The organism is Mesorhizobium sp. WSM4823, assembly GCF_055811195.1.
The window spans coordinates 123,809-235,178 of sequence record NZ_JBVVQL010000005.1 but is presented as its reverse complement, the minus strand read 5'-3'; the positions used below and the strand labels follow the sequence as shown (position 1 = coordinate 235,178).

General features: G+C 62.2%; 107 protein-coding genes and 3 pseudogenes (2 of these 110 cut by a window edge). 53 read left to right on the top strand and 57 right to left on the bottom strand.

The window, feature by feature from the left end; all coding sequences use genetic code 11:
* From AC0L26_RS15945 to AC0L26_RS15925, 5 genes are all read right to left on the bottom strand, one after another.
* Positions 1-777, bottom strand: the 5' portion of a protein-coding gene (locus AC0L26_RS15945; protein ID WP_354490933.1) for a methylenetetrahydrofolate reductase. The gene continues 315 nt to the left of window position 1, outside the view; 777 of the gene's 1,092 nt are visible here — the first part of the coding sequence; its start codon is at positions 775-777; its stop codon lies off the left edge, out of view.
* On the bottom strand, positions 774-1,397 hold the full coding sequence (locus AC0L26_RS15940) for a methylenetetrahydrofolate reductase C-terminal domain-containing protein (protein ID WP_473633397.1): 624 nt from the start codon (positions 1,395-1,397) through the stop codon (positions 774-776). Before AC0L26_RS15940 ends, AC0L26_RS15945 begins: the two co-directional genes overlap by 4 nt.
* Positions 1,390-1,692 carry a virulence factor gene (locus tag AC0L26_RS15935; protein WP_473633396.1) on the bottom strand — a complete coding sequence of 101 codons (303 nt, stop codon included), beginning with the start codon at positions 1,690-1,692 and terminating at the stop codon, positions 1,390-1,392. Before AC0L26_RS15935 ends, AC0L26_RS15940 begins: the two co-directional genes overlap by 8 nt.
* 231 nt (positions 1,693-1,923) lie before the next feature.
* Positions 1,924-2,706, bottom strand: a complete 783-nt coding sequence (locus AC0L26_RS15930) for a formyl transferase (RefSeq protein WP_473633395.1) — start codon at positions 2,704-2,706, stop codon at positions 1,924-1,926.
* A 100-nt stretch (positions 2,707-2,806) separates the two neighbouring features.
* A complete protein-coding gene (locus tag AC0L26_RS15925) occupies positions 2,807-3,379 on the bottom strand; it encodes a DUF4893 domain-containing protein (protein WP_473633394.1) in 573 nt (190 codons plus the stop codon).
* A 119-nt stretch (positions 3,380-3,498) separates the two neighbouring features.
* Between AC0L26_RS15925 and AC0L26_RS15920 the strand changes: the two genes are divergently transcribed.
* Positions 3,499-4,422 carry an NAD-dependent epimerase/dehydratase family protein gene (locus AC0L26_RS15920; RefSeq protein WP_473633393.1) on the top strand — a complete coding sequence of 308 codons (924 nt, stop codon included), beginning with the start codon at positions 3,499-3,501 and terminating at the stop codon, positions 4,420-4,422.
* 8 nt (positions 4,423-4,430) lie between these two features.
* Here the strand turns inward: AC0L26_RS15920 and AC0L26_RS15915 are convergent, their stop codons facing one another.
* Positions 4,431-5,060 carry a DUF1638 domain-containing protein gene (locus AC0L26_RS15915; protein ID WP_473633392.1) on the bottom strand — a complete coding sequence of 210 codons (630 nt, stop codon included), beginning with the start codon at positions 5,058-5,060 and terminating at the stop codon, positions 4,431-4,433.
* Between the two features lie 52 nt (positions 5,061-5,112).
* Here AC0L26_RS15915 and AC0L26_RS15910 point away from each other — a divergent pair, with 52 nt between their 5' ends.
* Both AC0L26_RS15910 and AC0L26_RS15905 read left to right on the top strand, forming a co-directional pair.
* Positions 5,113-5,253: an EncA/B family entericidin gene (locus AC0L26_RS15910; RefSeq protein ID WP_352931893.1), complete on the top strand. Its 141-nt coding sequence runs from the start codon at positions 5,113-5,115 to the stop codon at positions 5,251-5,253.
* 267 nt (positions 5,254-5,520) lie between these two features.
* Entirely contained in the window at positions 5,521-5,733 is a 213-nt protein-coding gene (locus AC0L26_RS15905; protein ID WP_354490949.1) for a hypothetical protein, read from the top strand.
* Between the two features lie 131 nt (positions 5,734-5,864).
* Here AC0L26_RS15905 and AC0L26_RS15900 read toward each other — a convergent pair whose 3' ends face one another.
* Positions 5,865-6,563: a corrinoid protein gene (locus AC0L26_RS15900; protein WP_008876431.1), complete on the bottom strand. Its 699-nt coding sequence runs from the start codon at positions 6,561-6,563 to the stop codon at positions 5,865-5,867.
* A 266-nt stretch (positions 6,564-6,829) separates the two neighbouring features.
* Here AC0L26_RS15900 and AC0L26_RS15895 point away from each other — a divergent pair, with 266 nt between their 5' ends.
* The 5 genes and pseudogenes from AC0L26_RS15895 to AC0L26_RS15875 all read left to right on the top strand — a co-directional run bounded on the left by AC0L26_RS15895 (position 6,830) and on the right by AC0L26_RS15875 (position 12,451).
* Positions 6,830-8,404 carry a trimethylamine methyltransferase family protein gene (locus AC0L26_RS15895; protein WP_473633391.1) on the top strand — a complete coding sequence of 525 codons (1,575 nt, stop codon included), beginning with the start codon at positions 6,830-6,832 and terminating at the stop codon, positions 8,402-8,404.
* A gap of 107 nt (positions 8,405-8,511) precedes the next feature.
* A complete protein-coding gene (locus tag AC0L26_RS15890) occupies positions 8,512-9,183 on the top strand; it encodes a hypothetical protein (protein WP_473633550.1) in 672 nt (223 codons plus the stop codon).
* Between the two features lie 105 nt (positions 9,184-9,288).
* Positions 9,289-9,713, top strand: a pseudogene (locus AC0L26_RS15885) (dienelactone hydrolase family protein).
* A gap of 90 nt (positions 9,714-9,803) precedes the next feature.
* Positions 9,804-10,364: an RNA polymerase sigma factor gene (locus tag AC0L26_RS15880; RefSeq protein WP_473633390.1), complete on the top strand. Its 561-nt coding sequence runs from the start codon at positions 9,804-9,806 to the stop codon at positions 10,362-10,364.
* A gap of 2 nt (positions 10,365-10,366) precedes the next feature.
* On the top strand, positions 10,367-12,451 hold the full coding sequence (locus AC0L26_RS15875; protein WP_473633389.1) for a vWA domain-containing protein: 2,085 nt from the start codon (positions 10,367-10,369) through the stop codon (positions 12,449-12,451).
* A 108-nt stretch (positions 12,452-12,559) separates the two neighbouring features.
* On the opposite strand, the gene bmt is transcribed toward AC0L26_RS15875, so the two are convergent.
* Entirely contained in the window at positions 12,560-13,576 is a 1,017-nt protein-coding gene (gene bmt / locus AC0L26_RS15870) for a betaine--homocysteine S-methyltransferase (RefSeq protein ID WP_473633388.1), read from the bottom strand.
* 90 nt (positions 13,577-13,666) lie between these two features.
* A complete protein-coding gene (locus tag AC0L26_RS15865) occupies positions 13,667-14,509 on the bottom strand; it encodes a helix-turn-helix domain-containing protein (RefSeq protein WP_029351899.1) in 843 nt (280 codons plus the stop codon).
* Positions 14,510-14,737: 228 nt separating this feature from the next.
* Here AC0L26_RS15865 and AC0L26_RS15860 point away from each other — a divergent pair, with 228 nt between their 5' ends.
* Together AC0L26_RS15860 and AC0L26_RS15855 are read left to right on the top strand one after the other, a co-directional pair.
* Entirely contained in the window at positions 14,738-15,748 is a 1,011-nt protein-coding gene (locus AC0L26_RS15860) for a fatty acid desaturase (RefSeq protein ID WP_473633387.1), read from the top strand.
* Positions 15,749-15,843: 95 nt separating this feature from the next.
* On the top strand, positions 15,844-16,644 hold the full coding sequence (locus tag AC0L26_RS15855; RefSeq protein ID WP_473633386.1) for a phosphate/phosphite/phosphonate ABC transporter substrate-binding protein: 801 nt from the start codon (positions 15,844-15,846) through the stop codon (positions 16,642-16,644).
* 5 nt (positions 16,645-16,649) lie between these two features.
* Here AC0L26_RS15855 and AC0L26_RS15850 read toward each other — a convergent pair whose 3' ends face one another.
* From AC0L26_RS15850 to AC0L26_RS15835, 4 genes are all read right to left on the bottom strand, one after another.
* Positions 16,650-17,969, bottom strand: a complete 1,320-nt coding sequence (locus AC0L26_RS15850; protein ID WP_473633549.1) for a M24 family metallopeptidase — start codon at positions 17,967-17,969, stop codon at positions 16,650-16,652.
* Between the two features lie 66 nt (positions 17,970-18,035).
* Positions 18,036-19,496 carry an ArnT family glycosyltransferase gene (locus AC0L26_RS15845; RefSeq protein ID WP_473633385.1) on the bottom strand — a complete coding sequence of 487 codons (1,461 nt, stop codon included), beginning with the start codon at positions 19,494-19,496 and terminating at the stop codon, positions 18,036-18,038.
* 248 nt (positions 19,497-19,744) lie between these two features.
* Positions 19,745-22,330, bottom strand: a complete 2,586-nt coding sequence (locus AC0L26_RS15840; protein ID WP_473633384.1) for a GcvT family protein — start codon at positions 22,328-22,330, stop codon at positions 19,745-19,747.
* Between the two features lie 199 nt (positions 22,331-22,529).
* Positions 22,530-24,107, bottom strand: a complete 1,578-nt coding sequence (locus tag AC0L26_RS15835; protein ID WP_473633383.1) for a trimethylamine methyltransferase family protein — start codon at positions 24,105-24,107, stop codon at positions 22,530-22,532.
* 210 nt (positions 24,108-24,317) lie between these two features.
* On the opposite strand from AC0L26_RS15835, the gene AC0L26_RS15830 reads away from it, so the two are divergent.
* Complete coding sequence (locus tag AC0L26_RS15830) at positions 24,318-25,478, top strand: MFS transporter (protein WP_473633382.1); 1,161 nt, start codon at positions 24,318-24,320, stop codon at positions 25,476-25,478.
* Between the two features lie 25 nt (positions 25,479-25,503).
* Here the strand turns inward: AC0L26_RS15830 and AC0L26_RS15825 are convergent, their stop codons facing one another.
* Positions 25,504-26,043 carry a hypothetical protein gene (locus tag AC0L26_RS15825; RefSeq protein WP_473633381.1) on the bottom strand — a complete coding sequence of 180 codons (540 nt, stop codon included), beginning with the start codon at positions 26,041-26,043 and terminating at the stop codon, positions 25,504-25,506.
* A gap of 135 nt (positions 26,044-26,178) precedes the next feature.
* On the opposite strand from AC0L26_RS15825, the gene AC0L26_RS15820 reads away from it, so the two are divergent.
* From AC0L26_RS15820 to AC0L26_RS15805, 4 genes and pseudogenes are all read left to right on the top strand, one after another.
* Positions 26,179-28,248, top strand: a complete 2,070-nt coding sequence (locus AC0L26_RS15820; protein WP_473633380.1) for a prolyl oligopeptidase family serine peptidase — start codon at positions 26,179-26,181, stop codon at positions 28,246-28,248.
* Between the two features lie 218 nt (positions 28,249-28,466).
* A complete protein-coding gene (locus AC0L26_RS15815) occupies positions 28,467-29,846 on the top strand; it encodes an aspartate aminotransferase family protein (protein ID WP_473633379.1) in 1,380 nt (459 codons plus the stop codon).
* Positions 29,847-30,829: 983 nt separating this feature from the next.
* Positions 30,830-30,976, top strand: a pseudogene (locus AC0L26_RS15810) (DUF6422 family protein); the annotation flags it as partial.
* Positions 30,918-31,109, top strand: a complete 192-nt coding sequence (locus AC0L26_RS15805; RefSeq protein WP_473633378.1) for a DUF6422 family protein — start codon at positions 30,918-30,920, stop codon at positions 31,107-31,109. The pseudogene AC0L26_RS15810 and the gene AC0L26_RS15805, both read left to right, overlap by 59 nt.
* 311 nt (positions 31,110-31,420) lie before the next feature.
* Here AC0L26_RS15805 and mmsB read toward each other — a convergent pair whose 3' ends face one another.
* The 3 genes from mmsB to AC0L26_RS15790 are packed head-to-tail and all read right to left on the bottom strand — an operon-like array spanning position 31,421 to position 33,921.
* Positions 31,421-32,305, bottom strand: coding sequence for a 3-hydroxyisobutyrate dehydrogenase (mmsB, locus tag AC0L26_RS15800; protein ID WP_473633377.1), 885 nt, complete (start codon positions 32,303-32,305; stop codon positions 31,421-31,423).
* 50 nt (positions 32,306-32,355) lie between these two features.
* A complete protein-coding gene (locus AC0L26_RS15795; protein ID WP_473633376.1) occupies positions 32,356-32,724 on the bottom strand; it encodes a four helix bundle protein in 369 nt (122 codons plus the stop codon).
* 30 nt (positions 32,725-32,754) lie between these two features.
* On the bottom strand, positions 32,755-33,921 hold the full coding sequence (locus AC0L26_RS15790; protein WP_473633375.1) for an isobutyryl-CoA dehydrogenase: 1,167 nt from the start codon (positions 33,919-33,921) through the stop codon (positions 32,755-32,757).
* A gap of 131 nt (positions 33,922-34,052) precedes the next feature.
* On the opposite strand from AC0L26_RS15790, the gene AC0L26_RS15785 reads away from it, so the two are divergent.
* Both AC0L26_RS15785 and AC0L26_RS15780 read left to right on the top strand, forming a co-directional pair.
* Positions 34,053-34,667, top strand: a complete 615-nt coding sequence (locus tag AC0L26_RS15785) for a dimethylsulfonioproprionate lyase family protein (protein WP_354490980.1) — start codon at positions 34,053-34,055, stop codon at positions 34,665-34,667.
* A complete protein-coding gene (locus tag AC0L26_RS15780; RefSeq protein WP_473633374.1) occupies positions 34,667-36,136 on the top strand; it encodes a cobyric acid synthase in 1,470 nt (489 codons plus the stop codon). The genes AC0L26_RS15785 and AC0L26_RS15780 overlap by 1 nt, the downstream gene beginning before the upstream one ends.
* Here AC0L26_RS15780 and AC0L26_RS15775 read toward each other — a convergent pair.
* From AC0L26_RS15775 to AC0L26_RS15765, 3 genes are all read right to left on the bottom strand, one after another.
* A complete protein-coding gene (locus tag AC0L26_RS15775) occupies positions 36,133-36,555 on the bottom strand; it encodes a VOC family protein (protein WP_473633373.1) in 423 nt (140 codons plus the stop codon). The two genes, AC0L26_RS15780 and AC0L26_RS15775, sit on opposite strands and share 4 nt — an antisense overlap.
* A gap of 104 nt (positions 36,556-36,659) precedes the next feature.
* The gene (locus AC0L26_RS15770; RefSeq protein ID WP_473633372.1) at positions 36,660-37,493 is read right to left on the bottom strand and encodes a helix-turn-helix domain-containing protein; all 834 of its coding nucleotides are present in this window, start codon (positions 37,491-37,493) and stop codon (positions 36,660-36,662) included.
* Positions 37,494-37,592: 99 nt separating this feature from the next.
* Positions 37,593-37,763 (bottom strand): hypothetical protein, encoded by a 171-nt coding sequence (locus AC0L26_RS15765; RefSeq protein WP_095486751.1) that lies wholly within the window; start codon positions 37,761-37,763, stop codon positions 37,593-37,595.
* A gap of 219 nt (positions 37,764-37,982) precedes the next feature.
* Between AC0L26_RS15765 and AC0L26_RS15760 the strand changes: the two genes are divergently transcribed.
* A complete protein-coding gene (locus AC0L26_RS15760) occupies positions 37,983-38,414 on the top strand; it encodes a TerB family tellurite resistance protein (RefSeq protein WP_352931841.1) in 432 nt (143 codons plus the stop codon).
* A gap of 18 nt (positions 38,415-38,432) precedes the next feature.
* Here the strand turns inward: AC0L26_RS15760 and AC0L26_RS15755 are convergent, their stop codons facing one another.
* From AC0L26_RS15755 to AC0L26_RS15735, 5 genes are all read right to left on the bottom strand, one after another.
* Positions 38,433-40,076, bottom strand: coding sequence for an ABC transporter ATP-binding protein (locus AC0L26_RS15755; protein WP_473633371.1), 1,644 nt, complete (start codon positions 40,074-40,076; stop codon positions 38,433-38,435).
* Complete coding sequence (locus tag AC0L26_RS15750; RefSeq protein ID WP_473633370.1) at positions 40,073-40,942, bottom strand: ABC transporter permease; 870 nt, start codon at positions 40,940-40,942, stop codon at positions 40,073-40,075. The genes AC0L26_RS15755 and AC0L26_RS15750 overlap by 4 nt, the downstream gene beginning before the upstream one ends.
* Complete coding sequence (locus AC0L26_RS15745; RefSeq protein WP_473633369.1) at positions 40,939-41,886, bottom strand: ABC transporter permease; 948 nt, start codon at positions 41,884-41,886, stop codon at positions 40,939-40,941. The genes AC0L26_RS15750 and AC0L26_RS15745 overlap by 4 nt, the downstream gene beginning before the upstream one ends.
* Positions 41,887-42,139: 253 nt before the next feature.
* The gene (locus tag AC0L26_RS15740) at positions 42,140-43,621 is read right to left on the bottom strand and encodes an ABC transporter substrate-binding protein (RefSeq protein WP_473633368.1); all 1,482 of its coding nucleotides are present in this window, start codon (positions 43,619-43,621) and stop codon (positions 42,140-42,142) included.
* Between the two features lie 264 nt (positions 43,622-43,885).
* On the bottom strand, positions 43,886-45,166 hold the full coding sequence (locus AC0L26_RS15735; RefSeq protein ID WP_473633367.1) for an acetylornithine deacetylase/succinyl-diaminopimelate desuccinylase family protein: 1,281 nt from the start codon (positions 45,164-45,166) through the stop codon (positions 43,886-43,888).
* Positions 45,167-45,379: 213 nt separating this feature from the next.
* Here AC0L26_RS15735 and AC0L26_RS15730 point away from each other — a divergent pair, with 213 nt between their 5' ends.
* Positions 45,380-45,808: a L,D-transpeptidase gene (locus tag AC0L26_RS15730; protein WP_473633366.1), complete on the top strand. Its 429-nt coding sequence runs from the start codon at positions 45,380-45,382 to the stop codon at positions 45,806-45,808.
* 55 nt (positions 45,809-45,863) lie between these two features.
* Here AC0L26_RS15730 and AC0L26_RS15725 read toward each other — a convergent pair.
* Together AC0L26_RS15725 and AC0L26_RS15720 are read right to left on the bottom strand one after the other, a co-directional pair.
* Positions 45,864-47,723: pseudogene (locus tag AC0L26_RS15725) on the bottom strand (ABC transporter ATP-binding protein).
* Between the two features lie 256 nt (positions 47,724-47,979).
* Positions 47,980-48,807: an SDR family NAD(P)-dependent oxidoreductase gene (locus AC0L26_RS15720; RefSeq protein ID WP_473633365.1), complete on the bottom strand. Its 828-nt coding sequence runs from the start codon at positions 48,805-48,807 to the stop codon at positions 47,980-47,982.
* On the opposite strand from AC0L26_RS15720, the gene AC0L26_RS15715 reads away from it, so the two are divergent.
* Positions 48,724-49,362 (top strand): TetR/AcrR family transcriptional regulator, encoded by a 639-nt coding sequence (locus tag AC0L26_RS15715; RefSeq protein WP_473633364.1) that lies wholly within the window; start codon positions 48,724-48,726, stop codon positions 49,360-49,362. The two genes, AC0L26_RS15720 and AC0L26_RS15715, sit on opposite strands and share 84 nt — an antisense overlap.
* A 229-nt stretch (positions 49,363-49,591) precedes the next feature.
* Here AC0L26_RS15715 and AC0L26_RS15710 read toward each other — a convergent pair whose 3' ends face one another.
* The 6 genes from AC0L26_RS15710 to AC0L26_RS15685 all read right to left on the bottom strand — a co-directional run bounded on the left by AC0L26_RS15710 (position 49,592) and on the right by AC0L26_RS15685 (position 55,389).
* Entirely contained in the window at positions 49,592-50,587 is a 996-nt protein-coding gene (locus AC0L26_RS15710) for a lipid A biosynthesis lauroyl acyltransferase (protein WP_473633363.1), read from the bottom strand.
* Between the two features lie 39 nt (positions 50,588-50,626).
* On the bottom strand, positions 50,627-51,655 hold the full coding sequence (locus AC0L26_RS15705; RefSeq protein WP_473633362.1) for a zinc-binding dehydrogenase: 1,029 nt from the start codon (positions 51,653-51,655) through the stop codon (positions 50,627-50,629).
* A 37-nt stretch (positions 51,656-51,692) separates the two neighbouring features.
* Positions 51,693-52,964 carry a beta-ketoacyl-ACP synthase gene (locus tag AC0L26_RS15700; protein ID WP_473633361.1) on the bottom strand — a complete coding sequence of 424 codons (1,272 nt, stop codon included), beginning with the start codon at positions 52,962-52,964 and terminating at the stop codon, positions 51,693-51,695.
* 16 nt (positions 52,965-52,980) lie between these two features.
* Positions 52,981-54,174 (bottom strand): beta-ketoacyl-ACP synthase, encoded by a 1,194-nt coding sequence (locus tag AC0L26_RS15695; RefSeq protein ID WP_473633359.1) that lies wholly within the window; start codon positions 54,172-54,174, stop codon positions 52,981-52,983.
* A 57-nt stretch (positions 54,175-54,231) separates the two neighbouring features.
* Entirely contained in the window at positions 54,232-54,513 is a 282-nt protein-coding gene (locus AC0L26_RS15690) for an acyl carrier protein (protein WP_006335407.1), read from the bottom strand.
* Positions 54,514-54,900: 387 nt separating this feature from the next.
* Complete coding sequence (locus AC0L26_RS15685) at positions 54,901-55,389, bottom strand: RidA family protein (RefSeq protein ID WP_473633548.1); 489 nt, start codon at positions 55,387-55,389, stop codon at positions 54,901-54,903.
* A 191-nt stretch (positions 55,390-55,580) separates the two neighbouring features.
* Between AC0L26_RS15685 and AC0L26_RS15680 the strand changes: the two genes are divergently transcribed.
* Entirely contained in the window at positions 55,581-56,276 is a 696-nt protein-coding gene (locus AC0L26_RS15680; protein WP_473633358.1) for a TetR/AcrR family transcriptional regulator, read from the top strand.
* A gap of 35 nt (positions 56,277-56,311) precedes the next feature.
* Here the strand turns inward: AC0L26_RS15680 and AC0L26_RS15675 are convergent, their stop codons facing one another.
* Positions 56,312-56,860, bottom strand: a complete 549-nt coding sequence (locus AC0L26_RS15675; RefSeq protein WP_473633357.1) for a histidine phosphatase family protein — start codon at positions 56,858-56,860, stop codon at positions 56,312-56,314.
* Between the two features lie 167 nt (positions 56,861-57,027).
* On the opposite strand from AC0L26_RS15675, the gene AC0L26_RS15670 reads away from it, so the two are divergent.
* The 3 genes from AC0L26_RS15670 (at position 57,028) to AC0L26_RS15660 (ending at position 61,090) form a co-directional block, all read left to right on the top strand.
* Positions 57,028-57,975: an AEC family transporter gene (locus tag AC0L26_RS15670; RefSeq protein WP_473633355.1), complete on the top strand. Its 948-nt coding sequence runs from the start codon at positions 57,028-57,030 to the stop codon at positions 57,973-57,975.
* A 523-nt stretch (positions 57,976-58,498) separates the two neighbouring features.
* A complete protein-coding gene (locus AC0L26_RS15665) occupies positions 58,499-59,956 on the top strand; it encodes an NAD-dependent succinate-semialdehyde dehydrogenase (protein WP_473633354.1) in 1,458 nt (485 codons plus the stop codon).
* 102 nt (positions 59,957-60,058) lie between these two features.
* Positions 60,059-61,090, top strand: a complete 1,032-nt coding sequence (locus AC0L26_RS15660; protein WP_473633353.1) for an aldose epimerase family protein — start codon at positions 60,059-60,061, stop codon at positions 61,088-61,090.
* Between the two features lie 164 nt (positions 61,091-61,254).
* Here the strand turns inward: AC0L26_RS15660 and AC0L26_RS15655 are convergent, their stop codons facing one another.
* Positions 61,255-62,010: an SDR family oxidoreductase gene (locus AC0L26_RS15655; RefSeq protein ID WP_473633352.1), complete on the bottom strand. Its 756-nt coding sequence runs from the start codon at positions 62,008-62,010 to the stop codon at positions 61,255-61,257.
* A 144-nt stretch (positions 62,011-62,154) separates the two neighbouring features.
* Here AC0L26_RS15655 and AC0L26_RS15650 point away from each other — a divergent pair, with 144 nt between their 5' ends.
* Both AC0L26_RS15650 and AC0L26_RS15645 read left to right on the top strand, forming a co-directional pair.
* Positions 62,155-63,045, top strand: coding sequence for an AraC family transcriptional regulator (locus AC0L26_RS15650; protein ID WP_473633350.1), 891 nt, complete (start codon positions 62,155-62,157; stop codon positions 63,043-63,045).
* 270 nt (positions 63,046-63,315) lie between these two features.
* Positions 63,316-64,104 carry a DUF899 domain-containing protein gene (locus tag AC0L26_RS15645; protein WP_354491025.1) on the top strand — a complete coding sequence of 263 codons (789 nt, stop codon included), beginning with the start codon at positions 63,316-63,318 and terminating at the stop codon, positions 64,102-64,104.
* Positions 64,105-64,301: 197 nt separating this feature from the next.
* On the opposite strand, the gene AC0L26_RS15640 is transcribed toward AC0L26_RS15645, so the two are convergent.
* The gene (locus tag AC0L26_RS15640; RefSeq protein WP_473633349.1) at positions 64,302-66,311 is read right to left on the bottom strand and encodes a putative bifunctional diguanylate cyclase/phosphodiesterase; all 2,010 of its coding nucleotides are present in this window, start codon (positions 66,309-66,311) and stop codon (positions 64,302-64,304) included.
* Between the two features lie 287 nt (positions 66,312-66,598).
* Between AC0L26_RS15640 and AC0L26_RS15635 the strand changes: the two genes are divergently transcribed.
* Entirely contained in the window at positions 66,599-67,645 is a 1,047-nt protein-coding gene (locus AC0L26_RS15635; protein WP_473633348.1) for a class I SAM-dependent methyltransferase, read from the top strand.
* A gap of 62 nt (positions 67,646-67,707) precedes the next feature.
* Here AC0L26_RS15635 and AC0L26_RS15630 read toward each other — a convergent pair whose 3' ends face one another.
* Entirely contained in the window at positions 67,708-68,628 is a 921-nt protein-coding gene (locus AC0L26_RS15630) for a sugar kinase (RefSeq protein ID WP_473633347.1), read from the bottom strand.
* A gap of 231 nt (positions 68,629-68,859) precedes the next feature.
* On the opposite strand from AC0L26_RS15630, the gene AC0L26_RS15625 reads away from it, so the two are divergent.
* The 4 genes from AC0L26_RS15625 (at position 68,860) to AC0L26_RS15610 (ending at position 71,204) form a co-directional block, all read left to right on the top strand.
* Positions 68,860-69,309: a FixH family protein gene (locus AC0L26_RS15625; protein WP_473633547.1), complete on the top strand. Its 450-nt coding sequence runs from the start codon at positions 68,860-68,862 to the stop codon at positions 69,307-69,309.
* Positions 69,310-69,353: 44 nt separating this feature from the next.
* The gene (locus AC0L26_RS15620) at positions 69,354-70,511 is read left to right on the top strand and encodes a cytochrome-c peroxidase (RefSeq protein ID WP_473633546.1); all 1,158 of its coding nucleotides are present in this window, start codon (positions 69,354-69,356) and stop codon (positions 70,509-70,511) included.
* A gap of 232 nt (positions 70,512-70,743) precedes the next feature.
* Positions 70,744-70,893, top strand: coding sequence for a type II toxin-antitoxin system RelE/ParE family toxin (locus AC0L26_RS15615; protein ID WP_473633346.1), 150 nt, complete (start codon positions 70,744-70,746; stop codon positions 70,891-70,893).
* Positions 70,890-71,204 (top strand): helix-turn-helix domain-containing protein, encoded by a 315-nt coding sequence (locus tag AC0L26_RS15610; RefSeq protein WP_473633345.1) that lies wholly within the window; start codon positions 70,890-70,892, stop codon positions 71,202-71,204. The genes AC0L26_RS15615 and AC0L26_RS15610 overlap by 4 nt, the downstream gene beginning before the upstream one ends.
* A gap of 4 nt (positions 71,205-71,208) precedes the next feature.
* Here AC0L26_RS15610 and AC0L26_RS15605 read toward each other — a convergent pair whose 3' ends face one another.
* Positions 71,209-71,661 carry an Lrp/AsnC family transcriptional regulator gene (locus tag AC0L26_RS15605; RefSeq protein ID WP_473633344.1) on the bottom strand — a complete coding sequence of 151 codons (453 nt, stop codon included), beginning with the start codon at positions 71,659-71,661 and terminating at the stop codon, positions 71,209-71,211.
* 162 nt (positions 71,662-71,823) lie between these two features.
* Between AC0L26_RS15605 and putA the strand changes: the two genes are divergently transcribed.
* Entirely contained in the window at positions 71,824-75,435 is a 3,612-nt protein-coding gene (putA, locus tag AC0L26_RS15600; RefSeq protein WP_473633343.1) for a bifunctional proline dehydrogenase/L-glutamate gamma-semialdehyde dehydrogenase PutA, read from the top strand.
* A 61-nt stretch (positions 75,436-75,496) separates the two neighbouring features.
* On the opposite strand, the gene hmuQ is transcribed toward putA, so the two are convergent.
* From hmuQ to AC0L26_RS15580, 4 genes are all read right to left on the bottom strand, one after another.
* Positions 75,497-75,811, bottom strand: coding sequence for a heme-degrading protein HmuQ (gene hmuQ / locus AC0L26_RS15595; RefSeq protein WP_473633342.1), 315 nt, complete (start codon positions 75,809-75,811; stop codon positions 75,497-75,499).
* Positions 75,812-75,880: 69 nt separating this feature from the next.
* Positions 75,881-76,645 carry an energy transducer TonB family protein gene (locus AC0L26_RS15590; RefSeq protein ID WP_473633341.1) on the bottom strand — a complete coding sequence of 255 codons (765 nt, stop codon included), beginning with the start codon at positions 76,643-76,645 and terminating at the stop codon, positions 75,881-75,883.
* A gap of 334 nt (positions 76,646-76,979) precedes the next feature.
* On the bottom strand, positions 76,980-77,423 hold the full coding sequence (locus AC0L26_RS15585) for a hypothetical protein (RefSeq protein ID WP_473633340.1): 444 nt from the start codon (positions 77,421-77,423) through the stop codon (positions 76,980-76,982).
* Positions 77,424-77,428: 5 nt separating this feature from the next.
* On the bottom strand, positions 77,429-79,669 hold the full coding sequence (locus AC0L26_RS15580) for a TonB-dependent hemoglobin/transferrin/lactoferrin family receptor (RefSeq protein ID WP_473633339.1): 2,241 nt from the start codon (positions 79,667-79,669) through the stop codon (positions 77,429-77,431).
* A gap of 201 nt (positions 79,670-79,870) precedes the next feature.
* Between AC0L26_RS15580 and hemP the strand changes: the two genes are divergently transcribed.
* From hemP to AC0L26_RS15555, 5 genes are all read left to right on the top strand, one after another.
* Positions 79,871-80,077, top strand: a complete 207-nt coding sequence (gene hemP / locus AC0L26_RS15575; protein WP_095486642.1) for a hemin uptake protein HemP — start codon at positions 79,871-79,873, stop codon at positions 80,075-80,077.
* A gap of 21 nt (positions 80,078-80,098) precedes the next feature.
* Entirely contained in the window at positions 80,099-81,160 is a 1,062-nt protein-coding gene (locus AC0L26_RS15570) for a hemin-degrading factor (protein WP_473633338.1), read from the top strand.
* Positions 81,161-81,207: 47 nt separating this feature from the next.
* Positions 81,208-82,098, top strand: coding sequence for a heme/hemin ABC transporter substrate-binding protein (locus AC0L26_RS15565; protein WP_473633337.1), 891 nt, complete (start codon positions 81,208-81,210; stop codon positions 82,096-82,098).
* 10 nt (positions 82,099-82,108) lie between these two features.
* A complete protein-coding gene (locus AC0L26_RS15560; protein ID WP_473633336.1) occupies positions 82,109-83,209 on the top strand; it encodes a FecCD family ABC transporter permease in 1,101 nt (366 codons plus the stop codon).
* A 257-nt stretch (positions 83,210-83,466) separates the two neighbouring features.
* Positions 83,467-84,255, top strand: a complete 789-nt coding sequence (locus AC0L26_RS15555; RefSeq protein ID WP_473633335.1) for a heme ABC transporter ATP-binding protein — start codon at positions 83,467-83,469, stop codon at positions 84,253-84,255.
* Positions 84,256-84,433: 178 nt separating this feature from the next.
* Here AC0L26_RS15555 and rirA read toward each other — a convergent pair whose 3' ends face one another.
* Complete coding sequence (rirA, locus tag AC0L26_RS15550) at positions 84,434-84,895, bottom strand: iron-responsive transcriptional regulator RirA (protein ID WP_352931777.1); 462 nt, start codon at positions 84,893-84,895, stop codon at positions 84,434-84,436.
* A 38-nt stretch (positions 84,896-84,933) separates the two neighbouring features.
* On the bottom strand, positions 84,934-85,095 hold the full coding sequence (locus AC0L26_RS15545; RefSeq protein ID WP_473633334.1) for a hypothetical protein: 162 nt from the start codon (positions 85,093-85,095) through the stop codon (positions 84,934-84,936).
* On the opposite strand from AC0L26_RS15545, the gene AC0L26_RS15540 reads away from it, so the two are divergent.
* From AC0L26_RS15540 to AC0L26_RS15530, 3 genes are all read left to right on the top strand, one after another.
* The gene (locus AC0L26_RS15540) at positions 85,094-86,389 is read left to right on the top strand and encodes a DUF445 domain-containing protein (protein WP_473633333.1); all 1,296 of its coding nucleotides are present in this window, start codon (positions 85,094-85,096) and stop codon (positions 86,387-86,389) included. The genes AC0L26_RS15545 and AC0L26_RS15540 overlap by 2 nt on opposite strands.
* 96 nt (positions 86,390-86,485) lie before the next feature.
* Complete coding sequence (locus AC0L26_RS15535; RefSeq protein ID WP_473633332.1) at positions 86,486-86,914, top strand: phasin family protein; 429 nt, start codon at positions 86,486-86,488, stop codon at positions 86,912-86,914.
* A 253-nt stretch (positions 86,915-87,167) separates the two neighbouring features.
* Entirely contained in the window at positions 87,168-87,665 is a 498-nt protein-coding gene (locus tag AC0L26_RS15530) for a MaoC family dehydratase (RefSeq protein ID WP_473633331.1), read from the top strand.
* An 11-nt stretch (positions 87,666-87,676) separates the two neighbouring features.
* On the opposite strand, the gene AC0L26_RS15525 is transcribed toward AC0L26_RS15530, so the two are convergent.
* A complete protein-coding gene (locus AC0L26_RS15525; RefSeq protein ID WP_473633330.1) occupies positions 87,677-89,080 on the bottom strand; it encodes an aminotransferase-like domain-containing protein in 1,404 nt (467 codons plus the stop codon).
* A gap of 107 nt (positions 89,081-89,187) precedes the next feature.
* On the opposite strand from AC0L26_RS15525, the gene AC0L26_RS15520 reads away from it, so the two are divergent.
* Positions 89,188-90,051 carry a DMT family transporter gene (locus tag AC0L26_RS15520; RefSeq protein WP_473633329.1) on the top strand — a complete coding sequence of 288 codons (864 nt, stop codon included), beginning with the start codon at positions 89,188-89,190 and terminating at the stop codon, positions 90,049-90,051.
* A 54-nt stretch (positions 90,052-90,105) separates the two neighbouring features.
* On the opposite strand, the gene AC0L26_RS15515 is transcribed toward AC0L26_RS15520, so the two are convergent.
* Positions 90,106-91,146, bottom strand: coding sequence for a zinc-dependent alcohol dehydrogenase family protein (locus AC0L26_RS15515; RefSeq protein ID WP_473633328.1), 1,041 nt, complete (start codon positions 91,144-91,146; stop codon positions 90,106-90,108).
* A gap of 32 nt (positions 91,147-91,178) precedes the next feature.
* Positions 91,179-91,829: a maleylacetoacetate isomerase gene (gene maiA / locus AC0L26_RS15510; RefSeq protein WP_473633327.1), complete on the bottom strand. Its 651-nt coding sequence runs from the start codon at positions 91,827-91,829 to the stop codon at positions 91,179-91,181.
* Between the two features lie 301 nt (positions 91,830-92,130).
* On the opposite strand from maiA, the gene AC0L26_RS15505 reads away from it, so the two are divergent.
* Positions 92,131-92,814, top strand: a complete 684-nt coding sequence (locus tag AC0L26_RS15505) for a response regulator (RefSeq protein ID WP_023803603.1) — start codon at positions 92,131-92,133, stop codon at positions 92,812-92,814.
* Positions 92,815-92,881: 67 nt separating this feature from the next.
* On the opposite strand, the gene AC0L26_RS15500 is transcribed toward AC0L26_RS15505, so the two are convergent.
* The 3 genes from AC0L26_RS15500 to AC0L26_RS15490 form a co-directional block, all read right to left on the bottom strand.
* Positions 92,882-93,643 (bottom strand): hypothetical protein, encoded by a 762-nt coding sequence (locus AC0L26_RS15500; protein WP_473633326.1) that lies wholly within the window; start codon positions 93,641-93,643, stop codon positions 92,882-92,884.
* Between the two features lie 78 nt (positions 93,644-93,721).
* Positions 93,722-95,062, bottom strand: a complete 1,341-nt coding sequence (locus AC0L26_RS15495) for an ATP-binding response regulator (RefSeq protein WP_473633325.1) — start codon at positions 95,060-95,062, stop codon at positions 93,722-93,724.
* Between the two features lie 8 nt (positions 95,063-95,070).
* On the bottom strand, positions 95,071-96,066 hold the full coding sequence (locus tag AC0L26_RS15490) for an FIST N-terminal domain-containing protein (protein WP_473633545.1): 996 nt from the start codon (positions 96,064-96,066) through the stop codon (positions 95,071-95,073).
* A 394-nt stretch (positions 96,067-96,460) separates the two neighbouring features.
* On the opposite strand from AC0L26_RS15490, the gene AC0L26_RS15485 reads away from it, so the two are divergent.
* From AC0L26_RS15485 to AC0L26_RS15465, 5 genes are all read left to right on the top strand, one after another.
* The gene (locus AC0L26_RS15485) at positions 96,461-96,892 is read left to right on the top strand and encodes a DUF6841 family protein (RefSeq protein ID WP_473633324.1); all 432 of its coding nucleotides are present in this window, start codon (positions 96,461-96,463) and stop codon (positions 96,890-96,892) included.
* A 262-nt stretch (positions 96,893-97,154) separates the two neighbouring features.
* Positions 97,155-97,646, top strand: coding sequence for a (2Fe-2S)-binding protein (locus tag AC0L26_RS15480; RefSeq protein WP_473633323.1), 492 nt, complete (start codon positions 97,155-97,157; stop codon positions 97,644-97,646).
* 138 nt (positions 97,647-97,784) lie between these two features.
* The gene (locus AC0L26_RS15475) at positions 97,785-100,133 is read left to right on the top strand and encodes a xanthine dehydrogenase family protein molybdopterin-binding subunit (protein WP_473633322.1); all 2,349 of its coding nucleotides are present in this window, start codon (positions 97,785-97,787) and stop codon (positions 100,131-100,133) included.
* A 116-nt stretch (positions 100,134-100,249) separates the two neighbouring features.
* Positions 100,250-101,047: an FAD binding domain-containing protein gene (locus tag AC0L26_RS15470; protein WP_473633321.1), complete on the top strand. Its 798-nt coding sequence runs from the start codon at positions 100,250-100,252 to the stop codon at positions 101,045-101,047.
* Positions 101,048-101,275: 228 nt separating this feature from the next.
* Entirely contained in the window at positions 101,276-102,298 is a 1,023-nt protein-coding gene (locus AC0L26_RS15465) for an acyltransferase family protein (RefSeq protein ID WP_473633320.1), read from the top strand.
* Positions 102,299-102,313: 15 nt separating this feature from the next.
* Here AC0L26_RS15465 and AC0L26_RS15460 read toward each other — a convergent pair whose 3' ends face one another.
* From AC0L26_RS15460 to AC0L26_RS15450, 3 genes are all read right to left on the bottom strand, one after another.
* Positions 102,314-102,814, bottom strand: coding sequence for a GNAT family N-acetyltransferase (locus tag AC0L26_RS15460; protein WP_473633319.1), 501 nt, complete (start codon positions 102,812-102,814; stop codon positions 102,314-102,316).
* Positions 102,811-103,575, bottom strand: coding sequence for a copper homeostasis protein CutC (locus tag AC0L26_RS15455; protein WP_473633318.1), 765 nt, complete (start codon positions 103,573-103,575; stop codon positions 102,811-102,813). The genes AC0L26_RS15460 and AC0L26_RS15455 overlap by 4 nt, the downstream gene beginning before the upstream one ends.
* Before the next feature lie 103 nt (positions 103,576-103,678).
* Positions 103,679-104,587, bottom strand: a complete 909-nt coding sequence (locus AC0L26_RS15450; protein ID WP_473633317.1) for a LysR family transcriptional regulator — start codon at positions 104,585-104,587, stop codon at positions 103,679-103,681.
* Positions 104,588-104,714: 127 nt separating this feature from the next.
* On the opposite strand from AC0L26_RS15450, the gene AC0L26_RS15445 reads away from it, so the two are divergent.
* The 3 genes from AC0L26_RS15445 to AC0L26_RS15435 are packed head-to-tail and all read left to right on the top strand — an operon-like array spanning position 104,715 to position 106,817.
* A complete protein-coding gene (locus AC0L26_RS15445) occupies positions 104,715-105,218 on the top strand; it encodes a nuclear transport factor 2 family protein (protein WP_473633316.1) in 504 nt (167 codons plus the stop codon).
* A gap of 55 nt (positions 105,219-105,273) precedes the next feature.
* Entirely contained in the window at positions 105,274-106,263 is a 990-nt protein-coding gene (locus tag AC0L26_RS15440) for an alpha/beta hydrolase (protein ID WP_473633315.1), read from the top strand.
* Positions 106,260-106,817, top strand: a complete 558-nt coding sequence (locus AC0L26_RS15435) for a nuclear transport factor 2 family protein (RefSeq protein ID WP_473633314.1) — start codon at positions 106,260-106,262, stop codon at positions 106,815-106,817. The genes AC0L26_RS15440 and AC0L26_RS15435 overlap by 4 nt, the downstream gene beginning before the upstream one ends.
* A gap of 31 nt (positions 106,818-106,848) precedes the next feature.
* Here AC0L26_RS15435 and AC0L26_RS15430 read toward each other — a convergent pair whose 3' ends face one another.
* Together AC0L26_RS15430 and AC0L26_RS15425 are read right to left on the bottom strand one after the other, a co-directional pair.
* Positions 106,849-107,280, bottom strand: a complete 432-nt coding sequence (locus tag AC0L26_RS15430) for a cupin domain-containing protein (RefSeq protein WP_473633313.1) — start codon at positions 107,278-107,280, stop codon at positions 106,849-106,851.
* An 18-nt stretch (positions 107,281-107,298) separates the two neighbouring features.
* The gene (locus AC0L26_RS15425; protein ID WP_473633312.1) at positions 107,299-108,168 is read right to left on the bottom strand and encodes an AraC family transcriptional regulator; all 870 of its coding nucleotides are present in this window, start codon (positions 108,166-108,168) and stop codon (positions 107,299-107,301) included.
* Positions 108,169-108,275: 107 nt separating this feature from the next.
* Here AC0L26_RS15425 and AC0L26_RS15420 point away from each other — a divergent pair, with 107 nt between their 5' ends.
* Positions 108,276-109,448, top strand: a complete 1,173-nt coding sequence (locus tag AC0L26_RS15420; protein ID WP_473633311.1) for an amidohydrolase — start codon at positions 108,276-108,278, stop codon at positions 109,446-109,448.
* An 80-nt stretch (positions 109,449-109,528) separates the two neighbouring features.
* On the opposite strand, the gene AC0L26_RS15415 is transcribed toward AC0L26_RS15420, so the two are convergent.
* Positions 109,529-109,972 carry a hypothetical protein gene (locus tag AC0L26_RS15415; protein WP_473633310.1) on the bottom strand — a complete coding sequence of 148 codons (444 nt, stop codon included), beginning with the start codon at positions 109,970-109,972 and terminating at the stop codon, positions 109,529-109,531.
* Positions 109,973-110,043: 71 nt separating this feature from the next.
* The gene (locus AC0L26_RS15410; protein WP_352931734.1) at positions 110,044-110,343 is read right to left on the bottom strand and encodes a DUF1236 domain-containing protein; all 300 of its coding nucleotides are present in this window, start codon (positions 110,341-110,343) and stop codon (positions 110,044-110,046) included.
* Between the two features lie 221 nt (positions 110,344-110,564).
* Here AC0L26_RS15410 and AC0L26_RS15405 point away from each other — a divergent pair, with 221 nt between their 5' ends.
* A complete protein-coding gene (locus AC0L26_RS15405) occupies positions 110,565-110,843 on the top strand; it encodes a DUF3606 domain-containing protein (protein WP_473633309.1) in 279 nt (92 codons plus the stop codon).
* A 298-nt stretch (positions 110,844-111,141) separates the two neighbouring features.
* On the top strand, positions 111,142-111,370 hold the 5' portion of the coding sequence (locus AC0L26_RS15400) for a sensor histidine kinase (RefSeq protein WP_473633308.1). 1,181 nt of this gene lie beyond the right edge of the window; the window shows 229 of its 1,410 coding nt (coding positions 1-229); it begins with the start codon at positions 111,142-111,144; its stop codon lies off the right edge, out of view.

Genomic DNA, 111,370 nt, shown 5'->3' with positions numbered 1-111,370 from the left:
CGGCACATTGGAGCGGATCCATTTGGCGGTCTTGGCTGAAGCCAGCGGTCCGACGCCGCACAGGATGAAGCACTTTTCCGTAAAACCGAGATCGCGGACCTGCTGCATGTAGGTGCGGAACATCGGCACGTCGAAACAGTATTGGCTCTGCACGAATTGCGCGCCGGCGGCGATCTTCTTGCCCAACCGGTAGGGGCGGAAGTCGATCGGCGGCGCGAACGGGTTGATCGCCGCACCGAGGAAAAGCTGCGGCGGCGTCGTCAGCTTGCGGCCGGACAGGAACTTGCCGTTGTCGCGCATGATGCGGCAGGTTTCGAGCAGCGACATGCAGTCGAGATCGAATACCGGCTTGGCGCCGGGCTGATCGCCGGCCTGCACGCCGTCGCCGGTCAGGCACAGCATATTGGCGACGCCCATCGCCGCCCCGCCCAGTACGTCCCCCTGGATGGCGATGCGGTTCCTGTCGCGGCAGGCGATCTGCATGATCGGGGCATAGCCCATGCGGGTAAGCAGCGCACAGATGCCGACCGATGACATGTGGCAGTTGGCGCCCGACGCGTCGACGGCGTTGATGGCGTCGACCCAGCCGTCGAAAATCTTTGCGCGGTTGTAAACGTCTTCGGGATCGGCGCTGTCGGGCGGGTTGAGCTCGGTGGTCACCGCGAACTCGCCGCGCCGAAGCACGCGCTCCAGCCGGCCGCGCGAGGTGTGGCCGGGCAGGGGCTCAAGCGGCAGATGAATGCCGGCCGGGTTCTCGTCGCGCTGGCGGCCGATCATGCCGATGCCCCGGTCTTGGCATTGGCGGCGGCTTCGCGCGCGGTGGCAGCCTGTGCTGTCACCCGCAACCATGCCGAGGTTTCGCGCAGCGACTGGTCGACCGGCTTCTGCACGTCGAGGATCTTGTCGCCCTGCACCATGTTGCGCGAGCCTTCCCAGGCCTTGACCCAGACGCAGGGCATGTCAGGCTCGACCTCGCAATTGCCGTTGGCGCGCACACCGCCGCAAGGACCGTTGCGCAATTGCTTGGGGCAATTCATCGGGCACGACATGCCGGTCGAGGAAAGGACGCATTGGCCGCACATGCGGCAATCGAACATAAAACCCTTGACGCGTTTTTCGACGAATTTGATCGGACCTTCGACCCTGTTGTAGCCGATGCCTTTCCACAAGGGATGCAGCAGCAGGAACATATCGGCGAACCTGGAATAGAACCATTCGAGCAATCGCGAATGGCGGATCGACCACAGCCGCACCGCGAAGGAGCGCTGGACGCGCCGCTGCGGCGACACGTCGGCTGGCTTGTAGTCGGATTTCGGCGCTGCCTTCTTGACCAGTGTGGCCTGGGTAACCGGCTGGGTAATCCTTGGGCCATCCTTGCCAGGAACAGTTTCAGACATGTTCTTTTCCGCCCGCCTTGACTAGAGCGACCAGCCGCTCGCGGTCGTATTTCGCGTCGAGCTCCTGAAAGGCTTTTTCAACCTCGGCTTCGAGGTCGTCGCTGACCGGCACGGGGTTGGCCTTGCGCCATTCGGCCAGGTAATCGTCGGTGCCGCCGGCGCCGGTGCGCATGGCACACATGTCGATCGCCTCGGTAAAGCGGAGCGGCAGTTCGCGCTTGGCGTTCTGCCGGCCCTTCTTGACGATGATTTGGGCGGGGATGTCGCGCCAGTAGACGACAATCAGATCGGCCATGAATTCTCACTCCTGCAGCGCGCTTTACGTCTGGTTGGAAAGGGCGCCCTACCACCTTAGCGCGGCTGCATCGTGCTTTCCGACGATCGATTTCGATTTTCGAGCCGATGCAGTGGTTTCGAGCATTGCCGCAAGCGCCACCAGCCTGCTTGTTATGGGACGACGTGCGCGCATTCAAAAGCGACGCAATCGCAAGCGGCAAGAGAAAGGCGAGACTTCAGAACAGCTGGATTACCAGACGCCGGTTTTGACGCCGGTCCACAGATAGAACCAGATCGTCGGATGGTACCATTGTTTCGAGGGCAGGCCGGGATCTGAGGTGGCAAGCTTGCCGGCCAGCGCGTCCTTGACAGCCCCGACGCAGATGTCGCGTGAGAAAGCCGCCTGCCGCAGCGCGTAGTTTGAAATGGTGTCGCCCGGGCCAGGCTTGCCGCGCGCCTGCCGCAGCACGCCGCCGGTGTCGACGCCGGCGTCGACCAGATGCACCGTAGTGCCGAAATTTTCCGCATCGCCCGACGCCAGCGCCCAGTAGCCACCATTCATGCCGCGATATTTGGGAGTGATGCCGGCATGGTAATTGAGGACCGGGCAAGGGATATTCGCCAGCGTCTGTCTCGACAGCAGGCGGCAGCCGGTGAGCAGCACGACGCCGGGCCGGATATTCGCGATCGCCTGCAGGCACTCCGGCGCGTTGGCCGAGGGAACATGGGTGATCGCCTGTCCGGGCCTGGGTTCGGTTTGCAGCTTCTGTTCGGCGATGATGCGTGCTGCGTGTCCGACGAAAAACCGCTTGCCGAGCCGCGTCAGCACCATGGTGCCGAACTGCCCAATCGCCTGTGGCCAGCCTTGGCGGCGGGCACGCCCGAGCAGCAATTGCTTTTTGGATTCAGGGGTTTCGAGAATGACGCTGACGGGACCTAGTCGGTCAGTAATGGCGTTGACGATGGCCCAGATATGCGGACCGCCTTCAGTAACGACGACGATCGGCGGCAGGTTTGATTTCTGGCGTTCCATGGTTCGCGACGTGCCGCCCGTAAAGACATGGTCTTAGCGCGGGAGGTTAGGCCGCCCGGGTTAATCCTTGGTGATCGGCCAGGGTGTCAGAGCCGCAGGCTCAGCGCTTGAATTCAAGGATGTCGAGCTTCGATTCGTAGTAGGGCGCCGGGAATTCGATGCGCCATTCGTCGGCACTGCTGCGAAGGGCGTAGCCGACCTGGTCGCTTTGCGGGCCGCTGCCATAGGGTTTCGCGGGATCGTTGTTGACGGAGAAGGAGCCGAGATAGATCGCGCGCTTTTCGCCATCGTCGAAGAAACGGCCCTTGGTGCGTTGCGAGCCGGTGGTCTTTTCCAGCCTCCAGCCCGAACCATCGTCGCTCACCTTGCACTTGAACCAGCCATAGATGACCAGCGCGCCGGGCCCGCCGGCCTTGATGGTGCGGCATTGCCAGTTGCCGGTCAGGTCCTTGTCGGAAAACGAGACCAGCGGCTTTGCCATCAAGGCGTCGAGCTCTTTGACCTCGGCGGCGGTACCCGCCTTGGCTCCGTCAAGCGCTGCCTTGCGCGTCTCGTCATATTTGTCGAGCCGCGCCTTGTCGGCGGGCGTGATCAGCTTCTGCACCTCGCCGTCGGCGAGCGCGGGGAGGGCGAAGCAGACAATTCCTGTAGCAATCAGGAGGCGAGTGATCATCGGTGCGTTTCCCGTTGTGGCTGGAACAGCCTGTTTTCCTGTCTGGCGCATAACTTACCGGTTCGCGGCGGCCTGTCATCCGTGCTTAACAGCGTCAGGTCAAAATCTTGGTCTCATCGATGCGGATATTGCCGACAGGATCGTCGGGTTGGCTGGGCAGCGCGCTGGCGCCGCGGCTGCGGGCGCTTGGCCATGACGTCATCGGTTTCGATCCCGTCCCGTCGGCGCAAACGCAAATGATCGGCTCGGTTGCCGACCGTGATCTGGTCATGCGGACAGTCAGGGAAAACCGCATCGAGGCTATCGTCCACAGCGGCGCGTTGCACAAGCCTGATATCGAACACAACCGCAATGAGGATTTCGTCGAGACGAATGTGCGCGGCACGCTGAACTTGCTCGATGCGGCGGTGGTATCAGGCGTTCAGCGCTTCGTCTTCACGTCGACGACGTCGCTGATGATCTCGCAAGCCATCCGCGCAGGCTTCACCGGCGGTGCGCGCAAGGCTGCCTGGCTGACGGAAGAGATGTCGCCCGAGCCGCGCAACATCTACGGCGTCACCAAGCTCTCGGCCGAACATCTTTGCCGTCTGTACCACATCGAGCACCGCCTGCCGGTGATCGTGCTGCGCACGGCGCGCTTCTTTCCCGAAACCGACGACATGGCGCATGCGATCGAACAGTCGGGCGCCAACACCAAAGCCAATGAGCTGTTGTTTCGCCGGTTGAAGGTGGAAGATGCAGCGGATGCCCATGTCGCGGCACTGGAGAGGGCGCCGCAACTGGGCTTCGACACCTTCATCGTCTCGGCGCCAACGCCGTTCAGGCCCGACGATTGCGAGGCATTGATCGCGGACGCACCGTCCGTCGTCGCGCGCTATTTCCCGGAGTTTCCGGCGCTCTACGCCCGCAAAGGCTGGACAATGTTTTCCTCGATCGACCGCATTTGCGATGCTTCGCGAGCGAGGGACAGGCTGGGCTTCGTCTGCAAGACGAGCTTTGCCGACGTGCTCGCCACCCTTGCAGCGGAAGAAGGAGCCGCCTGATCGAAAGATCAGCCGCGTGCCGCGGCGTTGGCCAGTTCCGTCGTCAGATCGCCATAACCGGTCGAGCGGCGCTCATAGGCGAGGCCGAGCATTTTCGCGGCTTTCTCGGCGACCTTGTCGAGTTCCGGATCGTCGGTCTGGGCGATATAGATCAGCTTCTCGTAATTGCCGAAATAGTCCTTGATCAGCTCCGGATGCCTGTCGAGGCCGAGCGGCTTCATGAAGAAGGCATCGAACTGCCGGCACAGGAAGTCGGTCATGTAGAACGACATCATGTCGTCGTCGGCGACCTTCGCATAGGCGTCCATGCCCTGGTAGAAGGCAAAGCAATGCGGCCCGGCCATACGCTCGACGCCATGCTTCTCGCAGACGCGGTTGAGCAGGCCGCCGGTGCCGCAATCGGCGTAGCCGACGAAGATGTTTCTATAGCCGTCGGCCTTGGCCTTCTCGATTGCCTTGTCCATGGCCGGCGCGATGCGGTCAGGGTAGAAATGGAACTCAGCCGGCAGGCAGGTAAGGTCGAGATGGTCGAGCCCCAGCTGCTCCTTGACTGCCAGAATTTCGCGCGCAATCATCCCGCAGGCGATGACGAGCAGCCTGGCGCCTTGATCGGGTTGTAGTTTTCGTACGGCGCTCATAGAACGGTTTTCGTGCTATTGTTTTGAATCTATCGAACGAGGGAGACTATCCATGAAACTGTTGCGCCTTGCACCTATCGCCATTCTAGCTAGTGCCCTGGCACTTTCGGCCTGCGCCAACACCGTCCGCGGCGTCGGCAAGGATGTCAAATCGACAGCCAACGCGGTTGAGGACACGGTCGAGAATCCCTGATCCGCAATCTTATCAACGCGCATCGCGATCAACATAGTTCAAGCGATGCGCGTTGAGTCCTTCTAACATCTGGGAACAACAAAGTCGCGCTGCAAGGCGCGGCTCGGTTTATTGTCCGTGCCGGATACTCCGGGCCGAGACGCGGACGTCGTGTCCGCCTGTTGCAACTGCTTTCGTCAGTTCAGGCACGAAAAGTTGACTTTTCGAGCAGGGGATATGCCGTTACCCTTTTCTGATACCCTCAACAACGAAGCTAGGAGCCTTAGGATGAAGACCGCTCTCTTGGTTGTCGCCGCACTGGGCCTTTCTGTGTCCGGCGCCGCAGCGGAATGTGTTGGCCACACTAAAACGACGGCTTCCGTGGATCAGCAAACCAAAGCTGCAAGCGTTGATCAGCAAACCAAAGTCGCAAGCATCACGAATACGACAACTGCCGACACGCCGGTCCTGAAAAAGGAAGAGGCGAAAGAGGCGGAATAGTCATCGGCATGTTCGCTGCGCGGACCACTGTCGCTTGCTGCCAGGCGTTACGCGCCGCTTCGGCCTGTGTCATGGCATAAGTACGGGAGTACGGGCTTCCGTACTTATGCTCCTGTCTTCTCCTCGTCAGCTCAGGCCGAAGCGCGGACGTTGTGCTTGCGCTTCATGAAGTCCTTGGCGGTCTCGACCGCCACGGCCGCGTCGCGGCAATAGGCGTCAGCGCCGACCGCTTTGCCGAATTCCTCGTTGAGCGGGGCGCCGCCGACCAGCACGACATAATCGTCGCGGATGCCCTTTTCCTTCATCGTGTCGATGACGACCTTCATATAGGGCATGGTTGTCGTCAGCAGCGCCGACATGCCGATGATGTCAGGCTGGTGCTGTTCGATGGCGTCGAGATATTTTTCCACCGCATTGTTGATGCCGAGGTCGATGACGTCGAAGCCGGCGCCCTCCATCATCATGCCGACGAGGTTCTTGCCGATGTCGTGAATGTCGCCCTTGACGGTGCCGATCACCATCTTGCCCTGCTTCGGCGCGCCGGTGGCGGCAAGCAGCGGACGCAGGATGAACATGCCGGCCTTCATCGCGTTGGCCGATAGCAGCACTTCGGGAACGAACAGGATGCCGTCGCGAAAATCCTCGCCGACGATGCGCATGCCTTCGACCAGCGCCTCGGTCAGCACCTTGTAAGGCGCCCAGCCGCGCTCGAGCAGGATCTGGGTGCCTTCCTCAATCTCTTCCTTCAGACCGTCATAAAGGTCGTCGTGCATCTGCTGCACGAGTTCGTCATCGGAAAGCTCGGAAAGGATGATCTCGTCGTCGGCCATTTTTTCTCAGGCTCCTTGCCGTGTGGAACAATCACGGCAGCTCAAAAAATATTGCGTCAATACCTAACCCGCGAGGGCCGCTTGTCCATAGCTGATTTGCGACTTCCCGCAAAAGGAAAGCGACCGCAAATCTATTGGAATTCTTGTCGATTTTGCGACAGGCGTTGGCGCTGGCGGGCCGTTTCGAATAGGGTGCATGACTACGATCCGGCCAGAAGCCGCGATATGCGGCCGCAACAGTTTTCGGGTTTCAGGGAAGAAAGATCATGAGTGAGAACGCGCCGGTCGATCAGGAAGCGTCAAATGCGCGGCGCGGGCGCGCCGCAAGCGGTGGCGCTGCTGCCCGGCGGGCGGCGCGCTCGGGCGGCGGACCCGGCACCCAGCTCACCTACATCAAGCGCAAGATCAATGTCTATGAGGTGCTTAATGAGGAAGGGCTGGCGCTGATCGAGAAGAACACCGACACGGTGCTCGAGGAGATCGGCATCATCTTTCGCGACGACGCGGAGGCGCTGCAGCTGTGGAAAGAGGCCGGCGCCGACGTCAAGGGCGAGCGCGTGCATTTCCCGAAGGGCCTCTGCCGTTCGCTGCTGAAGACAGCGCCGTCTACCTATACCCAGCACGCCCGCAACACCGAACGCTCGGTGCAGATCGGCGGCAACGCCACGGTGTTCGCGCCGGTCTACGGGCCTCCCTTCGTGCGCGACCTCGACGGCGTCAGGCGCTACGCGACGATCGAGGATTTCCGCAATTTCGTGAAGCTCGCCTATATGGCGCCGTCGATCCACCATTCGGGCGGCACGGTGTGCGAGCCGGTCGATGTGCCGGTCAACAAGCGTCATCTCGACATGATCTACAGCCATATCAAGTATTCGGACAAGCCGTTCATGGGCTCGGTCACCGCGCCGGAGCGCGCTGAAGACACTGTGGCGATGGCCAAGATCGTGTTCGGCGACGATTTCGTCGAGAACAACACGGTGCTGACCAGCCTGATCAACGCCAATTCGCCAATGGTGTTCGACGAAACCATGCTGGGAGCGCTGAAGGTTTATTCGCGCCACAACCAGGCTTGCATCGTCACGCCGTTCATCCTGGCCGGCGCGATGAGCCCGGTAACGGTCGCCGGCACGCTGACGCAGGTTCTGGCCGAAGTTCTGGCCGGCGCGTCGTTCACACAGCTGATCCGGCCGGGCGCGCCGGTGCTGTTCGGCACCTTCGCCTCGTCGATCTCGATGCAATCGGGCGCGCCGACCTTCGGCACGCCGGAGCCGTCGCTGGTTTCCTATGGCGCGGCGCAGCTCGCCCGCCGGCTTGGCCTGCCGTTCCGTACCGGCGGCTCGCTCTGCGCATCGAAGATACCGGATGCGCAGGCGGCTTATGAAAGCGCCAACACGCTGAACTCGACGATCCTTGCCGGCACCAATTTCGTGCTGCACGCGGCCGGCTGGCTCGAGGGCGGGCTCGCCTCCTGCTACGAAAAGTTCTTGATGGACATCGACCAGCTCGGCATGACGCAGAAACTCTCCGAAGGTGTCGACCTGTCGGAGAACGGCCAGGCGATGGACGCCATCCGCCAGGTCGGTCCAGGGAGCCACTATCTCGGCTGCGACCACACCCAGGCCAACTTCCAGACCGCCTTCTACCGTTCCAACATTGCCGACAACAATTCCTACGAGCAGTGGCTGGCCGAAGGGGAAAAAACCGCACCGCAGCGCGCCAACGAACTCGCCCGCCGCTGGCTGGACAGCTATGAGGCGCCGCATCTCGATCAGGGCATCGACGACGGGCTGAAGGAGTTCATCGCCAAAAAGAAGGCGTCGATGCCCGACGCCTTCACCTGAAAGGAGCCCGAGTCAGGCGGGGCTAAAGTCGCCAACATCATCCACAAGGAAGTCTGGCGGAGCGCCTTCTCCGATCCGGACAGGAAGGAGTGACTCCTGTACCCAGCATGATCGAAGATATAGCGGCTGCGCTTTCCGCTCACGGCCTCATGCTTCGCGGCGGCTTCAATTTTACGGACGGCGAGCAAGCGCCTTCCGGTCTCTCCGGCGCTGCCGCCAGATCCGTTCTGTTGGTGGGGCAGGCGGGTGCTGCGCCGTGGCCGTATTTTCTGCGCTGGCGGGAACGCCAACCGCAAACCATCGCCAATCCGCTCGATACATGGTCTCGCGAAGTGATCGGCGCAGTGGCGAACGACTTCGGCGCGCGTGCCGTGTCACCGTCCGACAGACCGTATCTGCCGTTCCAGCAATGGGCGATGCGGGCGGAGGGGCTGAAGCCATCGCCGCTCGGCATCCTCATGCATCCGCAATACGGGCTCTGGCACGCCTATCGCGGCGCACTGCTGTTCGAGGACGAGATTGCGCTTCCAGAACCTCGCGACGTGTTTCACCTTTGCGATGCATGTCTAGAAAAGCCCTGCCTAAAATCCTGCCCAGTCGATGCGTATTCTGCGGATGGTTTCGCGCATGAAACTTGTCTGGTGCATGTGCGTGGGCAAAACGGCGCGCCTTGCCGGACCGGCGGCTGTCGCGACCGCAACGCCTGTCCCTATGGTACGGACTACCGGTATCCCCCAGAGGTTCAGGCTTTTCACATGGCGGCGTTCGCGCGTCTGTAGCGTTCGCCGAATGCCGCACGGAATCTTGAATAGGGTTGCCGCATTACGACTTGCCCCGATGGCTTGCGTGGATATGTATCGCACGACAAGTCAAAGGAGTGGGTGATGGCGAAGCGGGACATTCAGATCAAAACCAGTGATGGCTTGGCAAAAGCCGGTCTGTTCCGCTCGGCAGCCCCGGCCAAGACCGCAATCATCTTCTATATGGACGCTTTTGGCCCGCGGCCGGCGCTCGACCAAATGGCGGAACGGCCCGCAGGCGACAATTACGCGGTATTGGTCCCGGACCTTTTCTACCGCAACGCGCGCGGGTCTATGTCGGCACTGCGGGCGTGGACAGAAGCTTCCCGCCCGAACAGTCGGCGCGGCTGGCCGAAACGCTGCGCACGGCCGAGGTCGACCATGCCATAGAAAACTATGCCGGCATGGCGCATGGCTGGTGCGTGCCGGACCACAGCGCCTTCGATGCTAGCGGCGCCGAGCGCCACTGGAAACGATTGGCGACGCTGTTCGCGGAGACGCTTGGATAGAGCGTAGACAGTCTTCATGTGACCGCCTGCCAAAAAATTTCTTCCCTCATCCCAAGGAATCGCCACTAGCCTTCGTCCAACAGGCAAATGATGGCGCTGATGCTGGATGAAAGCGAAGCCTCCGACGCCGAACTGATCGGGCGGGCGAAGGACGGAGACAGGGGGGCTTTCGGCACATTGCTCGAAAGGCACTATGATTTCGTCTATCGCGCCGCCTATCGCTGGTGCGGAAAAAAGGCCGACGCCGAAGACATCGCCCAGGAAGTCTGCGTCCGGCTTGGGCGGGCGATCCGCGATTATCATGGCAGCGGCGCCTTCACCACCTGGCTCTACGCCATGACACTGAATGCGGCGCGCGACATGATGCGCAAGACTGCACGCGAGACGGTCAAGACCCAAGCCTACGGCGCTTACGAGCTGATCTCGGGAGAAGCCCCGGCCGAGCTCGAAGATCCAGCCGAGGCGCTTTGGGCGGCGGTGCGGATGCTGCCGGGCAAGCAACGCGACGCAGTGCTGCTCGTCTATGGTGAAGGACTAAGCCACGCAGCCGCCGCCGATGCGATGGCGATCTCTGAGACGACGGTTTCCTGGCACATCCATGAAGCGAAGAAACGGTTGAAGACGCTCATGCGTTCAGCCGGGGAAGTGTGATCATGGTCGACGACGACGAACTCAACAGGCTGCGCGACATCGCAGCGCCGGCGCCGGGTACCGATGCGAAGGCGCGTGCCTTTGCAGCCGCCATGCGTGCCTACGACACGGATGAAAAAACTCACGCCACCGCCCAAGGATCTGCGGGCGGGCTTCGTCTCACAGAGCGAGCACAAAAGCTCTGGAGCGAAATCATGCAAAAGAAACTCTTCGCCACGCCGGCCATTGCCGGGCTCGTCGCCCTGCCGATCGCCGGATACGCCACCATCTATATGCTACAGGAGCAGCCGTTCCGTTCCGGTGGGGACGAGAAGATCACCGAAACGCTCGCCGACAAACCTGTGGCCAATGCGCCGCCAACGGTGACGTCGCTCACCGTCACCGAGGCTGACAAGCGGAAGAAAGCCGATGTCGACGTTGAAAGCCGCGTCGCAGCCGAGGCGCTTGAGCCGGCATCGCCACCGAAGCCCGAATCGGCGGCTGTCAGCGGTATGGCAAGGCAGGATGCGCTGACCCGCAATGCGCCCCCGCCGGCGCCGATCGACGAGCTCGCACAGGACGGCGGCGCAAGCGCCGCAGCGGTCGGCACAACAGCCGAATCCAAACTGATGGCGCAGCCCTCCACCATGCCGGCCGACCAGATCCTGCCGCAGGAGCAAAACCGCGACCGCGTCGAGGGTTTCAAGACCAATCCGGTGCGTGCCGCGCTCGAGGAGCCGGTCTCGACGTTCTCGATCGATGTCGACACGGCCTCGTATTCCTTCATGCGACGTTCGCTCAGGGAAGGTTTTGTGCCGCAGGTCGACACGGTTCGCGTCGAGGAAATGATCAACTACTTCCCCTATGACTGGAAAGCGCCTGAGACCGCCTCGACGCCGTTCAATTCGACCGTCAGCGTCATGCCGACGCCATGGAACGAGCACACCAAGCTGATGCATGTCGCCATCAAGGGTTTCGACGCCAAGCCGGTCGAGCAGCCCAAGGCCAATCTGGTGTTCCTGATAGACGTGTCGGGCTCAATGAACGAGCAGGACAAGCTGCCACTGCTGCAATCGGCCTTCCGGCTTCTGGTCAACAAATTGAGGCCCGACGACACCGTCTCGATCGTCACCTATGCGGGTGACGCCGGCACCGTGCTCGAACCGACCAAGGTTTCGGAGAAGGACAAGATTCTCAATGCCATCGACACTTTGACGCCCGGCGGAAGCACGGCCGGCGAGGCGGGCATCAAGGAAGCCTACCGGCTGGCGCAAAAGTCCTTCGTCAAAGATGGCGTCAACCGGGTGATGCTGGCCACCGATGGCGACTTCAATGTCGGCCAGACCGACGACGACGACCTGAAGCGGCTGATCGAGCAGGAGCGCAAGACCGGCGTATTCCTGTCGGTGTTCGGCTTCGGCCGCGGCAATCTGAACGATCAGATGATGCAGACCATCGCCCAGAACGGCAACGGCACCGCCGCCTATATCGATACTTTGGCGGAGGCCGAGAAGGTGCTGGTCGAGGATGCGTCTTCGACATTGTTCACCATCGCCAAGGACGTGAAGATCCAGGTCGAGTTCAATCCGCAAAAGGTCTCGGAATACCGGCTGATCGGCTATGAGACCCGCGGCCTGAACCGCGAAGATTTCAACAATGATCGGGTCGATGCCGGCGAGATCGGTTCGGGGCATTCGGTCACCGCGATCTATGAGATCGCGCCGAAGGGCAGCGGCGGCGAGAAGATTGATCCGCTGCGCTACGGCCAGGCTTCAGTGAACAATGGCGGCGTCGCCAATGCCGACGAATATGCCTTCGTCAAAATCCGCTACAAGCTACCGAACGAGGACGCCTCGAAGCTCATAACCACGCCGGTAACATCAGCCAACGAGGTGGCGAGCTTTGACCAGGCCAGCACCGACCAGCGCTTCTCCGTTGCCGTCGCGGCCTTTGGCCAGAAGCTACGCGATGAGGATGCGACCGCGAAGTTCGGCTACGACAAGATCATGGAGATTGCCACTGCCGCCCGGGGAGCCGACCCGTTTGGGTACCGGTCCGAGTTCCTCTCGCTTGTGCGCCTTGCCTCGGCGCTTGGTGGTAACCGGTAACGGCAACGACGGCAGTTTTTCTTCAGATGGGATCGTTCTGGTAGGGGGAACCCTACCCAGGGGCGTGAGGCAGGCCGGCAGGGGAACCTTGCCGGCCTTTTGAACATGTCAGGCGCGGCTGCGCCGGCGCTCGCGGCGGGCTTCGCTGGTCTCGGCGGTGTTGACCGTCGCCTGCTTGTTGCGCATCGGGCCGATGCGCTCGACGATTTTCTCGACGGTCGGGCGATCCGACCTGGTGTGCGCGTCGAGCGCCTTGCGCATGGCGGCCAGGTGGGCGAACGAGGTGCCGCAGCAACCGCCGACGATTTTGGCGCCGGCATCGACGGCGAGCCTGACGTAGTCGGCCATCAATTCGGGTGTGCCGGAATAATGGATCTCGGTGCCGCGGAATTCCGGAATGCCGCAATTGCCCTTGACGATCACCGTCGCCTCTGGCTTCGCCTCGGTCATGTCGAGCAGCGAGGCGAGAATGTCGGAGGCGCCAACGCCGCAATTGGCGCCGACACCGAGCGGCGCCTGTGACAGTCCATCGGCGACGCCGTGGATATCCCTAGGCAGCAGCCCCATCATGGTGCGGCCAGCGGTGTCGAAGGAGCCGGTATAGGTATAGGGCAGGCCGACGCGGATCGCGGCTTCTGCTGCCGCGCGGATTTCGTCCGGCGCCGACATGGTCTCGATCCAGGCGACTTCGGCGCCGCCGGCCTTCAGGCCCTCGATCTGCTCGGCAAAAGCCTCGACTGCCTCGCCATAGGTCATGGCGCCGAGCGGCACCAGCAATTCGCCGGTCGGGCCGACCGAGCCGGCGACGATCACCTTGCGGCCGGCTTTATCGGCGACAGCGCGGGCGATCTCGGCGGCGCGCTTGTTCAGTGCATGCACGCGGTCCTGCGCATGGTGCAGCTTCAGCCGGTGACGGGTGCCGCCGAAGGAGTTGGTGAGGATGATGTCGGCGCCGGCATCGACAAAATTCTGGTGCAGGCTGGTGATGGTGTCGGGCGCCGTCTCGTTCAACAGCTCGGGAGCTTCGCCGGCCTCCAGCCCCATGGCGAACAGATTGGTGCCGGTGGCACCATCGGCAAGCAGAACGCCCTTTTCGGCAAGCAGCGCGTCAATCGGGTTGGTCATGGTGAAATACGCCTTCTGGGAATTCTCTATCGGGATAAAGACATAAAGAACTCTTTATATGGCGTCAATGTCAACGCAAGAAACAGGCTGTCAAAATCGCATTTCCGCCAGCCTTTGCGTGAAGCTGGCGGCTTCATGCGCGTTGATATCGGCGGCGCGGATCAGATTGTCGAAATGGCTGGTTAGCGTACGGACCGGCTGGGTCGCGTTCAGCACCAGATACATGTCCCCGACATAGATGGCGGCGCGATAGGGCCCGAAGATGGTGTAGGGGATCGAATAGCGCATTCGCCCGTCATAGAGAAACAGGCGGAAGGTGGGATAAAGATCGTCGAGCAGCGTCGCCATGTGGAGAAGCTGCTGGTGGCGGTCGGCCTCCGGGAAACGGTCCCACACGCCTAAGCCTCGCGCAAAAATCTCCAGCGTATGGCGCGGCATGCAGACTTCCATGTCGGTTTCCGGCCGCCGGTTGTAGTCGATGCGGTACTGCGTTTCGCCGGCCTGCGCCTCGCGGCTCTTGTTGGCAATGCCGGCTTCGTAGTCGACAAGCGCCTCGGTGCGCAAAAGATCGGGAATGCCGGCCGGCACGTAACGGATTTTCGTGCCTGCGGCCTCGGCATGCCACCTAGCCAGCAGCGTGCGGTCGAAACCGTCGGGCGCTTCCTCGATCTCCAGGCTCTCGCGGATTTCGCCGGTGACGCCTTCGTCCTGGCTGAGGCCGAGCAGCCAGTCGAGCGACACCTTGAATTCAGCGGCGATGTTGAGCAGCGTTTCGGCGCGCGGAAGGCGTGTCGAGGCGCCGGACAGCAGCTGCGAAAGCGCTGAACGGTCAATGCCCACCGCCGTCGCAAAGGCGGACTGGTTCAAGTCGGACCTTGTCAGGAGCATTTTCAAGCGCTCTCGAAAGATCGTCGACAGGTCGCGCTTGTCCATATCGTCATTCCGGCCGTTGGAAGGAAAAATTTTCGCCTAAGCAGCGAAAGCGCAACGTCAGGCGTAAACGAATCCTTGAGCGTGTTTACAATACATAACATATGCGGCTGAAAATGCGCAATCGCAACATCTTGTGCGCTTTGTCGCGTTGCAGCAACGCAATGCTCCTGACACAATGTTGTCAGGAATCAAAATGGTTCCGGCGACTGGAAAGCGGTGGTCGATAGCATGACAAGCATAGGCAGCAGACGACGCAGTGCACCGGCCATCGAATGGCCGACCGTGTTTCTCGCAGTTTTCTGCTACGGCACATGGCTTGCAGCCGGTTTGTTCCTGTGGCCGTCCTATCCGTTGCTGGCGCTAACCGTTTTGGCCTTGATGGCCGCACTGCAATCCTCGCTGGCCCACGAAGTCCTGCACGGCCATCCGACCCGCAATGCACTGCTCAATGAAACTTTCGTCTTCCTGCCGATCGGCCTCGTCTGGCCGTTCCGCCGGTTCAAGACCATTCATCTGCGCCACCATGCCGACGAACGGCTGACCGATCCGCTGGACGATCCCGAAAGCTACTACAAGGCGCTGTGGCATCATGATGAGCTGCCGCCGGCGATGAAATTTCTGTTGAAGATCAACAACACCATGGTCGGCCGCTTCGTGCTCGGCCCTTGGCTCTCCTGCATCGGCTTCTTCATCGACGATGCCAAGCAGATGCTCGCCGGCGACAAGGCGATCCGCAAGGCATGGCTGCTGCACGCAATCGGCCTCGCCGTCGTGTTGCCGGTCGTGCAGTTCGGCTTCGACATCCCGTTGTGGCTCTACATCCTGGTGCCGGTGTGGCTTGGCCAGTCGCTGATTTCGATCCGTACCTTCGCCGAGCACCAGTGGTCGGAGCATCCGGAGGGCCGCACGGTGATTGTCGAACGTTCGCCGCTGTCCTTCCTGTTCCTCAACAACAATCTGCATTTCGTCCACCACAAGAGCCCGACAGTTGCCTGGTACCGGCTGCCGAAGCTGTTTGCCGACCGCCGTGACGAGTGGCTGCGGATGAACAATGGCTATGCGTATCCGAACTATTTCGCGCTGCTCAGGGCTTATGCATTCAAGGCTAAGGAGCCGATCGTCCATCCGGTGCTGAGGCGCACGCCGGAGCCGGGGCGGGCGTTCAAGCCGCGCATCAGGGCGCGCAGCTTGAATGGACTTGGCAGTGCGCCAGTGCCCGCCGAGCCGCCGAAGGAGTGATTTTTGCGACTGTGCCGCGCTAGCGGCTATCCCTGTCGCGGGCGCATGGCGCCAATGGTACCATCAACCCTCTGGCATAATGGTCGATCCCCGGCATGAGCGAATTCATTGCGGCTTTGCCGATGTACGACTGGCCCGAAAGGCGCCACGAGGTCGACGCCCAATGGGCACGATTGCGTCACGCCTTTCGGCAAAAAGACATCGACGTGCCGGAGACCCTCACGCGCCGCAATGGCGACCTGCCGCCGGTGCCGGGTGGTGTTCGCGATGCCGCCGGAAACGTGATCGCGCCCGATCCGGCAACATTACCGCCGAACGAACTGGATTTTCATAAGCTTTGGCTGCATCCCGCGCTGCTGTTCGCGCAGAGCTGCTGGGGGCCGATGGAACTCGGTCTGTCAAAGCATGTCCAACTGGTTGGTCAGCCGAGCTATTCCGCATTCGAGGGCGGGCAGGGTGAACTCTATTCGAGCGCGCTCGTGATGCGGGCAGGTGAGGCGCCATCGGTCGCGTCACCTGCCGACGGCAGCCCTCTCATCCCGGTCGATTTGCTGCGCGGCAAGCGCTTTACCTATAACAGCCTTGATTCGATGTCGGGCATCATCGCGCCGACGCGCGATCTGGAAGCGCTTGGCGAAGGCCTGGACATCTTCTCGGAGCGCAGCGAGAGCGGTGGCCACCGGGCTTCGATCATCGCCATTGCCGAGGGCAAGGCCGATGTCGCGTCCATCGACTGCCAGAGCTGGGCGCAGGCGCAGCGCTTCGAGCCTACAGCCGAAGCGGTGGCGGTCGTTGGTTGGACAAAGCGGCGCAAAGGCCTGCCATTCATCACCGCCAGAACGACGCCGGAGAGGATCGTGGTGGCGTTGCGCGAGGCTGTTGCTGCGCTCGCATAAAACAATCAGCCGCCGAGCAGCCGCTCGTCGAGCGGGTAGGCCGAAAGCTTTTCGTTGCCGGTTTCGGTGATCAGGATCTGTTCCTCGATCTTGACGCCCTCGCGGCCGCCAAGCCGGCCGATATAGCTCTCGACGCAAAGCACCATGCCTGACACAAGCACGCCGTCCGGCGTGTCGTTAGTCCAGTCGATCGCATGCGGCAGCGTCGGGTATTCGTCGGCCAGGCCGACGCCGTGATAGAGCACGCCGTAGCGGGTTGGGAAGCAATCGCCAGGCGGCACCGCCGAGCGCTCGACAAGATCGCGGAACGATGTGTCCGGCTGCATTAGCGCCGTGTTATGGGCGATCTGGTCGGCAGCGACGCGGTAAAGGTCACGTTGTTCGTTCGACGGCTTCTTGCCGCCGCATAGCCAGGTGCGCGACAGGTCGGCACAGAAGCCGTAGGGGCCGATCAGATCGGTGTCGAAGGCGACGAGATCGCCGGCTTCGATAATTCGCGACGAGCATTCCTGAAACCACGGATTGGTGCGCGGGCCCGAGGTCAAGAGGCGGGTTTCGATCCATTCGCCGCCACGCGCAATGTTGCCGCGGTGGAGTTCGGCCCATAATTCGTTCTCGGAAATGCCTGGGACGAGTGCGGCTTCCATTTCGCTCATCGCCGCCTCGCAAGCTACGATCGAGCGGCGCATGGCCAGGATTTCGTCGTGCGATTTGATCAGACGTGCATTTTCCATCAGCGCTTCGCCATTGCCGATCGAAATGCCGAGGCGGGCGAGCGCTTCGACGCCCTCGGGATTGATATGATCGACGGCGATGCGGTTGATACCGCCGCCATGCTCCCTCACCAGATCGGCGATGCCGGCCGCCCAGCGGCGGGTCTTTTGCTCGGTCAACTCGCCGCTATAGAGATACATCCACGACACAGCCGGCCGCACCTCGTCGACGACACCGGAATGGTCGGAAAGGTGCTCGCAGGAAAAATAGTCGAACAGCACCACCGGGCCTTCGGTGGCGACGAAACAATGCCTGGTCGGATTGTGCGAGACCCAGAGCTGCATGTTGGTCGAATCCGTCGCGTAGCGGATGTTGATCGGATCGTAGAGCAGGGCTCCGGCATAGCCGCGACGCTTCAGCTCGGCTCGGATGCGGTCGAGCCGGTACTGGCGCATCGCGGGCAGGTCGGGAGCAGCAAGGCCGGCGGCTTGCCATTCCGCTTCCGCCAATGCGCCGTAGCCAAGCACATGCTGGTTGAGTTCAGCGGCCTTCTGCCGCGACTTCAGGCGCAACGCCTCGATGGAGCCCGCTTCGTCCGGCTCGAATGGCATTATCTTGCGGTGGCGACCAAACCGTCGCTCGACGCCTGGCTCGCTCACTTTCCCATCCTTCCGATCTCAATCGGTCGCAGGAGCATTGGCATTTCGCTTTTTCAACTTGACGACGGTCACTAGCCTGCCTTCGCTGGAACCGAGAAATTCGGGTACCCTGAGGCTGCGGCGTTCACTGTCCAGGACGAAACCCGCCTGGTTGATGCGGTCCAGGATTTCCGGTTCCGGATCTGGTTTGTCAAGCCAGACCAGAACGGCGGGTTCCTGCAGCAACGCGGCGAAATCAGGCACCTCGTCCCCGAGAATGATAAGGTCGGGATCGATGAGCCTGAGATTGCCCACCCAGTGCCAGTCTGAAGTAACGGTCTTGACTGTGCCATCCGCGGTCAGAGCACTATACAGCGCCGGGTAGTCCAGGCGGACGACGCGTCCCTGGCCCGTTCCGCCGTAGACCTGATAAGCCCATGTCGCCGGCAAGATCAGTATGGCCAGTGCGGCTGCAACGGTGATGGTGAGGTTTTGCGCTGTCCTGCCTTTGTCGCCGAGAGCCTCCATGCGAGCAGCGAAAGCGACAGGCAGAAAAAGCAGGACCGGCAACAACCAGCGCGCCTTGAACGTGGTGGCGCCGCTGGCGATCACCAGCACAATGGTGATGCAGAGCCCGAAGCCGAGAATGCGCCACAATAGTTTTTCCGACTCTGGAAGCCGCTGGCGGAGCACCGATGGAACGACCCGTCCCGCCAGCATTGCCACCGCAAGAATCACAACCGGCAGGATAGCAAAATTCAGTACGGCATCGCCAAAGGCGATGATGCCTTTCAACGCGACGACGAAAGCACTGTCGCCTCCATTGATGCCGAACTTGTAGCTGCGCGCCAGCAATTCGCTCGGATGCGTAGCGGTCCAATACAATGTCGGCAGGCAGACCAGCAGCGCCACAGCCATGCTGATCATGATTTGCGGGCGCAGGATGACCTGGCGGGTTTCGCGCAACGTCAATGTCGCCGCCAGCATCGCGGCAATCAGGATGAAAAGGTTGTATTTCGCCAGCACAGCTGCACCGATCGCCAGGCCGAACAACGCATAGGCGAGCAGCGATTTGCGCTGCAGCAGCTCGACGAGCGCAAGCAGCAGCAGCCCCGAAAAACAAAAGGCGGCAACGGTATGCGACAAGGTGTGCTGCATTTCCCAGATCAGCTGAGGAAACAGCAACAGGCCTAGAATGGAGGCAACTGCGGTGCGTTGGGCATAGCCGAGTTTTTGCACCACGACGAAGATGGACGCCAAGGCTACAAAAATCAGGGAGTATTTCAGTAATTTCAGCGCGAAGATGTTGGTTCCGAACACCGACGACGTCAGCCAGCCGAGCCAGGAGTAAAGCGGCGGCTGCGAGCCGCCATAGCCCGCCCACAAAAACCTGATATACATCAGCTGTTCGGAGTCATCGACACCGACCCCAGTTCCCGCCCAAAGGCTCGCCAGCGGCAGCACGACGATCTGTGTGCAGCAATAGAGCGCGACCAGCACGATCGCCGCGGGGAAGGGGCCGATCCTGCCCCCGGCAAGCCATTCGGCCCATCTCATCGAATATTTCAAGGAATTCTCGTCGTCAGTGCCAGTTGCCGGCTCCGCTAGCATGAAGACCGCTTCCTGCACAATGTGGCAGCCCTGATCGCTGCTAGAGCGGCGGTCTTCCAAGTCGAATCGTACCGCCGCACTATCTCTTGCTTGAGCGTCGGATTTCCCAAACCGGACCCACTTTAGGGTCCGATGCTCTAGGTCCGCATCTTCTCGCCCCTCGGGTCGAACGGCGGCTCGATATTGATGCGAGCCGGCCGACGGCTTCCGAGGATTTCGATCTCGAACAAGCCGGCGCTCTCGTTCTCGGCCAAGGCGCCCGGCACATAGCCTTGCGCCATCGACTTTTGCACGTAATGCGCATAGCCGCCGGAGGTGACCCAGCCGACCACGCGCCAGTCGCCGTCGACGATGCCGCGCACGGCCGAGGCGCCTTCCGCAGCCCTGGAGCCGCGCACTTCCTTGCCGTGCGCACCGAAACGCGGCGCGCCATAGCCATGCGGCTTTTCCACCGTGCCGTAGTCCTTGCCGCCGACCTTGGCCCAGATCGGTTCGTCGCCCATGACGTCGGCATCCGCGGCATCGACGATGAAGGAGACGCGGCGCAGTTTCGGCCCTTCTGCATGCTCCCGGGCCGCCGCTTCGCGTCCGATGAAATCATTCTTCTCGAGCTTGATGAAGCGATCCATCGCTCCTTCGAACGGGCCATAGATCGGGCGCAGTTCGCGGAACCAGGTCGGAAAATTCTTTTCCAGCCGCATCGACAGCAAGGCGCGCATGCCGAAATCGACGATGCCAAACTCCTGGCCGGCATCCTTGATCGCCTTGTAGACCAGGCGCTGGTAGGCTGGCGCCATCCAGATCTCGTAACCGAGATCGCCGGTATAGGTAACGCGATTGACCATGCAGGGTGCGCCGCCGACCGCTATTTCGCGGAAATCCATGAAGCGGAAAGCCTTGGTCGAAACATCCACGTCAACAAGCTTCTGCAGCAGGTCGCGTGATCTCGGCCCGGCGATCGAGAGGCCGACAAGCGTCTGGTCGAAGCGGTGGATGCGGACCTGTGACGCCCTTGGACCATCCTTCGGCAGGTGCTTCTCGAACCAGCGCATATGATACTTCTGCGCGGCCGACGAGCCCCAGATCATGAAACGCTCTTCGCCCGCCTTGGCGATGGTGAAGTCGCCGATCAGCCTGCCGAATTCATTGAGCATTGGCGTCAGCACGATGCGGCCGGTCTTCGGCATGCGGTTGGTCATCAGCCGGTTGAGGAAATCCTCGGCAGCCGGCCCGGAAACTTCGTATTTGGCGAAGTTGGCGATCTCGGTGACGCCGACCTTCTCGCGGGTGGTACGCACTTCCTCGCCGATCGGCCCGAAATCGTTGGAGCGGTGGAAGGAAACGATATCCTTCGGCTCCGTACCTTTCGGCGCGAACCAGAGCGGCGTTTCGAGGCCCCACGAGTCGCCCATGACGGCGTTGTTGGCCAGCATCGTGTCGTAGAGCGGCGTCGTCTGCGCCGGCCGCGCGGCCGGCAATTCCTCGTTGGGAAAGCGGATGGAAAAGCGGCGCGAATAGTTTTCGCGCACCTTGGCATTGGTGTAGCGCAGCGTTGCCCATTCGCCGAAGCGGGCGACGTCCATGCCCCAGACGTCGAAGCCGGGGTCGCCATTGACCATCCAGTTCGACAGCGCCAACCCGACGCCGCCACCTTGCGAGAAGCCGGCCATGACGGCGCAGGCGCACCAGAAATTGGTCAGGCCCTGCACCGGGCCGACCAGCGGGTTGCCGTCCAGCGCGAAGGTGAAGGGACCGTTGATGATCTGCTTGATGCCGGCCTTCTCGATGCCGGGGAAATGCTTGAAGCCGATTTCGAGCGACGGCGCGATGCGGTCGATGTCGGGCTGCAGCAATTCGTGGCCGAAATCCCATGGCGTGTTGACCGGCGACCACGGCTTGCAGGCCTTTTCGTAGGTCCCGAGCAGGATGCCGTTGCGCTCCTGGCGGGTGTAGATCTCACCTTTGAAGTCCATCACGCCGATCATCTCGCGGCCGGTCGATTTGTTGAATTCTTCGACCTCCGGCATCGGCTCGGTCAAAAGGTACATATGCTCCATGGCCAGCAGCGGCAGCTCGACACCGACCATGCGGCCGATCTCGCGAGCCCACAGGCCGCCGCAGTTGACGACGTGTTCGGCCTTGACCGTGCCTTGCTCGGTGACGACGTTCCAGGTGCCGTCGACTTCCTGCGTCAGCTCGACGACGCGGTTGCGCAGCACGATTTCGGCGCCGAGCTTCCTGGCAGCCTTGGCATAGGCGTGAGTGGTGCCGGAAGGATCGAGATGGCCTTCGACCGGATCCCACATGGCGCCGACGAAATTCGTCTCGTCCATCAGCGGGAACATCGCCTTGGCCTCGGACGGCGTTATCAGCTCGGTGTCCATGCCGAGATAGCGGCCCTTGGCGTGGGCAAGGCGTAAAAAGTCCATGCGCTCGGGGGTATCGGCCATCATCACGCCACCGGTCAGGTGCAGCGAACAGGACTGGCCGGAAAGCTCCTCAATCTCCCTGTAGAGCTGCACCGTATAGGCCTGCAGCTTGGCGACATTAGGGTCGCCGTTGAGCGTATGGAAGCCGCCCGCCGCATGCCAGGACGAGCCGGAGGTGAGCTCAGAGCGCTCGATCAGCATGATGTCGGTCCAGCCGGCCTTGGCCAGATGATAGAGCACCGAGCAGCCGACGACACCGCCACCAATGACAACCGCTTTGACGTGAGATTTCATGAAGATAGTTCCGTTTTTGAAGAGATTGAATCGAGTGGGCGGGGCGTGAAAGCAAAGCGGAGAAGGGTGCCAGCCGGAATCGCTTCGCGCCCTTCCTCTCCCCCGCCGATCGGGGGAGAGGTGTCGAGCGTAGCTCGACGGAGTGGGGTCGACCGTTCATCAAATCCATACGAATGATCAGTTCATCACGACACAATCATCAAAAATCGGTCGGCGCGCCGCCTTCGGACCGGCGTTTTTCGACGAATGCGTTGAGCTCTTCGCGAATGGCCGGGTCCATGTAGGGCTCTTCGTAGGACGCCAGCCGTTCCTTCCACACCTTGTTGGCCTTTTCGAGAGCCGTCGGCGATCCGGCTTCGGCCCAGGTCTCGAAATTGCGCCAGTCGGAGATAACAGGGGAGTAGAAGGCGGTCTTGTAGCGGTCCTGGGTGTGCTGGGTGCCGAAGAAATGGCCGCCCGGGCCGACCGACTGGATAGCGTCGAAGCCGAGTGCTTCCTCTGAAAGGTCGAGCGGGGTCAAAAATTCCGCCACCATCTGCAGCAGGTCGATGTCCAGAATGGTCTTCTCATAGGAGCAGCGCAGGCCGCCCTCGAGCCAGCCGGCTGCATGCATCATCAGATTGCCGCCACCTTGGATGGCGCCCCACAGCGAGAACACGCTTTCATAGGCCGCCTGCGCGTCGACCGTATTGGCGGCGCAGGTGTTGGAGGTGCGGTAAGGGATGTTGTAGCGGCGGGCGAGTTGGCCGCCGACCAATTGCGCCTTCATGTATTCCGGGGTTCCGAAGGCCGGCGCGCCGGACTTCATGTCGACATTGGAGGTGAAGCCGCCATAGCCGACAGGGGCGCCCTTGCGCACCATCTGTGCGAAGGCGATGCCGGACAGCGCTTCCGCATTCTGCTGCACCAGCGCACCGGCGATGGTCACGGGCGCCATGGCGCCCGACAGGGTGAACGGCGTCACGATGACGACCTGGCCCTTGCTCGACATCTGGATAATGCCTTCCATCATCGGCACATCGAGCTTGAGCGGCGAATTGGTGTTGATGATGGTGAACACCGACGGCTCTTCGAGAAGCTGTTCGTCGCTGATGCCGCGCGCAATCCTGGTGATCTCGATGCCGTCGACATTGCGCTCCTTGCCGAGCGAGTAGATGTGGAACACCTTGTCGGTGAGCATGCTCAAATCGCGGATGCATTCGAGGTGCCGGACGGACGGATGGATATCGATCGGCTCGACCGGATAACCGCCCGTGCAGTTCAGGATGTTGTGCATCTGCGCGAGCTTGAGGAAGTTGCGGTAATCCTGCTGGTTGCCCGGCCTGCGACCGCGGTCGATGTCGGAGCAATTGGGCGCCGACGCCATCATCGAAATGATCAGATTGTCGCCGCCGAAGCGGACATTATGCGCCGGATTGCGGGCGTGGATGGTGAATTCCGACGGGCAGTGCGAAACGAGTTCAAGGATCATGTCGCTGTCGAAGCGCACCCGCTCGCTGCCTTCGCGGACATCCGCGCCATGTGCCTTCATGATGCGCCTTGCTTCATCGTGCAGCACATCGACGCCGATTTCCCTGAGAACGCGCAGCGAGGCGAGGTGGATCGATTCCAGCTCGTCGTCGGATACCAGCTTCGTCGGCGTCAGCGGAATTTTCAGCTGACGGAAAGGCGGCTGCTCGAACGCCGCCGCTGCGCCGGCGCGCTTCCCCGCGCGGCCGCCACGACGGGCGCGGTCGTTTGCCAGTGCCGGTTCGGCGGGATAAAGGGCGGCGGTCATAATAGGCCTCGTACGCTGCGACAGTGCGGCGGCATAATGGACCGCCAGCCGTCCCGCCATTGCGGAGGCGGCGACCACTAGGACGAGGGAAGCGACATGACGGCTCCGGGGCTGAAGGGCCTCTCTGGCTGGCGCAAGCGGTTCTCGCCGCCGGTGCTTCCCGGCACGCCGTCGAAACGCTAATCGTGCAGGTTCCTTATTGGTGCGATCATGACCCGGGTTGAACAGAGCGACGGCGAGAGAATGCAGTGGGCGGCGATCACCGGCGTGATCGCCACCGTTTCGGTGTTCGCCATCGCGCAAGGGCTGAGCTACCCGCTGTTGAGCTTCATCCTGCAGCGCCAGGGCGTCTCGCCGGCCATGATCGGGCTGTCGGCGGCGATGACGCCGGTCGGCTTTATCGTTTCGTCGCCGCTCATCCCGGCGCTGGCGCGCCGGTTCGGGGCAGGGCGCACCGCACTCACCTGCGCCGCCCTTTCGGCGATCGTGCTGGCGCTGATCGGCTGGACGCAAAATGTGTATCTGTGGTTTCCGCTGCGCTTCCTGATCGGCGTGGTGACCAATCCGCTCTATGTGCTGAGCGAGATCTGGGTGATCGCGCTGGCGCCGCCGAAACGCCGTGGTCGTGTCATGGGGGTCTATTCCACAGTCATTTCGGCAGGTTTCGCCGCCGGTCCGCTGTGCCTGCTTGCCGTCGGCACCGAAGGCTGGCCGCCATTTCTCGTCGGCATCGCCGCGTTCGTCTTTTGCGGCGCCTGCCTGGCGCTGGTGCTGCGACGGCTGCCAAAGGTCGATGAGGCCGGGCACCAGGTTTCCGTCATGGGGTTTATACCGATGGCATGGCTGCTGTTGTCCGCGGTCGTCGTGGCCGCCGGTTTCGAACAAGCGGTGCTTGCGCTGCTGCCGGTCTACGGAACGCATTATGGCATGGCGGAATCCCGCATGTCGGCGCTGCTGTCGATGATGATAGCAGGCAACATCGCCATGCAGGTACCGCTCGGCCTGCTGGCGGAACGGCTGACGGCGCGTCTGGTGCGGTTTATCTGTGTGTCCCTAACGGTGTTCGGATGCGCGTTGTTGCCGGTTCTCATCGAAACGCCGCTGATCTGGCCATGCGTCTTTGTCTGGGGCGCGGCTTCCTACGGCATCTACACGATGTCGATCATCGAGCTCGGCGAGCGGTTCACCGGCTCGGCACTGGTCGCCGGCAACGCCGCCTTCTCGCTGATGTGGGGGGTCGGCGGCATCGCCGTGCCGCCGCTGGCGGGCGGCGCCATGGATATTCTCGGTGCGGGCGGCCTGCCGATCACACTCGGCGCGAATTGCCTGGCGCTGGCGGTTACAACGATGATGCGACGGCGGATGGTGTGAGATACGGATCGGAGTGCTGTAGCCCTCAATTGCCTTGCCGTCTGAAAATAGCCCAGAGGTCACAATCGGCATGGTGTTCCGGTGGATAGTATTTGCTGCGTAGCGTTCCTTGAATTTCAACAGCACGATCAAAGTCTGGGATCAGTCCGACGTTGGAGAGTTCCGAGTTCGCGAATGCTTCCGGAAAGCCGCCGCAATTGGTTAGTGCGCTTGTTGAGACGTCCTGGTCCAGCAAGTCGTAGCCAAGGAACGTGAATCCATTCCAGTCAAGGTGGCGCACATCCGTTGAGGGCCGTCGGATCACAGCAAGGACGTTGAGGTCGTTCGCGTCGACCAATTCCGAAAGAAGGAAGTCCAGATTCACAAAGAAGTCGAGCATGTAGTCTTCGTTCACAATATGAGGCCAGTAGCTGTCCTTCGTTTCTCCTAGCGCGACCGGGCAGAGCATCCCGTCGAGCGTGACGACCTCGGTCAACTGGGTGAGGCCCGACCACTGGATGTACTCCTTCCATCCTGTGCCGTTGACCGGATCAAACTTCTCATTCGCAATGTAGAGACGTTGCATGAAGTTTCCTTGCACCCCACGCAGAAGGCCTGGCTATGGTAATTGCGGAGGCCGTTCGTTTTATGTGTTTCAATTGAATCTCGATAGCGTCATGCCGATGTGTGGCACCGAGCTTGACGAATTTTCGGAGACCACATGACCAGACCAAACACAAAGACGCAGCCGAATTCGGCGGACGAAGATCCCTTTCTCTGGCTGGAGGACAGGACAGGCAAGGAAGCGCTCGACTGGGTTCACCGTCAGAACGAGGTTACAACAGGTGAATTGCAGGGCGATCCGTCTTACCAGGCCTACTTCCAAACCGCGCTCGACCTGATGACGGCCGAGGACAACATTGCGGTCGGGTCTGCACTCAACGGCCACGTCTATAATTTCTGGCAGGACAAGACCAATGTGCTCGGCCTCTGGCGGCGCACGACGGTCGCTTCCTACAAGAACGAGAAGCCGCAGTGGGAGACGATCATCGACTTCGACATGCTGTCGGCCAAAGAGGGTGTGAAATGGGTGTTCAGCGGCGCCAGCCGGCTTTATCCCGACTTCACCCGCTGCCTGCTCTCGATGTCGCCGGATGGCGGCGACGCCAGTGAGATGCGCGAATTCGATATCGACACCAAGTCCTTTGTCGAGGGCGGCTTTCGTGCACCTGCCTCGAAGTCCGGCTTCGGCTGGCTGGACAAGGACACGGTCATCGTCTCGGCTGCCTTCGAAGAGGACGAAAAAACCCAGTCCGGTTATCCGCGGGTGGTCAAGCTTTGGCAGCGCGGCACCAGGCTGGAGGATGCGACCCCGATCTTCGAGGCGCAGAAGCAGGATCTCGCCGCCGGCGGTTCCCTCGAATACGACGGCGATAAGCGGCATCTGTTCCTGACCCGGACGCTCGACTTCTTCGCCTCGCACAGTTTTCTGCGCCTGCCTTCCGGCCAAAACAAGCGCATTCCGCTGCCGGATGACGTCACCGACACGGCGCTGTTTCGGGATCAGTTCGTCTTTGGGGTGCGCAGTCCGTGGACGGCGCCGGACGGCACGCTGTGCCAGCCTGACGGCCTCTATTCGCTGGATTTCGCACGCTGGATCGAAACCGGCGCGTTAGATCAGGTGGAAACCGTGCTCCAGCCGGCGCAGCGCGTTTCCATCGCCGGCATTGCCCGTACGCAGGACCGGTTGTTCATCAATCTGATGGACAATGTACGCGGCAAGGTCGTCGTCTGCGAGCGCAACCATGACAGCTGGTCGCTGGAACCTGTCGCGCTGCCGGAGAATGGCAATGTCGGCATCGCCCATGCCGAACATTTCGGCTCCAGCGTCTCCTTCTCCTTCACCGATTTTCTGACGCCGAGTTCGATCATCTGGTCGGACGACAATGCTGCGACGCTTATGACGGTGAAATCGCAGCCGGCGCGTTTCGATTCTGCCTCCCTTGTCTCGGAACAGTTCGAGGCACGCTCGAAAGACGGCACTATGATCCCGTACTTCGTCGTCAGGCGGCGCGACCAGGACGGGCCGGTGCCGACGCTGCTTTACGGCTATGGCGGCTTCGAAGTGCCGTTGCTGCCCGGCTATGCCGGTGTGCGCGGCAGGCTGTGGCTGGAAAAGGGCAATGCCTATGTCCAGGCCAATATCCGCGGCGGCGGCGAGTTCGGCCCGAACTGGCATCAGGCCGCGCTCAAGGCCAACCGGCAGAAGGCCTTTGACGATTTCGCCGCGGTCGCGCAGGACCTAGTGAAACGTGGCATCGCCACGCCGGCGACGCTCGGTATCCAGGGCGGCTCGAATGGCGGCTTGCTGACGGGCGTTTCGTTGACCCAGAATCCGGAGCTTTTCGGTGCGGTGATCATCGACGTGCCGCTGCTCGACATGCTGCGTTATACCGAGCTGCCGCCCGGCTCATCCTGGATGGCCGAGTATGGCGATCCGGCGAAGCCGGAGGAGGCCGCGTGGCTGGCCGCTTACTCACCTTATCAGCATGTAAAGACCGATGCGGCCTATCCGCCGGTGCTGCTGACAACGTCGACCGCCGACGACCGCGTCCATCCCGGCCATGCGCGCAAGATGGCGGCGCGGCTGCAGGCTGCCGGGCAGGCCAATACGCTGTTCTTCGAGGAGACCGAGGGCGGCCATGGCGGGCGCGGCGATCGTCGGCCGCAGGCAGCACAGGCGGCGATGAAGTATGTCTTCCTGCAACGTGCGCTGAACGGAACGGCCTGAACGGAACTGCTTGAACTGATCGTATCGGGCGGCATAAGGTGCTGCATGGCTCGGATGAAGACATGTCGCGCATTTGGGGTGGCGGTGACGCCGTCGCCGCGCACGCTTCGCGCCGAGCTTTTGCGGCTTTGCGCCCGCATCGGCTATTCGCCGCCCGCGCACCTCTGACGAATCCGCCCCGGCAAAACGCCGATTGGTTCAAAGAGGAAAGATCAGACATGACTTATCAAAATTATTCGCTGAAGCAGCTTCAGCAGATCGATGCCGCGCATCACCTTCATCCGTTCACCGACCATAAGGAGATGCGCGAGGCGGGCTCACGCATCATCACCCACGCCAGTGGTCCGTTCATCTACGATTCCGAAGGCACGGAAATCCTCGACGGCATGGCCGGGCTATGGTGCGTCAATGTCGGTTACGGACGCGACGAACTGGCCGACGCGGCTTACGCCCAGATGAAGGAACTGCCCTACTACAATTCCTTCTTCAAATGCTCGACACCGACCCCGGTGCTGCTGGCCAAAAAGCTGGCGGAACTGGCGCCGAAACACGTCAACCAGGTGATCTACGGCTCGTCCGGTTCGGAGGCCAACGACACGGCGTTGCGCCTTGTCCGCCACTATTGGGCACTGGAAGGCAAGCCGGAGAAGAACCGTATCATTTCGCGCAAGACGGCCTATCACGGCTCGACCATTGCCGGCACGTCGCTGGGCGGCATGGAGCCGATGCACAAGCAGCTCAACGGCGCGGTTCCCAACATCGTCCATGTGATGATGCCTTATGCCTACGAGCTGGCTCTGCCTGGCGAAAGTGACCATGATTTCGGCCTGCGCGCGGCCAAGGCCGTCGAGGATGCAATCCTCGAAGCCGGCGCCGACAAGGTCGCCGCCTTCATCGGCGAACCGGTGATGGGGGCAGGCGGCGTGAAGATACCGCCGATGAGCTATTGGCCGGAAGTACAGCGCATCTGCCGCAAATACGATGTCCTCCTGATGCTGGACGAGGTCATCACCGGCTATGGCCGCACCGGCGAGTGGTTCGCAGCTCAGACCTTCGGCATCGAGCCCGATACCATCACCACCGCCAAGGCGCTGACCTCCGGTTATCAGCCGCTGTCGGCGCTGCTGGTCGGCGACCGCATCGCCGCGACTCTGGTCGAGAAGGGCGGCGAGTTCAATCACGGCTACACTTATGCCGGCCACCCCGTGGCCTGCGCCGTGGCGCTGAAAAACCTCGAGATCATGGAGCGGGAAGGTCTGGTCGATCGGGTCAAGAACGACACCGGACCCTATTTCGCCAAGGCGCTGCAGGAGCACATTGGCGGTCACGATCTGGTCGGCGAAGTGCGCTCGATCGGGCTGATGGGGGCGATCGAGATCGTCAGGGATAAGGCGACCAAGGAGCGCTTCCTGCCGGCCGGGAGCGCGGCCGTGATTGTCCGCGACCACGCGATCGCGCAAGGCATGATGCTGCGCGCCACCGGCGACACGATGATCTTGTCGCCGCCGCTGATCTGGACGAGCGAGACGATCGACATGGCCTGCGAGCGCATCGCCAATGCGCTTGATCTGGCGCAAGCCGATTTGCGCAAGCGGTAAGGCAAAGACAATTGCCGGGCGTCCTGCAGCCGGACGCCCGGCGTTTGAACGCCCCATTCTGCCGAAGAGCTCGCCAGGCGAGGATCGGCCGCGAGGGCGTCAATCAGGTCTCTACGCCCTGAAATACAAACCCTAGAGGGTCAGCTATCAGAAACATTCGATGGGTCATCGAACGCAACATCAATCTGTTGCGCACCGTGTCGGTTCTGCCCCAGGTCGATAACCCGGAACAGCCGCTCACCAGGGGTCACTACGAGGACTCCGGCGGTGACGCGCAATATTTACCTTAACGTGTGAGAAGTAGAGAGACATCGACACGAGGTGCGAAAAAGCAACGCCAATACAGCTGATTAGTTACGGCGTATGTATTCTCGCAGATATGGTATTGGCCGTCAGGGGATTCCTGTACGCGGTCCCGTGGAATAGTGAAGTTATGCGGCAAATAAGTGTAACCGCCGTCTATCCTGGACCGCACCGAAGACCGAGGTATGGCGCGGCAATCAGAGCCACCGCAACACTTGAATTTCGTCTGTGGGTCAATCTTGTCTTCGTACCAATCGTGAGCGTTGGCGGCTGTTGCGGCGGCGATACACATTGCCGTGAAGATGAACTTTCGCATGGCTTACCTCAAGTATTGGCAGGCGCTGCTCGTCCGAGCGTCCATGTATATTAGTGTTCCGTTAAAAATACCATTGGGTCTCCGACTGATTGACCGAGTTCCAGCAAGCGGCGCTCGCGACTGAAAGACCGCATTGAGTTACGGCTTCCATCCGAAGCGGCCTTTCGAGAAAGCGAAGAGATCGACCGCCGGCCGCTCAGCCGTGACGTTCGTAAGCCATCTGTAAGTCCGGTCCTGTCAACTTCACCCGATCGGCAGCGAGAGGAAATTGCGCGCCTTTCGATCAGCTTGGCTGTCAAGGATGTCGGGTCTGTTGGAAGCAGAGGGAGTGACAAATGTTTAAACATCTGTCTCGGGAGATCTCACGGTTGAACAATCGGAAGTTCTGGAAAAAGCCGCGTTCTTGATCATCAGCGCGAGGAAAGAGGCCGCAGCGATGCTGGCGCGAACAAGTGTACAGTTGCCTGACGACGGGTTTTGGGGTCGGGAGTCCGTGCCACGCGCACATTGAGGGGCAAGGCAACTGTGGGTGCCCCGATTACACAGGCGATGGTGGGACCTGTTTAACGCTGGTCACCGTCGATCCGGGCTTCTCTCCCGTGCGCAGTTGCGGCCATCCACCATCAAGACATCTTTCCACGTAAGCTCGCACGATACGGCGAAACGCAAAAACCGCGCTCCATCGGGAACGCGGCTTTGCCAGATACGCATGGCGCTTCGCTACCAGAACACTTGCGAAACTTACGGGCTCCGGTACGCGAGACCTGATCCGGAGCGCCGGGCGGATGCGATATGCCGCCTCGCATTCCGTTTTACAGGCACATCGTTACCGGCGGGTTATCGAGAGTTTAAGCAAATCTAAATTTGCGATGTTTCTTTGCCAGGAAATCAAAAAACCCTGTCGAGTTGCGCACGCTCGGGTCAAGCCCGAGAGCAAGCTTTTGGGCGACATGCATTACGCCGGGGTACCGCGCAGGAAATTTATGATGCCTGAAAAATCGACACCGGCGTGTCCCTGGGCGTTGAACAGCGCGTAAAGCTGGGCGGCCTCGGCGCCGAGCGGCGTCACCGCACCGGCGCTTTGCGCGGCTTCCTGCGACAGTTTCAGGTCCTTCAGCATCAGTGCTGCGGCAAACCCCGGCATGTAGCCATTGTTGGCCGGAGACGTCGGCACCGGGCCGGGCACCGGGCAGTAGGTGGTCAGCGACCAGCACTGGCCCGACGAGGTCGAGGCGACGTCGAACAGCGCCTGATGGGACAGGCCAAGCTTTTCCGCCAGAACGAAGGCTTCGGCGACGCCGATCATCGAAATGCCTAGGATCATGTTGTTGCAGATCTTTGCCCCCTGTCCGGCGCCATCGCCGCCGCAATGGACGATGCGGCCGGCCATCGGCGTGAGGATTGGCTCGGCTTTGGCGAAGGCATCCTTCGAGCCCCCGGCCATGAAGGTCAGCGTGCCGGCGGTGGCGCCGCCAGTGCCGCCGGAAACCGGCGCGTCGATCGACAGCAGCCCATGTTTGGCAGCAATGGCGTGGGCTTTTCGTGCCGATTCGACGTCGATGGTCGAGGAATCAATGAACAGCGCGCCTTGTTTCGCCTTGGGCGCGATGTCGTCATAGACCGACAGGACGTGCTTGCCGGCCGGCAGCATGGTGATGACCACATCGGCCGCCTTCACCGCGGCAAGGGCATTGGCCATGACGACGACGCCATGGTCTCTGGCGATGACGAGATTTTCCGGCACCAGGTCGAAGCCGTGCACGGCATATCCCGCCTTGACGAGGTTGGCGGCCATCGGGTTGCCCATATTGCCGAGGCCGATGAAGGCAATGGTGGTCATAATGGCACTCCGTGTTTGGGTGAGGCAGTAGGCAGTAGGCAGTAGGCGGTCTATTCGGGCGCAAGCTTGATAATAAGTTGGCGAAGCATTTTTCCGATGCCCTCGGTTGCTAACAGCATGTGATAGGCTTGATCATGGGTGGCAAGGCCAATGCGTTCAGCGATCTGGAGGTGTGTCTCGAACTCCTTCAGCGAGCCTTGAGCTATCCTGAGAAATTGCTGATAAGAGCCTCTGTTGTCTCGGCCATAACCTTCCGCGATATTCGCGGGGATAGAGGTCGCTGAGCGGCGGATTTGGCTGGTCAACCCATACAATTCCTCTTTTGGCCATGCCTTGGTCAACGAGTAAGTGGTGACGGCCAGATCCATCGCCTGCTGCCACACGATAAGATCCTTGTACGAATTGATCTTGCCGGCCATCTTTCACCTACTGCCTACTGCCTAGATGCTTTAGCGGCCGATCAGGGCACGTGCGATGATGACGCGCATGATCTCGTTGGTGCCTTCGAGAATCTGGTGGACACGCAGGTCCCGGACCAGCTTCTCGATGCCGTAATCGTGCAAATAGCCGTAGCCGCCATGCAGTTGCAGGGCGTCGTTGGCGATGTTGAAGCCGATGTCGGTGACGAAGCGCTTGGCCATCGCCGACCATTTCGAGGCATCCGGTGCCTTGCGGTCGAGCTTCGAGGCGGCGGCGTAGAGGAATATCCGTGCTGCCTGCAGCTCGGTCTCCATGTCTGCGAGCTTGAATTGCAGCGCCTGGAATTGGTTGATCTTGGAACCGAAGGCCTTGCGCTCGGCGGTGTAGGACAGCGCCTTGTCGAGCGCCGATTGCGCGCCCCCCAGCGAACAGGCGGCGATGTTGAGCCGGCCGCCGTCAAGCCCGGCCATGGCGATGCCGAAGCCGGCGCCTTCGGCCGAGAGCAGGTTTTGCGCCGGAACCTTGCAGTCCTCGAAGACGACCTGGCGGGTCGACTGCATGTGCCAGCCCATCTTGTGCTCGTTGGAACCGAAGGACAGGCCGGGCGCATCCTTCGGCACGACGAAGGTGGAAATGCCCTTCGGCCCGTCGGCGCCGGTGCGCGCCATGACGATGTAGATGTCGCTGTCGCCGGCGCCCGAGATGAACTGCTTGACGCCGTTCAGCACATAATCGCCGCCGCTTTTCAGCGCGCGCGTCTTCAGCGCCGCCGCATCCGATCCCGAGCCCGGCTCGGTCAGGCAATAGCTGGCCAGCCATTCCATCGAGGTCAGCTTCGGCAGGAAGTGCTGGCGCTGCTCGTCGCTGCCGAAGCGGTCGATCATCGACGCCGCCATGTTGTGGATCGAGATGAAGGAGGAAAAGGCCGGATCGGCGCGCGAAAGCGCTTCGAAGATCAGCACCGCGTCGAGCCGGCCGAGCGCCGAGCCGCCGACATCGTCACCGACATAGATGCCGCCGAGGCCGAGCGGGCCGGTCTCGCGGATCACATCCGCCGGAAAATGCTTGTTGCGGTCCCAGTCGAGCGCGTTCGGCGCGACGCGGTCGGCGGCGAAGGCCTCGGCCATCTCCTGGATCGCGCGCTGGTCCTCGTTGAGTTCGAACTGGCTGGTGCTCGCATCGACAGCGGCGTCCATGGCGTGCTCCCTGATGTTTCCGGCCTGCTGGCCTGTCGTTTTTGGCTTTGCGCGCGCACCAATCTAGACCAATGATGCCGCCGCGCAAGCTGACCCTCCGCGGAACGGCTGTGCGTGAATCGGAGTCAGATGTGTCGACGAATTCAAATGAACTGCTTGAGCATTTCCGAACCTATCTCGAAACCTTCGATGATGCGCTGGTGGGCGATGCGGTGACCCGGATCGGCTGGGACATGCCGGTCCGTCCGCTCGAGCCGCATCGCCTGCCTTGCCTTCGCTATCTCGATCGCGCTGCGGAACTTGCACCGCCAGATGCCAGATCGCTGGCGCGGTTCCTCACGGCGCATCGCAATGAGCTGCGCTGGGGCCAGACCTACAGCGCCGCCGATTTCGGCGCGGAATTCCTGGCCAGATACGGCTGGCTGGAGATCTTTGGTACGCGCGGCCATTTCGTCAATGACGAGGTTGCGGCCGGTCTCCTGATCCTCGGGCCAGATATCGTCTATCCCGACCATCATCACGTCGCCGAGGAAATCTACATTCCGCTGACCGGCGGCACGCAGTGGCGCATGGGCGAAGGCGAATTTCGCAGGCGCGAGGCGGGTGAGGTGATCCACCATGCCTCCAATGTCAGCCACGCCATGCGCACCGGCAAGGAGCCGCTGCTGGCGCTCTACATCTGGCGCGACGGGCCGTTGGCGGCAAAATCGACGATCACAGGAACGACGGCACAGGGCAAGGACTGATGGCCAGGGCGATCATGCTGCAAGGCACCGGCTCCGATGTCGGCAAAACGGTGCTGGTCGCGGGTCTGTGCCGCGCGGCGAAAAAACGCGGGCTGAAGGTGCGGCCGTTCAAGCCGCAGAACATGTCGAACAATGCCGCCGTCGCCGACATTCCCGGCGACAAACTCGGTGGCGAGATCGGCCGCGCCCAATGGCTGCAGGCGATCGCTTGTGGCGTGACGCCTTCCGTCCACATGAACCCGGTGCTGCTCAAGCCGCAGACCGATATCGGCGCGCAAGTGGTGGTGCAGGGCAAGGTGTTCGGCGAGGCGAGGGCGCGCGACTATCAGACGCTGAAGGGCCAACTGATGGATGCGGTGCTGGACTCCTGGGCAAAGGTCGGCGAGGGCGCCGATCTGGTCATCGTCGAGGGCGCCGGCTCGCCGGCCGAGATCAATCTCAGGAGCCGCGACATTGCCAATATGGGCTTTGCCACGCGCGCCAACGTGCCGGTGATCCTCGTCGGCGATATCGATCGCGGCGGCGTCATCGCCTCGCTCGCCGGCACACACCTGATCCTGCCGGAAGAGGACCGGCGCATGATCGTCGGCTATCTCATCAACAAGTTCCGTGGCGATGTCTCGCTGTTCGATGACGGCATCAAGGCGATCAAGACGTTCACCGGCTGGCGCTGTTTTGGCGTCGTGCCGTGGCTGAAGGCGGCAGCGCGGTTGCCCTCGGAAGATTCCGTTGTGCTTGAGCGCCTGGCTTCCGGCGAGAAGCGCGCGTTGAAGGTCGCGGTGCCCATGCTTTCACGCATCGCCAATTTCGACGATCTCGACCCGCTCAAGGCCGAACGCGAAGTCGAGGTGGTCTTCGTGCCGCCTGGCCAGCACCTCCCGGAGGACGCCGGGCTGGTGGTCATTCCCGGCTCCAAGTCGACGATCGCCGATCTCCTGAAATTTCGCGAGAATGGCTGGGATCGCGACCTTCTCGCGCATCGCAAGCGCGGCGGCTACATTGTCGGCATCTGCGGCGGCTTCCAGATGCTGGGCAAAATCGTGCGCGACCCCGACGGTATCGAGGGCAGTGTAACCGAGGCGGAAGGCCTTGGCTTGCTCGATATCGAAACGGTGATGGAGCCGGAAAAGACGGTGCGCAATGTCAGCGCGCATTCCGTGCCATTCGACCTGCCGCTTGAGGGCTACGAGATCCATCTCGGCCGCACCACCGGACCGGACACGCTGCGGCCGTCCGCCGTCATTAACGGCGTCGATGACGGCGCCATCTCGACCGACGGCAAGGTATCCGGCAGCTATCTGCACGGGCTGTTTTCCGCCGACGCTTTTCGAGCGAAATTCCTGGAAAACCTTGGCGTCAAAGGCGGCGGCATCGATTATCGCGCCGAGGTCGAACGGGCGCTGGACGAGGTCGCAGCCGAGTTGGAGACCCACCTCGACTGCGACGCCATCTTTGGCCTTGCCCGTTAGCTGGCGGGCTCGGCGGCCTTCGGCCAGTAGGTGCCAAACGACCAGACATTGCCTTCCGGATCGCGGCAGATGAACTCGCGGCTGCCATAGTCGCGGTCGGTGAGCTCTTCCAGTATTTCGGCGCCGGCCTTTTTTGCTTTGGCATAGGCGGCATCGGCATCGTCAACGGCAACGTAGATCGATCTGCCACCACCTGGGCTCGGTGCACCGATCATCTGGCCAAACTTGTCGTCGCGTGCGGTGCCCAACATGATCATCGAGGAGCCGAAAGTCAGTTCAGCGTGCTGGACGATATCGCCTTCGCCGTAGCGGGCACGAACGGCAAAGCCGAAGGCTTCACCCAGCCAATCGATCATCTTCGCGGCATTGCGGTACCGTAAGGTGGGATAGAGCCTGGGCGCTTCGGTGGTATTCGGCATGACGACCTCCTTCGTTTGGATTGGTGATAACCCAGTCTGGGCGAAGGTTGTTGTGGCGTCTTGAAGAAATGTTACCTGAGCGTCCTGGAAAGGACCCTGCGCGTCTATGCCTGGGCGGCAAGCGTCGTCGGCGTTTCGCCGGCAAGTTCGCGGAATTCGCGCACCAGATGCGCCTGGTCGGCATAGCCGCAGTCGGCAGCGATATCGGCCCAATCGGATTTGTCCTGCCTCGACAGCCCGAGCGCCCGGTTGAAGCGGACGATGCGCGACAATGTCTTTGGCCCGACGCCGATCGCGTTGGAGAATTTCCCCAAGAGATGCTTGCGGCTCCAGCCCAGCCTGCCGGCAAGCGACGACACGCGGATACGGCCGCCCGAGGTGATGATCCGTTCATAGGCCCAAGCGATTTCGGCCTGCGTTTCCCGGGCCTCAGTCAGCCGTGTCGCGACGAATGCCTCGACGATGGCAAAGCGTGCGCTCCAGTCGCGCGCGTTTCCAAGCCTTTCGCGCAGCGCGATGCCTTCGAGGCCGAGCACATCGTCGAGGCCGACCATGCGGTCGGTCAGCTCGCTCATCGGAAGGCCGAAGAAGCGGCGGGCGCCGAGCGGTGTGAAATTGACCTGGACACAGCAGGCGCCACCGTAGGATTCGATCACCACCGGACCGGCGTAGAGGCCGGCGGCGAAACTGGCAAAGCGGTCATTGTCGCTGGGATTCTTGCCGAGACCGATGGCGAAGGGTTCGGCAAAACTGATGACCAGCGGCACGGTCAGCGATGCATATTCGACGTTGCGGAAATAGCCCGGTGCCGTTTCGTGATAGAAGCAGATATCGGTGACCGCGCCGTGAAGCTCAGGGCCGGGCGCACGCCGCACCATCTCGAACCGGCCGAGGCCGGGGCTGTGATGATTGCTGCCGTCTTCGCCTTTGGCGGACATGAATTTTCCTTCCGCTGGGGAACAGTAGCAGACCTGCCCTCAGAATCAAAAGCGCCCGGCTTGTGGCCGGACGCTCCGAGTTGCCTGAGATTTGAGTGCTTAGGCGCCGCGCATCAAGCAGCCACCGGCAAGCACGATATAAGCGATGAGGGCAATCCAAACCGCGGGTATGGGAATGAACGCAAGGACGCCAAAAGCGGCGAGAAGGCCAAGAATGGCGATAACAAGGGATATGATGAAAATAAGCTGTGTAGGCGCACTGAGATTCATGTGTGGCTCCTCCAACATGATTCGTACGGCCACATACTATCAGTCACGCCGCCACACACCAATTAGCGTGCGCAGCGGGTTTGAGCATGACGAGGGTCTGGGTGGCAAGATCGAACATCGGATAGTTGCGGGGAGAGAGACGTCCGGCGCGTTCGACCACCCGTTTGCGCAAGGCCGATTCCGCGCTACCTATTCGCAACGAATCGGAAAGGGACGCTGATGGCATTCGCTTTGCTGGACCAGATACGCTCGATCTTCGACGGCGACCCCGGCGTGCGCAAGGTCGCGGACGATCCTGTGCTGTCGGCGGAATTGCTCATGCTGTTTCGCATGATCCTCGCCGACGGCACGGTCAGCGAGAGCGAAATGGCCGCCTTCAGGCGCATCTGCCGGGAGGCCTTCGGCATTCCGGAAGCCAGCATCGACAGCGTCATCGAATATCTCAACGAATTCGGCTACGAGACCAACAGCTCGCAAGCCATCGCGCAGTTCCGTGACCTCGACGTCGAGCGGCGCAAGCTGCTTGTTCGCCATATGGCCGAGATCGCCAAGGCCGATTCGCAACTTGCCGGGACCGAGATGCAGCTCTTGCGCCGCACGCTCGACCTGCTCGACATCAGGCCTGCCGATGTGGTGAGGCCGCAAACGTAAGCCCCAACGGCCCGCCGTTCACCCTTGCTCCTGTAGCCGGCGCGTTATCGCCCGGTGCAGGTCCGGAGCAGCAGTGACCAGCGCCTTGGCTGCCTCGGATTGCGGGTGGTCGAGAACCTCGCTCGTCCTGCCGCGCTCGACGATCCTGCCGTCATCCATGACCATCACCTGGTCTGAAATGGCGCGGGCGACGGTCAGATCGTGGGTGATGAAGAGGTAGGCAATGCCGAGCTTCTGGTTGAGCTCGGCGAACAGATCGAGCACCTGGGCGCGGATCGAGACGTCGAGCGCCGAGACAGGCTCGTCGGCGACAACCAGTTTGGGGCGAGTGATGATGGCGCGGGCGATCGACAGGCGCTGGCGCTGACCACCTGAAAACTCGTGCGGATATTTGTCCATGTCGCGTGGGCTGAGGCCGACCTCGTGCAAGGCTTTTGCCACCATCTCGCGCCGCTCGGCATTTCCCGGCTTCTTCTCCAGGACATGCAGTGGCTCGGCGACCAGCTTTTCGACCTTCTGGCGCGGATCGAAGGAGCCGTAAGGGTCCTGGAACACCACCTGCATGTCGCGGCGTGCCGGCTTGAGCTCAGTCTCGCTCTTGCCGGTGATGTCTTGCCCACGAAACCGGATCGTTCCCGATGTCGGCTCGTCCAGCGCCAGGACCATGCGGGCAAGCGTGGACTTGCCGCAGCCGGAACGACCGACCAGCGCCACCGACTGGCCCGGTGCCATCGAAAATGAGACATCGTCGACGGCGCGGATCGGAGGCGCGCGCTTCAACAGCGAAGTGCGACGTCCCGGATAGTCCCGCGTCACGCTGTCTACCTGGAGCAGCGGTTTGGCACCCTGGAGCACGGGGTTGTCCGGGCCGACCTCATGTGTCCTGGCTCGGGCCGGCACATGCATCGATGCCTGCGCCAGTTGTCGCGTATAGGGATGGAGCTGTTCGGACAAGGTGCGCGCCGTATCGCCGGCCTCCATCACTTCGCCGTGGCGCAGGATGGTGATGCGATCCGCCATCTCGGTCACCACCGCGAGGTCATGCGAGATCAGCAGCAGGCCGATGCGGTTTTCCGCGACCAGATCGCGCAACAGGTCGAGGATCTGCGCCTGCAGCACCACATCGAGCGCCGTCGTCGGCTCGTCGGCGATCAGCAGCTTGGGCTTCAGCGCGCAGGCAATGGCGATGACGACGCGCTGGCGCTGACCGCCGGACAGTTCGTGCGGATAGCGTGACAAGGGAAACTGCGCCGCCGGCAGGCCGACCCGGTCGAGCATTTTTCGCGCGCGGTCCTCGGCGTCGGCTCGGCTTGCCCTGGTGTGCCAGCGAATGCCTTCGGCGACTTGTTCGCCAATGGTCTTGACCGGGTTCAGCGCCGTCATCGGTTCCTGGAACACCATGCCGATATCGTCGCCGCGCAGCGCGCACATCTGGTCTTCGCTGGCCGCAAGAATGTCGATGCCGTCGAAGATGAGACGCCCGGTGGCGCGCGCCGCCCAAGGCAGAAGCTGCATTATCGTGAGCGCCGTTATCGACTTGCCCGAGCCGGATTCGCCGACCAGGCCCATCACCTCGCCGGGGGCGACGGAGAGCTCGACATCCCTCAGGATCGGTGTGTCGCCGATGCTCAGCGACAATTTTTCGATTTCGAGCAGGCTCATCGCTGCCGCCGCGATTTGGGGTCGAGGATGTCGGCAATACCGTCGCCGAGCAGGTTCAGTCCAAGCACGGTGATGACGATCGCCATGCCCGGAAAGATCGCCATCCACGGCGCTGCCACCATGCGGGTCTGCGCATCGAACAGCATCCGCCCCCAGCTCGGCATTGGCGGCTGTGTGCCGAGCCCGACATAGGAAAGCCCGGCTTCGGCCAGGATGCCGAGCGCGAACTGGATGGTGCCTTGCACCAGGAGCAAGGTGACGATGTTGGGCAGCACATGTTCCAGCGTGATCAGCGTCTTGCCTTTGCCGGCGGCGCGCGCGGCAAGGATGAATTCGCGCGGCCATATCGCCAGCGCGCCGGCCCGGGCGACGCGGGCGAAGACCGGAATGTTGAAGATGCCGATGGCGATGATGGCGTTGAGCGCGCCAGGGCCGAAGATGGCGGTGATCATGATCGCCGAGAGCAGGGCAGGGAAGGCGAAGACCAGATCGTTGAGCCGCATCACTGCTTCGTCGAGGATGCCGCCGCGCGCCGCGGCAAAGGCACCGAGCGGCACGCCGATGCCCATGCCTATGCCGACCGCCACCAATGCGACGGCGATCGAGTTGCGGGCGCCAACCATGATCATCGACAGTATGTCGCGACCGAAATGATCGGTGCCGAACCAGTGTGCCAGCGACGGTGCTTGCGTCTTGTCGGCGATCACCAGCTTGGTGACGTCATAAGGCGTCCACAAGAACGAGACGATCGCGACCACCGCCACCAGCGCCGTGATGACGAAGCCGGCGAGGAACGAGCGGTTGGTGAAGGCCTTGACGAGGATGTCGGCAAAATTTTCTTCTGGGATGTCGAAGCGCAGCGTCATTGGCGGCTTCTCAGCCGCGGATCGACGACCGCATAGGAGAGATCGACTAGCAGGTTGACGGCAATGACGGCGGCGACCAGCAGCATGACGACGCTTTCGACGACGATCAGGTCGCGCTGCGTGATCGCCTGGAACACCAGCCGGCCGAGGCCCGGCAGGTAAAAAACGTTCTCAATGATGATGGTGCCGGCGAGCAGGAAGGCGAACTGCAGGCCGAGAATGGTCAGCACCGGGATCATGGCGTTGCGCAACGCATGCCGCCACAGGACGGCGCGATAGGGCAGCCCCTTGGCGCGGGCGGTGCGGATATAGTCCTCGTTCAGCACTTCGATCAGCGCCGAGCGGGTGACGCGGGCGAGGATCGCCGCTTGCGGCAGGGCGAGCGCGACCGCCGGCAGGAACAGCGATTTCAGCGCCGGCCAGACGCCCGCGCTCCAGCCCGGAAAACCGCCCGCCGGCACCAACCGCAGCCAGACGGCGAAGAGGTAGATCAGCATCAGCGCGAACCAGAAATTCGGCACGGCGACGCCGAGCTGTGCGGCGCCCATTGCGATCGTGTCTCCGGCCCGCCCGTGCCGGCCGGCGGAAAACAGCCCGACCGGAATGGCAATGAGGGTGGACAGCGCCAGCGCGATCAGCGCCAGCGGCAGCGAGACGACGACGCGCTCGCGGACCAGGTCGATGACCGGCACCGAATAGGTGTAGGAACGGCCGAAATCGAGGCTCAGCAAGCCGCCGGCCCAGTGCAGATAGCGCGCGGCAAGGGGCGCGTTGAGGCCCATCTGGTTGCGCAGCAACTCGATCTGCTCAGCGCTGGCGTTCAGGCCAAGCATCAGCCGCGCCGGGTCGCCGGGAATGATCTCCAGCACGGCGAAGACCACCATCGAGGCCAGAACCAGGGTAACGATGGCGATGGCGAGACGTTTGAGGAGATAGGCGGTCATGGAGGGAGGACCGCAGGTCCGCTCAGCGCGACAACTGGATGAAGGTCGCGTTCCCGCCAAGCCCCCTCTGTCCTGCCGGACATCTCCCCCTCAAGGGGGGAGATTGGCGGTTTCCATGTCGGCGCTAACCTTGCAGCGCTGATGGTTAGCGAAAGCAGTAATGAGGGCTTAATCTCCCCCCTTGAGGGGGAGATGTCCGGCAGGACAGAGGGGGGCGCGACGGAGTGCAAAGTTTCGCCTTTCTGTCAGCAACTCACTCCGTCCACTTCACCTTGGTCAGATCGTTGGCCTGGATCGGTGCGTTTTCCCAAAAACCCTCGAGCTTGGCGTCCCAGACGCCGACTTTCGGCAGTTCGTAGAGGAAACCGACCACGGCATCGTCGGCCAGTATCTTCTGCGCCTCGCCGAGCAGCGTCATGCGCTTGACCTCGTCCGAGGTGAGGTTCAGATCGGCGATGATCTTGTCGAAGGTCGGATTGTCGTAGTTGAAGTAATAATCCTTGCGCGAATAGATATCGATGTCGTTGGGCTCGGTGTGGGAGACGATGGTCAGGTCGTAGTCCTTCTTGGTGAAGACCTGGTCCAGCCATTGCGCCCATTCCACGGGTACGATCTGCAGATCGATGCCGACATCGCGAAGCTGCGAGGCGATGATCTCGCCGCCCAGCCGCGCATAGGGCGGCGGCGGCAGTTTCAGCGTCGCCTTGAAGCCGTTCTCGAGCCCGGCTTCCTTCAGCAGTTCCCTGGCCTTGTCGACATTGTGCGGATAGAGGCCGGTGAGGTCGACATAGGCTTTGCTCGCGGGCGACATATGCGAGCCGATCGGCACGCCGAGACCGGCCGAAGCGCCGTCGATGATCGCCTTGCGGTCGAGCGCAAAGGAGATCGCCTGTCTGACCTCAGGTTTGTCGAAAGGCGGTTTCTTGTTGTTCATCGAAAGGATGGTCTCACCCTCGGTCGCGCCGATCACCACCTTGAAGCGTGGGTCGCCCTGGATCTGCGCGACGCTGTCGAGATCGGGGAAGAAGGGGAAGGCCTGGACGTCGCCGGAAAGCAATGCCGGCACAGCGGCAGCCGCATCGGGAACGATGCGGAACTCAGCCTTGTCGAGAGCAACCGGAGCACCCCAGTAAGTGTCCGACTTGATCAGCGTGATCGACGAGCCCTTGGCCCAGCTCTGGAATTTTAACGGGCCGGTGCCGACAGGCTTTTCCTTGTTGGTGTCGGCTGTCTCAGGGGCGACGATGACCGCGTCGCCCCAGCCCATATTGTAGAGGAAGGAACTCTGCGGGTTCTTCAGCGTAATCTTGACCGTCGCCGGATCGACCACCTCGACCGTATCGATGGCGGCGAACAGGCCCTTTTGTGCATTGACGGAGTTGTCGGCGCGGGCGCGGTCGAGCGAAAATTTCACGTCGTCGGCATTGAAGTCGGTGCCGTCATGGAATTTGACGCCGGTATGCAGCTTGAAGGTGTAGGCCTTGCCGTCGTCGGAAATGGTCCAGCTTTCGGCCAGATCCGGCAGCACCTCGCCGTTCGGACCGATGCGGGTCAGCCCCTCGAACACGTTGGCGTACAGAATTTCGTCGATCGCCGCCGCAGCACCCGCGGTCGGATCGAGATGCGGAGGTTCGAGCGTGATGCCGATGACCAGGTCGGTCCGCGCGGCAAATACCGATGTTTCGGCAGCCAGCACCAGGCCTGCAGCGGTGAGAATGGTTTTCCACAATTTCATCGTGCAACTCCCGATATGCTCAAAAATGCTCAGAACCCGGTGGATAGAAGCGTGATTTCGCCGAGGAGTAAATTGCGTTTCGTGCTTTCCGGCAGCGCCGGCAGGAATGTTTTTCCGTCAACCGCTAGAGCGGTTCAGCTTTTGGTAGAACCACCGAGCCGCTTCAAGTATTTGTTTTTACGCAATTCCGGACGGAAAACCGCTACGCACTTTTCCTGGAATTGCTCCAGCGCTGGCGATTGAAGCTTGCCCGTCGCCACCGGATTACCGTGCGCCCGCGCCGGTGAGCAGTATGTTCAGCCCGATCGCCATCACCTTTGCCGATTCGACCATGTCTGATATCCCGACCCATTCGTCGGGCCTGTGGGCGAGGTCGAGAATGCCCGGGCCGTAGGCGATGCAGTCGTAGATGTGGCCGATGCGGGCAATGTGCTTCTGGTCGTAAGTGCCGGGCGAAATCACATAGTCGGGCTCGCGGTCGAATATCTCCATGATGCCTTGCGCCACCGCCTTCACCACCGGCGCGTCGCGCTCGGTCATCAGCGGCAGCACCTCCATGAGGTCACGGATCTCGTAGTCGAATTTCTTGCGCTCGCGCTTCAGCCGGTCGAGGATATCGGTCACCTCGCTTTTGACGGTGCCCAAATCCTCTTCGAGCAGGAAGCGGCGGTCGATGGTCAGCCGGCAGGAATCGGGCACATTGGGCGAGGGCAGGCCGGGCCGGAAATCCTCCGTCTGGCCGCCATGGATCGAGTTGATGTTCATGGTCGAGCGCTTTGCGCCGTCGGGCACGACCGGCATGCGTGTGATCTTGCGGTCGAGCGCCGGGAACAGCTCGTCCTCGAAAGCCCTCAGCACGGCGCCCATGTGGTGCACCGCATTGTCACCGAGGAACGGCATCGAACCGTGGGCGATCTCGCCCTTGGTCTCGATCTCCGCCCACCAGACGCCGCGATGGCCAAGGCAGATGCGGTCCTTGTTCAACGGCTCGGGGATGATGACATGGTCGACCTTAGGCCTGGAGAAATAGCCGAGCTTTGCCAGATGGGCGACGCCGCCAAAGCCGCCGGACTCCTCGTCGACCGTGCCTGAAATTTCGATGGCGCCGGGAAAGTCGGGGAAGACCTCCATGAAGGCCTCGACGGCGATGATCGAGGCGGCCAAGCCCCCCTTCATGTCACAGGCGCCGCGGCCGTAGACCTTGCCGTCCCTGACGATGCCGGCGAAGGGATCGAGGCTCCAGCCGTCGCCGGCTTCGACCACGTCGATATGCGAGTTGAAATGCACGCAGGCGCCGGGCGTGCGGCCATCGAAGCGGGCCACGACATTGACGCGCGGGTAGAGATCGGTGTCGCCGGGCGTGCCTTCGGCGCGGATGAATTCGACTTCGAAACCGCGCTTCTTCAGCCGTGCTCCGACGTATTCGGCGCATGGCCGGTAGGCTTCGCCGGGCGGATTGACGGTCGGAAAGCGGATCAGGTCAGCGGTCAGCGCGACCAGGTCGTCGACCCTATTATCGACCGCTTTCAGGAGAAGTTCGTTCATTCGGCGAATTGAGCAGCCAACGGTGCGGTTTGGCAAGCCTGTTGGCGGACCCCGCCGCGTGCTGTTGCGGCAACTATCGCGGGAAATCGTTCAAATTCGCTGCTTTGGATTGGTGAATTCGTCAAGGAGTATGTGGTTACCTCACTTGCCATTTAAAAAATCAAGAATAGCGTGAAGGCAGGCAGGCAAGGGCAATCAAAGGGGTTTGATCGCATGAAAAAGACCGTTCTCATGGCAGCGTTACTGGTAACGATGCTGTTCAGTTCTTCGGTCGAGGGCTGGGCAGCCAAGCTGGTTGCAAGGATCGACGTGTCATCGCAGACGATGACTGTAAGATACGGTCAGGCGGTTTACCGCTGGCGCGTGTCCACGGCGCGCCAAGGTTATATCACGCCGCGCGGCAGCTACCGGCCGCAACGAACGGCACGGATGTGGTATTCGCGCAAATACGACATGTCGCCGATGCCTCATTCGGTGTTCTACCGCGGCGGCTACGCCATCCATGGCACGGGAGCGGTGAAGTCTCTCGGGCGCCCGGCGTCGCATGGCTGCGTGCGGCTGCACCCCGCCAATGCCGCCGCCTTCTATTCGATGGTCCGGCAAGCCGGCTTTCGCAACACGCGGATCGTGGTGACCAACTAACTGTAGTTGGCTGCAAGCGAAGGAAGCGAGAAGCAGAGGGTTCGCGGCTGGCGGCTCATATCTCCTCGACGGCGTCGGCAATGTAGCCGCCGGTCTGCCGCTTCCACAGTCGGGCATAAAGCCCGTCGCGTTCGAGCAGCGCCGATGGCGTTCCCTCCTCGACGATTCGACCTTTGTCGAGAACGACGATCCGGTCCATCCTGGCAATCGTCGACAGGCGATGAGCGATGGCGATCACCGTCTTGCCCTCCATCAGGAGCGCGAGCTTATCCTGGACCGCCGCCTCGGCTTCGCTGTCCAGTGCTGATGTCGCCTCATCAAGGACCAGGATTGGCGCGTCCTTGAGCAACACCCGGGCGATCGCGACGCGCTGGCGCTGTCCGCCGGAAAGCTTCACTCCGCGGTCGCCCACGAAGGCTCCATAGCCGGTGCGGTCTTCGCTATCTCTGAGATCGGCGATAAAGCTGTCCGCCTCGGCCAGCATCGCAGCGTGCTCCAATTCCCCTTGCGGGGCATCGGGCCGGCCGTAGCGAATGTTGTCGCCGACGGAGCGATGCAGCAGCGAGACATCCTGGGTGACGACGCCGATGCTCTCCCGAAGGCTGGCCTGGGTTACGCCACGAACATCCTGTCCATCGATCAGGATAGCGCCGCCCTTCAGGTCGAAGAACCGCAGGAGCAGGCTGACAAGGGTCGACTTGCCGGCGCCGGAGAGGCCGACGAGCCCGACCTTCTCGCCGGCACCCACGGTGAGCGACAGGTCTTTGATCACCTTTTGACCCTCTCGATATTCGAACCGGATGTTCTTGAACTCGACTTTGCCTGCCGTAACAGCAAGCGGCTTGGCATCCGGCGCATCTTTTATGGTTGGCGGCGTCGTCACGACCGGCATCGCGTCGCGGATCGTGCCCACCGCCTGGAATATCTGCTGACCCATCTGCAGGAAGGCACGGGAGTTGGCATTGAGCCGCTGAACGATGGCGATCGAGGCGGCGAACTGGCCGATCGTGACGAAGCCGGCGACAAACCCCCAGAGTCCTATGGCGACGTTGGTGAGAAAGAGGACAACGTTGAGCAGGACGACGCCAATGTCGGTTGTCAGATAGATGCGCCTTTCGCGCTGCTGGGTCCCGATGGCGTTTTCCATGATGGCGCGCATCGCGCCCGCCTCACTGTCTTCCGCCGCAAACAGCTTGACCATCTGGATGTTGCTGTAGAGGTCGGTCATGGCGCCGACAACAAGGCTGCGGCCCCGCGCCGACCGGCGCGATCGTTCGGAATATTGGGGTACCGCCACCACCGCGATGGCAATGTTGGCAGCGATCCAGACGAAAACGGGAAGCGCCAGTGGCCAGGACAAGGCGCCAAGCAGAACGAGCGAACCCACGAGCTGCACAAAAAACAGCGGTATTCTGTAAAAGGCGACGACGATCTGCTGCTGCACGGCGGATGCGACTTGCGAAATGCGCGACGCAACCTGGCCTGCGAAGAGATCGTGGAAGAAGGCAAGGTCCTGGCGTTCCACCGCCTTGTGGCCCTACCATTGCATCGCCGCCGGCATGCACACGGCCACCGTCTGGGAGTTCAGCGCATTACCCAGGAAGATGAGCAGCGGCAGTACGGGGAAAACCAGAACGCCGAGAACGGCTAGCGTCAGCCAATCCTCCTGCAGGAAAACCGCCGCGCCCTTGGCACTCACCCCGTCGACAATGAACGAGGCTCCCCAGATCGTCGCGAGGTTGATCCCCTCGACCGCCATCATCAAGACGGTAATGGCCGCAAGAGTACCGCGGAACATCCGCGCGAAATGCAGGAGCAGCGCAAATGGCCCGCTCGCAGGCAACGGCGTCGGTGGGATATCCAGCGGACGGATAATCGTCTCGAAAGGGCGATAAACGAGATCAGAAAACCACATGGCGATGCAAACAGGCGAAGGAGACGGCGACCGCCGGTACTTAAACACGGATTGGGCTAAGCGGGAAAACGCGCGATTTGTTTGTTAACCGCTACCTTGACGTAGACGTGCCCGATTGGTTTGCCAGTTATCCTGTAGCTTTCCACCACGATGCCGACAGAGCGAAGCGGGGAAGAACCGGCTCCCCGGGCATTCGGCGATCATCCGCCACATGCGGCGGCGCCTGCGATGGCGATCAGAGCGCGAGCGAACGGGCTCACGCGGCCCGTTCGTTCGTACCCTCGAAGCTGTTGAGGTTCGTCGAAGTGAAGCCGAGGCAAGCGGCGTTGGCCTCGATGCCAGCGTCCTCAAATTCGATGGCGAAGGCGAGCGTCGTCGCATCGAGGCCAGTCTTCGAGGGGCTGTAGACGGGGCCGAACAATGTGCGACGTGGATTGGACGGGTCTACGTTGACGATACGTGCCGCCGGCGCCTCCTCAAGGAGCCGCAGCATCGCCTGTGTGACGGCGATGACGCCGAACACGTTTGTCTCGAACAGTGCGGGTACCTCGTCGAGAGACGCGACGCTCGGGCGACCCGGCTTTCCCGCATGGGAAATGCCCGGCTTTCCCGTTTGGGAAATGCCTGCATTGTTCACCAGCACGTCGAGACGGCCGAATTCATTGCGGATGCGCTCTGCCGCGGCGGCGATCGAGGCTTGATTCGCGATGTCGAGCTGGAGGGCGCGGCCATCCGCTCCGACGCTCTGTGCAGCCGTCTGCGCATGCTCGAAGTTACGCGACCCCACGAGCACGGTGAGGCCGTGCGTCGCCAGATCCTTGGCGATTTGGAGACCGATTCCGTTGTTGGCCGCGGTGACCAGGGCGACGGGTTTGTCCTGCATGGTGATCTCCTCTTTTTGCATTGACGTGTAGGCAACGAAGCCATGCTGTGCTAATTTCCCCAAGCGGAACTTCATTCCGTTTTTATACGGAACGTTGTTCCGTTTATCAAGTGGAAAATGATGGACGACAAATCGCAGGAGCGGGGTGGTGGCTTGGAGCCTGTAAACTCGACGGATAGGCGCGTGCGTGCAGACGCGCAACGCAACTCCAAGGCGCTGCTCGAAGCGGCAATGGCAGTCTTTGCAACGTCGGGGGTCGATGCTCCGGTGCGAGAGATCGCCGATAAGGCCGGCGTTGGCGTGGGTACGCTCTATCGCCATTTTCCGCAGCGCTCAGACCTGATCGTGGCGGTCTTCCGTAACGAAGTGGATGCCTGCGCAAATGCTGCATCTGTCATTGCGGCCGAATATGAACCCGGCGAAGCGCTGGCCCGATGGATGCAGCGTTACGTGGACTTTATCGCTGCCAAGCGTGGACTCGCGGCGGCTTTCTCCTCAGGCGATCCGGCATACGAGTCGTTGCCGCTCTATTTTCTCGAGAAACTTCGGCCCGCGCTGCAGACCTTGCTGGATGCCGCGACCGAAGCGGGCGATGTTCGCGCAGACGTTGATGCCAAAGAACTATTGTTCGCGATAGCCAGGCTCTGTTCACCAGACCACTATGGCGGAGGCCCCGAGCAAGCACGACGCATGGTCGGCTTGCTGGTGGACGGGCTTCGCTATGGCGGCGCCCCTTCGGTTGGCCCTAAAGTCTAGAAGAAAGCTGTCAGTCTCGCTCCGACGCCTGCGTGAGTTCTCGAAAGTCGGATTGGTCTTGCCGGGGCAGGTGGCCGCCAAACGGTGGGTGACCAAACAAAACCCGCCTCGGAAGCCGGGCGGATCATTGGCGCAAATCAGCACCATGAATAAATTCCTAGCATAGCTGCCGTCACCTGTCAAGTTGAAAATGTCACATCTTGCGGCTTCTGCATGTTGCGGCTTCCGCTCAGGCGGCTTCACCGCGCTGTCTCGCCGACCGACGCTTTTTGCGCCGGCCGCTGATCTCCCATCTTCTGTGGAACCACATCCACTGGCCGGGATCCTCGCGCACCCAGCGCTCGACCACGTCGTTGAGAAGCTGGGTGGTGCCGTGGACGTCGACGCTGCCGCCGGCGGTGCGCGGCAAGGTCAGCTTGTCCTCGATCTCCAGCCGGAAGCGGTTACCCGGCAGGCGCATGCAGCGCGCCGGATAGACATCGCAGTCATAGTGGCGCGCCAGAGTGCCCAGGACCCGGTTGCTCTCGCATGGGCGGCCGAAGAAGGTCGTTGCGAGCCCGCCCGAGAATTTTTGGTCGACCAGCACGCCGATATTGCCGCCTTTCTCCAGGATGGCGGCAAGCGCGAATGAAGCGCCGGTCGAAGAGGGCAGCAGCGACCCCATGGTCGAGCGGCGCGTCGAGAGGATATAATCGGCAAGGTAAGGGTTATTGGGCGGGCGAAACAGCGCCGTGATGTTCATGCCGAAAGTGGCTGCCGCTACCGGAAGCAGCTCGAAATTGCCGAGATGCCCGGTGAAGATGATATGCGGTTTTTGCTCGCCGGCGATCTCGACGAAATGATCGACGCCGCGGACCTCGACGCGGCCCGGCTTCGTCGCTTTCGGGTCGTAATCGAAGAGCGCATCGAGAAAGATGTATTCCGCGGCGAGGCGGGCCATGTTGCCCCACATGTCGGAAGCGATGGCCTGGATTTCGCTGTCGCTCTTTTCCGGATAGGCCTTGCGCAGATTGGCGACGGCGACGTTGTGGCGTCCCACCCAAGGCCCAACGCGGCGGGCGACGCGGTCGGCGAAATTGAGCGCGCTGTCGACCGGCAGCAGACGCAGTACCCAGATCATCGTCATCGCGGCACGCGCAAGCAGCCAATAGTTGAACTGGCGCAGCCGCCTGCCGTGGCGGAACGCCAGGTCCCTGCGGAGCTTCCTGAAGGCGTCGCCGATCATCCCCTAGACCATGATGTTTTCAGACAGCAACATCACGGACTAACCGACGCGCAGTATGATCTTGCCGAACACGTCGCGGCCTTCCATGCGCTTCAGGGCAGCGTCGATGCCGTCGAAGCCGACCTCGGTGTCGATAACCGGAGAAACCAGTCCCGCCGCCATTTTCTGCATGGCGTCGGCCATGTTTCCCATGCGGCAGCCGAAGGAGCCGAGCAGCTTCAGCTGCTGCTGGAACAATTGCATCAGATTGATCTGGGTCGAGACGCCAGAGGTCGAGCCGCAGGTCACCAGGCGACCGCCGCGTTTCAGGCACAGCATCGAGGCGGCAAAGGTATCGGCGCCGACATGCTCGAAGACGACGTCGACGCCCTTCTTCTTGGTCAGCTTGCGCACGACGCCTTCGAAGCGGTCCTCGCGATAGTTGATGACGTGGTCGGCGCCAAGCGCCTTCGCCTTGTCGATCTTGTCGTTCGAGCCGACCGTGGTGATCACGGTGCAGCCCATTTTCTTTGCCAGTTGGATCGCGGCGGAGCCGATGCCCGAGCCGCCGGCATGGATGAGGATGGTTTCGCCGGGTTGCAGCTGGGCATTGTCGAACAGCATGTGCTCGACCGTGCCGAAGGTGACGGGTGCGACGGCCGCCCCGATATCCGTCACGCCGGGCGGGGCAGGGACCAGCAGGCGCGCCGGCAGGTTTATCTTTTCTTGCGCAAAGCCGTCGAGATGGAAGCCGTGAACGCCCGAGACATGTTCGCAAAGATTGTCGCGGCCTTCGCGGCAGGCACGGCAAAGCCCGCAGGTTCGCGCGCCATAGATCGACACAAGCTGCCCGGGCACAAGGCTGGAGACGCCGGGGCCGACCGCCTCGACCTCGCCGGAGGCTTCGGCGCCGACGACCAGCGGCAGCTTGCGCTTGGCAAAGGCCATGCCGCGCCAGCCCCAGACGTCGATATGGTTGAGCGCCACGGCCTTGATGCGCAGCGTCACTTCACCCAGCGCAGGCTGCGGCGGGGGCGGCAGGTCCACCGTTTCAAGGCGGCGGTCCTCGATAAGTTGCAATGCGCGCATTAGGCCTGTCGGTTCTGTTGAGCTGGAAAAGGCTCGCTTAGACCGGTTCCCGCGCCATGACAAGGCAGGTGTTCTGGCCGCCGAAGCCGAAGGAGTTCGACAGCACCGTGCCGACCTCGGCATTGCGCTTCTTGTTCGGCACCACGTCGAGCACGATCGCCGGATCGGGATTGTCGTAATTGATGGTCGGCGGGATGACGCTTTCGCGCATGGTCATCAGCGAAAACGCGGCCTCGACGGCGCCGGCGGCCGACAGCGTGTGGCCGATCATCGATTTGTTCGACGAGATCGGCATCGAGCCGATCCGCTCGCCGAACACGGTCGACAGCGACAGATGCTCCATCTTGTCGTTTTCCGGGGTCGAGGTGCCATGGGCGTTGACATAGTCGATCTCGTCTTCGCTCAGGCCTGCATCGGCAAGGGCGGCGCGAACCGCCGCGATCGCCGGCGAACCGTCCGGCTTCGAGCGGGTGCGATGGAAGTCGTCGGCCTTTTCGCCGCAGCCGCGCAGGATGCCGAGGATGGTCGCGCCACGGGCGAGTGCGGCCTCCAGCGATTCCAGCACCAGCGCGCCGGAGCCTTCAGCAAGGACAAAACCGTCGCGATCCCTAGAGAATGGCTTGGATGCCTTTTCGGGAATGTCGTTGTGGGTGGAGAGCGCGGAAAGCAGCGAGAAACGGATCAGCGCCTCGGCGGTCGCCGAACCGTCGGCGCCGATCGACAGCGCCCTGTCGCATTCGCCGCGGCGGATCGCCTCGACGCCGAGCTGGATCGAGGTGGCGCCCGAGGCGCAGGCGGTCGACAGCGTGATCGGCAGGCCGCGTGTCCCAAAACGGTCGGCGAGCCGGTCGGCGATCGAACCGAACTGCGTGGTTTCGAAAACATCGAGTTCCTTCAAGCCCCGCGCCACGCGAAGCAGCCTCTCGGCGCCGATGTCGTCCTTGTCGGAATTGTAGAGCGAAAAGCGCTCGCTCCAGTCGAGTTCGACCGGCGGCGAAGCGAGGAAAAGCGGCCCGCCGAAATCGCCCGAATCAAGGCCGGCTTCGGCCACGGCTTCCTGCGCGGCGATCTCGGCGAGATCGTTGGTAAGAAGGCTGGCGCCCTTGGAGCTCGAAGGCAGGAAATCGACCGTGCCGGAGATGCGGGTGTTCAGATGGTCGACCGGAAAGCGGGTGATCGGATGGATGCCGGACTTGCCCGCTGTGAGCGCTGCCCAATTGTCGGCCTTGCCGACACCCAGCGACGTCACCACGCCGATACCGGTGACGGCGACGATCGGCCTGCCCATGTGGTCGTTCAGATTGGCCATGACTTGTCCTGGACCTTTATTCGGCGGCGTTGACCAACGCCATGCCCTCGAATTGGTGATAGCCGATCGCCGTTGCAAGGACGGTCGCGGGAATGCCGTCGAACGGCTTCTCGTTGGCGGTGTCAAAAGCCGGGTAGGCGGCCTTGCGCTCGACGGCCAGTGCCGCCAGCGCCACGGCAAAGGGAAACTGCGCTTCCTTCATGTGGCCGGTCAGCGTCGAAAAGCCGCGTGCGGCAATCGCCGGATGGGCGTCGAGCGCGGATTTCTCGGCAGCAGTAGCGGCATGGGCGCCCGAAGCGCCTGAAATCGTCAGCAACTCGCCGTTCGGCAATGCTGCCTGCGTGAGCAGCGCGGCAATCTCGCCATCGAGCTCGCCCTGCCGGCGTTTGGCGCGTCCCGACACGACGGGGCCGAGCTCGGCATAGATCTTTCGCCCGCGGCTGATCGCGTGCTCGCGCTGTTCCAGGACGAGAAACGCGCCGCCGGATCCGGTCACCACGCCGCCGCCTTCGGCGCCCTGTCTCTGCCAGACCGGTTTCCAGGGGCCACGATGCAGATAGCCGGCCAGTTCGTAGCCAAGCAGCATGTCGGAATGCTCGGTCTGGAAGGCGCCGCCGACCAGTATATGCGTCGACTGGCCGGAGCGGATGCGTGCGGCGGCCGTCTCGACAGCGGCGACGCCGGCACCTTCCTCGCCCATGAAGGTGCGCGACGATCCCGTCACCTTGTGAACGATGGAGATGTTGCCGGCGAGCAGGTTTGAGAGCTGTGCCAGAAACAGCGTCGGCCGCAATTCGGTGGTCAGTTTCTCGTTGAGCAGCACGTCGCGGTCGTTGCGGCTTTCCGAAGCGGCGAGAATGTCGGCGTCGACCGCCTCGTCGCGCTCGCCGCCGCCGGCAGCCACCACCATGTCCATGGTCGTGCAGAGTTCGTCATTGCCCTTGATGCCGGCGTCGTCCAGCGCCATGCCGGCGGCGTAGGTGCCGAGCCTCTGCCAAGTCTCCATCTGCCGCTGGTCGCCGCGCTTGGCGATCTGCAGGTTCCAGTCGATCTCCGGCAGCGGGTGGACGGTGTAGGGCGAGAAGCGCGCGGGTTCGAGCACGGGTTCCAGGCCCGGCTGGACGAGTTTGCGCCAATGCGCATCCGGACCTTCTCCCAGCGAAGAGACAAGGCCAATGCCAGATATGACGACGTGGTGGGGGCTGCTCATGAGCGGCTTTGTGGGTCAGGCGGCGGAGCGCGTCAAGATCACGCGCTCAACTGGACGTCAGGCGTTCTTGGCCGCGACCAGTGCGTCGATCTTGGCGCACAGGTTTTTCATGACGAAGTAATCGTCGGTCGAGGCCTTGCCGTCATTGACCTCTTGCGTCCACTTTTCCAGCGGCACCTTGATGCCGAATTCCTTGTCGATGGCAAAGACGATGTCGAGGAAGTCGAGGCTGTCGATGCCGAGATCGTCGATGGTGTGACTTTCAGGGGTGATCGTGTCGATATCGATCTCACTGGTGTCGGCGATGATCTTGGCGACTTTGTCGAACGTGGTGGACAAGGGCTTTTCCTTCGGGTTGCGGGCGGAATCTGTCCGCATGTGTTTGCGCGCTGTCTAATCGGTTTTTCCGGGCAGGAAAAGGCCTGATACGCCGGGCGCAGATGGGGTGACTGTTCTGCCAAGGCAAGAGGGGCGCCGGCAACCCGCCCGGCGATGTGCCGAAACCTTCGCGGCGACCTGGAGACGACCGGCCATTTGCAGCGCATCTATGGAATGGAGCTTGGCGCGGTGGACAGCCATCGCGCCGAAACCGGCGGGAAGGGAATACCGAACTCCCTTGAGCGCAGCCACAGAACCGTGCTTCGGCAACAGTCGACAGCGTGGTGAGCGCGCAGTTGGCGCGCCCACCGTCTCAATTCAAGCGATCAGGCCAACAGCACCGCCTCGTTAGTCAAGCACGACCACGGCTTCCACCTCGAACAGCATGGGATCAATTGCGAGCTTGGGAACGGGAACCAGTGTCTGTGCCGGCAGCGTGTCGCCGAACATCTCCTTGACGTTCTTGGTCAGCACCTCAAGCTTTGACATATCGTGATCGACCACGAAGACCGTGAGCTTGGCGACCTGATCCGGCCTGGCACCGAGCGCATCGAGGGCGGTGCGCAAATTTGCGTAGGCCTGCACAACCTGGACAGCGAAGTCGGGCGACAACGCTCCCGTGCTGTCTTGTCCGCCCTGTCCGGAGATGTAAGCAACTCGGGTATTGCTGGGCGTGATCACTGCCGTGCTGTAGCCATTCGGCGACGGGTCGTAGAGGTTTTGCGGATTGACGATGGTCAGCTTGAGATCATTCTCATTCGCTGTCGTCGCAGTGGGAATGCCCATGGTCATGATGATTAACCCTCCGATAAGCAGATGCTTGATTGCGCGTGACATGATTTTCTCTTGGCTCTGCGGAACTGCGAGCAACGTATCCTCGCGGTCGCATGATTGAATTTTGCGTATCGCCCATACGACTCGTACGAGGTACGATTTAATCGTATGGTACGCCGTACGAGTCAATCGTTCAAGATCGACATTCATCGCGTTGCCGGTCAAAATCGACATCCGAACAGCGAGGAAGAAGGATGGCAGCCAAACGTAGCGGCGCCCGGAGCAAACGCTCTCAACGGACAAGCGAGTGGCTCCAGCCAGCGGGAGAGCCGCGCAGCGAACCGCCTCTCTCTCGGGAACGCATCGTGGCGGCCGCGGTAGAACTGCTGGACGCTCATGGGGCCGACGGATTGACGATGCGCCGGCTGGCCGATGCCCTCGGCTCGGGCGTGATGAGCCTATATTGGCACGTCGACAACAAGGAGAATGTCTTCGATCTGGCGCTCGACTCGGTGCTCGAATATCGCGGGCCATCGCAAATAGCTCAGTCTGAAGACTGGCGCGGAGAAGTCGTTCATATGCTCGAAGACTGGCGCGCCAGCATGCTGCGCCATCCTTGGTCGGCATCGCTGTTGCCGCGCCGGGCGCTCGGCCAGAACATCCTCAGCCGCTTAGAGTTGCTGAGCAAGACCTTGTCCAGAGCCGGTGTTGCGGACGCAGATCTGAACGTCGCGATATGGTCGCTCTGGAACTATGTGATGGGCGCCACCGTCACCCGGGCAAGCTTCGACCTTTCGGACGAGGACAGGGCCGCAGCGCAGCAGCGCCTTACAAGTCCCAGCGAACGCTACCCGACAATCGAACGCTCTCGTCTGCTGCTGGACAACGATTGGGATGGTGCTTTCCGGAAAGGCCTCGGGTTTCTGCTCGATGGCCTTTCTCCAAGATAATGACTTCCTGACATGAACGCCGGTTCCAGCGCGGATTAGAAGGTGACGCGGCCGAGCACGCGCAGGCCGTCGTCTTGCGGCTCGACGATCACGGCTTCGCCTTCGCGCGGCGAGATGCCGGTGAGGGCCATTATGTTTTCCAGATGGGTGACCATGACCACATTGTCGGAGCCGGAATAATTGCGGATCTCGGCCATGATCGCCTCGAGCTGGGCGGCTTTCTCGCTCGCGTCGGTCTTCAACAGGTCAAGCGGCGCGAACGGTTCCGGCTCTGCTCTGAAAGCGATGCTAGCGGTGTCGAGGCAGCGGCAATAGCGGCTCGACAGCATGCGCTCGATGGGCGCGGCGCGGGCGGCGAACAGCGCGCCGATCTTGCGCGCCTGCTGCTTGCCACGCACCGAGAGGTTGACCTGGGTCGCACATTTCTCGATGTCGAAATTCGCCGGATCGGTGGCGCCGGTGACCATGGCATGGCGGAGCAGCACCACATGCCCGCCGTCGCGCAACAGCGCCCAGCCGGCTTCAGTCGCATGGGCCGCGGCGGGAACGACGAGCAGCAATAGAGTCAGCACAAATCGAAGCATCAGACGTCCTTTTCCGGCCACCGCAGATGGGTTGCGGTGACCTGATATAGGGACGGCAAAGCCGGCTGAAAAACAAGGCATGACCGATCCCGGCTGTTTGCCAGCACAGGCCGCTTCGGAAGGCGGGGCGATTGCGCTGCAATCGCGGCTCGCCTATCAGGAGAAAAATGTCTCCACTCATCGAAACCGTCCTTTTTGTCTTCGGTCTTGTCGCGCTCGGCTATCTGGCCGGGCTCACCGGCTATTTGAAGGCCGAGGCGGGCGCGGCCATCGCCGAATTCGCCGTCGGGGTGGCGATGCCGCTGCTTCTGTTCCGCACCATGGTCAACGCCGATTTCCATGGCGCAGCGCCCTGGTCGTTCTGGGGAGCGTATTTTGCGGCGGCAGCAATCACATGGGCCGCCGGCCATCTGGTCACCACACGGGTGTTCGGGCGCGACGCGCGTGCGGGAGTCGTCGGCGGCGTGTCGTCGGCTTTTTCCAATCTCGTCCTGCTCGGCATCCCGTTCGTGCTCGGCACATTCGGGCCAGATGGGTTCGAAGTGCTGTCGCTGCTGATTTCCGTGCATCTGCCGACGATGATCATGGCGTCGATCATCCTGTTTGAGATTTTTGGCCGCGGTGACGAGCACGTGCATCCGCTGCGCATCATCCGGCGCTTCCTTCATAAAGTGTTTTCCAATCCGCTGATCATCGGCATCCTGGCCGGATGGGTGTGGCGTTTCACCGACCTGCCATTGCCGGCGCTGGCTGTCCGGCTGGTCGACGCGTTGGCCAACATCGCCGGACCGGTCGCCTTGTTTGCCATGGGGCTTGGCCTATGCCGTTTCGGCATTTCCGGCAACGTGCGGCCGGCGCTGGCGCTGTCGGCGCTGAAGCTGCTGCTGATGCCGGCCGTCGCGCTCGGCCTGGTCTGGCTGCTTGGCTTGCCGCCGCTGTCGGCGAAGGTGGCGGTGGTGGCGGCCGCGCTGCCATCCGGGGTCAATTCCTACCTGATTGCCACGCAGTTCAACACCGGCCAGGCATTGGCATCGAACCAGATGACCATCGCTACTGCCTGCGCGGTCATCACTACGGCGTTCTGGCTGACGGTGGCCGTCCACGTGTTTGGATAGTTCCGCGACACGGTGATTTTGACAGGTTGGATGCCGGTCGGCAATTTTGGTGGCAATCGCAAGCCTCTAGGATTGGCTGAGACATCCCTCCCTTCGTCATCCCAGGGCGGAGCAAGGAGCGAAGCGACGCGGCGCAGACCCTGGGATCCATGCCGTCGCATAAGAGCGTTGCAGCGGTGCAAAGCCTTTGATGCCGGACGGACAGCTGGGGCGCGAAGGATCGCTACAGAGCAGCTTTACCTCCGAACCGCTGCATTCTTCGGCTAATGTAACGGCATGGATCCCAGGGTCTGCGCTCCGCTTCGCGTCGCTCCGCCCTGGGATGACGGAGGGAGGGGCCAAGCGCAAAACCGGGCCTCGCCTAACGCTGGCCCAAACCCTATATGCCATCTTGCGATTGATTGCGGGGCTTGCCCTAGGTAAAGAGCAATGGCTCCAGGCGTGCCGGCATCGATGCCATTGCGCACGCCCGTCAAAGAAATCCAGATACCGGCCCGTCAGTGCGCCGAACGGAGGCTAGACCATGCTTCAGAAAACCAGCCATTTCATGCGCCAGGCCAATCTCATCAATGGCGAGTGGGTGCAGGCCGACAGCGGCCAGACGGTCGACGTCAACAATCCGGCCACCGGCCTCAAGATCGGCACCGTGCCGAAGTCCGGCAAGGCCGAGACACGTCGCGCCATCGAAGCCGCCGACGAAGCTTTCAAGACCTGGCGCAAGACCACCGCGCTCGAGCGTTCGAAGCTGTTGCGCAAGCTGCATGACGCGATGATGGACAATCAGGATGTGCTGGCCGAGCTGCTGACCATCGAGCAGGGCAAGTCACTGTTCGAATCGAAGGGCGAGATCGGTTCGGCCGCATCCTACATCCTGTGGTTCGCCGAAGAAGGCCGCCGCACCTATGGCGATGTCGTGCCGTCGCCCTGGGCGGACCGCCGCATCCTGGTGACCAAGGAGCCGGTCGGCGTCATCGCCGCCATCACGCCATGGAATTTCCCGTCCTCGATGCTGGCCCGCAAGCTCGGCCCGGCGCTTGCCGCCGGCTGCACCGCTGTCGTCAAACCGGCGTCGCAGACGCCTTATTCAGGCCTTGCCTGGGGCGCGCTCGCCGAAGAAGTCGGCTTCCCCAAGGGCGTCATCAACATCCTGACCGGCGCCGCCGGCGAGATCGGCGACGAGATCTGCGCCAACCCGCTGGTCAAGAAGATCACCTTCACCGGCTCGACCGAGGTCGGCAAGATCCTGATCCAGAAGTCGTCGACGACCGTGAAGAAAGTGTCGATGGAGCTTGGGGGAAATGCGCCGTTCCTCGTCTTCGACGACGCCGACATCGAGCGTGCCGTCACCGGTGCGATCACTGCGAAATATCGCAATTCGGGCCAGACCTGCGTGTGCACCAACCGCTTCCTGGTTCAGGCTGGCGTCTATGACAAGTTCGTTGAAAAGCTCGCCGCCGCCAGCAACGGCCTGAAAGTCGGTTCCGGCCTCGAGGACGGCGTGCAGCAGGGGCCACTGATCGACGAGAAGGCAGTCGAGAAGGTCGAGGAACTGATCGCCGACGCCACCGCCAAGGGCGGAAAGGTCGTGGCCGGCGGCAAGCGCCATGCGCTGGGCGGCTCGTTCTTCCAGCCGACGGTGATCGCGGATGCAACGCCGAAGATGCGCTTCATGAAGGAGGAGATCTTTGGCCCGGTAGCGCCGGTGTTCAAGTTCGAGACCGAAGAGGAAGCGATCGCACTCGCCAACGACACCGAATTCGGCCTCGCCTGCTATTTCTACACCGGCGATCTCGGCCGCGCCTTCCGGGTCATGGAAGGGCTGAAATACGGCATGGTCGGCGTCAATGAAGGCTTGATCACCACGCCTGAGGCGCCGTTCGGCGGCGTCAAGGAATCGGGCCTCGGCAAGGAAGGCGGACATCAGGGCATCGAGGATTATCTCGACACCAAATATGTCTGCATCGGCGGCCTCGGCCTTTGATTGGGGCCGCTCTCTGATTGAGTGGGGTCTGTTGACTATCGACAGACCCAAGCCGGCCCGAGAGGCCAGGCGGGAATCGATCGACCAACTGGCGTTTCGGGCATGGCGATGAAGGACGGCGAGGTCTTCGGCATGACGCAAGCGGGTGAGGCCGTCCGCCGCTTCACCATCCGCGGCGGCGGCCTCACCGCCAACATCATAGGGCTGGGTGCGATTATCCAGGATCTGCGCCTGACCGGGCACGATGCGCCGCTGGTGCTCGGCTATGACAGTTTCGAGCCCTACGAGACGGACACGGCTTTCTTCGGAACCGTCGTCGGACGCTATGCCAACCGCATCCGCGACGGCCGCTTCACGATCGCCGGCCAGCGCTACCAGACCGAGCGCAATTTCCTCGACAAGCACACGCTGCATGGCGGCTCGCAAGGTTTTTCCCACCGGCCATGGGAAGTTTCGCTGCATGGCAGGGATTTTGTCACCCTGACCCTGCATGATCCCGACGGCACGATGGGCTTTCCCGGCGCGCTTGACGTGACCTGCACCTACAGGCTGAAGATCCCCGGCACGCTCAGCGTCGAGATGACCGCCACCTGCGAGGAGCCGACGCTGTGCAACCTCACCCAGCATTCCTATTTCAACCTGGATGATGGCGGCGCCGGCGACATCCTCGACCATCGGCTGATGCTGAACGCCGGCGCCTATCTTCCGGTCGATGGCGACCTGATCCCGACCGGCGTCGTGAAACCGGTCGACGACACGCCGTTCGATTTCCGCCAGGCGCGGCTGCTGCGCATGGAGAGCGAGGGCAAGCAGCTTGCCTACGACCATAATTTCTGCCTTGCCGCGACGCGCGGACCGCTCAGGCAGGCGTCATGGGCACAAGGGGCAAATTCCGGCGTCGAGATGGAACTCTGGACCACGGAGCCGGGCGTCCAGCTCTATACCGGCCAGTATCTGGCGCCGCCTTCGCCGGGACTAGGGGGACGTCATTACAAGGCCTTTTCGGGCTTCTGCCTGGAACCGCAGGTCTGGCCGGACGCGCCGAACCGGCCGTATTTCCCACAGGCGACGCTATGGCCGGGCCAGATCTACCATCATGTGACGGAATACCGGTTCAGGCTGCCTTACGCATGAGCTGGAAGCCGGTACCGGATTTTACGGTGCTACCTTCGGTTCGGAAAGCGATCATGTCCGCCGTCCAGGCAGACAGATGCCCTGGCCGAGACAGCAGGTCCGCTCTAAGGAGCATACGCTCCCAAGCGAACCTGAAGCCCATCAACGCTGTGGTACCTGCTTCGTCAAATGGCTTGGCCGCCGGACACTTCGATCCGCTGGGCATTCACCCAGCGATTATCCTCGGATAACAAGCTGGCGATCATCGGCCCGATATCGTCCGGCATGCCGACGCGGCCGAGCGCAGTCATTTCCGCGAACACCTTGTTGAGATCAGGCATGTCGCGGACAGCGCCGCCAAGGAAATCGGTTTCGATCGCGCCCGGCGCCACCGTGTTGACCGCGATGCCGCGGGCGCCCAACTCCTTCGCCATATAAACGCTAAGCACCTCGACCGCGCCCTTTACCGCGGAATAGGCGGCGAAACCCGGGTACGACATCCTGGTGAGGCCCGAGGAGAGGTTTACGATACGTCCGCCGTCCGCGATCAGCGGCAGCAGCTTCTGGGTGAGGAAGAACACGCCCTTGAAGTGGACATCAACCAGCCGGTCGAACTGCGCCTCGGTCGTCTCTGCGATCATAGCCATGTCGCCATGGCCGGCATTGTTCACCAGATGATCGAACGTCTCGCGCTGCCAGGTTTCGCGCAATACTGCCTGCAGGCGCTCAGTGAAAGAAGCGAAGGTGGCGACGTCGCCGGTGTCGAGTTGCAGGGCGGCCGCTCTGCGGCCGGTTGCCTGAATCTCTGCGACGACGGCCCGAGCGTCCTCGCTCCGGCTATGGTAGGTGAGGACAACGTCACCGCCGCGGCGTGCGATGCCGAGTGCGGTGTTGCGCCCGAGTCCGCGGCTGGCGCCAGTAACGAGTGTGATCTTGGTCATGGCCTGCTCCTTTGTTTGCACCACTGCTGTGGCCGGGCTGATATCGGCCCGGTGGGCAGGCTTTTGTTGCCGGAAGCTCGGTTGTTTTTGCCTAATCCTCCAAAACTCTTTGCGTGTCGGGCAGCAAAGGAATAGTTTCGGTCCATGACCGCGCTCCTCAATGCCGTCCGCCGCTATGCAGACGCCAATGCCGACCCAGACGGCATGGCGCACACCCCGATACCGGGTCTCAACACGGTGCGGGCGACGGCACCCAGCGATCTGGTCTACGACATCTCCCGACCGCTTGCCTGTCTGGTGGTCCAGGGGAGCAAGCACGTCACGATAGGTACTCAGGGCGTCGCTTTCTCCGCCGGGGATTCGCTGCTGATCACGGCAGACGTGCCAACGGTGAGCCAGATCACCCGCGCCAGCATCGCAACCCCTTACTATTCGCTGGTTCTGGAACTCGACCCGGCGGTCATCGCGGAGCTGAGTGTGCAAATAGGCGCTCAGCATGTGGCCGACCACGCGCCCGTGCGGGTTGACCCGACTGACGCTGAGGTCGCCGATGCGGCCCTGCGTTTGATGCGGCTGCTCGATCGCCCTGCATCGGTCCCGGTGCTGCAGGCCCAGCTTGTGCGCGAGATGCACTATTGGCTGCTGGCCGGACGGCACGGGTCGGCGATCCGACATCTGGGGTGGCCAGACGGTCACGTGCAGCGCGTGGCGCGCGCGGTCGCAGTGCTTCGGGCAGAGTTCGCGCAGCCTTTGCCGGTCGAGCGCCTGGCGGCTTTGGCCGGGATGAGTACGTCCTCATTCCACCAGCACTTTCGAGCCATAACCTCGCTCTCTCCCCTGCAATTCCAGAAACAATTGCGCCTGATTGAGGCGAGGCGGCTGATGCTATCGGAGGGAAAGACTGCGAGTAGCGCGGCATTCGCGGTCGGCTACGAAAGCGTGTCGCAGTTCACCCGGGAATATGGTCGTCTGTTCGGCCGGACGCCTGTGCGGGATGCCAAAGAAGCGAGAGGCAGAACCTTGGCCGCCGCTTGAGGGTCGATACCCCCGGAGGCGCAAAGCAGCCACGAAGCGCGAGCGGAGAGTACTGTCGCGCGTCGAGCGCAGAAGGGGATCATCCGCTTCGGGCGAACGTGCGACGCCTGTAATCGGCGGTTCCCTCGGAATGCCGCCACACTTGTTACTCCCACCCTCCGCTTTCCGGTGCCAAACTATCTCCACACCACAACGCGCGATGGGCAGCGAATGCAAAGGCGCTTCAGTCACCGGCGCCGGAATTCGCCCAAATCAGGAGGTATCAAAGCCATGACTGCATCAGCCAAGAACGGTCGGACAAGCGGACAGCCCGCCATGCATACACCACCGGTCGTGTCGCCACAGGCGTGGGAGGCGGCCCGCGAGCAACTGCTCGTGAAGGAAAAGGCCCAGACCCGCGCCCGCGACGCGCTGGCCGCCGAGCGGCGGCGGATGCCGTGGATGGCGGTGGAGAAGAATTATGCGTTCGAGGGGCCTGACGGAAAGGCCAGCCTGCTCGACCTGTTCGACGGTCGGCGTCAGCTGATCGTCTACCGCGCCTTCTTCGAGCCCGGCGTGTTCGGCTGGCCCGACCATGCCTGCCGGGGCTGCTCCCTTGTGGCCGACCAGGTCGCCCATGTCGCTCACCTGAACGCCCGTGACACCACCCTTGTCTTCGTCTCGCGTGCGCCACAGGCCGATATCGCGCGGCTGAAGGCGCGGATGGGGTGGGAGATGCCGTGGTTCACGCTCACCGACAGCTTCGACGCCGACTTCGGCGTGGACCAGTGGCATGGTCACAACGTGTTCATCCGCGACGGCGACCGCGTGTTCCGCACCTACTTCATCGACAACCGCGGCGACGAGCAGATGGGCGGCACCTGGAACTACCTCGACATCACGCCCCTGGGCCGGCAGGAGGCCTGGGAGGACTCGCCCGAAGGCTATCCCCAGACCCCGGCCTACAAGTGGTGGAACTGGCACGACAGCTACGCCGCGGATCCAGCAGCCGACAAGAAGTGGGCCGAGGTGTCGGAGGCCGGAGAGGCGGCGTTCCGGGAGGCCAGCACGAAGGCGTGAGTAAGGCCTGTTCCGGTGAATCGGGCGGACGGCGACGGTTGGTCTGAGGGCCATCGATCCGCCGCCCGCTCCTGATCGCGTTTGGTAGTGAGTTATACGGTCCCGGTCTTGCGAACACCGGACGGACCTTGCGCGCGCTCTCATCACGCTTCTGCGGCGACGACGGCTTGCAGTTGCTCAGGGTGCTCCGCCGCTACTCACGCGGATTTGACGACCAAAAATGGGCGCTTGTGGGTAACCGGTCTCGCCCGGAACCTCGCGGCGGGAGCCGGACGGCCGACATAAAAACCCTGGATTTCATCTATGTCGAATTCGCGGATTAGAGCCATCTGCTTGTCTGTTTCCACGCCTTCGACCAAGATTTTATGGCCGCGGTTTCGGACCAGGGCGATGATGTCTTGCAGCATCGCCTTGCCCCTTGGGGTGCCGCAGTCATGAAGAAACGAGCGGTCAATCTTCACTGTATCGAAGTCGATAAGACGAAGCCATGAGAGGCCGGCGAAGCCGGTGCCGAAATCGTCAAGCCATATCCTGATGCCAAGCAGCTTCAGGTCGCTGATGCAGCGAAGAATGTCGGAGTGCATCTCCATCTCCAGCCCTTCGGTGATTTCGAAGGCAAGCCTGCTGCCGGCTACGCCGGTCTCGCTCAAAATGGCTGCAACAGACGTTGCGAAGCCGGGCGTCTTGAGCTGAATTGGAGAGACGTTGACACTCACGACACGGATGTGATCGTCGACCAGGAGTTCAGCGCACACTGTCTTTATGGCCCAGCGCCCGAGTTCCAGGACCGCGCCTGTTCGTTCCGCGACGGGAATGAACAGGCCCGGGGGAACCAATGTGCCGTCCAGCATCTTGAGCCGCATCAGCGCCTCGACAGCTTCAACTCGGCCCGACGCGACATTCTGGATAGGTTGGTAGACGAGTGAAACGAGATCCTGGCCGATCGCGATCTTCAGCAAAGCCGCAACGTTCTCGCTCTCATCGCTGCTCTGGGGATCGTTGGGATCGAACAGCCAAGTACAATTGCGGCCGCCCGCTTTTGCCAGATAGAGCGCGCGATCGGCCTCGTAGATGATCTTCTCCAGCTTGGCGCCAGTCTGCACCCTGGTGAACGCAGCCCCAACGCTCACCGTCACCACCGAGGTTCCATCTCTCCGGTGCTCGTGGGGAAGCGCCAGGTTCTGCACCGTGCTTCGAATGGCCTCCGTAATATCTGCGACCTGTTCTCTTTTTTCCATGCGGGCCAGGACAATGAATTCTTCACCGCCGTATCGGCCGATCGAGCCATTGTGCTGCTTGACCATATCGGCAAGGGCATTGGCGACAAGAACCAGGCAGCGGTCGCCCTCTTGATGCCCATAAAAGTCGTTGAACCTTTTGAAAAAGTCCACGTCGATGAGGATCGCAACAAAACTGCTGCCAAATTTTTGCCAGTCGCTCCAGTAGTCCCGCAGCTTCTCGTCGATCGCCCGCCGATTCTCCAGGCCCGTAAGCGGATCGGTTCTCGACAGACTCAACAGTGCCTGTCCGCGTTCGGTGGCTTCCTTGTGCTGGATTTTGGCTTCGAGGGCATTCAGGAAGACGTTGTAGCGCTCCTCGTTCAGCTTCCAGTTTACGTAAGATGTAAAGGTGAAGCATGATATGTAGAAGGTTCCAAATACCATTTTGTACGTCAGTGTGGAGGGCACAAGATAATTTACGATATATAAAATTACCAGTATTATCGCTGAAGTTAGAATAGAAACACTGAATTTAAATGTGAAAAATAGATTAGCACTCATCATGAATATGGTGCCGAATACCATGTAGTAGGAGACACTTTCCTTGTCCGCGCCCATAACCGCTGGGCAAAGCCAGCCAACATAGCCAAAGATGATGGCTCCGGCGCAAGTCACGTCGATCCATTCCGTTGCGACTCCCCGGCGAAGTTGCGCCTCCAAGATCAGGAGCGCAGTCATTCCGACCGCGAAGCGTGCCGTGATCGTATAGATCGCCACATCCGGAATCAGCAGCAGATCCGTTGCCGAAAACATCAGATAGATGGCAACGGCGATCCAAAGCCCCGGCCTGGCGTCCATTCTTCGCTTCGCCTGGCCTTCCTTTCGGTAGAGGTTGCGAAGCTCGTCGGACCGCGGTTCGTAGTGCAGCTCGAACGGTTCCGCATCGGCAATGTCCGCCAATGCAGGTGACGCGCGTTCGTTCGTCACGACAAATCCCGTTTGAACGGGGCTTTGTATTCCAAACTCATTTCTGGCTTCTGCCCCCACGCCGGCCGACTCCTCAGGCGCGACAGCGATTGCGGCGCCTCGCACACAATATGCAGTCGCGCAAATAGGCTTTCGTTAACTCGTATCGGGAATTCGACCCGCAAGGCGTCCAAAGAACTGGGATGGTTGGCGAAGAATTAACGACACCGTTAAAATGCCGAGTGTGTGTGTCTTGGCAAAGATAAAATTTTACGCAATATCTAGCTAATATCTAGCTAATTGTAATTATGGAGTCTGCGGTGGCAACCATCCTCGATGGCAAAAGTCTGATCACTGCCGAGACGATCGCCGCCAGTCTCCCTCGAGGAAAGCTCGAGCTCCATCGCAAAGCGTTCGAAACCGCCCGAGCGGAGCTTGCGCTCGTTCTCCACTCGACACACCAGCAAGTCGAACAACGAAAAGATCCCGCGGAGGTCATTCGTCGTCTGATGTCGTACCTCGACGCAACGCGTTCCAAGGTTCATCCGGACGTTTGGCAAGCATTGATACCGGTCGTGCAGAACCACCCGATATTGGAGTACTTTCTCGAGGATCCGCTCACGCGGTGGTCCCATGACAAGCCCAGAGGTTATTCTGGCGACGCGCAGTTGCTCGACTACATCTATTGTGATCCGCACGTGGCCGAGAGCGTGGCCAGCGCCTCGGAGATCGGCAAGGCACTCTACAGCCACACCAAGGATGTACCGTCGTGCGTCGCGGCACGGGAACGGCGCGATCTTTTGACCCGGTATGTCGATGAGATTGCGATCAAGAATGGACCGCAGACCGAGGTCCTGGCGATTGCGGCGGGCCATTTAAGGGAGGCCAATCGTTCCGTCGCCTTGCGGGAGGGCCGTCTCAAGCGCTGGGTTGCGCTCGATCAGGATCCTCAGAGCGTTGGATTGATCACGCGAGACTTCCAGGGCACCGCGGTCGAGGCCATCGACGGCTCGGTACGGACCGTGCTTACGAGAGGCCACAAGCTTGGCAAATTCGACTTCATCTATGCCTCCGGCCTTTACGACTACCTTGCGCACAACGTCGCCGTGAAGCTCACCAAAACCTGCCTGCAGATGTTGAAGCCGAACGGGACATTCCTGTTCGCGAATTATGCAGAGGGCAACCCCGACGCCGGCTACCGGGAGACGTTCATGAACTGGGTACTGCTGCTGCGGTCGGAAGCCGATATGTGGAACATCATCAATGCCAGCGTCGACCGCAACACCGTCGAGGCGCAGGTGTTTTTTGGCGAGAATCGCAACGTGCTTTATGGCGTCATCCAAAAGCGCGCATAACCACTGCCTTGGGCTGCAAGGTGCCGTCCGTTGGCGGCAGCCATCGTGATTGTATTTTGTTGCTAATCTTCGAACGCCGCCCTTAGCGTCTGGAACGGCGCCAGCGCGCCGCGCACCTGCACGACGCTTGCTGCGACGCGATGCGCGCGCAGCACGGCCTCGGTCGGGGCATGGCCGGCAAGCCGGGCGGCGAGATAGGCGCCATTGAAGGAATCGCCGGCACCGGTCGTATCGACGGGCGCGGCGACATGCACGGCCGGAACGGGCCGTAGCGTTCCGTTGGCGGCGATCAGCGCCGGCTCCTCGCCATTCTTGACGACGACTTCGCCGACCAGCTTTCCCAGCCGCTCGGCGGTTGCCTGCGGCGCTGCGTCGCCGAACAGCATCTGCTCGTCGGGGAAGGTTGGCAGCGCGATGTCGGTGACTGCGAGTGCGTCGAGGATCGCGGCCTGCGCTTCTTCACGCTGGTGCCACAAGCGCGGCCGGTAGTTGGGGTCGAAGGCGACGAGCGAGCCGGCGGCGCGCGCCTTGGCCACAGCCGCCAGCAACGTCTTGCGCGCGGCTTCGTCGAGAATTGCCAAAGTGATTCCGGAAAAGTAGACAAGCGCTTGGTTTTCAAGGCTTTTCGCCAAGGCGGCCGCATCGGAGGCAAGCTGCCTTGCGGCCGCATCGCCGCGCCAGTAGGTGAAGGAGCGTTCGGCGCCGGTCAGCGTGATCGCATAAAGGCCGGGCCGTGCGCCTGCTATGACCGGGCTGGCGCCGATGCCGATGCCGTTTTGCGCGAAGAAATCGATCTGGTCGCGCGAGAACGGATCGTCGCCGAAGGCCGAAACATAGGTCGCCGGCCGCTCGCCGCTCAACGCATGCAGCGCCCACAACGTGTTGAACGTGTCTCCGGCAAAGCCCATGCGCCAGTTCGACCCCGTCTGGCCTGAAAGTTCGAGCATGCATTCACCGATCGAGGCGACGCCGTTTCCTGTCATAAATCCTCCTCCTAGTGCATGTCGCCCAAAAGCTTGCCCTTGGCCTGACCCCAGGGTGCGCAGCGGTTTTGGGACAACGACATGCACAAAACCAAAGACCCGGTGCTGTAGCTTTTTGCGGCCGGCAGCGCCATGCTTGGCGGCAGCAGATTTTGCGCCAGGTTCGTTTCTCAACGGCGCGGCGGGACGCGATCTGCCCAGCGAGACGTTATCTCTGGAAGAGGAACCGGTTTGGCATCGTTATGGCGTTATGTTCTGGCAGGTCTTGGTCTGGCTGCCTTGCTGGCTGGCATTCTTGCCGCCGTCTACCTGACCGCGCCGCAAGCGCCGCAACGTGCGGTCTCCGAGATTGCCCGTTCGAAGAAGACGGCACACGGGTTGTTCGTGGCCAGTTTCGGGCCGGAGCGCGGTGTTATCAGGCAAGGCGAGCTGCAATCGTGGCTGCTGACCCTCAAGACAAATGCGGGCGCCCCGGTGGAGGGCGCCGCGATCACGATTTCCGGTGGCATGCCGCAGCACAGGCATGGCCTGCCGACCAGCCCGCAGGCGACCGACTATCTGGGCGAGGGGTGCTACCGCATCGACGGGGTGAAATTCACGATGAGCGGATTGTGGCAATTGCATTTCGCCATTTCTGCCGCGGCCGGTTCCGACACGGTCGTGTTCGATGTGCTGCTGTGAACTGGGGCCGCCCCTTGCGCCTTTTCGCGCTGCTGGCGACGGCCATGCTTGCCGGCTGCGGCAAGCCTGAGTTTTCCGATGCCGAAAAGAAGACCATCGCCTCGCTGGCGCTGGCGGCGCTGCCGCCGCTGAAAACCGACAGCACCAACCGCTTCGCCGATGTGCCGGCTGCCGCCGCGCTTGGTTCGACGCTGTTCTTCGACGTCGGGATGAGCGGCGACGGCAAGGTTTCCTGCTCGACTTGCCATAAGATCGACCGGCAGTTCCAGGACGACCTGCCGCAAGCGGTCGGCTTCGGCCGCACCAACCGGCGCACCATGCCGCTGGCCGGCGTCGCGCATGATCCATGGTTCTTCTGGGACGGGCGGCGCGACAGCCTTTGGGCGCAGGCGCTGGCGCCACTGGAGAATCCGCTGGAGCAGGCGGGCAATCGCGCCGCCTATGCGCATTACATCAAGGCGCGCTTCGGCGAGCGCTATGAACGCATCTTCGGGCCGTTGCCCGACCTTTCGACCGTGCCGGCCAATGCCAGCCCGCTTGGCAATAATGCCGAAAAAGCGGCGTGGGGCACGATGACCGAAGCGCAGGCCGAGGGTGTCAACCGCGTCTTCGCCAACATCGGCAAGGCGATCGCCGCCTTCGAGCGGTCGATCTCGCCACCGCAGACGCGCTTCGACCGGTTCGCCGCCGCCTTGGCTACCGGTATACAGCCGCAAGGCACCGATGCCTTTTCGCCCGAGGAAATCCTCGGGCTGAAACTGTTCATCGGCAAGGCCAATTGCGTGACCTGCCACACCGGTCCGCGCTTCACCGACGGTAGTTTTCACAACACCGGCGTGCCGCCGGTTGCGAATTTGCCGCCGGATCGCGGCCGCATAGATGCGGTACGCCAGGTCGAGGCCGATCCGTTCAACTGTTTCGGCGCGTTTCGCGATGGCGACGCCAGCACCTGTGGCGAGCTGCGCTTCATGGTCAAGGCCGGACCGGAACTCGTCCGCGCCTACAAGACGCCGTCGCTGCGCGGTGCCGCGACCCGTCCGCCCTACATGCATGCCGGGCAGTTTTCCTCGCTCGACGAGGTAGTGGCGCATTATTCGAAGGCGCCGGCGAGTGTCGAGGGCATATCCGAGGTCCACCCGCTGCAGCTTTCGGACCGCGAACGCGCTGCGCTGGTGGCGTTCCTGAAGACGCTGGCGGAGTGACGGCTCGCATACTGACGATAAGGACAGTTGAAGAGTATTGCAAAAAAGGTATATTGCCATTCGATGAGCTGGTCGGTCGAGTTTCTCAATATCGAGGTGAGACGGGAGCTCGAAGCCCAGCCGAAAGACGTCCTCGCCAGCTTTCTGCGGATATCGCGTTTGATCGAAGCGCACGGCCTGCAGAAAGTGCACGAGCCGTAAGCATTTGGAAGGTCGGCTCTGGGAGATGCGGATGAAGGGCCGTGACGGCATTGCTCGCGCGGTCTATGTGACAGCGGCTGAGCGCCGTGTGGTTATCGTGCGGGTCTTTACCAAGAAAACCCAGAAGACTCCGCGAAGCGAGATTGAGTTGGCTCTGAAGCGAGCAAAGGAGGTCCTATGAGCCGGAAAACAATTCTCGTCGAGGAAGCCGCCAAGGAATGGTTCAAGGATCCGGCGTTTGTTGCCGAATACGACGCTTTGGAAGAGGAGTTCGCAATCGCGGAAGCTTTGATCAAAGCCCGTGGCGAAGCGGACATGACGCAGGAAGAGGTCGCAACCGCCATGGGGACGACACAAGCCGTGATTGCTCGCCTGGAGAGTGGTCGAAACATGCCCTCGACCCGCACCCTGCAGCGTTTCGCCAAGGCAACGGGATCGAAGCTCCGTATCAGCTTCGAACCGGGGAAGCCGAAGTCGCGCTCGGGCCATTGAACGCCTACCGATCCTTCACCGTCTCCATTGCCACGAACGTCGAGGTCTGGGCAACGTGGGGGAGGGCGGAGATGCGCTCGCCGAGCACGCGGCGATAGGCGGCGATGTCGGTGGTGCGGACCTTCAGCAGATAGTCGAAACTCGACGCCATCATATGGCACTGCTCGATCTCCGGCACCGCCTGCACGGCGCGGTTGAAGGCGTCGAGCGCGGCCGAGCGGGTGTCCGATAGTTTCACCTGGACGAAGGCGACATGGCCTTCGCCCATGCGCTCACGGTCGATGATCGCCTGGTAGCCCCTGATAAAGCCGTCCTTTTCCAGCCGCCTGACCCGCGCCTGCACCGGCGTCTTCGACAGCCCGACCTTTGCAGCGAGTTCCGACATGGAAAGCCGGCCATTACTGCCCAGTGCCGACAGAATGTTCCTGTCGATGCGGTCCAATTGATCTTCTGCCATGAGAATTCTGGTCCAATCGGTGAGAATTGGCTGGAACGATAGATCAAACGGCCTGGACTGTCGATTTCTTTGGACCGACTGAAATCGGTCTTTGTGCTAGCTTGCGCCATTCGGTCCGGTCACCGCCGGCCCGCTCCCTGATGCTCGCTCTACAGGACCGCCATGCCAGCGCTCGATGCTATCCGCCAGCAGATCCGTGCCAACTACTTGCCTGACGAAGACGAGGCCGTGAAGCGGCTGGCCGAGGCAACAGGGCTTTCGACGAATGAACGGAAGGCGATCTCGGTCCGCGCCGCCGATCTGGTGCGGGCGGTGCGCGGCTCGTCCGATCCGCGGCTGATGGAGGTCTTCCTGTCCGCCTACGGCCTTTCCACCAAGGAGGGCGTGGCGCTGATGTGCCTGGCCGAAGCACTGCTACGGGTGCCCGACACCGAGACGATGGACGACCTCATCGCCGACAAGATCGCGCCGCATGACTGGTCGGCGCATTCGGGGGACTCGAGCTCGATCTTCATCAATGCGTCGACATGGGCGCTTATGCTGACCGGCCGGGTGCTTGACGAAGGCGAGGGCGGCATCGAAGGCACGCTGCGCGCCATGGTGCGCCGGCTGGGCGAGCCGGTTATCCGCAAGGCGGTCGCTGCCGCCATGCGCGAAATGGGCGAGCAGTTCGTGCTCGGCCGCACCATTGCCGAGGCCGTCAAGCGCGGCCGGCCGATGACCCAGAAGGGCTATCTCTATTCCTTCGACATGCTGGGCGAGGCGGCCCGCACCGAGGCCGACGCCTTGCGCTACCACAAGGCCTATGCCGACGCCATCTCGTCGCTCGATGCCGGCGCCAACGGCCCCGATATCCGCCAGAACCACGGCATCTCGGTCAAGCTTTCGGCGCTGCATCCGCGCTATGAAGTGACGCAAAAGGAAAAGATGCTGCCCGTCATGGCCGAGCGGCTGTTGTTGCTGGCGCTGTCGGCGCGCCATTCGCGCATGGGCCTCAACATCGATGCCGAGGAGGCCGATCGCCTCGACCTGTCGCTAGACGTCATCGAACGGGTGCTGGCCGAGCCGGAGCTTGCCGGCTGGAACGGTTTTGGTGTCGTCGTCCAGGCCTATGGGCCGCGCGCGGCCTTCGTCATCGACTGGCTCCATGCGCTGGCGAAGAAATACGATCGCACCATCATGGTGCGGCTGGTCAAGGGCGCCTATTGGGACACCGAGATCAAACGGGCGCAGACGCTTGGGCTCGACGGTTATCCCGTCTTCACCCGCAAGCCCAATACCGACGTGTCCTACCTGGCCTGCGCGAAGAAGCTTTTGTCGATGACCGACCGCATCTATCCGCAATTCGCCACTCATAACGCCCACACCGTCGCCGCCATCCTGTCGATGGCCGGCGATCGTGACTCCTTCGAATTCCAGCGGCTGCATGGCATGGGCGAGGCGCTGCATGAGACGGTGCGCCGGGCCGAGGGCACGCGCTGCCGCATCTATGCGCCGGTCGGCGCCCATTCCGACCTGCTTGCCTATCTGGTCCGCCGGCTGCTGGAGAACGGCGCCAACTCCTCGTTCGTGCACCAACTCACCGATGAGGAGGTCGAGCCGAAGGATATTGCTCGCGACCCGCTTGAAACCGTTGAGAAACAGGGTCCGGCCGCCAATCCGGCGATCCCCCGACCGTCCGTGATTTTCGGTGCTGCCCGACGGAACTCCAAGGGATTCGACATCACCGATCCAGTGACGCTGGCCGCCATCGACAAGGCGAAGACCGAATTTGCCGGCCCGAACCGCTGGCACGCCAAGCCGATCACGCGGGCCGCCGGCTATGGCAAGCAGCGCCCGGTGGTCAATCCGGCAAAACCCGACGAGGTGGTCGGCACGGTCAGCGAGGCTAACGCAAAGCAGGTCGCGACCGCCGTGCGCATCGCGGTGGAGGCGCAGCCGGCATGGGCAAGACGTGCCGTTGCCGAGCGTGCCGCCATCCTCAACCGCGCCGCCGATCTCTATGAGGCCAACGCCGTCGAATTCTTCGCGCTGGCCAGCCGCGAAGCCGGCAAATCGCTGGCCGACGGCGTCGCCGAAGTGCGCGAAGCAATCGATTTCCTGCGCTATTACGCCGCCGAAGCGGCCAATGCCGAACCAGGCACGGAAGCGCGCGGCGCGATCGCCTGCATCTCGCCGTGGAATTTTCCGCTCGCCATCTTCACCGGCCAGATCGCGGCAGCACTCGTCACCGGCAATTCGGTGATCGCCAAGCCGGCCGAGCAGACGCCGCTGATCGCGTTCCGCGCCGTCGAATTGCTGCGCGAGGCCGGCGTGCCGGAAGACGTCATCCAGCTTCTGCCCGGCGACGGCCCCTCCGTCGGCGGCCCGCTGACATCAGATCCGCGTATTGCCGGCGTCTGCTTCACCGGCTCGACCGAGGTCGCCAAGCTGATCGAAAAGCAACTGGCCGAGACCGCCGCGCCCGACGCGATGCTCATCGCCGAGACCGGCGGGTTGAACGCGATGATCGTCGATTCCACCGCACTTCCCGAACAAGCGGTGCGCGACATCCTTGCCTCGGCCTTCCAGAGTGCCGGCCAGCGCTGCTCGGCGCTGCGCGTGCTCTATGTGCAGAAGGACGTCGAGAAGAAGATGCTGGAGATGCTGAAGGGCGCGATGGAGGCGCTCAGCGTCGGCGATCCTTGGCAGATCTCCACCGATGTCGGCCCGGTCATCGACGACGAGGCGCAAAAATCGATCCGTGACTATTGCACCAAAATGGGTCTGCAGGGCCGGCTGATCGCCAAGCTCGAAGCGCCGAAGGATGGCCGCTTCGTGGCGCCGCATGTCTTCCGGGTCAAGGGCATCGAGGAGATGGAGAGCGAGGTGTTCGGGCCGGTGCTGCACGTCGCCAGCTTCGACGCCGACGAGATCGATGCGGTGATCGCCGCGATCAACCGCAAAGGTTATGGGCTGACCTTCGGCCTGCACACCCGCATCGAAGGCCGCGCCCAACATTTCGTCGACGGCATCCATGCCGGCAATATCTATGTCAACCGCAACCAGATCGGCGCCGTGGTCGGCTCGCAGCCGTTCGGCGGCGAAGGGCTTTCCGGCACCGGCCCGAAGGCCGGCGGGCCGCATTATCTCAGGCGGTTCCGCAAGGGGCCGCAGGCGGGCACGCCTGTTCTTGACGGCCGCAAGGTGACGGCGACAGAGCTTGCCGACAATCTGCCAGACGCAGCGCTTGGCGGTTGGTCGACGCGGGCGGACCGCGTTGCCGTGCTCAGGAAGCATCTGCGCGGCAAGGGTGCTGCGGCGATCGGCGCCGCCGCCGGCATCGATTTCGGCCAGGTCGATCTGCCCGGACCGACCGGCGAGGCCAACACGCTGTCGCTGTCGCCGCGTGGCCGTGTGCTCTGCCTGGGACCGGACGCCGACACGCTGCTTGCCCAGACGATCCAGGCGCTCGCGGCCGGCAATGCGGTGCTGGCCGTCGCGCCGGGTGCGCCGGCTGCACTGTCGTCACTGACCGGCAAAGGGCTGCCGCTGGCGGCCATCGACGGCCGTCCCGACCCGGTCGAGGCACGCGCGCTGCGTGTCGATGTCGTCGCATTTTCCGGCACGCTCGAGGCCGCGCGCATCGTGCGCAAAGTCATCGCCGACCGTGCCGGCCCGATCGTGCCGCTGGTCAGCGAAGTGCTCAACCCGGCCGCCTACGCGCATGAGCGCGCCGTCTGTGTAGACACCACGGCGGCAGGCGGCAATGCCAGTCTGCTGGCGGCGGCGTAATGGTCGGCCGGGGCTCGTTCATCGCGGGCAGGAGATCGGCAGCTTCGCCGACAGCGCCTGCTTACGCGCCCTCGACGACCGAAAAGCCCTCGAATTGCGGGTGACCGAGATAGTGCACCTTGGTGGTGCCGGTATTGCGGTGCGCGGCGCGAAAGTTCTCGGATTTGGTCCAGGCGACGAAATCCTCATGGCTCGCCCACACAGTGTGCGAGGCGAACAGCGTGTAGCCTTCGGCCTCGTTGGCCGGACCGCGCAGCAGATGAAATTCCTTAAAACCTTTCATTTCGGACAGGCTGGAATCACGGTTCTTCCAGACGTCCTCGAAGGCGGTCTCAGACCCGTTCTGGACCTTGAAGCGGTTCATGGCGATGTACATTGGTGGTTCCTTTCGGGATTGCGGATTATGATGCTTGGTGGATTGCCTGAAACGCTGAGGCGCAGGCTGTTAGAAGGGACCGATCCGCGCTTTAAACACCCAACTTGACTTGCCGGTTTCGGTTGGAATGGGAGGGAACGGTGCTTGCTTGCGCACCAGCGTCAAAGCGAATTGATCAAGCTCCTGAGAACCTGAGCTTTCGGCAAGCTGTATGTCGCTGATGCTGCCGTCGGCCATGACAACGAAAACGACCCTCGCATTGTTGCGAGCGCTGGCTTGTATCGATTTCGAAACACGACGGTTGGCGCGGGCAAGCTTCTTTTGAACTTCACCGCTGTAGCGGGATTCTATCGCATTGCCTGCCGCTTCCTGCTTCTTGCCCTTGCTGGAAGTCACCGCGTCGCGTTCCTCGCCATCCGGCGCACCGCGGGCATCGTTCGTTTCGTCCGCTACGCCAAGACCTGCTGTCGTGGTTGGCCTCGCGGTCGGGATCGGCGGCTGTCCGAAATCGGTAGGAGGCGCCTCGGTGCTTTCGGCCGGAGCAGCCGGCTCCGCCGGCGCTTCAGTCTTCGGAGCCGCGTCCGGTTCGTCCAGCCGTGGGGTGTCGGCCATCAATATGCCTGGGGTGGGGGTGGGTTGTTTGGCGACCTGCGGCAAGGGCGCGGAGGACTGCGCGCCCATTTCCCTGGAGGGCCGGTCGGCAGGCTGCTCGGGCTTGACCTCAGGCTTGGCCGGCTGCGGGTCGGGCACCAAGGTAACGTTCATCGCGCCCGGGACCTGACCACCCAAGGCGCTGCCGACCACGTTGGCACCGGTTTGATCGGTGCCTTCCATCTGGATAGCGTCCTTGGAATCGAATGTGCCGGCAGGTGTGACGAGAAAAGCAGCCGCCACCGCGGCATGGAACAGGCAGGAGGCGATGATAGCCGCCGTCCATTTGCGGCTCATGGCTGACGGCCGGGCCGGCGCAAGCGGTTCGGTCGGCGCAATCGCCAGTTCGCCATTAGCGTCGGGGAGGGGACTGATTTCCTGCATGGCTCGCGACGAGACCTGCCTCGACCGGTGCGGACTTGTCAAATCAAGATCATTTGCCCCCAGCGGCAACAGACCGGCCAAAGGCCATGCCACGGTGTTCCGTCCGACGGCAGGCTCCAGTCCCACTATCTTTTCAGACGCCGAAAGCGATGCCGGTCTTGGTTTCGGTCTTCAATTTGCGCATGCAAGCGTCCGGCTCGATGCCGGTGCCGGCGCATTCGGTCGCGCTGTTGATCAGCACGCGGCTGACCTTGGCGCAGTCCGCGCCGGCAAGATCGAAACGCGTGACCTTGGTCTTGCCCGCCGGCAGGTCCTTGAAGTCGAGCACGGTCAGCCGGTCGACGACGCCGGCCTCGTTGAACAGCGCGATTTCGAACGCCGCTTTCGAGAGATCGGCGCCGAGCGTGTTGTTGACCACGAACGTCAAACGGCAGCCCTTGTCGGAGGGTTGTGCACCGTTGAGTTCAAGCGTGAGAGCAGGGACCGGCGCGGACTCTTGCGCCCACGCCGGACCCATCACAAGCGGCATTGCCAGCACCGAGGTCAGCAGGCGAAGCGATGCCGTCAAGCTTGCCATTGTCGTCAGCCTCCAAATCGCATTGTCGCCGCCAGCTTCAACGTGACGCCGGGCTCGTAAATTACACTCGTGGCCGATCCGTTCAACGGATTGGTGTATTTTTCGTCGAACAGATTGTCGGCGCGGAAATCGACCTTGAAGTTGTCGGTCGCCTGGTAGCTGGCGAAGGCATTGACCAGCGTGTAGTCCCGGGCCACTTCGTTGCCCTTCGGCTTGCCATTGTACTGGACCTCGCCGCCGACGGTCAGCTTATCCTCCAGAAAGCGCAAGCCGAGTTGGGCGGTGACTTGGGACGAAGGGACGGTGACGAGGTCTGCCCGCTCGCCATCATAGGAGATGGTGTGGCCATCGATAATCGAGGCCGACAGCCCGGCGAAACCCCAGCTGGCGTCATAGACAGCTTCCATTTCAAAGCCGCGGATCTTGGCTTCTGCGAAGTTCTGGTACTGGAAGCAGATCGGGATGCCGGGGCCGAACGGGCAACCGCTGGTCGGATCGAAGGCCGATAGGGTGACGCCATCGATGTAGTCTTCGACATCGTTGTTGAAGTAGGCCGCCTTGAAACGAAACGCGTCGCCGGCTTCGAGGATGTCGTCATGCTTGTAGTTGACACCGAATTCGACGGTTTTGCCGATTTCAGGCTTCAGGTTGGGATTGGGGAGAAACGGAAAGCTGACGCCAGCCGGATGATTGCCGCTGATGAGGGTTTCCGACAGCGACGGGGAGCGATATCCCTCCGCATAGGTACCGTAGAGTTGCAGTCCCGAAAGGCTGGCGGTTTCAAACGGCGAGACGCCGACCGTGATGCGCGGCGACAGCCGGTCGCCGGAGGTTTCGCCGACATCGCTTTCGAGCTTGTAGCTGTCGTAACGCAGGCCGGCGATGACCTCGAGCCAATCCCAGGTGAGCTTGTCCTGGATGTATGCGCCGGAAACGTTTCGCTTGCCCGAAGGGGTATAGAAACTGTCGCCGCCTGCGGCGCCCCCCGTCTCGACGTCATCGCCAACCCAGTCGCCACCGTAGGTCAGCTCGTGCGCAACGCCGGCGGTCTCGAACCGCGAGGTGTTCCAGATGTCGATGCCCGAAGTGCCGATATCGAAGGTCGACATCGAACCCGCCGGCAGGACGATGGGAAGACCGGTGACCGGATCAAACCGATTTTGCGGAACAAGGCTCGTCATGTCCAGGTTGGTCTTGTTGTAGGAGGCGTTGATGTGGAGATCGAGCCAACTCTTGTCTTCGTCGGTGATGTTGTAGCGACCGGTGAAGGTGTTCGCTTTCAGGTCGACGTCATTCACCGGCGTGCCGCCGCTGACCTCGTTCCACCCGTCCCTCGTGCCATTCCAGCCCAGTTTCAGCTCGCTGTTTTCAGTGGGGCGGATGGTCGTCTTGAGAAGGCCGCTCAACACGTCGAAGCCGGTGCCGTTCACCGTATCGCCGCCGCCATCCTTGTAGTCGTCGTAGTCGCGATAAACGATGTTGCCGAGGACATCCCAGTTTTCATTGAAACGATAGGCACCGGCGGCGCTGGTGGTCCAGCCTTCGCCGTTGGTCTCGTAGCGCCCGGTCGCGGACGCCGCCCACGTCTCGCCGTCGCGCAGAAAGTCCTCCGCGTCCTTGGTCTCGAACAAGACGACACCGCCAATGGCGCCCGAGCCGTAAGTATTGGCAACCGGGCCGCGGGTGACGTCGACGGATTTGATGAGCTCCGGGTCGATATAGAAGGTCGATTGCGTGCCGTGATCGGAGCGCTGGAAGTTCTGCCGCGCACCGTCGACGATCACAGCGACGCGGCCGAAGTCCTGAAGGCCACGGATATTGATGGAGGAACTGGCGCGCCTTGCGTCCGCCTGGACCGTTATTCCAGGCACACCGAACAGCATTTCGTTAGGCGTCGTTGCCATGCGCCGATCCAGCTGCTCCTGGTCGACATGACTGGTCGAAGACAGGGATTCGATCGCCGTCTCGCCGGTGCGGCTGACGACCAGGATCTGGTCGAGCAGCGTTGCGCCTGCGGGAGCCGGCCCGGCCTCTTCAGGCGCCTGCGCCTGTTCGGCCTGCTGCTGGTCTGTTGTCGGCTGGGCGGCCTGTTGAGCAGTGGCCGGCGGCGTCAGCAGCGCAATCGCTGCAGCACCCGCCAGCAAAGCGGCTATTCCCTTTGCCACCGGCCGATACGCCGGATCTCGATACACCGGACCTGGGCTGCTATTCGCCAGACCCAGCCGTCCCCAATTCGCCAACCCCATGCCCCAACTCCAAAAGTCCTGGTTCGATGCTGGCTGGCTTGGAGCTTGCTGGCATTTTTCATCTCGTCCGGCGTCTTAAATCTTGACTCACCTAGTCCGGTATTGCACTGACTAATAAACATGATTATTCAAGTCAAGAAATGAATCGGCATCTACGCAACGCCTAGCCAGACGCCCGGCACAGGAAAGGGATCGAACCAGATGAACACGCACAATCCCAGTGACTTTCGCTATCGCGTCCGCCGTTCCGACGACAATTCGGCTCGTTTCGATCGGGTTCCGTTGACCGTGAGAACCTTGTCCAGCAATACGCTGTTCCAGGGCGAGCACGAGATCGGCATCGAGCATCACGGAGCCCTCTACCGGCTGAAGATCACCCGCCAGGGCAAGCTCATCCTCAACAAGTAGGCAAGAGTAGGTATTTTAGAGATGGACCAGCGCGTAAAACCCGCTCCGCACGAGATCCGGCGGGCGCGGGAAGACAATCCGAAGACGCGCGAGCGCGATCTCGCCGCCCAGCTTGGGATTTCGGAGGCCGAGCTGGTCGCCGCGCATTGCGGCGACGGCGTCGTCCGCGTCGAGCCGCGCGTCAACGACCTTTTGACCGGCCTCGAAGCCGTCGGTGAAGTCATGGCGCTGACCCGTAACGAAAGCGCTGTGCACGAGAAGATCGGCGTCTACGACAAGGTCGTCACCGGCAACCACAATGCCATGGTGCTTGGCGAGAACATCGACCTGCGCATCTTCCCGAAAGTCTGGACGCACGGCTTTGCCGTCGAAAAGCGCGACGGCGATGATATCAGGCGCAGCCTGCAGTTCTTCGATGCAGCAGGCGAGGCGGTGCACAAGGTGCATCTGCGGCCGGCATCCAGCCTCTATGCCTATCAGAAGCTGGTGGGCGAACTCGAATCGCCGAACCAGGAGCCGACGGTTGCGGTTTCGGAGGGCGGATTTGCCGACGAAGCCGAGACTTCCGATGTTTCCACCGATGTCGACGATCTACGCGACCGCTGGAGCCGGCTGACCGACGTGCATCAATTCTTCGGCATGCTGAAGACGCTGAAGCTCGAGCGCCGCCAGGCAATGCGCATGGTCGGCCAGGATTGTGCCTGGCTGCTCGACAACGATGCCGTCAGCGCCATGTTCCATCATGCCGCCGAGGGCGAGATGCCGATCATGTGCTTTGTCGGCAATCGCGGCTGCATCCAGATCCATTCGGGCCCGATCAAGTCGATCAAGCCGATGGGGCCATGGATCAACGTGCTGGACGAGACCTTCCACCTGCATCTGCGGACCGACCACATCCAAGAGGTCTGGGCCGTGCGCAAGCCGACCAAGGACGGTCATGTCACGTCTCTCGAAGCCTATGGCGCCGACGGCAAGATGATCATCCAGTTCTTCGGCAAGCGCCATGAAGGTGAAAGCGAGCGCGAGGACTGGCGGTTTCTGGCAGAGAACCTGCCGCGCATCCCAAGCCCGACCGCAGCCTGAGGACGACGACAATGGCTCCTTTGCTAATGCGGGCGCGTGTTTTCAAAATGGCACCCCTTTTCAAACGGGTGCTTGGGGCCACGATCGGCCTTTCCCTGGCCTTCGCCGCGCTGCTGCCGGCCCGTGCCGCCGAAGGCACAGAGGTGTTCGCCGACCCGTCGAAGATAGCCGCCATCGGCGGTTCGATCACCGAGATCGTCTTTGCGCTAGGCGAGCAGGATCGGTTGGTCGCCCGCGATTCAACCAGCCGTTATCCCGAGGCGGCGCTCAAGCTGCCTGACGTCGGCTACATGCGCCAGCTGTCGCCGGAAGGCGTCCTGTCGGTCAATCCGTCGGGCATCCTGGCGCTGCACGGCAGCGGGCCAAAGGAAGCTGTCGACGTGCTGAAGAAAACGAGCATCCCGTTCATCGAGGTGCCCGAGCGCTACGACCATGAAGGCATTCTCGAGAAGGTCCACATCGTCGGCAAGGCGCTCGGCGTGGACGCCAAGGCCGACGCGCTGGCAGCCGAGATCGATGCCAAGCTGAAGGCCGCCGAAAAGCAGACCGCCTCGATCAAGGAGCGCAAGCGCGTCCTGTTCGTGCTGTCGATGCAGGGCGGCAAGATCCTCGCTTCCGGCAGCGAGACCGCCGCCGACGGTATCATCAAGCTTTCGGGCGGGATCAACGCGGTCGATGGCTTCTCCGGCTACAAGCAATTGTCCGATGAGGCGCTCATCACCGCCAAGCCGGACGTGATCCTGATGATGAGGAATGCCGGTCCTGCCGCATCGGATGACGAATTGTTTGCGCACCCTTCCATTTTGTCGACGCCGGCGGGTGCGGCGCGTAAGGTGATCCGCATGGATGGCGGCTATCTGCTCGGCTTCGGCCCGCGCACGGCCGACGTTATCCACGACCTTGCCGCCTCGCTTTATGACGGGCAGGCCGGGGACTGAGCGGGCTCCAATGGTGGATCAATCGATCGCTGGTGCGGGCACTATGGCGACAGCATCCGACGGCGACCGTTCGGGGCGGGCGCGCATCGTCATCCTGCTTTTATGCCTGGGACTTGCCGTTGCCGTCCTGTTCTCGCTGACATCAGGCGCGTCCGATGCCTCGGCCGTCAGCGTCGTCGGCGACTGGCTGTTGGGTGCAGCACCCGGCAATGAGGTGCTGAGCGCGCGCGACCGCCTGATCGTCTACGATATCCGCCTGCCGCGGGTCATCCTCGGTGTGCTGATTGGTGCCGCACTTGCCGTCTCCGGCGCGGTCATGCAAGGGCTGTTCCGCAACCCGCTGGCAGACCCCGGCCTCATCGGCGTTTCGGCTGGATCGAGCCTCGGCGCGGTCGCCGTCATCGTGCTTGGCGCCACGGTGCTGGCGCCGATAACCTCGGTGCTGGGCACGCTCGCTCTGCCGCTGGCGGCGTTCTGCGGCGGACTGGCGACTACATTGGTGCTCTACCAGGTCGCCACCAGGCAAGGCCAAACCTCGGTCGCCACCATGCTGCTTGCCGGCATCGCGCTGGCGGCCCTCGCCATGGCGCTCACCGGCATCCTGATCTTCATGGCCGACGACCGGCAGTTGCGCGACCTTACCTTCTGGCAACTCGGCTCGCTTGCCGGCGCGACCTGGCAGAAGATCGGCTCCGTCGGGCCGATCATCGTGGTGGCGCTGGCGGCAATGCCGTTCCTGGCGCGCGGCCTCAACGCGCTGGCGCTGGGCGAAGCCACCGCCGGCCATCTCGGCATCCCGGTGCAGCGGCTGAAATACACTGCAATCATCGGCGTTTCGGCGGCGGTCGGGGCATCTGTCGCCGTCAGCGGCGGCATCGGCTTTGTCGGCATCGTCGTGCCGCATCTGCTGCGCCTGGCTATCGGGCCGGACAATCATTACCTGCTGCCGGCCTCGGCTCTGCTCGGCGCTTGCCTGCTGCTGCTGGCCGATGCCGTGGCCCGCACCATCGTAGCGCCGGCCGAGCTGCCGATCGGCATCGTCACCGCGATCGCCGGCGCGCCGTTCTTTCTCTGGATCCTGCTGCGTAAGCGTGGCGTCATTGACCTGTGAGAGACCATTTGGAAACTCTACTCTGGCGGCCATCTGATGGCGTTTTCTGCGCTTCCGGTGCTCACGGACCCAGCCCATGACCCCGGAAACCGAAATCGGTTTCCGGAAAGGATCATGCGCCAACCAAAGTGTTAGAGCGTCCTTTGCGCGTCCAATGGACGCGCGGCGCTCTAATGTCCGCTGCGCTCCGGTTCTCGAAACCACCACCATATGACTCGCCAGAGCGAATTTCGAAACGGTCTGTACGAGGGGTTTTCATGATCGAAGCGCGGGATGTCTCGGTGGCAATCGGCGGCACGCGTATCGTCACCAATGTCGATTTCGACATGCGGCCCGGCGAAATCGCGGCCATCGTCGGCCCCAACGGTTCAGGCAAGACGACCTTCCTCAAGGCGTTGTCCGGCGATCTTGCCTATTCGGGAAAGGTCACCATCAATGGCCGCGACCTGTCGGCGATGAAGCCGGTCGAGGCAGCCATGCTGCGCGCCGTGCTGCCGCAGGCGACGACATTGTCCTTTCCGTTCACGGTGCGCGAAATCGTTCGGCTCGGCCTGCTCGGCGGGCGTTCGGGCGCGCTGCCCGGCGAGGACGAGCGCCTGCCCGAACGGGCGCTGGCGCGGGTCGATCTCGAAGGCTTTGCCGGCCGATTCTACCAGGAGCTTTCGGGCGGCGAACAGCAGCGCGTGCAGTTGGCCCGCGTGCTCTGCCAGGTCTGGGCGCCGGTGCTCGACGGCAAACCGCGCTATCTGTTTCTCGACGAGCCGGTTTCCAGCCTCGACATCAAGCACCAATTGATCATCATGAACATCGCCCGCGATTTCGCCAGACGAGGCGGCGGCGTAGTCGCCATCCTGCACGACCTCAATTTGACGGCCATGTATGCCGACCGGATTTTCGTCATGCACCGCGGCAGGCTTGCCGCCACCGGCTCGCCGCAGGACGTGCTGAGCGACGATCTGATCGAAAAAGTGTTCGATTGCCGGCTGAGGGTCGGCGTGCTGCCGGCAGGAGACGTGCCGTTCGTGCTGCCGCAGTCGGTCTATTGATATTCAGGTGATGCCGGCCTGCAAAAGGCGGTTTCCTGCGCTTCCGGTACTCACGTACCCAAACGTACGCTCCGTTCCGGTTCTCGGAACCCACCTGTTTGGTCGCTTCGCGCCCGTCTTCGACTCCGGCTCCGCCTGACCTGAATTTCAACAGACTTATCCACCGCGATGACCGGAATCAGGCTGCCGGCGCCCTCTGCACCAGCATGTCGATGCCGAGCAGATGCCGCACATTCGGGCGTGCCGCCACCATGTCGGCGATCGTATAGCGCTCAAGCACGGCGAAGAAGGCGTTGAGTGCCTCGCGCAGCGCCGAATTCAGCGCGCAACTGTCGACCAGCGGACATTCGGCGGCGTCGTTCTCGAAGCATTCGGCCATGGCGAAACTCTCTTCGGTCACGCGCACGACGTCGAACAGGGTGATGGTTTCGGCCGCGCGGCCGAGCCTGACGCCGCCGTTCCTGCCGCGCACCGTCTCGACCAGACCATGCTCGACCAAAGGCTGCAGGATCTTGAAGAGAAAAAGCTCGGACACCGAGTAGGCGGCCGCGATTTCCGGGATCCGGCTCAGCCGATCGGTATTCGCGGCGCAATACATCAGGATGCGCATGGCGTAGTTGGTCTGGCGTGTCAGCCGCATTTTGTCCTCGCGAAGCAGTAGCTCGAGCCCAATATGGCCTATACCTTGGAATAATTCCAGACAAGCACTGCATAATAGATGATTTTCTTTGTCAAGTTTGCGTGCACGTTGTGCAAACCATAGCCTTGCTTTGGCAGGCATTCGGCTGGGCGGATACCTAAATTAAGGTCCGCGAGATCGACCAGGAGCAGCTCATCCATGTCACAATCAGCACCGGCTTTGGCATCCGCCCGGATCGATGCCGACGCGGACGCCAAGCTTTCGGCGCTTCGGCGCACCAAGTTCGTCGCCGCCGCAGCGCTCGCTCTCTGCGTCCTCATCTTTGCCCTGGCCAAGTCGTTCGAGGGCCGCTATCCGTGGCTGGGATTCGTCGCCGCTTTCGCCGAGGCAGCGACGATCGGCGGGCTGGCCGACTGGTATGCGGTGGTGGCGCTGTTCAGACGGCCGCTCGGCCTGCCGATCCCGCACACCGCCATCATTCCTGAGAATCAGAACCGCATCGCCGACAATCTCGGCCGCTTCATCGAGGTCAATTTCCTGGCGCCGGAGCCGGTGCGCGAAAAGCTTGCCGAGGTCGACTTTTCCGCGCTCGTTGCGGATTGGCTGGCCGACCCCAACCGCGCCGCCGATCTGTCGCATTTCGTCGGCCGGCTGGTGCCGCAGACGCTGGCGGCGGTCGAGCAATCCGGCCTGCGCGGCTTCGTCACCAGCCGCATGCTGGAGCAGATCGAAAAGGTGCCGCTGGCGCCGCTCGCCGCCGAGCTGCTGTCGGCCCTGACCGACGACCGCCGCCACCAAAGGCTGTTCGACGAATTCACCAAGGTCGTCGGCCGCTTCCTGAGCGACGAGCAGGCGCTGACGACGATGCGCGAGAAGATCCGCGAGGAACTGCCGTCGCTGTTCAATCTGTTTCGCGCCGACGCCTATCTGCTGAAGAAGATCGTCGCCTCCGCCGGTTCCCTGCTCGACGAGGTGAGGGCCGATCCCGAACACCCGATGCGCGCCGAATTCGACAGTTTCGTCCAGGCCTTCGTCGAGCGGCTGAGGACGTCCAAGCAATACGCCAAGCGCGCCGAGAAACTGAAGCGCGATTTCCTCGCCAGGCCGGAGCTGAAGGCGCTGGCCGGCGACATGTGGGAAAGCCTCAGCCTGTTCATCGAGCAGGACGCCAAGGCGCCGAACTCGATGATCCGCGCGCATCTCGCCAACATGTTCGTCGAGGTCGGCCGCCATCTTGCCGGCGACGCGCAGATCAGGGCCGACATGAACCAGGGTTTCGTCGTGGCGCTGTCTTCCTTCGTCGAAAGCCAGAAGAGCGGCGTCTCGAAATTCATCGCCGATCAGGTCAAGCGCTGGGACCTTGCCCAGCTCACCAGGCTGATCGAAATGAACATCGGCAGGGACCTGCAATATATCCGCTTCAACGGCATGGTCATCGGGGGCCTTGCCGGCCTCGTGCTCTATACGGTGGAATTGCTGTTCCTCGTTGGCTGAGGGCGATCTATTGCGCCTCAGAATGGACCGCGAAGCGCCAGTGCCCTATTCTTCTCCGCGGGTGCCGCCCTCGCAGCAACAGGGGAGAGAACCACAATGGCAAAGCAACCGGATTCCGGCTCTTTCATCGACATGTTCGGCCGGTTCGGCCGCGACCTGAAGCTGCCGAACGTCGATGTCGAGGCGATCCTCAACCATCATCGCAAGAACCTCGAGGCACTGGAAAAATCAGCCAGGGCCGGTGCCGCGGGAGCGTCGTCGCTGTTTTCCAGACAACGCGAGATGCTGCAGGACACGCTGCACGAAATCGCCGACATGGCGCAGAGCTACAGGGCGCCGGGCGATCCCAGGGAATTGATGGCCAAGCAAGCGGCGTTCGCCAGGAAATCCTTCGAGACCGCGTTGAAGAATGCCGGCGAAGTGGCCGAATTGGCCAGGAAATCCGGCACCGAATCGGTCGAGATCCTGCGCGACCGCATCAAGGAAGCGATGGAGGAAATCCGCGCCGGCTACGATAAGAAGTAGGCTGCTCCCAAGCCAAAACGGACTTTTCTACCGTTGTCCGGCTCCTGAAAGTCGTATGGTCGATTCTCTATTCGGCCGAGGCGCACAAAGTTTCTCTTGGTCCTGATAGTTTGTTCGGCGCTGGACACAGGCATTGACGCGATACGGCCGAGATACCGCAGCGGAACGCACGGAGCGAATTGACAGAGGCGGCCGGTTCGTGGTCCGGAGGCAGGGCAAGTGATCGGGAAAGCAGGCGATCGGGAAAGCAGGAATGACGCAAACACGGCTGAGGACGCCGCCGACCTACGAGCAGCTCAGGACGATGACAGGGCAGGAGCTTGGCGTGTCGGACTGGACGACGGTCGACCAGAGCCGCATCGACCAGTTCGCCGAATGCACGGGCGACCGGCAATGGATTCACGTCGATCCAGAGCGGGCGAGGCGGCAAAGCCCATTCCGCACCACCATCGCGCATGGCTATCTGACGCTGTCGATCATCGGCGCGCTGGCGCTCGACATGGGCATCGTCCCCGAAAATACGCAAGCTGCCTTCAACTACGGCTTCGACAAGGTGCGGTTCCTGGCGCCGGTCAGGGCCGGCGCTCGCATCAGGCTGCGCGTCACGCTTTTATCGATGGAGGACAAAGGCCCCGGCCAGTATCTGATGAAGGCCGCCAATGTCGTCGAGATCGAAGGTGAGCAGAAGCCGGCGCTGACAGCCGAAACGCTCGTCATGCTCTATGAGCGCCGGAGGCGGGCAGGAGCCTGAAACAATTCAGGTCAACGCGACATCGCCTCTTCGAGCACCTTGAAAATTCTCTCGTCTGCCGACTGCGCAACGTTGAAGCGCAGGAAACGGCTGGCTGTCTGGGACAGGCTGAACGCGTTGCCGGGCGCCAGCACGATATTGTCCGCCAAAGCGTGGCGGGCTATTTCAGCTGCATCCACGCCGTCCGGCAGGCTGCACCACAAAAACATGCCGGCCGGCTGGTCGATCCAAGGCGTGATGCCGATCGCCTTCAGCCGTGTGCTTGTCTCAGCCATGGCGCGTGAAAGCCGCGTACGCAGCAAATCGACGTGCTTGCGATAGAGGCCGTCCTTCAGCAGTGTCAGCACCAGTTCGGAGGCAAGCCTGCCGCTGCCGAAGGACGTAGCGATCTTGAGGCCGGTCAGCCTGTCCATCCAGTCGCGCGGCGCAGCGATGAATCCGCAGCGCACCGACGCCGAAAGCGTCTTGGAGAAGCTGCCGATATGAACGACGCGACCAAGACCGTCGAACGCCGCCAGCCTGGGTGCGGGCGTGTGTTCGAAATCGGCAAAGATATCGTCTTCGATGACCGTCAGGTCCGATTGATCGGCGAGCTTGAGTAATCGATGGGCGACGACCGGCGACAGAATTGCACCCGTTGGATTGTGAAGCGCGGAATTGGTGATGTAGAGGCGCGGCCTGTGCTCGATCAGCGCCTGCGCAAACAGCTCGATATCCGGCCCCGATGGCGTATAGGGAACGCCGACCACCTTGGCCCGGTGGGCGCGCAACAGCGCATGGAAGTTGAAATAGCAGGGATCGTCCACCAGCACCGTATCGCCGGGCTCGAGCAGAAACCGGCACAGGAGGTCGATGGCCTGGGTGCCGGATTCCGTCAGCATGATCTGGTCGGTAGATGCCTCGATGCCATGCTCCGCCATGCGCCGTGCGAGCAGATGACGCAGCGGCGGCAGCCCGAGCGGGGTGCCGTAATCGGTCAGCGTGACGTCATCGCCGCGTGCCATAGTCCGCAGTGCCCGGCGCAATCCAGCCTCCGGCATCCACGAGGCAGGCAACCAGCCGCAGCCGGGTTTGAGCACATCGTCGCCGGCTTCCAGCGACTGGCGCGAAACCCAGAGCGGATCGACAGCCCGATCAAGCCTGGGGCCGATCTCGGCGAGCGACAAGGGAGCCAGCGGTCCGGCGGCATAAAAACCCGAACCCGGACGCGAGCGGATGGTGCCCTCCGCCGCAAGACGCTCATAGGCTTCGACCACGGTGGATTTGGAAACCTGCATAGTTTTCGCGAAAGCCCGGATCGACGGCAATCGTGTACCCGGTGTCAGGCTGCGCGCAGCGATCCTGTGCCTGATCGTCGCCATGACGCTTTCGACAAGCGTCCCGCTGCCCTGACTTGCTGTTGCCTGTTCGTCCATCCGTACTGCTCAATCTGCCATTACAGTTTCGCCAAACTGTACCTCATTGTCTCTGGTGGCGCCATACATCCGGCCCGATAGAGGGCGAGAACATCAGGGAGCATGCGATGGACAAGGCGGCGGGTGGCTGGATCAACGGATTCGTAGGGGTGCTGATTTTCAGCGGATCGCTTCCGGCAACGCGTGTTGCGGTGATGGATTTCGATCCGACCTTCCTAACCGTCGCCCGTGCTGCCACGGCGGGCATACTCGGCCTCGCGCTTCTGCTCATTTTCCGCCAGAAGCGTCCGGAGCGGCAGGATTTGTTGTCGCTGGCCATCGTGGCGCTCGGCGTCGTGGTCGGCTTTCCCTTGCTGACGGCGTTGGCGCTCAAGCACGTCACCTCGGCCCATTCCATCATCTTCGTCGGCCTGTTGCCGCTGGCGACCGCGATCTTCGGCGTCATCCGCGGGGGCGATCGCCCCAAACCGGCTTTTTGGCTGTTTTCGTGCCTTGGGAGCGCCCTTGTTGCCGGATTTGCGGCGACGCAAGGCGTTTCGGCTTCGCCGGTTGGTGACATGCTGATGCTGGGCGCAATCATCCTGTGCGGACTGGGTTATGCGGAAGGAGCCACGCTGTCGCGCAAACTTGGCGGCTGGCAGGTGATCTCATGGGCGCTGGTGTTGTCGCTGCCGGTCATGCTGGCTCTGACGCTCATCACCATGCCGCCGTCGCTCGAAAGCGTCGGCAAGGCCGCCTGGATCGGACTGGCCTATGTCTCGCTGTTCAGCATGCTGATCGGTTTTGTGTTCTGGTATCGCGGACTGGCGCAAGGCGGCATCGCTGCGGTCGGGCAGTTGCAGCTTCTCCAGCCGTTCTTCGGCCTCGGGCTGGCGGCAATGCTGCTGCACGAGCAGGTCAGTCCCGCCATGATCGCCGTTACTGCCGCCGTCGTGCTTTGCGTGGTCGGCGCGAAGAGATATGCGAGATAAGCTCCGGCCCTTCTTCCTTCTCCCACAACAAGGGGAGAAGGAAGAGCCGCACGGCTAGAACTTCGTCACCACGCCGATGCCGATGCCTTCGAAGCCGCCCATCGCCATCAAGGCCGCGGGCGCTTCGTCGAGGCTGATCCGCTTGCCGACAAGCAGTTCAGGCTTCAGCTTGCCGGTGCGGATCATCTCCATCATCGCCTGGTAGCGGTAGGCCTGCATGCCGTGGCTGCCGCGGATTTCGAGCTCGAAGGCGATCACCTTGTCCATCGGGATCTGCGGTCTGGCGTGTTCGCCGAGCATCAGGCCGACCTGCACATGGCGGCCGCGCCGGCGCAGGTTCGCGATCGAGTTGAACGAGGTACTGGAGTGGCCGAGCGCGTCCATCGACATATGCGCGCCGCCATTGGTGATCTGCTTTACCGCCTTGACCACATTCGGCGTCTTTGAGGCGTTGATCGTCGCCACCGCGCCGATCTTGCTGGCGAAGTCCAGCTTCTCGTCGGTCAGGTCGATGGCAATGACGTTGGCGCCCATGGCGCTGGCGATCATGATCGCCGACAGGCCGACGCCGCCGCAGCCATGCACGGCCACCCATTCGCCTGGGGTCACCCGGCCCTGATCGACGATGGCGCGGAACGAGGTGACGAAACGGCAGCCGAGGCTGGCGGCGGTGGCGAATTCCATCTCGTCCGGCAGGCGGACCAGATTGGTGTCGGCATGGTCGATGGCGACATATTCGGCGAATGAGCCCCAGGCAGTGAAGCCAGGCTGGGACTGGTGCTCGCAGACCTGATGGTTGCCCGAACTGCATTCGAAGCAGTGGCCGCAGCCGACTGCGAACGGCACGGTGACGCGCTCGCCGGCCTTCCAGCGGGTCACCTGGCTGCCGGCCGCCACGACGACGCCGGCAAGCTCGTGGCCGGGCACGTGCGGCAGGCTGATGCCGTCGTCATGGCCCATCCAGCCATGCCAGTCGCTGCGGCAGAGCCCGGTCGCCTCGACCTTGATGACGACGCCGTCCAGTGCCGGCTCCGGATCGGGAACGGTCTGGATCGTCGGCGTTTCGCCGAATTTTTCGAAGATGACGGCTTTCATCGGTAGTTCCTCATGCTTCAATCCAACTTGCTCTATTCGGCATCGATCTGGTTCCCCGGAGCCGCCCTTTGGAAGGCCGGCAGCGCCATGCAGGCGGCGTGGATCCGCGTGATCGTCGGGTAGGGCGTCAGGTCGACGCCGAAACGCGCGTTGCTGGTGACCTGCGCGACCAGGCAGATGTCGGCCAGCCCCGGCGTGTCGCGATGGCAAAACGTCCCGGTTTCGGGTGAGGAAGACAGAATCTTTTCAAGTGGCTGGAAGCCTTCGTTCACCCAGTGCCGGAACCAGTTGACGACGTCCTCGTCGCCGGCGCCAAACAGCGTGCGCAGCGAGGTCAGCACGCGCAGATTGTTCACCGGATGGATGTCGCAGGCGATCATCTGCGCCAGCATCCTGACGCGGGCCCGGCCAAGCGCCTCCTGCGGCAAAAGCGGCGGTTCGGGCCTTGTCTCGTCGAGAAATTCGATGATTGCCAGCGATTGCGTCAGCAGCGTGCCGTCGCCCAGGATCAGCGCCGGCACCAGCCTTTGCGGATTGACCGAGAGATAGGCGGGCTCCAGATGCTCGCCGTGGCGCAGATGATGCGGCACATATTGGTAGGTCAAGCCCTTCATCTCCAGCGCGATCCGCACCCGGTAAGAGGTGGAGGAGCGGTAGTAATTATGAAGGACGAGGTCGCTCATTCCTGCACATTCGGCCGATTTGGCCGACCGGGCAAGGCATGGTGGTCCGAAAATTGCCATCTCAGAGACCGTTTGGAAATTCTACTCTGGCGGCCATCTGATGGCGTTTTCTGCGCTTCCGGTGCTCACGGACCAGATGTCCGCTGCGCTCCGGTTCTCGAAACCACCATCATATGACTCGCCAGAGCGAATTTCGAAACAGTCTCTCCGCCTTTCGGCTAGGAATGGCGATGTACTATTTGTCAATAATCTGGCCATGGTCACTAGGCTATTCTATCCTGCCTGAAGTGAAACGAATGCCATGACCGCAGTCAACGATCGCGCCCGGTTTCTGATCATCGACGACCACCCGCTGTTTCGCGAGGCGCTGCATAGCGCCGTGCAAATGGCCTATCCGGACGTCGACACTGTCGAGGCGCGTTCGATCACAGAGGCATTTGAGCTTCTGGCTGACGCGAAACCATTCGATCTCGCGCTGCTCGACCTCAGCATGCCTGATGTGCATGGCTTCGACGGGCTGCTGCAACTTCGGACCCGCTATCCGCGCCTGCCGGTGGTCATCGTTTCGGGGCATGAGGAGCCCAAGATCATTTCCGAGGCGCTGTCCTATGGCGCGGCCGGTTTCATCCCGAAATCGGCGCGCAAGAGCGATCTGGCCGCCGCCATCCGCTCGGTGATGGAAGGCGCGATCTACGTGCCCGAAACCTATGAAGGCCAGCCGCCGGACGCCGACAGCACCGACCGCGCCGAGATGGTGCAGCGCCTCGCCAAACTGACGCCGCAGCAATTGCGAGTGCTGCAGATGCTGCGCCAGGGCTTGCTCAACAAGCAGATCGCCTACGAGCTACAGGTCGGCGAGACCACCGTCAAGGCGCATGTCTCCGAGATCCTGCGCAAGCTCAACGTCTACAGCCGCACGCAAGCCGTCATCGAGGTTTCGAAGCTCGACAGTGCCGAGCTGTTTCGCGGCCAGGCGGGGTTTTGAGAGCAGATAGCCCTCGGTCACTCATGACACCACCTCGGTGTGCATCAGAGTTATTCTCCTTCATGCCTCAATTGATTTGGGAATCCAATTTGATGCCAGGGCTCAAGTAGATGGCACCGTAGGGATTATATTTGAAGTCGTCTTCGTCATACTCGTCGACTGGTAGCAACATCGCACCGTGGCGGGCTAAAACCATCTCGACGCCCTCAGTGAATATCTCCTCGGCAATGCTGTCAATTATAGAGCTGAGCACCAGTTCATCATCCGAGAGGCTCCTTGGCACGAAAACCTCGGGCAGCCCGATAAGATGGAAGCCGACGCTGCAGAGGAACTCTCCATCACTTACCGGCCGCTTGCTGAAGGCAAGGCGGCAGAGGCGAGCCAAAGCTACGCTTTCCATATGGTGTTCGGCATCTCGACCAAGCTGCTTCCACCGGGCGGCACCGTGCGCAACGCCAGCACTCTCTCCCTTCGCGGCGGTAGCGCCATTATCCAATGCATGGACGATTAGGCGAAGAGCACTCGCGGACGTCTCAACGGCATTTTCTGTGTCCATATGGGGACCAAGCACATAAATCACGCAGCCATGTTCAAGTACCGCCTCTTGGTCCTCTTCAGTCCGTGCACCCTCATGCACACGATCCCAAGACACACCAAAGGACACTGACATGCGATCATCCGGCGCGTCCTGCGAAAACTTTGTGTCAATCTCAAATCCGGGGGCGAAGTCGTCGATTGCCGACTGAATCAAGCGACAAAGCTCAAAAAATCTTCCTTGCGGCCCCAAGAGGCAGAGCACATGGCGCGGCTGAGACTCTGAAAACCTCATACATGTGAACTTTCGTATTACGGTGACAGTACGCCATTTTTCCTGGCGCTCGCGATCTTCTACCGTGTCTTTGGGGGATCAAGCCAGCAAATGCGCCAGCAGGGCGCGCAGTTGTGCAGGTTTCAGCGGCTTGCGCATCAGCTCGATGCCGGCGGCGCGGGCGGCTTTGGCGACGGTCTCCGAACCGTCGGCGGTGACGATCAGCGCCGGCACGGCGCGGCTGAGATAATCGCGGACCTCGGCAATCGTCGTGGTGCCGAGATCGCCGCCATCGAGATGCTGATCGGCAATGACGATGTCCGGCACCCAGTCCGTATCGCCAAGCATCTCGAGTGCAGCATCGGTCGAGGTGGCGGGGCGCACCAGGCATTGCCAGCGCTCGAGCAGGGATGTCATCGCCTGCAGCACCTCGACGTCGTTCTCGACCAGCAGCACCTTTGTGCCGAACAGCCCATAGCCGCGCGGCCGCTCCATCTCGGCGGTGCTGGCAATTGCATCGGCTGTGGCGCCGATCCCGACCGGAACGTCGATATGGAAGATCGTGCCGTGACCGACCTTTGACGAAAACGTCACGGGATGGCCGAGTGCGGCGGCGATACGGCGTACGATGGCCAGGCCTAATCCCAGCCCGCCGCCGGCAAGCCCGGCATCGGTCGGGATTGTGCCGCGGTGGAACTCCTCGAACACCGCCTCGCGCTGGTCGTCGGGGATGCCGCAGCCGGTGTCGGCGACATCGATGCGGATCGTATCGCCGCGATGCCTGGTGCCGACCAGCACGCCGCCGGAGCGGGTATAGCGCAGCGCGTTGGAAAGAATGTTCTGCAGGATGCGGCGCAGCAAGGTGCGGTCCGAGCGCACGACGGCGTTGACATGCCGGAATTTCAGCGTCAGGCCCTTCATCTTCGCGATCGGCTGGAAGTCCGAGCGCAGCGACGAAAACAGCGTCTCCAGGCTGACGTCGCCGATATCGGGCTGCACGACGCCGGCGTCGAGCTTGGAGATGTCGAGCAGGGTGCGGAGCAGATCCTCCATCGTCTCCAGCGACCGCTCCACCTGCCGGACCAGTTTCTTGCCTTCGTCGCTGGTCTGCACCTCGGCCAGCGCCGAGACGGAGAGATGCGCGGCGTTTAGCGGCTGCAGCACGTCATGGCTGGCGGCTGCCAGGAACCTGGTCTTGGACAGGTTCGCCAGTTCGGCGTTTTCCTTGGCCGCGCTCAGATCGATGTTCGACTGTTCGAGCCGGCGCAAGGTCGAATGCAGTTCCTCGGTGCGCGTGCGCACTCGATTTTCGAGCGAAATCGCGGTCTGGAACAGCGAGAACGCGTTGCCCTGCTGTTCCATCGACCGCTCGACACGGCTGACAAGGGCTGCGTTGATCTTCTTCAGCTTCTCCAGGTCGTTGATGTCCCTGAGCGGCATAAACCCTCCTACTCCGCCGCCTGCCGCTCTCCGAAGGCGATGCCGGTGAAAGTCTGGTTCAGATGCATCGACCGGTATTGTTCGCCATAGGTGCCGAAGCCGATGACGTTGTTTACCTTGTAGAGTTCCGAAATCTCACGAAAGACCTGCCGGTTGCGCGCGTCGAGCCTGCGCAGCACACAGTCGAAACCGAGGATCATGTCGATGCTGCCAAGCCTTTCCTCGACATCCCTAAGGGCGGCACGTGTCGATTCTACCATGTTCTTGGGCTGGGCGATGGAAAGGACGACGCCATCGTCGATGGCGCAGAAGAACGACAGCGAACCGTCCGCGTGCATCTTCTGAATCGAGCGGCAATAAAATTCGCCGCCCACTTTCACCACCACCGGGTGCGAGGCGAAACTCAGTGGCGTCAGCATCTGCGGGATGACGCCGACCGAGGCGGCATATTCCTCGGCGGCATTGGTGGCATTGAATTCGCGCACGGTGCGGTGGTCCGGATCGGATGCCGTCACCACCAGCTTCTCGTCGGTGGGGACGAAATTGTCGGTCTTGAACACGTGGAAAGGAATTTCAGTGGTGATCAGCACGATAATGGCGCTGTCGGAGGCAACCTTGCCGTTCGAGATCAGCCGCGTCGTCTCGAATTTCAGATCGTCGCCCGCCGAACCGCCGATCAGCGGAATATCGTCGAGGCCCCAGTGAATGGCGGAGGTCACCGCTTCCTCGGCATAGGACAGTCCGTCGATGAAGCAGAGTGCGAAGGTGGTGTTGGTCCGTTCGTAGCCGACACGGCTCTGCAGCGAGCGCCGCAGCGACCCGACTTCATCGGTGATCCTGTCCATGCTCGACGAAGCGAGACTGTCGACCATGGTGCTTGCGACCGAAAACGATGCCGACGGAAGCAGCAGGGCGAGAACCTGGCCTTCCTCCAGACCGCGCGGCGTGATTTCGCCGGCGGTGGAGCAGCCGGCATAGGCTAATCCCGGCGCGTTGACCTTCAGCGCGTCCGACAGGGCCGCCGCATCGACCAGGCTCTGGGAGAAAAAGAGCAGGGCGAAGCCGGCATCGATGGCTGCGGCTTCGGCCGCGATTGCCTGGGTGAACGCATTGGCGTCGGGCTCATCCGTGGTGAGCGCCGACAGGCCGCATGCATAGCGCGTCCGTGAACTGGCCAGCGGCTTCCTCCTAACTTTCCTCCGACGCTCTTTTTGTGCGCGTCTAGCGCGCCGGCGTCGAAGTCATTGTTGTCTTCAAGTGCCGCTTTGGCAATGAGCCAACATGACGGATTTGAAGTTTCTGCTATTTCTGGCGGCATCAGCACCCAGAAACGTCAAATCCAAAACCACACTGGCCAGAACTACACAGGCCAGAACTACACTGAAGGGAGCGTGATCCATGGAAGCCCAGGTCAGGAAGCTGTTTGAAAGGTACGAGCAGCTTTTCCGGAAATCCCTCGCCGGCGATGCCGACATGGATGAGGTCGTATCGGTCTATGCCTCCGCCTTCATTGCGGCGTCGCCTGCCGGCGTCATGATCGGGAAGAACGACGACCAGCTCAAGCAGGTTATGGAACAAGGCTATGCTCACTATAGAGCGATCGGCACGAAGGAGATGCGGATACGGGACGTTCGCATTTCGCCGATAGACGAGCATCATTGCGTTGCCCATGTCGCCTGGACGTCGGTCTATGCCCGCAAAGCCCGGCCGGACGTCACGATAGATTTCGACGTCCACTACCTCGTGCAGCAGCTGGACGGCGAGCCTAAAGTATTCGGGTGGATATCAGGCGACGAGCGGGAGGTTCTCAGAAAGCACGGCATCGGCTGAAATTGGCGTGGCCAAAACCAGCCGCCCATGGCTCGGAAGCGGCAGCGCACAGCGATCGAAGTTTTCGCTTGGTTGCGCCGTTTGCCTGCCTTTGCGTGACCGAAAGTACAATATGCGGATTCTGGGACGAACTGCATTCTCGCAATCTCGGCATTCCGCGGCACTTTTTCCCTTGCTTTATGCGGTATAAGAATAGCGGACAGATGGAGGGCTCGGGCACCACCGACGCCAGAACGACCAAGGTAGCACCCAGGGAGGTTTCATGTCGGAAATATCGTTGACGGTGAACGGAAAGCGGGTCAGCGGCGCTGCCGAAGACCGTACGCTTCTGGTTCATTTCTTGAGGGAAAATCTCGGCCTCACCGGCACGCATGTCGGCTGCGACACCTCGCAATGCGGCGCCTGTGTGGTCCATGTCGACGGCAAGGCGGTCAAATCCTGCACGATGCTTGCGGTGCAGGCCTCCGGGTCGACCGTGATGACGATCGAAGGCTTGGCTGATGGCGCCGACCTGCATCCGATGCAGGCAGCGTTCAGGGAGCATCATGGGCTGCAATGCGGTTTCTGCACGCCGGGCATGATCATGGCGGCGACCGACATGGTCAACCGTCACCCCGAAGGCCTAGACGAGGCCACCGTGCGGGCCGAGCTCGAAGGCAATATCTGCCGCTGCACCGGCTACCACAACATCGTGAAAGCGATCCTCGCCGCATCGGAGACGATGTCCAAGGGCGGGGCCAGGCAAGCGGCGTAGGGAAGAGGCGAATAGGGAGTGGCGAATAGCGAATAGGGTAGAAACCCGGCTCGCGTTTGCGGGTTTGCAATCCCTCTCTTTCCTATTCGCTAGTCACTATTCGCTATTCGCTTCAAAAATTCGGGAGGAATTTCTGCGATGGGCATTGAAGGTGTTGGCGCTCGCGTGGCGCGCAAGGAAGACAAGCGGTTCATTACCGGCGCTGGGCGCTATGTCGACGACATGGTGGTTCCCGGCATGAAGCATGCGGCATTCGTGCGCAGCCCGCATGCGCATGCGCAGATCAAGACCATCGACGTTAGCAAGGCGCAGGCCATGCCGGGCGTCATCGGCGTGCTGACTGGCAAGGAACTCAAGGCAGACGGCATCGGCAATCTCATCTGCGGCTGGATGATCCATTCCAAGGACGGTTCGCCGATGAAGATGGGGGCGTGGTCGCCGCTGGCCTTCGACAGGGTCCGCTATGTCGGCGACGCGGTGGTCGTCGTGATTGCCGAAACCAAGGGCCAGGCGCGCGACGCGGCCGAAGCGGTCGACATCGCCTACGAGGAGCTGAAGGCAGTCGTCGATGCTCCGAAGGCGCTCGAAAGGAGTGCGCCACAGATCCATCCGGAAGCCGACGGCAATCTGATTTTCGACTGGGAGCTCGGCGACAGCACGGCGACCAACGCGGCTATCAAGGCCGCTGCCCACATCACCCGCATGAAGATCGTCAACAACCGGCTGGTGCCCAACGCCATGGAGCCGCGCGCGGCTCTTGGCTATTACGACAAGGCCGAGGACCATTATACCTGCTGGACGACCTCGCAGAACCCGCATCTCGCGCGTCTGGTGATGAGCGCCTTCTACAATGTCGCGCCCGAAAACAAGCTACGCGTCATCGCGCCGGATGTCGGCGGCGGCTTCGGCTCGAAGATCTACATCTATCCGGAAGAAATCATCTGTCTGTGGGCCTCGAAGAAGACCGGCGTGCCGATCAAATGGGTCGCCGACCGCACCGAGAGCTTTCTCACCGATGCCCATGGCCGCGACCATGTCTCGACGGTGGAGATGGCCTTCGACAAAAACAACAGGATCACCGGGCTGAAGGTCGACACCATCGCCAATCTCGGCGCCTACATGTCGCTATTTTCATCGTGCGTGCCGACCTATCTCTACGCGACGCTGTTGTCGGGCCAGTACGATATTCCAGCGATCCACGCCAATGTGCGCGCCGTCTATACCAACACCGCACCGGTCGACGCCTATCGCGGGGCAGGGCGGCCGGAGGCCACTTATCTGCTCGAGCGCACGATCGAGACCGCCGCACGCGAATTGGGCGTATCGCCGGCGGAGCTTCGCCGAAAGAACTTCATCACATCGTTCCCGCACCAGACGCCGGTCATCATGAACTATGACGCCGGCGATTACGCCGCTTCGCTCGACGCGGCGATGGCGGCTGCCGATTATGCCGGTTTTCCCCAGCGCAAGGCCGACGCCGCCAAGAGAGGCAAGCTGCGCGGCATCGGCTTGAGCAATTACATCGAGGCCTGCGGCCTGGCGCCGTCGGCGGCAGTGGGCAGTCTTGGAGCGGGTGTCGGCCTTTGGGAAAGTGCCGAGGTGCGCGTCAATGCCGCCGGCACCATCGAGGTGCTGACCGGCTCGCACAGCCACGGCCAGGGCCATGAGACCACTTTCGCGCAGCTGGTCAACCAGCGCTTCGGCGTGCCGATAGACAGCGTCTCGATCGTCCATGGCGATACCGACAAGGTGCAGATGGGCATGGGCACCTATGGTTCGCGCTCGGGCGCCGTCGGCATGTCGGCCGTCGCCAAGGCGCTCGACAAGGTCGAGGCCAAGGCCAAGAAGATCGCCGCGCATCTGCTCGAAGCCGACGAGGGCGACATCGTCATCGAAGACGGTGCCCTGAAGGTCACCGGCACCGACAAAAGCGTGCCATGGTTCCAGATGGCGCTTGCCGCCTACACCGCGCATAATTTGCCCGGCGGTATGGAGCCGGGGCTGAAGGAGACCTCATTCTACGACCCGTCGAACTTCACTTTCCCGGCCGGTTGCTACGTCTGCGAGGTCGAGATCGATCCGGAGACCGGCGTGACCGAGATCGTCCAGTTCGTCGCCGCCGACGATTTCGGCAACATCATCAACCCGATGATCGTCGAAGGTCAGGTGCATGGCGGCATCGCGCAAGGCATCGGCCAGGCCTTGCTGGAAGGCGCTAACTACGACGCCAGCGGCCAGCTGCTGACGGCCAGCTATATGGATTACAGCATGCCGCGCGCCGACGATCTCCCGTCGTTCGTGGTCTCGACCTCGAACACGCCATGCCCGGGCAATCCGCTCGGCATCAAGGGTTGCGGTGAGGCCGGCGCCATCGGCTCACCGCCGGCGGTGATCAACGCCATCACCGACGCCATCGGTATAACCGACATCGCCATGCCGGCATCGCCGTCCACGGTCTGGGCAGCGATCCGGGCGACGAAACACTGATAAGCAAATAGCGAATAGGGAGTAGCGAATAGGGAAGATAGAGCGGTGCGTCGGGGTGGGCCCTATTCGCTACTTGCTACTCCCTATTCGCTCCTTTCCCCGAAGGGAGAAAGACAATGTACGCAGTCAACTATCACCGCGCCGCCTCGGTCGCCGATGCCGTCAAGCTGCTCGAGAGCGGCGATGCGAAGCTGCTGTCGGGCGGCATGACGCTGATCCCGGCGATGAAGACGCGGCTTGCCGCACCGTCCGACCTCGTCGACCTTTCGCATATCGGGGAATTGAAAGGCATCGAGGTGTCGGGCAGCACGATCACCATTCGCGCCGGCACCACGCATTACGAAGTCGCCCGCGACGAGAAACTGAAGAGCGCCTGTCCGGCTTTGGCCCACATGGCTTCTCTGATCGGCGATCCGGCGGTGCGCTATAGAGGCACGATCGGCGGCTCGATCGCCAACAACGACCCGGCGGCCGATTATCCGGCGGCACTTCTTGCACTCGACGCCAAAATCATCACCAACAAGCGCGAGATCGCCGCTGCCACATTCTTCAAGGGCCTGTTCGAGACGGCGCTGGAGGACGGCGAGATCGTCACCGCGGTGACCTTCACTGCGCCATCCAAGGCGGCCTATGAAAAATTCCGCAATCCGGCATCTCGCTACGCGATCGTCGGTGTGTTCGTGGCCAAGGGAGCGGACGGGGTCTGTGTCGCCGTCACCGGGGCCGGCGACGACGGCGTGTTCCGTTCCAAGGAAATCGAGGCGGCGCTTGCCTCGAACTTCGACGCCGCTGCTCTCAGCGGTGTGAAAGTGCCCGCGAATAATCTGATGAGCGACATCCACGCCTCGGCCGATTATCGCGCCAATCTGATCGTGGTAATGGCCAAGCGCGCCGTGGCTGCCGCCAACGCCTGAAGAGACCGATTGCCGGGTCTTGGGATTGCCAGCTATTGGAAGGGGCCTTCGCGGCCCCTTTTTCGTTGCCCTCGGACCTGACGGCAGGACATGCCGGAGTGTTGCCATCTCGCACTTGCACAACGCTGCATTGCACTGCAATATGCCTGGAGGAAATGCGAGCCGGGGCTCGGAGCGCACAGTCATAGCCTGCAGCCCTTTCGCATCGTTCAATGCGAAGGGACCGGCATGACGGATATCTCCGCGACGCAGCTTGTCGTGTCTCGGCCCGCCGCCGACACATCGTCGAGAACAAGGCTGGCCTATCTCGACGGATGGCGCGGCCTGTCGATCGCACTGGTGCTGATCGGCCATTTCTTTCCCGTTCCCGGAATCAACCTCGGCGTCATGGGCGTCGAGTTCTTCTTCGTGCTCAGCGGCCGGCTGATGGCCGAGATACTCTTTGTCGAACACTATCCGCTCAAGGCGTTCTTCAAGCGCCGGTTCTCTCGCATCTATCCGGCGCTGCTGGTTTTCGTCATCGCTTCGATGGTTGCCTTGGCCGGTACATTTCTCGCCTTCAAGTGGAAGGCGGCGCTGACGGCGCTGACCTTCACCTACAATTATGCCGGGATTCTCGTCACCCGCGCCGGCGCGCTCGACCATATCTGGTCGCTGTGCGTCGAAGAACACGCCTATGTCATCCTGGCGCTGATCAGCTTTGTCGTTTCGGGACGTGCCCGCGTCGTCATGCTGCTCAGCGCGCTGTCGGTGCTGGCTATGGCGAACGGCGCGATTTCGTACTGGGTCTTCGGAATGGACTACGAAACCACCTATTGGCGGACCGACGTGCACATCGCCTCGATCCTGCTGTCGGCGGTCATATGCCTGCTCAAGGCCGACGACGGGCTGCCGGCCTTGTTCAAAGGGCCGCATGTCGCCTTTGCGGCGTCCGTCGGCGCGGTCCTTCTGTTCATGGATACGGTGCCGACGCCAATCCACTATCTGATTGCGGTGCCGCTGTTGGCGCTCGCCGTCAATTCGCTCGATTTCAGCACTCGGTACCTGACCGGATTCCTGTCCTCCTGGCCGATGGCGACGCTGGGGCTGTGGTCGTATTCGCTCTATCTGTGGCAGCAGCCATTCTACAAATTCGTCTATGCGCAGGGCAGCGCGCCGCTGCTGATGCTGGCCGGCGCGTTCGCTTGCGCCTTGTGCAGCTATTACATCGTTGAAAAGCCGGCCCGCACCTGGCTGAACCGCAACTGGTAGGCTGGCGCCGTCGTCTTACCCGGTGATCTGCCTGGTATAGTAGCGCACTGCTTTCTTGCCGCCGTGGATCACCGCGTCGCCGACCTCGATGAAGCCGAGCGCTGCGTGAAAGGCATCCGAGGCCGGATTGGGCGGATCGGCATTCACCTCGCAAGTGACGATGGTCTGGCCGGCATGCAATGCATGGTCGAACAGATCCTCATAGAGCCTGCGGGCATGGCCACGGCCACGCGCGTGACCTGCCACAACGACGCGGTCGACATAGACGAAGCGCGGATAGCGCTCGCGGAACCAGAGGAAGTTAGGGCTGTCGTAGCTTGCGTCCTGGTCGAACGTCATGATGAAGGCTTCGAGCGCACCGATGCGGCGCGCATAAAACGCTTCGCCGAGCAGGAAGGACAAGCGTTCCGGCTCAAGCCACGACAACTCGGCCGCGTGCTCGTTGTTGAGGGCGAGGACGGCCGGCTCATCCTGCGGTGAGACCCGGTCGATCTGCGAGGGTGTGTCGATGATCATGTTCTCGCTGCCGCAATCGTCGCCGCCACCAGCGCTTCGTCGGTCACCGTGTTGCGGTACTCGCGGTCGAGGTCGGCGCCGCCCATGCCCACATGCGGGTTGCGGTAGCGCATGGCGCTCGGCACGTCCTTAAGCGCGGCGAAATGCATTTCGCTCAGCCCGGCTCTTTCCCGCACTTCAGCGATATTCCCAGAATCGAGCCCGCCGCAGCCGAGAATGATGATGCGCTTCCCGGCCTGCCGGACGAGGTCCGCCAGCAGGGTCACGCCTTCCAATGCGGTGTCGCGCTGGCCGCTGGTCAGCACGCGGCCGATCTTGCTGCGGATCAGCGCTTCCAAAGCCTCGGCCGGATCGCGCGCCATGTCGAAGGCGCGGTGGCAGGTGACGTTCAAGGGTCCTGCCGCCTGCACCAATTCGCTCATGCGCTTTTCGTCGATAGTGCCGTCGGCGTTCAGGCAGCCGACGACGACGCCGGCCACGCCAAGCTCGCGCAGCGCGCTGACATCGGCGAGCATCGAGCTGTATTCAGCCTCGCTGTAGAGAAAATCGCCGCCGCGCGGCCGCACGATGACGTGGAACGGGATCGTCGCAAGTTCGAGGGCGGCGCGCACGGTGCCGAAGCTTGGCGTGATGCCACCTTCGATCAGGCTGGCGCAGAGCTCGACCCGGTCGGCGCCGGCGGCCTGGGCGGCGAGCAGGCCGTCTATGCCTTCGACGCAGATTTCGATCAGCGGCAGGCGAGGGCGGTCGATGTGGGTCACAGGGCATCCATTGGGCAATTCGGCTGATCCTGCCCTAGCATTGGGTCTACTGCCGCGAAAGCTGGAATTGCCGGCTCAGCCGCTACTTGGCCGCGGCCGCGCATCAGATCCGCAAATTGTGAGCGTTCGCGCGCACGAAGTCGATGAAGGCCCGCAGCTTCGGCGGGACGAGGCGGCGACTGGGATAATAGAGGTGGAGCGGTTCGTAGGTGGGACAGAAAGGCTCCAGCACTTTGACCAGGGCGCCTGAGGCGAGAAGCGGCGCAGCCAGGCCTTCGACGGCGAAGGCAAGGCCAAGCCCTTGCGCGGCGGCTGTGATGCAGAGCGGAAGCGTGTTCACGATCAGACGTGCGTCGGGCGTGAACTCGACCTGGCGTCCATCGACGACGAACTCCCAGGGCGAGATTGCGCGGGTGCGGGTGAAGGCAAAGGCGATGCAGTGGTGGGCGGCGAGGTCGGTGGGCCGCGTGGGCGTGCCGTTGCGCGCCAGATAATCCGGGCTGCCCAGCACGACCGTCTGCAGCGGCCCACCCAGACGCGCACCGATCATATCCTTCTCGAGAAGCTCGCCGATCCGCAGGCCGGCATCGAAACCCTGAGCGGCGATATCGACGAAATTGTCGTCGAAGATCAGGCTAAGCCGCACGTCCGGGTAGGCGTCCATGAACGGTCCCATCAGCGGCTCGATCAGCAGCGGCGCGGCGATCCACGGTAGACTCAGGCGCAGCGTGCCGGCGGGGCGATCGCGGGTCTCGCGCAGCGCCGCGCCTGCCGCCCAGATCTCTTCGGCCGCCGGGCGCACGTGGTCGAGGTAGTGGGCACCGGCTTCGGTCAAGCCGACGCTGCGGGTCGTGCGGTTGAGGAGCCGTATCCCCAGACGCTCCTCGAGCCCCTTGACGGCCTCGCTCAACGAGGCCGGAGCGACGCCGAGTTCGGCGGCGGCGCGGGTGAAGCTCTTGACCTGCGCGACCTTCACGAAGGCGACGATGCCGCTGAACTGGTCGAGGCGCATTGTGAGGATATTCCAAATAGCCTTGTCGAACTATACGGGTTTTTCCGGTGAACAAAAAGCGTCATGGTGGTTCGACCAGTGGGCTTCGCTGTTGCGACAGCTCGAACAGGTAAGGAGACAAGGACCGATGACCAGGCTCGCTTCGCTCGCCGCCGGCGTTTTCCTGGCGGTGTCCGCCGTCCCCGCCAATAGCGGTCCGCAGGAAGACCGCAACATCCAGCTGATCAAGGACTATTACGCGGCTTATGCGACCGGGAACCCGGAGGCCGTGCGGCCCTTCCTCGCGCCCGACATCGTCTGGCGCATTCCCGGCCATCATCCGCTCGCCGGCGACAAGCGGGGGCCGGAGGAGGTGGTCGCCTTTTTCCGCGGCCTGGCCGACGGCAAGTTCAAGGCCGAGCCGATCTTCTTCCAGGCGCAGGGCGATCTCGTCGTCGACATCCACCGCGGCTGGTCGAACGTCGGCTCAGGTCCCGAGATCGATCAGCTCTACGCCCTGATGTTTCGCATCAGGGACGGTAAGATCACTGAAGCACAGAATTTTTTGACCGACATGCACCAGTCGGACGCCTTCTACTGGGCGCACTACCCGCTGAAGCCACTGCCCGGCCGACTGGCGGATGACCGCTGAGACGGCTGCCTTCCGTCGCGCCGCGCTTCTCGCTCCAAGCCAAAGGAGACTTGCGATGCTGAAAACCCTGACGCTAGCCGCAGCAACCGCCGTCGCGGTTGCTTCCAATGCATTCGCCGCCGTCGAGCGCGTCACTTTCGCCTCGCGCGGTGAGCAGATCGTCGGCGACCTCTATCTGCCAGAGGATATCGATGCGGCGAAACCTCGGCCCGCGCTGGTGGTGACCGGCGCCTGGATGACGGTGAAGGAACAGATGCCGGCCCGCTACGCCCGCGAGATGGCCGACCGCGGCTTCGTCGCCTTGACCTTCGATTTTCGCGGATGGGGCGAAAGCGGCGGCGCACGTCGCCAATATGAGGATCCTAGCGCCAAGATCGCCGATATCGAGGCGGCGGTCGCCTATCTCGCGACCCGGCCCGAGACCGACAAGGACCGCATCGGCGGGCTCGGCATTTGCGCCAGCTCCGGCTACATGGTCACTGCCGCCGCTAAAAATACGGCGATCAACTCGGTCGCTCTCGTCGCACCCTGGCTGCACGACGCCGATGTGGTCGAACAGACCTATGGCGGCAAGAACGGCGTCGCGCAGCTCAAAGCGGTCGGCGATGCGGCCGAGGCTGCGTATCGCAGCACCGGCAAGCAGGCATTCCTGCCCGCCGCGAGCCTGACCGATGAGCGGGCGATCATGTTCAAGGTACCTTATTACACCGAGCCCGGTCGCGGCATGATCCCGGCCTGGCGCAACGAGGCCGATCCGGCCTTCTGGCGCGGCTGGCTGGCGTTCGACGCGATCCAGGCTGCTCCGCGCCTGCGCCAGCCCTTTCTGATGGTCCATAGCGAGGCGGCTGCCATCCCGCAGGGTGCGCACAAATTCTACGCGCGGCTGACCAGCTCCAAGCATGAGCTGTGGCTCGACAATGTCAGCCAGTTCGATTTCTACGACGGCGCCGCGCCGGTGAAGGCCGCGAGCGACGCCGTCGCTGCGCACTTCCGCGCCACGCTGAGCGATGCGGGGCTGGACAATGTGGGGGAGGCGGGACAATGAACTGCGTCAGCCGCCGGCACGTCGTCTTGGCCTCGGCAGTCTTCGCCGCGACGCTTGCCGGTTCACCCGCTTTGAGCGCGTCGCAGCCCACGGCTGCGCTGACGGTCGAAGACAGGACCGCCATCGCCGAGGCCGTGGCGGGGATCGGCCTCTATGCCGATTTGGGCGAATGGAACCGGGTCAGATCCTATTTTGCGGCCCGCGTGACAACCGACTATACCAGCCTTTTCGGCGGCGAGGCCGCGACCAGCGACCGCGACGCGCTGATCGCTCAGTGGCAGGGTCTGCTGCCGGGGTTCGACGCTACGCAGCACCTCATCACCAACATCGTTGTCGAAGGCGCGGGTAACGATGCGGTCGCGCGCAGCCATGTTCGCGCGACCCACTGGATCGACACCCGGTTCTGGACGGTCGGCGCCAGCTATCTCCACCGGCTGGTGCGCACACCAGAAGGCTGGCGCGTCAGCGCCATCTCCATCCGCCGCCTGTACGAAGAAGGGGACCGCGCCGTTCTGGCCAGCGCTGCGGACCGGGTGAATGCGGCGGCGAATTGAGCAGCCGGCTGGTAGCCACCACTGTTGCCAGCTATTGGCGCAACACCGTGTTCTTGGTGCCTTCTTCGACCTGATCGATGACCAGCAGCTTGACCGGATCTGCACCGACATTCGTAGCCTGATGCCACTGCCCGATCATTTCGATGATGAAATCGCCTGACTTGTACGTGGTGCTCTTGCCGGTCTCGACATTGGTGACCTGAAGCGTTCCATCCTCGACATAGGCATAGCGGGGGAACGGGTGCTTGTGGACCGGTAACGTCGCACCCGGCGCGATCTCATAGGACGAAACCAGCACCTGAACGTTCTTCTGCGGCAGCGTGATCGGCTGGCCGGACGCCGTCTCGGTACGCGAGGCAAGCGGGGTCACAACAACCGGGGTGCCGCTGGCGTCCAGCGCGTGCGCGGCGGTTGCGGACAGGGCTGCCGTTAGCAGCAGCGCAGATGCCAAGATTTTTTGCATGATTCCCCCCGAGTTGCGTCAGCATTGCGCGGCGAGCATTCGCACGCAAGCTTGGCTGTTCAGGAGCGCCTCGCCACCTCTCCTGAACATGCCTGGCGTCATGCCGCGCGTCGCCCGGAACGTGCGGGAAAGATGGCTCTGGTCGGCGAAACCCGCAGCAATGGCTGCATCGGCGAGGCCGAGCCCCTGTTCGATCAAGGAGCTGGCGCGGCGCAATCTCCGGTCGCGGATATAGGCCGCGGGCGTCAGGCCAATCGCCTTCTTGAAATCCCGGATGACCTGGAACCGGGTGACACACGCGGCGCCAGCAAGCCGCTGCAGGCCGAGCTGCGAGCCAAGTTCGCTTTCGACAAGGTCCTGGTAGAGCGAGAACCTTTGTCGCGATCCCGAGTTTTCGACCTCCTCGGTTCGCCCGCTCCAATCGCCATGCCGGAGGATAAGACGCCTCAATGCGACGAACAGGGACGCCTCGGCTTGCGTTGCGTCCTGGGACGTCGAGCCTTCATGCGCCGCCGCCAACGCTGCTGCGAGATGGCTGTCTTCGATGATCGCGCGTGTGAAGACCGGAGCGCCATTCCCGCCCAACTCACGGGCGACCGCCGTCATCAGCGGCACCGAGGGATAAAAGGTCCGATAGGCCCAGCCTTCATCCGCACCCTGCTCGCCGTCATGCCACTCCTCGGGATTGACAACGGCAATGGTGCCTGCCGGAGCGACAACGCTTTGGCGGCCGATGCGGATGCGTTCGCAGCCAGACGTAATCAGCGCGATCACATAGGTAGGGTGCGTGTGCAGTTCGTAGCGGTGCTGGGTGAAGCGCGCCTTGAACAGGGCAAGATCAGGGAAGCAGGGATGGCGCCAGTACTTCCTGGTCTCTGTGGCGTGCATGGCTTTTGTCCCTGCTGCGGTCAATCTGGTTCAAGACGCCCTTGTGTGGCCCTGTAATCATGATCCCGGATCAAACCGCCCCTTTGCCGACGCGGAAGGAGAGCATCGTGCTGCACAATGACCCCATCGCCGCCCTGACGCCAGAGGTGATTGCCTGGCGCCATCATATCCATTCCAATCCCGAACTCGGATTCGATGAAAACGAAACGGCGCGTTTCGTTGCCGAGAAACTGCGCGCCTTTCGCTTCGACGAGGTTCATGAGGGGATCGGCGGCACCGGGGTTGTTGGCGTCCTGCGCGGCGGCACGGGCACGCGCGCCATCGGTCTTCGCGCCGAGCTGGACGCGCTTCCGGTCGTGGAGAAGACCGGCTTGCCCTATGCCTCCAGGAATGAGGGCATAATGCACGCCTGCGGTCATGACGGCCACACCGCTATGCTGCTCGGCGCCGCCAGGCTGCTCAGCCAATCCCGCGTCTTCGACGGCATTGTGTACTTCATCTTTCAGCCGGCTGAAGAAAACGAAGGCGGCAGCATGCGCATGATCGAGGACGGCCTGTTCGAGCGTTTCCCCGTCGAAGCGATGTTTGCCGTCCATAACTGGCCGGGCCTCAAGTCCGGCACGATCGCCGCTCGCGCCGGAGCACAGATGGCGGCCGTCGACAATTTCGAGCTGACCTTCGAGGGTCTTGGCGCGCATGCCGCCATGCCGCAGCGCGGCGACGACCCGATCCTGGCCGCGGCCGCCTTCGTCCAGGCCGTCCAGCGCATCGTCAGCCGTTCGGTCGACCCTCAAAGCGCGCTGGTCGTCAGCCTCACACAGATCCATGGCGGCAATGTCGGCAACATCGTGCCTAGCAAGGTCTGGCTGCAAGGCACCTGCCGCTTTTTCGAGCCCGGTCATTCCGATCATTGCGAGAAGCTGATCGGCGAGATCGCCCGAGGCATTGCTGCGGCCCATTCGCTCAACGCCACGCTTGACTACAGGAAGGGCTATCCGCCGCTCGTCAACACGGCTGACGCGACAGCCCGCACCGTCGAGGCCGCCGCCGCCACCGTCGGGACGGAGAACGTCCTGACCGAGTTCAGCCCGAGCCTCGGCTGCGAGGATTTCGCCTTCATGATCCGCGAGGCAGGCGGCTGCTACGTATGGATCGGCGCCGGCGATGTCGGCCCCGGCGAAGGTCTGCACGGCGATCGCTATGTCTTCAACGACCAAATCGTCCCGACCGTGATGCGGTACTACGTCAATCTGGTCGAGCAGACGCTTGCCCCGCGCTGAACCGTCGGAGGAAACTGAAGGTTCAGCGAGAAATGCCGATTTGAACGCGCTTCGTCGTCTGCGCGTCAACTCAGCGCCTCTCAACCGGCTGTGGCCACGAGTTGCTCTACGGGAACGGCATTTCCGAGCGCCGCCTGCGCCTTATTGGCCTGCTCTTCATCGACATGCGCCATCACGAAAATGACGCCTTGTATGACGTGCGGCTCACCCGGCTTTTTGGCAGGATCGGCGAATGCCTGGAGAAGCCCGCCGGCAAAGCCGCCGCAGGCCCCACCGACCAGGACTGTGCCAGCCACCGCTCCGACAGGGTCGATGCCCGTGGCTCCAAAAGCACCCAGGCCGACTAACAGACCAACTGCCGCGCCCAGGGCGGCACCGCCCGGACCGCGCATAACGGCGCCGATTTCGTCATCGTAAGGTCCGATGACGCTGATCTGTTCGTGAGAAATTCCTGCCGCCTGAAGCGCGGCAACGGCACGCGCCGCTTCATCGTGGGAATCGAAAAGTCTGCTGATTGTTCGCATTTGACACTGCCCATAGCACATCGCCCGCCGCTCGTTTCGAAGCGGCGGGCGTCTCCTCCCTCTCGTTCAGATCACTGAATGATTTTGACGATCTTGCGTGTGCCTGGATCAACGACAACGGTCCGATTGTCTACGACAACGTACCGGTATTCGACGTCCGGAACTTCATGAAGCTCGACCGTCTCGGGCACCGTTGAGCCGATATTGAGCTCTACCCCAGGGAGTTCCACCGATGCGAGTGGCTGTTTTTCCACATATTCCCTGATGACGGTCTCCTGTTCAGGCGCGATGATCACGTCCTGAGCGGCAGCGGCGCCGATACCTGCCAAGAGCAGAAATCCCGCGGCTGCAGTGGAAAGACGCATTTTCATGATTGCCTCCTTGTGTGAGCTCTATTGGCGTCATTCTTCGCGCTAGGCCCACTCAACCATGAGACCGCTGCAAACGTTCCTTGGCTGGGCTTCGGTCCGATCCGAGAGGTCTTGCCGTTGGACTTAAGTCTGACCTGCCGCGCGCAATGGGGCCGGATGCCGACCGGTCCGGAACCGCGACAGCCCCGACTCGTTCCGCCGCAAATTTACGGGAGGATCTCATGGAAAGCGGTGTCCGATACCCTCATTCGGCAAGCCTGCTTCTGATCGACATTCACGCCAATGTTAAACTCGCCAGGAGAAAGGAAATGGCCGACGAGAAAAGCAACCAAGACTTCCTCGACCGGAGGCGCCTGTCGGTCGACGAGTACTACGAGGTGGAACATTTCGCGCGAGAAAATGGCGTTTCGCCCAGCCAGGTCAGTAGGCTGATCAAAAAGAACGGTAACGATCGGATGACCCTTACTCAAGCGGTGAGAGCGTTGCGCGACCAGAAGTAAAAATACACCGCACCTTCCGCCGCGATTGTCGATCAGGCGTTGTACCATCTGTCCCGGGGAGAGAGCATCGGAGCTGACGCTTCATGGTTTTGCTGCCTCGCTCACCGAGGGTAGTGGGGCTTATGCGAAAAAACCGCCGGGCACGGTTTCCGTCCAATCCGTAAAGCCCTAAGTTCCCTAGGGATTGATCAAATGCAGATCAAAGATGGCGTCGCTTAGCGTCGTTCGACAACAGATTGGCCGGTTCTCTCGAATCGCGCCGCTGGCGCGACGTGCCGCCGACCAGGCCGTTGAGGATATGGCGCCATACAGAGCGACAAGGCTGATCGATCGATGGAACGCACTGTCGCTGGCCACTCAGTTCCTACTCGCGGGCGGACTATTCTCGCTGTCGGCGATGATCGTGGTGGGAATTTCCGTGACAAGCCAGATCGAAGCCGCAGTCACCCGGAACTCGGCTTCCGCCACCGCCCTTTACGTCGACAGCGTCATCGCGCCGCTGCTCCCCGATATGCGGAGGAGCGAAG

Excerpts from the sequence above, each read along its gene's own strand:
- AC0L26_RS15405 (WP_473633309.1), top strand. The coding sequence starts at position 110,565 with ATGGAAAGCGGTGTCCGATACCCTCATTCGGCAAGCCTGCTTCTGATC.
- AC0L26_RS15545 (WP_473633334.1), bottom strand. The coding sequence starts at position 85,095 with ATGGATGAGCTGCTCCTGGTCGATCTCGCGGACCTTAATTTAGGTATC.
- AC0L26_RS15795 (WP_473633376.1), bottom strand. The coding sequence starts at position 32,724 with ATGGCCGGCAAGATCAATTCGTACAAGGATCTTATCGTGTGGCAGCAG.
- AC0L26_RS15815 (WP_473633379.1), top strand. The coding sequence starts at position 28,467 with ATGACTTATCAAAATTATTCGCTGAAGCAGCTTCAGCAGATCGATGCC.
- AC0L26_RS15480 (WP_473633323.1), top strand. The coding sequence starts at position 97,155 with ATGTCGGAAATATCGTTGACGGTGAACGGAAAGCGGGTCAGCGGCGCT.
- AC0L26_RS15855 (WP_473633386.1), top strand. The coding sequence starts at position 15,844 with ATGAGCGAATTCATTGCGGCTTTGCCGATGTACGACTGGCCCGAAAGG.
- AC0L26_RS15680 (WP_473633358.1), top strand. The coding sequence starts at position 55,581 with ATGGCAGCCAAACGTAGCGGCGCCCGGAGCAAACGCTCTCAACGGACA.
- AC0L26_RS15780 (WP_473633374.1), top strand. The coding sequence starts at position 34,667 with ATGGCCAGGGCGATCATGCTGCAAGGCACCGGCTCCGATGTCGGCAAA.
- AC0L26_RS15670 (WP_473633355.1), top strand. The coding sequence starts at position 57,028 with ATGTCTCCACTCATCGAAACCGTCCTTTTTGTCTTCGGTCTTGTCGCG.
- AC0L26_RS15825 (WP_473633381.1), bottom strand. The coding sequence starts at position 26,043 with ATGCAACGTCTCTACATTGCGAATGAGAAGTTTGATCCGGTCAACGGC.
- putA (WP_473633343.1), top strand. The coding sequence starts at position 71,824 with ATGCCAGCGCTCGATGCTATCCGCCAGCAGATCCGTGCCAACTACTTG.
- AC0L26_RS15570 (WP_473633338.1), top strand. The coding sequence starts at position 80,099 with ATGGACCAGCGCGTAAAACCCGCTCCGCACGAGATCCGGCGGGCGCGG.
- AC0L26_RS15445 (WP_473633316.1), top strand. The coding sequence starts at position 104,715 with ATGACCAGGCTCGCTTCGCTCGCCGCCGGCGTTTTCCTGGCGGTGTCC.
- hemP (WP_095486642.1), top strand. The coding sequence starts at position 79,871 with ATGAACACGCACAATCCCAGTGACTTTCGCTATCGCGTCCGCCGTTCC.
- AC0L26_RS15500 (WP_473633326.1), bottom strand. The coding sequence starts at position 93,643 with ATGAGGTTTTCAGAGTCTCAGCCGCGCCATGTGCTCTGCCTCTTGGGG.
- AC0L26_RS15560 (WP_473633336.1), top strand. The coding sequence starts at position 82,109 with ATGGTGGATCAATCGATCGCTGGTGCGGGCACTATGGCGACAGCATCC.
- AC0L26_RS15775 (WP_473633373.1), bottom strand. The coding sequence starts at position 36,555 with ATGCCGAATACCACCGAAGCGCCCAGGCTCTATCCCACCTTACGGTAC.
- AC0L26_RS15470 (WP_473633321.1), top strand. The coding sequence starts at position 100,250 with ATGTACGCAGTCAACTATCACCGCGCCGCCTCGGTCGCCGATGCCGTC.
- bmt (WP_473633388.1), bottom strand. The coding sequence starts at position 13,576 with ATGACCAACCCGATTGACGCGCTGCTTGCCGAAAAGGGCGTTCTGCTT.
- maiA (WP_473633327.1), bottom strand. The coding sequence starts at position 91,829 with ATGAGCGACCTCGTCCTTCATAATTACTACCGCTCCTCCACCTCTTAC.
- AC0L26_RS15740 (WP_473633368.1), bottom strand. The coding sequence starts at position 43,621 with ATGAAATTGTGGAAAACCATTCTCACCGCTGCAGGCCTGGTGCTGGCT.
- AC0L26_RS15890 (WP_473633550.1), top strand. The coding sequence starts at position 8,512 with ATGATCGAAGATATAGCGGCTGCGCTTTCCGCTCACGGCCTCATGCTT.
- AC0L26_RS15685 (WP_473633548.1), bottom strand. The coding sequence starts at position 55,389 with ATGTCACGCGCAATCAAGCATCTGCTTATCGGAGGGTTAATCATCATG.
- AC0L26_RS15555 (WP_473633335.1), top strand. The coding sequence starts at position 83,467 with ATGATCGAAGCGCGGGATGTCTCGGTGGCAATCGGCGGCACGCGTATC.
- AC0L26_RS15525 (WP_473633330.1), bottom strand. The coding sequence starts at position 89,080 with ATGGACGAACAGGCAACAGCAAGTCAGGGCAGCGGGACGCTTGTCGAA.
- AC0L26_RS15530 (WP_473633331.1), top strand. The coding sequence starts at position 87,168 with ATGACGCAAACACGGCTGAGGACGCCGCCGACCTACGAGCAGCTCAGG.
- AC0L26_RS15755 (WP_473633371.1), bottom strand. The coding sequence starts at position 40,076 with ATGAGCCTGCTCGAAATCGAAAAATTGTCGCTGAGCATCGGCGACACA.
- AC0L26_RS15440 (WP_473633315.1), top strand. The coding sequence starts at position 105,274 with ATGCTGAAAACCCTGACGCTAGCCGCAGCAACCGCCGTCGCGGTTGCT.
- AC0L26_RS15515 (WP_473633328.1), bottom strand. The coding sequence starts at position 91,146 with ATGAAAGCCGTCATCTTCGAAAAATTCGGCGAAACGCCGACGATCCAG.
- hmuQ (WP_473633342.1), bottom strand. The coding sequence starts at position 75,811 with ATGTACATCGCCATGAACCGCTTCAAGGTCCAGAACGGGTCTGAGACC.
- AC0L26_RS15665 (WP_473633354.1), top strand. The coding sequence starts at position 58,499 with ATGCTTCAGAAAACCAGCCATTTCATGCGCCAGGCCAATCTCATCAAT.
- mmsB (WP_473633377.1), bottom strand. The coding sequence starts at position 32,305 with ATGACCACCATTGCCTTCATCGGCCTCGGCAATATGGGCAACCCGATG.
- AC0L26_RS15760 (WP_352931841.1), top strand. The coding sequence starts at position 37,983 with ATGGCATTCGCTTTGCTGGACCAGATACGCTCGATCTTCGACGGCGAC.
- AC0L26_RS15505 (WP_023803603.1), top strand. The coding sequence starts at position 92,131 with ATGACCGCAGTCAACGATCGCGCCCGGTTTCTGATCATCGACGACCAC.
- AC0L26_RS15650 (WP_473633350.1), top strand. The coding sequence starts at position 62,155 with ATGACCGCGCTCCTCAATGCCGTCCGCCGCTATGCAGACGCCAATGCC.
- AC0L26_RS15580 (WP_473633339.1), bottom strand. The coding sequence starts at position 79,669 with ATGGGGTTGGCGAATTGGGGACGGCTGGGTCTGGCGAATAGCAGCCCA.
- AC0L26_RS15635 (WP_473633348.1), top strand. The coding sequence starts at position 66,599 with ATGGAGTCTGCGGTGGCAACCATCCTCGATGGCAAAAGTCTGATCACT.
- AC0L26_RS15710 (WP_473633363.1), bottom strand. The coding sequence starts at position 50,587 with ATGATCGGCGACGCCTTCAGGAAGCTCCGCAGGGACCTGGCGTTCCGC.
- AC0L26_RS15620 (WP_473633546.1), top strand. The coding sequence starts at position 69,354 with ATGCTTGCCGGCTGCGGCAAGCCTGAGTTTTCCGATGCCGAAAAGAAG.
- AC0L26_RS15880 (WP_473633390.1), top strand. The coding sequence starts at position 9,804 with ATGGCGCTGATGCTGGATGAAAGCGAAGCCTCCGACGCCGAACTGATC.
- AC0L26_RS15865 (WP_029351899.1), bottom strand. The coding sequence starts at position 14,509 with ATGGACAAGCGCGACCTGTCGACGATCTTTCGAGAGCGCTTGAAAATG.
- AC0L26_RS15410 (WP_352931734.1), bottom strand. The coding sequence starts at position 110,343 with ATGAAAATGCGTCTTTCCACTGCAGCCGCGGGATTTCTGCTCTTGGCA.
- AC0L26_RS15610 (WP_473633345.1), top strand. The coding sequence starts at position 70,890 with ATGAGCCGGAAAACAATTCTCGTCGAGGAAGCCGCCAAGGAATGGTTC.
- AC0L26_RS15715 (WP_473633364.1), top strand. The coding sequence starts at position 48,724 with ATGATGGACGACAAATCGCAGGAGCGGGGTGGTGGCTTGGAGCCTGTA.
- AC0L26_RS15850 (WP_473633549.1), bottom strand. The coding sequence starts at position 17,969 with ATGCCATTCGAGCCGGACGAAGCGGGCTCCATCGAGGCGTTGCGCCTG.
- AC0L26_RS15425 (WP_473633312.1), bottom strand. The coding sequence starts at position 108,168 with ATGCACGCCACAGAGACCAGGAAGTACTGGCGCCATCCCTGCTTCCCT.
- AC0L26_RS15450 (WP_473633317.1), bottom strand. The coding sequence starts at position 104,587 with ATGCGCCTCGACCAGTTCAGCGGCATCGTCGCCTTCGTGAAGGTCGCG.
- AC0L26_RS15605 (WP_473633344.1), bottom strand. The coding sequence starts at position 71,661 with ATGGCAGAAGATCAATTGGACCGCATCGACAGGAACATTCTGTCGGCA.
- AC0L26_RS15820 (WP_473633380.1), top strand. The coding sequence starts at position 26,179 with ATGACCAGACCAAACACAAAGACGCAGCCGAATTCGGCGGACGAAGAT.
- AC0L26_RS15835 (WP_473633383.1), bottom strand. The coding sequence starts at position 24,107 with ATGACCGCCGCCCTTTATCCCGCCGAACCGGCACTGGCAAACGACCGC.
- AC0L26_RS15900 (WP_008876431.1), bottom strand. The coding sequence starts at position 6,563 with ATGGCCGACGACGAGATCATCCTTTCCGAGCTTTCCGATGACGAACTC.
- AC0L26_RS15485 (WP_473633324.1), top strand. The coding sequence starts at position 96,461 with ATGGAAGCCCAGGTCAGGAAGCTGTTTGAAAGGTACGAGCAGCTTTTC.
- AC0L26_RS15735 (WP_473633367.1), bottom strand. The coding sequence starts at position 45,166 with ATGAACGAACTTCTCCTGAAAGCGGTCGATAATAGGGTCGACGACCTG.
- AC0L26_RS15475 (WP_473633322.1), top strand. The coding sequence starts at position 97,785 with ATGGGCATTGAAGGTGTTGGCGCTCGCGTGGCGCGCAAGGAAGACAAG.
- AC0L26_RS15745 (WP_473633369.1), bottom strand. The coding sequence starts at position 41,886 with ATGACCGCCTATCTCCTCAAACGTCTCGCCATCGCCATCGTTACCCTG.
- AC0L26_RS15590 (WP_473633341.1), bottom strand. The coding sequence starts at position 76,645 with ATGGAAGGCACCGATCAAACCGGTGCCAACGTGGTCGGCAGCGCCTTG.
- AC0L26_RS15630 (WP_473633347.1), bottom strand. The coding sequence starts at position 68,628 with ATGACAGGAAACGGCGTCGCCTCGATCGGTGAATGCATGCTCGAACTT.
- AC0L26_RS15695 (WP_473633359.1), bottom strand. The coding sequence starts at position 54,174 with ATGAGCAGCCCCCACCACGTCGTCATATCTGGCATTGGCCTTGTCTCT.
- AC0L26_RS15840 (WP_473633384.1), bottom strand. The coding sequence starts at position 22,330 with ATGAAATCTCACGTCAAAGCGGTTGTCATTGGTGGCGGTGTCGTCGGC.
- AC0L26_RS15435 (WP_473633314.1), top strand. The coding sequence starts at position 106,260 with ATGAACTGCGTCAGCCGCCGGCACGTCGTCTTGGCCTCGGCAGTCTTC.
- AC0L26_RS15910 (WP_352931893.1), top strand. The coding sequence starts at position 5,113 with ATGAAACTGTTGCGCCTTGCACCTATCGCCATTCTAGCTAGTGCCCTG.
- AC0L26_RS15430 (WP_473633313.1), bottom strand. The coding sequence starts at position 107,280 with ATGCAAAAAATCTTGGCATCTGCGCTGCTGCTAACGGCAGCCCTGTCC.
- rirA (WP_352931777.1), bottom strand. The coding sequence starts at position 84,895 with ATGCGGCTGACACGCCAGACCAACTACGCCATGCGCATCCTGATGTAT.
- AC0L26_RS15935 (WP_473633396.1), bottom strand. The coding sequence starts at position 1,692 with ATGGCCGATCTGATTGTCGTCTACTGGCGCGACATCCCCGCCCAAATC.
- AC0L26_RS15585 (WP_473633340.1), bottom strand. The coding sequence starts at position 77,423 with ATGGCAAGCTTGACGGCATCGCTTCGCCTGCTGACCTCGGTGCTGGCA.
- AC0L26_RS15930 (WP_473633395.1), bottom strand. The coding sequence starts at position 2,706 with ATGGAACGCCAGAAATCAAACCTGCCGCCGATCGTCGTCGTTACTGAA.
- AC0L26_RS15905 (WP_354490949.1), top strand. The coding sequence starts at position 5,521 with ATGAAGACCGCTCTCTTGGTTGTCGCCGCACTGGGCCTTTCTGTGTCC.
- AC0L26_RS15460 (WP_473633319.1), bottom strand. The coding sequence starts at position 102,814 with ATGATCATCGACACACCCTCGCAGATCGACCGGGTCTCACCGCAGGAT.
- AC0L26_RS15750 (WP_473633370.1), bottom strand. The coding sequence starts at position 40,942 with ATGACGCTGCGCTTCGACATCCCAGAAGAAAATTTTGCCGACATCCTC.
- AC0L26_RS15495 (WP_473633325.1), bottom strand. The coding sequence starts at position 95,062 with ATGCCGCTCAGGGACATCAACGACCTGGAGAAGCTGAAGAAGATCAAC.
- AC0L26_RS15700 (WP_473633361.1), bottom strand. The coding sequence starts at position 52,964 with ATGGCCAATCTGAACGACCACATGGGCAGGCCGATCGTCGCCGTCACC.
- AC0L26_RS15940 (WP_473633397.1), bottom strand. The coding sequence starts at position 1,397 with ATGTCTGAAACTGTTCCTGGCAAGGATGGCCCAAGGATTACCCAGCCG.
- AC0L26_RS15925 (WP_473633394.1), bottom strand. The coding sequence starts at position 3,379 with ATGATCACTCGCCTCCTGATTGCTACAGGAATTGTCTGCTTCGCCCTC.
- AC0L26_RS15830 (WP_473633382.1), top strand. The coding sequence starts at position 24,318 with ATGACCCGGGTTGAACAGAGCGACGGCGAGAGAATGCAGTGGGCGGCG.
- AC0L26_RS15520 (WP_473633329.1), top strand. The coding sequence starts at position 89,188 with ATGGACAAGGCGGCGGGTGGCTGGATCAACGGATTCGTAGGGGTGCTG.
- AC0L26_RS15655 (WP_473633352.1), bottom strand. The coding sequence starts at position 62,010 with ATGACCAAGATCACACTCGTTACTGGCGCCAGCCGCGGACTCGGGCGC.
- AC0L26_RS15765 (WP_095486751.1), bottom strand. The coding sequence starts at position 37,763 with ATGAATCTCAGTGCGCCTACACAGCTTATTTTCATCATATCCCTTGTT.
- AC0L26_RS15540 (WP_473633333.1), top strand. The coding sequence starts at position 85,094 with ATGTCACAATCAGCACCGGCTTTGGCATCCGCCCGGATCGATGCCGAC.
- AC0L26_RS15895 (WP_473633391.1), top strand. The coding sequence starts at position 6,830 with ATGAGTGAGAACGCGCCGGTCGATCAGGAAGCGTCAAATGCGCGGCGC.
- AC0L26_RS15790 (WP_473633375.1), bottom strand. The coding sequence starts at position 33,921 with ATGGACGCCGCTGTCGATGCGAGCACCAGCCAGTTCGAACTCAACGAG.
- AC0L26_RS15465 (WP_473633320.1), top strand. The coding sequence starts at position 101,276 with ATGACGGATATCTCCGCGACGCAGCTTGTCGTGTCTCGGCCCGCCGCC.
- AC0L26_RS15675 (WP_473633357.1), bottom strand. The coding sequence starts at position 56,860 with ATGCTTCGATTTGTGCTGACTCTATTGCTGCTCGTCGTTCCCGCCGCG.
- AC0L26_RS15645 (WP_354491025.1), top strand. The coding sequence starts at position 63,316 with ATGACTGCATCAGCCAAGAACGGTCGGACAAGCGGACAGCCCGCCATG.
- AC0L26_RS15915 (WP_473633392.1), bottom strand. The coding sequence starts at position 5,060 with ATGAGCGCCGTACGAAAACTACAACCCGATCAAGGCGCCAGGCTGCTC.
- AC0L26_RS15860 (WP_473633387.1), top strand. The coding sequence starts at position 14,738 with ATGACAAGCATAGGCAGCAGACGACGCAGTGCACCGGCCATCGAATGG.
- AC0L26_RS15660 (WP_473633353.1), top strand. The coding sequence starts at position 60,059 with ATGGCGATGAAGGACGGCGAGGTCTTCGGCATGACGCAAGCGGGTGAG.
- AC0L26_RS15705 (WP_473633362.1), bottom strand. The coding sequence starts at position 51,655 with ATGCGCGCATTGCAACTTATCGAGGACCGCCGCCTTGAAACGGTGGAC.
- AC0L26_RS15565 (WP_473633337.1), top strand. The coding sequence starts at position 81,208 with ATGGCACCCCTTTTCAAACGGGTGCTTGGGGCCACGATCGGCCTTTCC.
- AC0L26_RS15920 (WP_473633393.1), top strand. The coding sequence starts at position 3,499 with ATGCGGATATTGCCGACAGGATCGTCGGGTTGGCTGGGCAGCGCGCTG.
- AC0L26_RS15730 (WP_473633366.1), top strand. The coding sequence starts at position 45,380 with ATGAAAAAGACCGTTCTCATGGCAGCGTTACTGGTAACGATGCTGTTC.
- AC0L26_RS15770 (WP_473633372.1), bottom strand. The coding sequence starts at position 37,493 with ATGTCCGCCAAAGGCGAAGACGGCAGCAATCATCACAGCCCCGGCCTC.
- AC0L26_RS15535 (WP_473633332.1), top strand. The coding sequence starts at position 86,486 with ATGGCAAAGCAACCGGATTCCGGCTCTTTCATCGACATGTTCGGCCGG.
- AC0L26_RS15615 (WP_473633346.1), top strand. The coding sequence starts at position 70,744 with ATGAAGGGCCGTGACGGCATTGCTCGCGCGGTCTATGTGACAGCGGCT.
- AC0L26_RS15415 (WP_473633310.1), bottom strand. The coding sequence starts at position 109,972 with ATGCGAACAATCAGCAGACTTTTCGATTCCCACGATGAAGCGGCGCGT.
- AC0L26_RS15875 (WP_473633389.1), top strand. The coding sequence starts at position 10,367 with ATGGTCGACGACGACGAACTCAACAGGCTGCGCGACATCGCAGCGCCG.